The 105,267-nt window shown below is 68.0% G+C and carries 90 protein-coding genes and 1 pseudogene; 43 read left to right on the top strand and 48 right to left on the bottom strand.

Features of this window, described 5'->3' with window-relative positions:
• Positions 1–283: pseudogene (locus C2868_RS09890) on the top strand (hypothetical protein); the annotation flags it as partial.
• Positions 284–415: 132 nt separating this feature from the next.
• Here the strand turns inward: C2868_RS09890 and C2868_RS09895 are convergent.
• Both C2868_RS09895 and C2868_RS09900 read right to left on the bottom strand, forming a co-directional pair.
• Entirely contained in the window at positions 416–1,135 is a 720-nt protein-coding gene (locus tag C2868_RS09895) for a tyrosine-protein phosphatase (protein WP_103663224.1), read from the bottom strand.
• Complete coding sequence (locus C2868_RS09900; RefSeq protein ID WP_100810291.1) at positions 1,132–1,620, bottom strand: carboxymuconolactone decarboxylase family protein; 489 nt, start codon at positions 1,618–1,620, stop codon at positions 1,132–1,134. The genes C2868_RS09895 and C2868_RS09900 overlap by 4 nt, the downstream gene beginning before the upstream one ends.
• 118 nt (positions 1,621–1,738) lie before the next feature.
• Here C2868_RS09900 and C2868_RS09905 point away from each other — a divergent pair, with 118 nt between their 5' ends.
• From C2868_RS09905 to C2868_RS09940, 8 genes are all read left to right on the top strand, one after another.
• Positions 1,739–2,662, top strand: coding sequence for an alpha/beta fold hydrolase (locus tag C2868_RS09905; RefSeq protein ID WP_100810376.1), 924 nt, complete (start codon positions 1,739–1,741; stop codon positions 2,660–2,662).
• A gap of 179 nt (positions 2,663–2,841) precedes the next feature.
• Complete coding sequence (locus C2868_RS09910; RefSeq protein ID WP_064319144.1) at positions 2,842–3,813, top strand: IS481 family transposase; 972 nt, start codon at positions 2,842–2,844, stop codon at positions 3,811–3,813.
• Between the two features lie 98 nt (positions 3,814–3,911).
• On the top strand, positions 3,912–5,423 hold the full coding sequence (locus tag C2868_RS09915; protein WP_103663225.1) for an ABC transporter substrate-binding protein: 1,512 nt from the start codon (positions 3,912–3,914) through the stop codon (positions 5,421–5,423).
• Positions 5,420–6,370 carry an ABC transporter permease gene (locus tag C2868_RS09920; RefSeq protein ID WP_100810289.1) on the top strand — a complete coding sequence of 317 codons (951 nt, stop codon included), beginning with the start codon at positions 5,420–5,422 and terminating at the stop codon, positions 6,368–6,370. The genes C2868_RS09915 and C2868_RS09920 overlap by 4 nt, the downstream gene beginning before the upstream one ends.
• Positions 6,371–6,381: 11 nt before the next feature.
• Positions 6,382–7,314: an ABC transporter permease gene (locus tag C2868_RS09925; protein WP_103663261.1), complete on the top strand. Its 933-nt coding sequence runs from the start codon at positions 6,382–6,384 to the stop codon at positions 7,312–7,314.
• Entirely contained in the window at positions 7,311–8,153 is an 843-nt protein-coding gene (locus C2868_RS09930) for an ABC transporter ATP-binding protein (protein WP_103663226.1), read from the top strand. Before C2868_RS09925 ends, C2868_RS09930 begins: the two co-directional genes overlap by 4 nt.
• Positions 8,150–8,950, top strand: coding sequence for an ABC transporter ATP-binding protein (locus C2868_RS09935; RefSeq protein ID WP_103663227.1), 801 nt, complete (start codon positions 8,150–8,152; stop codon positions 8,948–8,950). Before C2868_RS09930 ends, C2868_RS09935 begins: the two co-directional genes overlap by 4 nt.
• A 125-nt stretch (positions 8,951–9,075) precedes the next feature.
• Complete coding sequence (locus C2868_RS09940) at positions 9,076–9,942, top strand: potassium channel family protein (protein WP_103663228.1); 867 nt, start codon at positions 9,076–9,078, stop codon at positions 9,940–9,942.
• 67 nt (positions 9,943–10,009) lie between these two features.
• On the opposite strand, the gene C2868_RS09945 is transcribed toward C2868_RS09940, so the two are convergent.
• The 4 genes from C2868_RS09945 to C2868_RS09960 form a co-directional block, all read right to left on the bottom strand.
• Positions 10,010–10,627 (bottom strand): GNAT family N-acetyltransferase, encoded by a 618-nt coding sequence (locus tag C2868_RS09945; protein ID WP_103663229.1) that lies wholly within the window; start codon positions 10,625–10,627, stop codon positions 10,010–10,012.
• Positions 10,628–10,636: 9 nt separating this feature from the next.
• On the bottom strand, positions 10,637–11,329 hold the full coding sequence (locus C2868_RS09950; protein ID WP_103663230.1) for a uracil-DNA glycosylase: 693 nt from the start codon (positions 11,327–11,329) through the stop codon (positions 10,637–10,639).
• 4 nt (positions 11,330–11,333) lie between these two features.
• Entirely contained in the window at positions 11,334–11,828 is a 495-nt protein-coding gene (locus tag C2868_RS09955) for a phosphoribosyltransferase (protein ID WP_100810283.1), read from the bottom strand.
• A gap of 66 nt (positions 11,829–11,894) precedes the next feature.
• Entirely contained in the window at positions 11,895–12,680 is a 786-nt protein-coding gene (locus C2868_RS09960) for an SDR family oxidoreductase (protein ID WP_100810282.1), read from the bottom strand.
• A 159-nt stretch (positions 12,681–12,839) separates the two neighbouring features.
• Here C2868_RS09960 and C2868_RS09965 point away from each other — a divergent pair, with 159 nt between their 5' ends.
• Together C2868_RS09965 and C2868_RS09970 are read left to right on the top strand one after the other, a co-directional pair.
• Complete coding sequence (locus tag C2868_RS09965) at positions 12,840–14,162, top strand: bifunctional o-acetylhomoserine/o-acetylserine sulfhydrylase (RefSeq protein WP_100810281.1); 1,323 nt, start codon at positions 12,840–12,842, stop codon at positions 14,160–14,162.
• A gap of 303 nt (positions 14,163–14,465) precedes the next feature.
• Complete coding sequence (locus C2868_RS09970) at positions 14,466–15,671, top strand: homoserine O-acetyltransferase (RefSeq protein WP_103663231.1); 1,206 nt, start codon at positions 14,466–14,468, stop codon at positions 15,669–15,671.
• Positions 15,672–15,683: 12 nt separating this feature from the next.
• On the opposite strand, the gene C2868_RS09975 is transcribed toward C2868_RS09970, so the two are convergent.
• The 7 genes from C2868_RS09975 to C2868_RS10005 all read right to left on the bottom strand — a co-directional run bounded on the left by C2868_RS09975 (position 15,684) and on the right by C2868_RS10005 (position 22,298).
• Positions 15,684–16,382: a TrkA family potassium uptake protein gene (locus tag C2868_RS09975; protein ID WP_181003423.1), complete on the bottom strand. Its 699-nt coding sequence runs from the start codon at positions 16,380–16,382 to the stop codon at positions 15,684–15,686.
• Positions 16,375–17,712 (bottom strand): TrkH family potassium uptake protein, encoded by a 1,338-nt coding sequence (locus C2868_RS09980; protein WP_100810279.1) that lies wholly within the window; start codon positions 17,710–17,712, stop codon positions 16,375–16,377. Before C2868_RS09980 ends, C2868_RS09975 begins: the two co-directional genes overlap by 8 nt.
• Before the next feature lie 71 nt (positions 17,713–17,783).
• On the bottom strand, positions 17,784–19,055 hold the full coding sequence (locus tag C2868_RS09985; RefSeq protein ID WP_374935777.1) for an MFS transporter: 1,272 nt from the start codon (positions 19,053–19,055) through the stop codon (positions 17,784–17,786).
• A 56-nt stretch (positions 19,056–19,111) separates the two neighbouring features.
• Positions 19,112–19,540 carry a DUF6855 family protein gene (locus C2868_RS09990; protein WP_100810278.1) on the bottom strand — a complete coding sequence of 143 codons (429 nt, stop codon included), beginning with the start codon at positions 19,538–19,540 and terminating at the stop codon, positions 19,112–19,114.
• Between the two features lie 135 nt (positions 19,541–19,675).
• Positions 19,676–20,023 (bottom strand): thiamine-binding protein, encoded by a 348-nt coding sequence (locus C2868_RS09995; RefSeq protein ID WP_100810277.1) that lies wholly within the window; start codon positions 20,021–20,023, stop codon positions 19,676–19,678.
• 13 nt (positions 20,024–20,036) lie between these two features.
• A complete protein-coding gene (locus C2868_RS10000) occupies positions 20,037–21,305 on the bottom strand; it encodes a hypothetical protein (protein WP_232711133.1) in 1,269 nt (422 codons plus the stop codon).
• A 96-nt stretch (positions 21,306–21,401) separates the two neighbouring features.
• Positions 21,402–22,298 (bottom strand): ADP/ATP-dependent (S)-NAD(P)H-hydrate dehydratase, encoded by an 897-nt coding sequence (locus tag C2868_RS10005; protein ID WP_100810276.1) that lies wholly within the window; start codon positions 22,296–22,298, stop codon positions 21,402–21,404.
• Positions 22,299–22,340: 42 nt separating this feature from the next.
• On the opposite strand from C2868_RS10005, the gene C2868_RS10010 reads away from it, so the two are divergent.
• On the top strand, positions 22,341–23,429 hold the full coding sequence (locus tag C2868_RS10010) for an NADH:flavin oxidoreductase/NADH oxidase (RefSeq protein ID WP_100810275.1): 1,089 nt from the start codon (positions 22,341–22,343) through the stop codon (positions 23,427–23,429).
• 215 nt (positions 23,430–23,644) lie between these two features.
• Here C2868_RS10010 and C2868_RS10015 read toward each other — a convergent pair whose 3' ends face one another.
• The 3 genes from C2868_RS10015 to C2868_RS10025 all read right to left on the bottom strand — a co-directional run bounded on the left by C2868_RS10015 (position 23,645) and on the right by C2868_RS10025 (position 27,744).
• Positions 23,645–24,691, bottom strand: coding sequence for a hemolysin family protein (locus C2868_RS10015; RefSeq protein ID WP_100810274.1), 1,047 nt, complete (start codon positions 24,689–24,691; stop codon positions 23,645–23,647).
• On the bottom strand, positions 24,688–26,058 hold the full coding sequence (locus C2868_RS10020; protein WP_100810371.1) for a hemolysin family protein: 1,371 nt from the start codon (positions 26,056–26,058) through the stop codon (positions 24,688–24,690). Before C2868_RS10020 ends, C2868_RS10015 begins: the two co-directional genes overlap by 4 nt.
• A 231-nt stretch (positions 26,059–26,289) precedes the next feature.
• A complete protein-coding gene (locus C2868_RS10025) occupies positions 26,290–27,744 on the bottom strand; it encodes a GuaB1 family IMP dehydrogenase-related protein (RefSeq protein ID WP_100810273.1) in 1,455 nt (484 codons plus the stop codon).
• Positions 27,745–27,900: 156 nt separating this feature from the next.
• Between C2868_RS10025 and C2868_RS10030 the strand changes: the two genes are divergently transcribed.
• A complete protein-coding gene (locus C2868_RS10030) occupies positions 27,901–31,665 on the top strand; it encodes a multifunctional oxoglutarate decarboxylase/oxoglutarate dehydrogenase thiamine pyrophosphate-binding subunit/dihydrolipoyllysine-residue succinyltransferase subunit (RefSeq protein ID WP_100810272.1) in 3,765 nt (1,254 codons plus the stop codon).
• 22 nt (positions 31,666–31,687) lie between these two features.
• Here the strand turns inward: C2868_RS10030 and C2868_RS10035 are convergent, their stop codons facing one another.
• The 3 genes from C2868_RS10035 to C2868_RS10045 are packed head-to-tail and all read right to left on the bottom strand — an operon-like array spanning position 31,688 to position 33,962.
• Positions 31,688–32,992 (bottom strand): GNAT family N-acetyltransferase, encoded by a 1,305-nt coding sequence (locus C2868_RS10035; protein ID WP_100810271.1) that lies wholly within the window; start codon positions 32,990–32,992, stop codon positions 31,688–31,690.
• A 59-nt stretch (positions 32,993–33,051) separates the two neighbouring features.
• Complete coding sequence (locus C2868_RS10040; protein WP_100810270.1) at positions 33,052–33,297, bottom strand: anti-sigma factor; 246 nt, start codon at positions 33,295–33,297, stop codon at positions 33,052–33,054.
• Positions 33,294–33,962, bottom strand: coding sequence for a sigma-70 family RNA polymerase sigma factor (locus tag C2868_RS10045; protein WP_100810370.1), 669 nt, complete (start codon positions 33,960–33,962; stop codon positions 33,294–33,296). The genes C2868_RS10040 and C2868_RS10045 overlap by 4 nt, the downstream gene beginning before the upstream one ends.
• Before the next feature lie 46 nt (positions 33,963–34,008).
• Here C2868_RS10045 and aroA point away from each other — a divergent pair, with 46 nt between their 5' ends.
• Genes aroA through bcp form a run of 3 tightly spaced genes read left to right on the top strand, consistent with a single transcriptional unit; the run spans position 34,009 to position 36,976 of the window.
• Positions 34,009–35,391: a 3-phosphoshikimate 1-carboxyvinyltransferase gene (gene aroA, locus C2868_RS10050; RefSeq protein ID WP_100810269.1), complete on the top strand. Its 1,383-nt coding sequence runs from the start codon at positions 34,009–34,011 to the stop codon at positions 35,389–35,391.
• Positions 35,392–35,405: 14 nt separating this feature from the next.
• Complete coding sequence (gene rsgA / locus C2868_RS10055; RefSeq protein WP_374935775.1) at positions 35,406–36,503, top strand: ribosome small subunit-dependent GTPase A; 1,098 nt, start codon at positions 35,406–35,408, stop codon at positions 36,501–36,503.
• Complete coding sequence (gene bcp, locus C2868_RS10060) at positions 36,500–36,976, top strand: thioredoxin-dependent thiol peroxidase (protein ID WP_100810268.1); 477 nt, start codon at positions 36,500–36,502, stop codon at positions 36,974–36,976. The genes rsgA and bcp overlap by 4 nt, the downstream gene beginning before the upstream one ends.
• A gap of 2 nt (positions 36,977–36,978) precedes the next feature.
• On the opposite strand, the gene C2868_RS10065 is transcribed toward bcp, so the two are convergent.
• Entirely contained in the window at positions 36,979–37,404 is a 426-nt protein-coding gene (locus C2868_RS10065) for a histidine kinase (RefSeq protein ID WP_232711132.1), read from the bottom strand.
• Positions 37,405–37,659: 255 nt separating this feature from the next.
• On the opposite strand from C2868_RS10065, the gene C2868_RS10070 reads away from it, so the two are divergent.
• Positions 37,660–37,908 (top strand): WhiB family transcriptional regulator, encoded by a 249-nt coding sequence (locus tag C2868_RS10070; RefSeq protein WP_036295594.1) that lies wholly within the window; start codon positions 37,660–37,662, stop codon positions 37,906–37,908.
• A gap of 42 nt (positions 37,909–37,950) precedes the next feature.
• Here C2868_RS10070 and C2868_RS10075 read toward each other — a convergent pair whose 3' ends face one another.
• The 3 genes from C2868_RS10075 to C2868_RS10085 are packed head-to-tail and all read right to left on the bottom strand — an operon-like array spanning position 37,951 to position 41,408.
• Positions 37,951–39,444 carry a sensor histidine kinase gene (locus C2868_RS10075; protein ID WP_100810267.1) on the bottom strand — a complete coding sequence of 498 codons (1,494 nt, stop codon included), beginning with the start codon at positions 39,442–39,444 and terminating at the stop codon, positions 37,951–37,953.
• 9 nt (positions 39,445–39,453) lie between these two features.
• On the bottom strand, positions 39,454–40,785 hold the full coding sequence (locus C2868_RS10080) for a hypothetical protein (protein ID WP_100810266.1): 1,332 nt from the start codon (positions 40,783–40,785) through the stop codon (positions 39,454–39,456).
• The gene (locus C2868_RS10085) at positions 40,782–41,408 is read right to left on the bottom strand and encodes an SAF domain-containing protein (protein ID WP_100810265.1); all 627 of its coding nucleotides are present in this window, start codon (positions 41,406–41,408) and stop codon (positions 40,782–40,784) included. Before C2868_RS10085 ends, C2868_RS10080 begins: the two co-directional genes overlap by 4 nt.
• Before the next feature lie 177 nt (positions 41,409–41,585).
• Between C2868_RS10085 and C2868_RS10090 the strand changes: the two genes are divergently transcribed.
• Positions 41,586–41,864 carry a helix-turn-helix domain-containing protein gene (locus C2868_RS10090; protein WP_100810264.1) on the top strand — a complete coding sequence of 93 codons (279 nt, stop codon included), beginning with the start codon at positions 41,586–41,588 and terminating at the stop codon, positions 41,862–41,864.
• 24 nt (positions 41,865–41,888) lie between these two features.
• Here C2868_RS10090 and C2868_RS10095 read toward each other — a convergent pair whose 3' ends face one another.
• The gene (locus C2868_RS10095) at positions 41,889–42,539 is read right to left on the bottom strand and encodes a hypothetical protein (RefSeq protein ID WP_232711131.1); all 651 of its coding nucleotides are present in this window, start codon (positions 42,537–42,539) and stop codon (positions 41,889–41,891) included.
• A 158-nt stretch (positions 42,540–42,697) separates the two neighbouring features.
• Between C2868_RS10095 and C2868_RS10100 the strand changes: the two genes are divergently transcribed.
• Entirely contained in the window at positions 42,698–43,123 is a 426-nt protein-coding gene (locus C2868_RS10100) for an Rv3235 family protein (protein WP_100810263.1), read from the top strand.
• A gap of 64 nt (positions 43,124–43,187) precedes the next feature.
• Complete coding sequence (locus C2868_RS10105) at positions 43,188–44,663, top strand: DHA2 family efflux MFS transporter permease subunit (RefSeq protein ID WP_157813885.1); 1,476 nt, start codon at positions 43,188–43,190, stop codon at positions 44,661–44,663.
• A gap of 9 nt (positions 44,664–44,672) precedes the next feature.
• On the opposite strand, the gene C2868_RS10110 is transcribed toward C2868_RS10105, so the two are convergent.
• From C2868_RS10110 to secA, 3 genes are all read right to left on the bottom strand, one after another.
• Positions 44,673–45,026 carry a hypothetical protein gene (locus C2868_RS10110; RefSeq protein WP_100810366.1) on the bottom strand — a complete coding sequence of 118 codons (354 nt, stop codon included), beginning with the start codon at positions 45,024–45,026 and terminating at the stop codon, positions 44,673–44,675.
• 70 nt (positions 45,027–45,096) lie between these two features.
• The gene (locus C2868_RS10115) at positions 45,097–46,323 is read right to left on the bottom strand and encodes a pyridoxal phosphate-dependent aminotransferase (RefSeq protein ID WP_100810261.1); all 1,227 of its coding nucleotides are present in this window, start codon (positions 46,321–46,323) and stop codon (positions 45,097–45,099) included.
• A 139-nt stretch (positions 46,324–46,462) separates the two neighbouring features.
• Positions 46,463–49,291 (bottom strand): preprotein translocase subunit SecA, encoded by a 2,829-nt coding sequence (secA, locus tag C2868_RS10120; RefSeq protein ID WP_100810260.1) that lies wholly within the window; start codon positions 49,289–49,291, stop codon positions 46,463–46,465.
• 315 nt (positions 49,292–49,606) lie between these two features.
• Between secA and C2868_RS10125 the strand changes: the two genes are divergently transcribed.
• Positions 49,607–51,277, top strand: coding sequence for a stealth family protein (locus C2868_RS10125; RefSeq protein ID WP_103663232.1), 1,671 nt, complete (start codon positions 49,607–49,609; stop codon positions 51,275–51,277).
• Here the strand turns inward: C2868_RS10125 and C2868_RS10130 are convergent.
• Positions 51,234–52,223 carry a phosphodiesterase gene (locus C2868_RS10130; protein WP_269800317.1) on the bottom strand — a complete coding sequence of 330 codons (990 nt, stop codon included), beginning with the start codon at positions 52,221–52,223 and terminating at the stop codon, positions 51,234–51,236. The genes C2868_RS10125 and C2868_RS10130 overlap by 44 nt on opposite strands.
• 399 nt (positions 52,224–52,622) lie before the next feature.
• Here C2868_RS10130 and C2868_RS10135 point away from each other — a divergent pair, with 399 nt between their 5' ends.
• Together C2868_RS10135 and C2868_RS10140 are read left to right on the top strand one after the other, a co-directional pair.
• Positions 52,623–53,261 (top strand): PadR family transcriptional regulator, encoded by a 639-nt coding sequence (locus C2868_RS10135; protein WP_100810364.1) that lies wholly within the window; start codon positions 52,623–52,625, stop codon positions 53,259–53,261.
• 41 nt (positions 53,262–53,302) lie between these two features.
• Positions 53,303–54,613 (top strand): hypothetical protein, encoded by a 1,311-nt coding sequence (locus C2868_RS10140; protein WP_100810258.1) that lies wholly within the window; start codon positions 53,303–53,305, stop codon positions 54,611–54,613.
• A gap of 118 nt (positions 54,614–54,731) precedes the next feature.
• Here the strand turns inward: C2868_RS10140 and hpf are convergent, their stop codons facing one another.
• The 5 genes from hpf to mtrA form a co-directional block, all read right to left on the bottom strand.
• Positions 54,732–55,397 (bottom strand): ribosome hibernation-promoting factor, HPF/YfiA family, encoded by a 666-nt coding sequence (gene hpf / locus C2868_RS10145; RefSeq protein WP_103663233.1) that lies wholly within the window; start codon positions 55,395–55,397, stop codon positions 54,732–54,734.
• A gap of 94 nt (positions 55,398–55,491) precedes the next feature.
• Positions 55,492–56,289: a ComF family protein gene (locus C2868_RS10150; protein WP_103663234.1), complete on the bottom strand. Its 798-nt coding sequence runs from the start codon at positions 56,287–56,289 to the stop codon at positions 55,492–55,494.
• An 86-nt stretch (positions 56,290–56,375) separates the two neighbouring features.
• Positions 56,376–58,043, bottom strand: coding sequence for an LpqB family beta-propeller domain-containing protein (locus C2868_RS10155; protein ID WP_103663235.1), 1,668 nt, complete (start codon positions 58,041–58,043; stop codon positions 56,376–56,378).
• The gene (gene mtrB / locus C2868_RS10160; protein ID WP_374935776.1) at positions 58,040–59,830 is read right to left on the bottom strand and encodes an MtrAB system histidine kinase MtrB; all 1,791 of its coding nucleotides are present in this window, start codon (positions 59,828–59,830) and stop codon (positions 58,040–58,042) included. The genes C2868_RS10155 and mtrB overlap by 4 nt, the downstream gene beginning before the upstream one ends.
• A gap of 8 nt (positions 59,831–59,838) precedes the next feature.
• On the bottom strand, positions 59,839–60,519 hold the full coding sequence (mtrA, locus tag C2868_RS10165) for an MtrAB system response regulator MtrA (protein WP_103663236.1): 681 nt from the start codon (positions 60,517–60,519) through the stop codon (positions 59,839–59,841).
• 220 nt (positions 60,520–60,739) lie between these two features.
• On the opposite strand from mtrA, the gene C2868_RS10170 reads away from it, so the two are divergent.
• From C2868_RS10170 to C2868_RS10195, 6 genes are all read left to right on the top strand, one after another.
• Positions 60,740–62,077, top strand: coding sequence for a hypothetical protein (locus tag C2868_RS10170; protein WP_103663237.1), 1,338 nt, complete (start codon positions 60,740–60,742; stop codon positions 62,075–62,077).
• Positions 62,074–62,736, top strand: a complete 663-nt coding sequence (locus C2868_RS10175) for a DUF4129 domain-containing protein (RefSeq protein WP_146048037.1) — start codon at positions 62,074–62,076, stop codon at positions 62,734–62,736. Before C2868_RS10170 ends, C2868_RS10175 begins: the two co-directional genes overlap by 4 nt.
• Positions 62,733–63,953 (top strand): DUF4350 domain-containing protein, encoded by a 1,221-nt coding sequence (locus C2868_RS10180; RefSeq protein ID WP_181003424.1) that lies wholly within the window; start codon positions 62,733–62,735, stop codon positions 63,951–63,953. Before C2868_RS10175 ends, C2868_RS10180 begins: the two co-directional genes overlap by 4 nt.
• A gap of 33 nt (positions 63,954–63,986) precedes the next feature.
• Positions 63,987–64,943, top strand: a complete 957-nt coding sequence (locus C2868_RS10185; protein WP_103663239.1) for a MoxR family ATPase — start codon at positions 63,987–63,989, stop codon at positions 64,941–64,943.
• An 8-nt stretch (positions 64,944–64,951) separates the two neighbouring features.
• On the top strand, positions 64,952–66,307 hold the full coding sequence (locus tag C2868_RS10190) for a DUF58 domain-containing protein (RefSeq protein ID WP_103663240.1): 1,356 nt from the start codon (positions 64,952–64,954) through the stop codon (positions 66,305–66,307).
• A gap of 78 nt (positions 66,308–66,385) precedes the next feature.
• Positions 66,386–67,174, top strand: a complete 789-nt coding sequence (locus C2868_RS10195; RefSeq protein ID WP_103663241.1) for an aquaporin — start codon at positions 66,386–66,388, stop codon at positions 67,172–67,174.
• 71 nt (positions 67,175–67,245) lie between these two features.
• Here the strand turns inward: C2868_RS10195 and katG are convergent, their stop codons facing one another.
• The 3 genes from katG to C2868_RS10210 all read right to left on the bottom strand — a co-directional run bounded on the left by katG (position 67,246) and on the right by C2868_RS10210 (position 71,180).
• Positions 67,246–69,585, bottom strand: a complete 2,340-nt coding sequence (katG, locus tag C2868_RS10200; protein ID WP_103663242.1) for a catalase/peroxidase HPI — start codon at positions 69,583–69,585, stop codon at positions 67,246–67,248.
• Positions 69,586–69,616: 31 nt separating this feature from the next.
• A complete protein-coding gene (locus C2868_RS10205) occupies positions 69,617–70,084 on the bottom strand; it encodes a Fur family transcriptional regulator (protein WP_100810248.1) in 468 nt (155 codons plus the stop codon).
• A gap of 100 nt (positions 70,085–70,184) precedes the next feature.
• Positions 70,185–71,180 carry a stage II sporulation protein M gene (locus C2868_RS10210; RefSeq protein WP_100810247.1) on the bottom strand — a complete coding sequence of 332 codons (996 nt, stop codon included), beginning with the start codon at positions 71,178–71,180 and terminating at the stop codon, positions 70,185–70,187.
• A gap of 17 nt (positions 71,181–71,197) precedes the next feature.
• Here C2868_RS10210 and C2868_RS10215 point away from each other — a divergent pair, with 17 nt between their 5' ends.
• Positions 71,198–72,055 (top strand): RDD family protein, encoded by an 858-nt coding sequence (locus C2868_RS10215; protein WP_100810246.1) that lies wholly within the window; start codon positions 71,198–71,200, stop codon positions 72,053–72,055.
• Positions 72,056–72,238: 183 nt separating this feature from the next.
• On the opposite strand, the gene C2868_RS10220 is transcribed toward C2868_RS10215, so the two are convergent.
• Complete coding sequence (locus C2868_RS10220; RefSeq protein ID WP_157813883.1) at positions 72,239–73,522, bottom strand: HNH endonuclease signature motif containing protein; 1,284 nt, start codon at positions 73,520–73,522, stop codon at positions 72,239–72,241.
• Between the two features lie 189 nt (positions 73,523–73,711).
• Complete coding sequence (locus tag C2868_RS10225; protein ID WP_100810361.1) at positions 73,712–73,918, bottom strand: DUF3499 family protein; 207 nt, start codon at positions 73,916–73,918, stop codon at positions 73,712–73,714.
• Between the two features lie 142 nt (positions 73,919–74,060).
• On the opposite strand from C2868_RS10225, the gene C2868_RS10230 reads away from it, so the two are divergent.
• Positions 74,061–74,507, top strand: a complete 447-nt coding sequence (locus tag C2868_RS10230) for a metallopeptidase family protein (protein ID WP_258034428.1) — start codon at positions 74,061–74,063, stop codon at positions 74,505–74,507.
• A gap of 72 nt (positions 74,508–74,579) precedes the next feature.
• Here the strand turns inward: C2868_RS10230 and C2868_RS10235 are convergent, their stop codons facing one another.
• From C2868_RS10235 to manA, 4 genes are all read right to left on the bottom strand, one after another.
• A complete protein-coding gene (locus C2868_RS10235; RefSeq protein ID WP_103663243.1) occupies positions 74,580–75,983 on the bottom strand; it encodes a DUF5719 family protein in 1,404 nt (467 codons plus the stop codon).
• Entirely contained in the window at positions 75,980–79,168 is a 3,189-nt protein-coding gene (locus tag C2868_RS10240; RefSeq protein WP_146048039.1) for a glycosyltransferase family 2 protein, read from the bottom strand. Before C2868_RS10240 ends, C2868_RS10235 begins: the two co-directional genes overlap by 4 nt.
• Before the next feature lie 57 nt (positions 79,169–79,225).
• Positions 79,226–79,546 carry a WhiB family transcriptional regulator gene (locus C2868_RS10245; protein ID WP_081766244.1) on the bottom strand — a complete coding sequence of 107 codons (321 nt, stop codon included), beginning with the start codon at positions 79,544–79,546 and terminating at the stop codon, positions 79,226–79,228.
• 164 nt (positions 79,547–79,710) lie between these two features.
• Positions 79,711–80,901: a mannose-6-phosphate isomerase, class I gene (gene manA / locus C2868_RS10250; RefSeq protein WP_103663244.1), complete on the bottom strand. Its 1,191-nt coding sequence runs from the start codon at positions 80,899–80,901 to the stop codon at positions 79,711–79,713.
• 184 nt (positions 80,902–81,085) lie between these two features.
• Here manA and C2868_RS10255 point away from each other — a divergent pair, with 184 nt between their 5' ends.
• From C2868_RS10255 to C2868_RS10270, 4 genes are all read left to right on the top strand, one after another.
• Complete coding sequence (locus C2868_RS10255) at positions 81,086–82,489, top strand: O-antigen ligase (protein WP_103663245.1); 1,404 nt, start codon at positions 81,086–81,088, stop codon at positions 82,487–82,489.
• A complete protein-coding gene (locus C2868_RS10260; protein WP_258034429.1) occupies positions 82,486–83,808 on the top strand; it encodes an O-antigen ligase in 1,323 nt (440 codons plus the stop codon). Before C2868_RS10255 ends, C2868_RS10260 begins: the two co-directional genes overlap by 4 nt.
• A 71-nt stretch (positions 83,809–83,879) precedes the next feature.
• Positions 83,880–84,875: a glycosyltransferase family 2 protein gene (locus C2868_RS10265; RefSeq protein ID WP_103663246.1), complete on the top strand. Its 996-nt coding sequence runs from the start codon at positions 83,880–83,882 to the stop codon at positions 84,873–84,875.
• A 259-nt stretch (positions 84,876–85,134) separates the two neighbouring features.
• Complete coding sequence (locus C2868_RS10270; RefSeq protein ID WP_181003425.1) at positions 85,135–87,483, top strand: discoidin domain-containing protein; 2,349 nt, start codon at positions 85,135–85,137, stop codon at positions 87,481–87,483.
• 26 nt (positions 87,484–87,509) lie between these two features.
• On the opposite strand, the gene C2868_RS10275 is transcribed toward C2868_RS10270, so the two are convergent.
• Entirely contained in the window at positions 87,510–89,333 is a 1,824-nt protein-coding gene (locus tag C2868_RS10275) for a DUF4012 domain-containing protein (protein ID WP_181003426.1), read from the bottom strand.
• Between the two features lie 332 nt (positions 89,334–89,665).
• Here C2868_RS10275 and C2868_RS10280 point away from each other — a divergent pair, with 332 nt between their 5' ends.
• From C2868_RS10280 to C2868_RS10290, 3 genes are read left to right on the top strand one after another with little or no spacing between them, the layout of a single operon-like run.
• Positions 89,666–91,168: a hypothetical protein gene (locus C2868_RS10280; RefSeq protein WP_103663249.1), complete on the top strand. Its 1,503-nt coding sequence runs from the start codon at positions 89,666–89,668 to the stop codon at positions 91,166–91,168.
• Positions 91,165–92,364: a glycoside hydrolase family 99-like domain-containing protein gene (locus C2868_RS10285; RefSeq protein ID WP_103663250.1), complete on the top strand. Its 1,200-nt coding sequence runs from the start codon at positions 91,165–91,167 to the stop codon at positions 92,362–92,364. Before C2868_RS10280 ends, C2868_RS10285 begins: the two co-directional genes overlap by 4 nt.
• A 33-nt stretch (positions 92,365–92,397) precedes the next feature.
• A complete protein-coding gene (locus C2868_RS10290) occupies positions 92,398–93,666 on the top strand; it encodes a hypothetical protein (protein ID WP_103663251.1) in 1,269 nt (422 codons plus the stop codon).
• 28 nt (positions 93,667–93,694) lie between these two features.
• Here C2868_RS10290 and C2868_RS10295 read toward each other — a convergent pair whose 3' ends face one another.
• From C2868_RS10295 to C2868_RS10310, 4 genes are all read right to left on the bottom strand, one after another.
• Positions 93,695–95,794, bottom strand: coding sequence for an acyltransferase family protein (locus C2868_RS10295; protein WP_103663252.1), 2,100 nt, complete (start codon positions 95,792–95,794; stop codon positions 93,695–93,697).
• A 36-nt stretch (positions 95,795–95,830) separates the two neighbouring features.
• Positions 95,831–96,769 carry a glycosyltransferase family 2 protein gene (locus tag C2868_RS10300; protein ID WP_103663253.1) on the bottom strand — a complete coding sequence of 313 codons (939 nt, stop codon included), beginning with the start codon at positions 96,767–96,769 and terminating at the stop codon, positions 95,831–95,833.
• A 62-nt stretch (positions 96,770–96,831) separates the two neighbouring features.
• The gene (locus C2868_RS10305) at positions 96,832–98,172 is read right to left on the bottom strand and encodes a hypothetical protein (RefSeq protein ID WP_146048040.1); all 1,341 of its coding nucleotides are present in this window, start codon (positions 98,170–98,172) and stop codon (positions 96,832–96,834) included.
• 130 nt (positions 98,173–98,302) lie between these two features.
• Positions 98,303–99,118, bottom strand: coding sequence for a glycosyltransferase (locus C2868_RS10310; protein WP_181003427.1), 816 nt, complete (start codon positions 99,116–99,118; stop codon positions 98,303–98,305).
• 254 nt (positions 99,119–99,372) lie between these two features.
• Between C2868_RS10310 and C2868_RS10315 the strand changes: the two genes are divergently transcribed.
• The 5 genes from C2868_RS10315 (at position 99,373) to pseB (ending at position 104,330) form a co-directional block, all read left to right on the top strand.
• The gene (locus C2868_RS10315) at positions 99,373–100,314 is read left to right on the top strand and encodes an SDR family oxidoreductase (RefSeq protein WP_103663256.1); all 942 of its coding nucleotides are present in this window, start codon (positions 99,373–99,375) and stop codon (positions 100,312–100,314) included.
• Between the two features lie 2 nt (positions 100,315–100,316).
• Positions 100,317–101,381, top strand: coding sequence for an N-acetylneuraminate synthase family protein (locus tag C2868_RS10320; protein ID WP_103663257.1), 1,065 nt, complete (start codon positions 100,317–100,319; stop codon positions 101,379–101,381).
• Between the two features lie 14 nt (positions 101,382–101,395).
• Positions 101,396–102,445, top strand: a complete 1,050-nt coding sequence (locus C2868_RS10325; protein ID WP_181003428.1) for a glycosyltransferase — start codon at positions 101,396–101,398, stop codon at positions 102,443–102,445.
• Positions 102,405–103,175 (top strand): cytidylyltransferase domain-containing protein, encoded by a 771-nt coding sequence (locus tag C2868_RS10330; protein WP_181003429.1) that lies wholly within the window; start codon positions 102,405–102,407, stop codon positions 103,173–103,175. Before C2868_RS10325 ends, C2868_RS10330 begins: the two co-directional genes overlap by 41 nt.
• Positions 103,176–103,340: 165 nt before the next feature.
• Positions 103,341–104,330, top strand: a complete 990-nt coding sequence (pseB, locus tag C2868_RS10335; protein WP_103663259.1) for a UDP-N-acetylglucosamine 4,6-dehydratase (inverting) — start codon at positions 103,341–103,343, stop codon at positions 104,328–104,330.
• Between the two features lie 33 nt (positions 104,331–104,363).
• Here the strand turns inward: pseB and C2868_RS10340 are convergent, their stop codons facing one another.
• On the bottom strand, positions 104,364–104,807 hold the full coding sequence (locus C2868_RS10340) for a VanZ family protein (protein ID WP_181003430.1): 444 nt from the start codon (positions 104,805–104,807) through the stop codon (positions 104,364–104,366).
• Between the last annotated feature and the right edge of the window lie 460 nt (positions 104,808–105,267).

Genomic DNA, 105,267 nt, shown 5'->3' on the forward strand with positions numbered 1-105,267 from the left:
AAGGCCCCTCGCCCACCTCTGCGAGAGACACCACATGCTCAAACACAACACCGCCTGGACGGTCCGACAACTCCCCGGCGGCGTCCTCGAATGGACCAGCCCCACCCGACGCACCTACACCGACACACCCATCAGCACCATCGAATTCGCCCCCGACCCCGAACACGAAATACCCGACGACCCGATCCCCACGACAGCGATGCGGACACCCGACAAGCTCGAGCCCGACGACATCGAATACGACGAGCTGCAGTTCGACCCGCTCGAGCTCATCCCGTTCTGACCCGCACCCGTGAACAGCCCCCGCTCGCCCGCTGAACGAGCGCAGCGAGACGAAACGACAGCACGCTTCGACTCTGCGCTCCTCGCGCAACGATCGACATGACGATCAGGACGATCAGGACGATCAGGACGATCAGGACGAGGCGATCAGAACACGACGCAGCTCGGCGATCTCGTCATCCGCGAGTCCGTGCGCCTCAAGAAACCCGACCGGCGACCCGTATCGCTCACCCAGCCGGTCGAGAAGTCTGTGCATCACCGGCGCCGGCGAGCGTGTCGCGAGCTGCTCGATGTTGACCGCCTCGGGATGCACGGCGCGGATCCGCTCGACGACCTCGCGGTTGCGTTTCTCCGGCAGCAACGTCTCGGTCCGCGCGTAGTCGGCGACGACGGCATCCCGGTCCACGCCCGCCGCCAACAGGATCAGCGCGACGGTCACGCCGGTCCGATCCTTGCCGACGGTGCAGTGCACCAGCACGGGCTGATCTTCCACAACGGCGCGGACGACCTCGACGACGCGCGCCGCGGAAGCGTCGATCATCTGCGCATACATCGCGTCCAGGTCCATGTCCCGCGCGAAGAACGACCCGACCGATCCGTGGAAGAGCGGCACGCGAACGGTGTGCGCGTACTCGGTGCCGATGCTCGGCCACCTCTCGACCTCGTCATCCGCCCGCAGGTCGACGACCCGCCGCAGGCCGAGCGAGCCTAGCGCGGAACGCCCCGGGTCGGCGACGGCGGCGAGATTGCCCGAGCGGAAGAGCACGCCGTGGCGCGTCACACCGCCCGCCGCGGGCAGCCCGCCCGTGTCCCGGAAGTTCAGGACTCCGGGAATGAGGGATGGATCGCTCACGCCCTACCAGCCGCCGGCGCGCCCACATCGAGCGGGGGAACGGGGTAGCGACCGGCGATCGCCACGCGGTTGAAGGCGTTGATCGAGACACTCAGCCAGCTGATCGCGGTGTACTCCTTCTCCGACAGGATTCCTCCGACGCGGTCGTAGACCTCGTCGGGGATGCCGCCCTCGTGGATGAAGGTGAAGGCCTCGGCGAGCTCGAGGGCCGCGCGTTCGCGTTCCGAGAAGACGCCCGACTCCTGCCATGTCGGCAGCTGGGCCACGACGTCCGCGGTCGCCCCCGCCTCGATCAGGCGAGCGACGTGGATGCGTGCGCAGTACGCGCATCCGTTCAACTGTGAGATGTGCAGGAGCACGAGCTCGCGCAGGCGACCGTCGATGCCGTTCTCGCGGGCGATGGCGCCAACGGCCTTCGAAAAAGCGTCGAGTGAGCGGAAGGCCGTGGGCTCCGCGCGGGAGAGGTGCACGCGCGGTTGCGTCATGCCCCCATTCTAGCCGCGCACCGACCCGCGAGCCCCGGCGCGGTGAATTCGCCGCACCCTCCCCCACGGCGGCAGAATGGGGGCGATCGATCCCGCGAGCGACCAAGGACACCCACTGATGAGTGACAGTTTCGACGAGTTCTCGTTCGTCGCAGAACAAGCCCGAGCCGCGGGGATCGACAAGCCCGAGAGCGCCCACCGCCGCCTCGCGATCACGCTCGAGGACGGACGCCGCCTGAGCGCTCTGCGCTGGGGCACCGAAAGCCCCCGCGTGACGTTCCTGCACGGCGCCGGGCTCAACGCGCACACGTGGGACACCACGATCCTCGCCCTCGGGATCCCCGCCCTTGCGATCGATCTGCCCGGGCACGGCGACTCCTCCTGGCGCGAGGACGCCGACTACCGTCCCCGCACGATCGCCCCCGATGTCACGGCGGGCCTGGAGGCATGGACGGATGCGCCGCAGGTGCTGGTCGGTCAGTCGCTCGGCGGCATCGTCGCGGCCGCGGTCGCGGCGGCACATCCGGATTCCGTGCGCGAACTCGTGCTCGTCGACGTCACTCCGGGCATCGACCCCGGCGAGGGTCCCGCCGAGTTGCGCGAGTTCTTCTCCGGCCCGACCGACTTCGCGTCCCGCGACGAGCTGGTCGACCGCGCCATGGCCTTCGGGCTCGGGGGCGACCGTCAGGCGACCGAACGCGGCGTCTACCTCAACACCCGCGTGCGCCCGGACGGGCGTGTGGAGTGGAAGCATCACCTGGCCCGCCTCGCAGCGACCGCACTCGCGCCCACCGCTCCCGAAGCCGGCGCGAACGAGCCGAAACCCGTCCTCGGCGGCCACGGCTGGGACGATCTCGCGGCCGTCGACGCCCCGCTGACGCTCATTCGGGGGGCGCACGGGTACGTGTCGCCGAGCAATCTCGCCGAGTTCGAGCAGCGCCTGCCCCACGCATCCGTCGTCGAAGTGGAAGCCGGCCACAATGTGCAGGAGACCATCCCCCTGGCGCTCGCCGACCTCGTACGCGATCGCGTGGCGAGGTGAGCAGATCACTCGCCGCGGGCACGTACCGCGCGCATGTGTCGTTATAAAAGCCGTTGGGTCGGACGCACCCGTCCGGGCGCTCTAGGTGTACCGACCCGGATCGTTGTTGACGTAGGAGAGACCTCCGGGGTCGAGTTGGAGCTGTCTAGTTCTTCAGCTCGAACCCACGGAGGTCTCTCTTGTCTCACGCTAATGCCCGGCTGACTCCGGCCGGCCGGTTGATCATGGTCCAGCGCATCCAGTCGGGGCGTGCGGTCGCGCATGTCGCGGCGGAGATGGGCATCTCCCGCACGACCGCGTGGCGGTGGTGGCGGCGGTTCCGGGAGGCGGGCGTCGCGGGACTGCAGGAGCGTTCCAGCGTCGCTCACACCCATCCGCACCAGACGGGACCCTGCCAGGAGACGCGAGTGAGGATCATGCGTGAACTGACCCGTCGCGGCCCGGTCTTCATCGGCGCACGGCTGGGGATGCACGCGTCCGTGGTCGGTCGGGTGCTGCGCCGCCATCATGTTCCGCTGCTGCGGGACCTCGACCCGGTCACCGGCGTCGTGATCAAGGCAACCCGGCGGTCCGCGAACCGCTACGAGCACGCCCATCCCGGGTCGCTGATCCACATCGACGTGAAGAAGCTCGGCCGGATCCCCGACGGCGGCGGATGGCGCGCTCACGGTCGCAGCGAAAAGGTCCGCGGCCGCGGGATCGGCTACGACTACATCCACACCGCGATCGATGACCACTCCCGCGTCGCTTACGCCGAGACCCATGACGATGAGAGGGGCGTCACCGCTGCCGGGTTCCTCGAACGGGCGATCGCGTTCTACGCCACCCTCGGCGTCACGGTCGAACGCGTCATCAGCGACAACGCGTTCGCCTACCGAAAGTCTGCAGCATTCCACCGCGTGATCGACGCGCACCACATCACGCAGAAGTTCATCAAGCCACACTGCCCCTGGACCAATGGGAAAGTCGAGCGCCTGAACCGCACCCTCACCACCGAGTGGGCCTACGCCCGCCCCTTCACCTCGAACGCCGAACGCCGCGCCGCCTTGCGGGCCTGGCTCGACTACTACAACCTAGACAGAGCCCACCTCGGCATCGGAGGCCGAACCCCCATCGACCGAATCACCAACGGTCGAGGTCAGTACATCTAGGCTGGGTGATCGCAGCAATGACGCACCCCGAGAAGTTTCCCAGCCGCGGCGCTCGCACAGCAATCCGACGCCGCGGTACCTGCGAAAGGACCTCCCACATGTTCCGCCGTCCCGCACTACTCGTCGCCGCAACGCTCGCGGCCGCAGCTCTCGTTCTCTCCGCCTGCTCCGGAAGTCCCGATCCCGCTCCCTCGACGTCGGCCGCCGAGTCCGACCCCAGCGCCACCGTGACGGTGCGCCTCGTGCTCGAGCCCAGCAACCTGAACATCCGCGAGACCTCCGGCGCGGCGCTCGACCAGGTGCTCGTCGACAACGTGTATCAGGGCCTGATCGCCCGCACGCCCGAGCAAGAGATCGTCCCTTCGCTCGCCAGCGAGTACGCGGTTTCGGAGGACGGCCTGACCTACACGTTCACCGTGCGCGAGGGCGTCACCTTCCACAACGGCGAACCCCTGACGCCGCAGGATGTCGTCAGCTCGTGGACCGCGGTGCGTGACAACCCCGCCTTCGTGGATTCGAGACGCCTCGCCGGCATCACGTCGATCGCCGCCGACGGCCAGAACGTCGTGCTCACCCTCGCAGCACCCGACTCGACGCTTCTGTGGACGCTCACGGGTCGCGCAGGACTCGTGTTCAAGGAGGGCGACACCACCAACCTGAACACGGCCGAGAACGGCACGGGTCCGTTCACCCTCGCGAGCTGGCGCCAGGGCGACAGCATCACGCTCGCGCGCTACGACGGCTATTGGGGCGAGCCCGCGGCAGCCGCGGAGGTGGTCTTCGACTACATCCCCGACACCACGGCGGCGCTGAACGCCGCCCTCGCCGGCGAGGTCGACGTACTGACGGGCTTCGACCCCAACTTCCAGGAGCAGATCGAGACGAACGGCGACTTCGCCGTCGTCACGGGCCCCTCGACAGACAAGGGCACCCTCGCGTTCAACTCGCGCGCCAAGCCGCTCGACGACATCCGCGTGCGTGAGGCGATCCGTCGCGCGATCGACCACGACGCGATCGTCGAGGCACTCGGGGCCGGACAGACGCTCTACGGCCCGATCCCCGAGCTCGACCCCGGCTACGAAGACCTGTCGGATGTCGCATCGTTCGACCCCGACGCGGCACGGAAGCTGCTCGAAGAGGCCGGCCAGGAAAACCTCGAACTGACGCTCACGATCCCCTCGTTCTACCCCACGACGATCGCACAGGTCCTGGTCTCGCAGCTGGCCGACGTCGGCATCACGCTCACCGTCGACTCCGTCGATTTCGCGACGTGGCTGCAGGATGTCTACGTCAACCAGGACTACGACCTGAGCTTCGTGCTGCACACCGAGGCTCGCGACTTCGAGAACTGGGCGAACCCCGAGTACTACTTCACCTACGACAACCCCGAGGTGCAGCGTCTGTACGCGGCGTCCATCGCCTCGCTCGACGAAGAGACGGCGGCAGACCTGCTGCGGCAGGCCGCGCGCCTGGTCTCGGAAGACATGGCAGCGGACTGGTTGTACAACGGCGAGTCCGTCCTCGCGGTCGGCACGAACGTGTCGGGCATGCCGTCGACCAATGTCAACGAGCGCCTCAATGTCGCGAAGCTGGGTAAGAGCGCCGATTGATCCGATACGCGCTGACACGGCTGCTCTTGCTGCTCGCAGGACTGCTCGTTGCCAGCGTGCTCATCTTCGCGACGCTCCGCGTTCTGCCGGGTGACGTCGCGCAGCTGATCGCCGGTGCGCAGGGAACGCCCGAGCAGGTCGCGGCCATTCGCGAGCGGCTCGATCTCGATCAGCCCGTCGTCTCGCAATACATCGACTGGATCGGCGGACTGCTGCGCGGCGACCTCGGAACCTCGCTCATCAACGGGTCACCCGTCGCCACCGAGCTCGCGCAGAAGGCCGAGGTCACCGGGCCGCTCGGGCTGATGTCGCTCGTGATCGCGCTGTTGTTCAGCCTGCCGCTCGGCGTGCTCTCGGCCATCCGCAGGAACCGCGCGGGCGGCACGGCGATCAACGTCGGCTCGCAGGCTCTGGCCGCCGTACCCGTGGTCTGGGCGGGCATGATGCTGGTCGTCGTGTTCGCGGTGTGGCTCGGATGGCTGCCCGCCCAGGGATTCCCCCGCGAGGGGTGGGCGAACCCGGGAGCCGCCTTCCGGTCTCTCCTGCTGCCCGCCCTCACGATCGGCATCGTCGAGGGTGCGCTGCTGTTGCGCTTCGTGCGCAGCGCCACCATGCAGGCCGCGGGCGAGGACTTCGTCCGCACCGCGGCCGCGAAGGGGCTCACGCGTACGCAGGCGCTGATCCGGCACGGGCTGCCGAGCGTCGGCCTCTCGGTCATCACCGTGCTCGCCCTGCAGGTCGCGGGCATCATCGTGGGCTCCGTCATCATCGAAGAACTCTTCGCGCTGCCCGGGATCGGACGGATGCTCGTGAACGACGTGGGAGCGCGAGATCTGCCGAAGGTGCAGGGTGAGTTGCTCGTGCTGACCGGGTTCGTCCTCGTTCTCGGCTTCGTCGTCGACATCGTCCACCGCGCACTCGACCCGAGGCAACGGGAGGCGCAGTGAGCGACGGCGTGATGGACGACGACCCGGCGACCCGGCCGCGCGCCGCATCGGTTCGCCCGCGGCGAGGCAGCGCGCTCGGGCGCCTGTGGCGGCGGTCCACCGGACGATTCGGACTGATCGTCGTGGGGCTCGTCGTCCTCGCCGCCGCGGTTTCGCTCGTCTGGACGCCATTCGATCCCCAGCGCGTCGAGATCACCGACCGCTGGGCACCGCCCGGATGGCCGCACCTGCTCGGCACCGACAACACGGGACGCGACATGCTCAGCATGATCATGGCCGGCGCCCGGACGACGGTGTTCGTCGCCGTCGGCGCGGGCATCGTCGCCACGGTCTTCGGCGTGCTGCTCGCGGCGCTCGGCGCGCTCACGGCCCGCTGGGTCCGCGAGTCCATCGCCGTGCTGGTCGACATCCTGATCGCCTTCCCCGTCCTTCTGATCGCGATGATGATCTCGGCCGTCTGGGGCGGGTCGCTCTGGGTCGTGGTGTGGTCGGTCGGCATCGGATTCGGCGTCAACATCGCCCGCGTGATGCGACCCGAGCTGCGTCGGGTGCTGCGCAGCGACTTCGTGCTCGCGGGCAAGGCATCGGGTCTGACCTCCCTGCAGAACCTCGGCCGTCACCTGCTGCCGAACGTCGCGCCCGTCTTCATCGTGCAGCTGTCGTGGTCGATGGCGGTGGCCGTGCTCGCCGAGGCCGGTCTGTCGTATCTCGGGTTCGGGGCCTCGGTGACCGAGCCCTCGTGGGGTCGCCTGCTGGCCGACCTGCAGGGATTCCTGACCGTCTACCCGCTCTCGGTGCTCTGGCCCGGTCTCATGATCACGATCACGGTGCTCGCGCTCAATCTGCTGGGCGACGCGATCCGCGAAGCGACGGACCCGACGCTGCGCGGTGCGGGCGGCTCGGCCCGCCGTGCGCGCACCCACATCCCCGAGGTCGTCTCGTGAGCCTCGTCGTGCGCGATCTCGTGATCGAGATCGATGGCAATCGCGTCGTCGACGGGGTCTCGTTCGACGTTGCGGATGGCACGCGCCTCGGGCTCATCGGCGAGTCCGGGTCGGGAAAGTCGCTGACCGCCCTCGCAATCCTCGGGCTGCTTCCCGAGGGAGCCGAGGCATCCGGGAGCATCATCTGGGACGGCCGCGAGCTGATCGGGATGCCGGATCGGGACCTCGCGACCCTGCGCGGCGATGACATCGGCATCGTCTTCCAGGAGCCGCGCGCAGCGCTCAACCCGATCCGCACGGTCGGACGGCAGATCGCCGAATCGATCCGCATCCACGAGCGCGCGTCGAAGGGCGAGGCGTGGCAGCGCGCACTCGGCGAGGCCGAACGCGTCAGCCTGCCCGACCCCGTCCAGTTGCTGGCGCGCTACCCGCATCAGCTCTCGGGCGGCCAGTTGCAGCGCGTCGCCATAGCGATGGCCCTCGCCTGTCGTCCGCGGCTCCTGATCGCCGACGAGCCGACGACCGCGCTCGACGTGACGATCCAGGCAGAGGTCCTGCGCCTCCTGCACACCCTCGTCGAGGAGGACGGGATGTCTCTGGTGTTCATCACCCACGACCTGGCCGTTCTATCGCAGATCGCGACGCACGGCGTCGTGCTCGAGCACGGACGCGTCGTCGAGTCCGCACCCGTCCGCGAACTCTTGACGGCTCCGCGCTCGTCCGTCACGCGGGGCCTGCTGCGCGACGCCACCGCGACGCTGTGGCGCTCAGCCGACCAGCTGGAGGCCGCCGCGCGAGACGATGGCCGAGACGACGCCCGCGAACGGGGCACGACATGAACCGCGAGACACTCCTCGCCGGACGGGGCCTGACCCGTCGCCACACCCTCCCGCGGCGCACCCTGTTCGAGCCGCGCCGGGTGACGACGGCGCTGGAGGACGCCGACATCGACGTGCGCTCGGGCGAGTCCGTCGGCATCATCGGCGAATCGGGTTCGGGCAAGTCGACGCTCGTGCGACTGCTGCTCGCGCTCGACGCCCCGACATCCGGAACCGTGTCGTTCGAGGGCAGAGAAGTGGATGCCTCGGCATCCGCCCGCGACCTGCACTGGCTGCGTCGAGGCACCGGCATCGTGTTCCAGGACCCGTACTCGTCGCTCGACCCGCGCATGAGCGTCGGGCGGATCGTCGGCGAACCGCTGTGGGCGCTCGGCATCGAGGGCGACCGCCGTGCGCGCGTTCGCGAGGTGCTCGATCTCGTCGGCCTCGACCCCGAGATGGCGGAACGGTTTCCGCACGAGTTCTCGGGCGGCCAGCGGCAGCGCATCGCTCTCGCCCGGGCGATCGTGCACCGGCCGCGCCTGCTCGTGGGCGACGAGCCGCTGTCCGCGCTCGACGTGACCGTGCGCGCGCAGATCCTGGCCCTGCTGAAGAAACTGCGGGACGAGCAGGGCATGGCCCTGCTGCTCGTGTCGCACGACATCGGCGTCGTTCAGAACGTGTGCGACACGGTCGTCGTGATGAAAGACGGCCGGATCGTCGAGGAGGGACCGACCGAACGCGTGCTTCTCGAGCCGCAGGTGGCCTACACCCGCCGCCTCCTCGACTCGATTCCGGTGATCAACCCGGGCGGCTAGCGAGCCGGGCGGCTAGCTGGACACGCTGTCGAAGCGGGCGCCCCAAGGATCCCCTCCGCGAGCGCGCGGACCATGGACCGAGATCGCGGATCACGTCGGTCGCCGCGCCCGAGTAGCGTGGGCTCGTGATCTGGACCGTCGGCAGTACCGTGCTGGGCGTGGCGATCATCGTCTACGGCCTCATGGACATCTTCCTGACGTTGCTGCATCCGCATGCGCGCGGACGGATGACCCGGGGAATCGTCTCCGGGGTGTGGCGCCTGACCTCGGGTCTGGGCCCGCGGGCGCGGGCCGCGTCCGGTCCGATCGCAACCCTCGCCGTCGTGCTCGCGTGGGCCGCCGCGCAGGCCGTCGGATGGGCCCTCGTGTATCTTCCGCATGTTCCGGAGGGCTTCCTGTACAACGAGGGGATCGATCCCGATCGCTACGTCGATTTCTTCGAAGCCCTGTATGTCTCACTCGTCTCGCTGTCGACCGTCGGTTTCGGTGAGGTCGTGCCGACCGAGCCGATCATCCGCATCCTCACCCCCGTTCAGGCGGTGATCGGATTCGCACTCCTGACCGCGTCAGCGACATGGCTGTTGCAGCTCTTCCCCACTCTCGGCCGGCGGCGAACGACCGCACTGTCCCTCACGATGCTCGGACGCGCGGGGTACCCGGAGCGATTGCACGAGATGGATGCGGCGGCCGCGGCGACCCTGGTGCACGGTGTCGCCCAACAGATCGCTGCGGTCCGCGTCGACCTCAGCCAGAGCCCCGAGTCCTACTACTTTCGCGAGGGCGAGGCCCCGACGTCGCTCGGGCGCGCGCTCCCCGTCGCCGTCGCGCTCGCGCACGAGGCGCTCACGTCACCCCATGCCGACCTCGCCATGGCAGGCGCGGTGCTCGACGACGCGCTCGAAGACCTCGGTGCGTGCCTGCGCGACAACTTCGGCGCGCGGGGAGAGTCGCGTGCGGACTTCATCGAGTCGTTCGCCCGCGACCACGCGTGAGTCGCCGCGGGCGGACCGAGGCACGCCCGCGGTGACAGGTCCTCGGATCGATCCCGAGCGCCGCGGCTCACCGGCGGAACAGGCCGCGCTTGTGCTTCTTCTTCGGCGACAACGACTTCTGCAGGTACACCGTGCCGAGCCACCGGTCGAACTTGAAGCCGACGCGCCCCATCCGTCCGACCTCGGTGAAACCGAGCTTCTCGTGCAGCGCGATCGAGGCATCCGCGCCCCTGTCGCTGATGACGGCGACGATCTCGCGTATGCCCTTCTCTTCGCAGGCCTCGATCAGCGCCTCGAGCAGCGCCCGGCCGAGGCCCTTGCCCGCCGCCGCGTGACCGAGGTAGATCGAGTTCTCGACCGTGTAGCGAAACGCTGACTTGCCGGCCCACGGCTGCACGAGCGCGTACCCGAGGATCTGCCCGCTCGGCGATACCGCGACGAGGAACGGCAGTTCGAGCTTGGCGAGATGGTCGAACTTGTCGCGCCACCGGCGCAGCGTCCACCGCTTCTCGTCGAACGTCACGACCGAGTTGGTGACGTAGTAGTTGTAGATCTCGCGAATGTCGGGAATGTCCGCGACGGTGGCCGGGCGGATCTCGTACGAGAACGGACGCTCGGGCTCGGGAAGCTTGCGCAGGTGACGAGGAGGACGCCGCTTCTGCTTGTCGTATTCCTCCTCCAGCATCACGCCAGCCTACGCGGGAAGCCGCCAGTCGACGCCCGTCGATCCGGCCTTCTCGAGCATCTCGTTGGCCCGCGAGAACGGCTTCGACCCGAAGAATCCTCGGGATGCCGACAGGGGCGACGGATGCGGCGACTCGATGATCGGCGTCGTTCCGAGCAGCGGCCGCAGGTTCGCGGCGTCCCTCCCCCACAGGATCGCCACGAGCGGACGATCACGCGCGGCGAGGGTGCAGATCGCCCGCTCGGTGACCCGCTCCCACCCCCACCCGCGGTGCGACCCGGGGGCTCCGGGGGTCACGGTCAGCACCCGGTTGAGCAGCATGATCCCCTGGTCGGCCCACGCAGACAGGTCGCCGTGCGGGGCTGGCGGGATGCCCAGATCGCTGTCGAGCTCCTTGTAGATGTTCTGAAGGCTCCGCGGAACGGGCCGAACAGCGTGCTCGACGGCGAAAGACAGGCCGATCGGATGCCCCGGCGTCGGGTACGGGTCCTGTCCGACGATCAGCACCTTGACGTCTTCGAGGGGGCGCTGGAACGCGCGCAATACGCGATCCCCGGCGGGCAGATAGCCGCGACCGGCCGCCGCCTCGGCACGCAGGCGCTCACCGAGAGCGGCGATGTCCGGGCCGACGGGCTCGAGGGCGCGAGCCCAGCCCGCATCGATCAGGCCGTCGTCGGCGAGTTGCGCGAGCGAACGAGCCATCGGTTCAGAACCCATCCTCTTCGAGGACCGAGCCCTTCCAGGACCACGGGAAGTCGATCCACAACGACGTCTCGCGCCACGAGTAGTCGGGCATCTGGATCGAACCCGGCTTCGTGTAGATCGTCGCCGAGCGCACGTCCGCCCCGCGATCCTTCAACAGGCGCACGGCGAGCGCGAGGGTACGTCCGCTGTCGGCCACATCGTCGACGAGCAGAACGCGGCGACCGCCGAGGTATTCCATATCGAGTTCGGGGGGCAGCAGTTCGGGGGCATCCAGCACGGTGCCGATGCCCGTGTAGAACTCGACGTTCAGGGCGCCGCAGTTCTTCACGCCGAGCGCGTAGGCCATCGCGCCGCCGGGCAGCAGACCTCCGCGCGCGATCGCGACGACGACCTCGGGCACGAACCCGTCGGCGACGATCGTGCGGGCGAGGTCGCGCGACGCTTCGCCGAAACCGTCCCAGGTCAGGTGCTCGCGCTCGCCCGTGTATTCACCCATGCGGACGGTTCCTTCCCGGCTCGCGCCGTGTTCGTGCTGCTGCGGTCATCGCGGGCGGGAGTCCGATCATTCGCGGTCCGAGCGCACCCGCAGGGGCCCGCGGGCCAGCAGGTACTGCGCGGACTGCGCCACGGGGCGCATCGTCACGAGGTCGAGGTTGACGTGTGCGGGAGCGTTCATCGCGTACACGATGACGTCCGCGACGTCCTCGGCCACGAGCGGCGCATCGACGCCGTCGTAGACGCGATCCGCGGCGGCGGCGTCGCCGCCCAGCCTGTTGAGGGTGAACTCCGGGGTGTGCACCATGCCCGGTGCGACCTCGACGACGCGGATCGGCTCGCCGTTGAGTTCGAGGCGCAGGGCGTGCACGAGCATCGCCTCCGCCGCCTTGGCCGCGTTGTACCCGGCACCACCGGGGTAGGCGACCTGCGCGGCCGTCGACGTGACGAACACGGCATCGGCGTGGCCGTCATCGTCCGCCGCCGCGCGCATCAGCGGCAGGAGCGCCGCAACCATCCGCTGCGTGGCGAGCACGTTGACCTCGTACATCCATGTCCAGTCGGCGGGGTCGCCGTCCTCCACGCGCTGCGTGCCACGCGCCCCGCCCGCGATCTGGACGAGGGCGTTCACCGACCCCGTGCTCTCGAGCCAGACGGCGAGCGCATCGACATCGGCCTGGTTCGTCAGATCGGCCGCGAAGACCTCGGCACCGGTCTCGTGCGCGAGTTCCGCAAGACGATCCGCTCGGCGCGCGACACCGACCACATCCCATCCCGCCTCACGCAGGGCCACGACGGTCGCCCTGCCGATACCCGAACTCGCCCCGGTCACAACCGCACGCCTCTTCGTCACGGATCCACGCTAGTCCGCCGCGACCGTGTGATCGAACGCCGAGGGCCCTCCGATTGTGTTACGTAACATTTCCGGACCGTTGTCGAGACATCCGTCGATCCGTAGCCTCGCTACAGACGCGACACCCGCCGCGGCCCACGAACCACAGGAGTATCCACCATGTCCGCACCGGAGAACTGGCGCTTCGAAACCAAGCAGGTCCACTCGGGCGCGCAGCCCGACCCGACCACCAAGGCACGCGCGACGCCGATCTACCAGACGACGTCGTACGTCTTCGACAACACCGACCACGCCGCGAACCTCTTCTCGCTGGCCGAGTTCGGCAACATCTACACGCGCATCATGAACCCGACGCAGGATGTCGTCGAGCAGCGCCTCGCCGCGCTCGAGGGCGGCACCGGTGCCCTCCTCGTCGCGAGCGGCCAGGCCGCCGAGACCTACGCGGTCCTCAACATCGCGCAGTCCGGGGACCACATCGTGTCGTCCTCGTCGATCTACGGCGGCACGTACAACCTGTTCAAGTATACGCTCGCCAAGCTGGGCATCGAGACGACGTTCGTCGAGAACCAGGACGACGCCGACGAGTGGCGCGCCGCGGTCCGCCCGAACACGAAGCTGTTCTTCGGTGAGACGATCGGCAACCCGAAGATCAACATCCTCGACATCGCGAAGGTCGCGGGCGTCGCGCACGAGAACGGCTTGCCGCTCATCGTCGACAACACGATCGCGACGCCCTACCTGATCCGCCCGCTCGAGCACGGCGCCGACATCGTCGTCCACTCGGCCACCAAGTTCCTCGGGGGCCACGGCACGACGATCGGCGGCATCATCGTCGACGGCGGCAAGTTCGCGTGGTCGCAGAACGTCGAGAAGTTCCCCGGCCTGACCGAGCCCGACCCGTCGTACCACGGCGCCAGCTACACCACGGCGGTCGGCGACGCGCTCGCCTACGTCATCAAGGCCCGCGTCACGCTCCTGCGCGACCTCGGCGCATCCATCGCCCCGCAGAGCGCGTGGCTGCTGATCCAGGGCATCGAGACCCTGTCGCTGCGCATCGAGCGTCACGTGCAGAACGCACAGGAGATCGCCGAGTGGCTCGAAGACCACGAGGATGTCGCGACGGTCAACTACTCGGGTCTGCCGTCCTCGCCCTGGTACACCGCGGCGAACACGTATGCCCCCAAGGGTGTCGGTGCCGTGCTCTCGTTCGAGCTCAAGGGCGGTGTCGAGGCGGGTCGCGAGTTCGTGAACTCCCTCGAATTGTTCAGCCACCTGGCGAACATCGGCGACGTGCGTTCGCTCGTCATCCACCCGGCGTCGACGACGCACTCGCAGCTGACGCCCGAGCAGCAGCTCACCTCTGGCGTCACGCCCGGACTCGTGCGCCTGTCGGTCGGCATCGAGAACATCGACGACCTCAAGGCCGACCTCGAGCAGGCACTCGCGGCGGCCCGCAAGGTCTCGGAGGCCGCGCGCGCGTAACGCTTCGCACCACCTGATCGGACGGATGCCCCGGTCCCTGACCCCTCGTGGGTACGGGCCGGGGCATCCTCGTACGGACCGGCCGGGGCATCCTCGTGGGGTACGGGCCCGCGCATCCCCGTGGGACCGGGTGGAGTATCCGTGTTCGCTCCCGCGCCCGCCCAGCTCAACTTGGGGCGTCGAATTCTCGTTGGGGCGCGGCAGACCGCGCCCCAACGGGTTCTTGACGCCCCAGGTGCGCCGACGTCGCGTCCGACCGTAACGTGACGGCCGGGCCCCCGCCGGGCACGCAAGAATGGGCAGATGGACTGGCAGAGCTCTGAGGACACCTATCCGGCGATGCCGGTGACGGAGGCGGATGCTCGGATGCTGCTGGGTCGCCCTCCCGCGACCGGCGCCTGGCGCGACGGGGACCCCGTCGGAGACCGGCGTTTCGCCGCGTTCGGGCCCTTCCGCACCGAGGGCGGCGCCGAGCTGCCGAGCTTCCGCCTGGCGTTCGAGACGTGGGGCGAGTTGAACGCCGCGCGCGACAACGCGGTCCTGATCCTGCACGCCCTCACGGGCGACAGTCACGTACGCGGACCGGCGGGCCAGGGACATCCGACCGACGGCTGGTGGTCCGACATCGTGGGCCCGGGCGCCGCGATCGACACCGACCGCTGGTTCGTCGTCGCACCCAACATGCTCGGCGGATGCCAGGGGTCCACCGGACCCGCGAGCATCGCGCCAGACGGCTACGAGTGGGCCTCACGCTTCCCCTACGTCACGATCCGCGACCAGGTCGCCGCCCAGGCGCAGCTCGCCGACGAACTCGGCATCGCGATCTGGGGGGGAGTCGTCGGCGGCTCGATGGGCGGCATGCACGCCCTCGAGTGGGCGGCGGGGCATCCGCACCGGGTCGCACGCGCGGCGATCATCGCCGCTCCCCCGATCAACACCGCCGATCAGATCGCGCTGAACTCGGTTCAGCTCGACGCGATCGCGATCGACCCGCGGTTCCAGCGCGGCGAGTACTACGACGCGGGCGACGGCGATGGACCGCACCGCGGTCTTGCCCTCGCGCGACGGATGGCCCTGCTCAACTACCGCAGCCCCACCGAGCTCAACCAGCGGTTCCAGCGTTCGTGGCAGTCGGGCGTGAGCCCCCTCGGACACGGCGGACGATTCGCCGTGGAGTCGTATCTCGACTTCCACGGCAACAGGTTCACCCGCCGCTTCGACGCGAACAGCTACATCCGTCTCGTCGAGGCGATGAACTCGCACGATGTCGGGCGCGATCGCGGCGGCGTCGAGCAGGCCCTCGCGCAGGTCACCGCGCGGACGCTCGTGCTCGGCATCGACAGCGACCGGCTGTTCCCGCTGGAGGGGCAGGAGCGGATCGCCCGCGCCATCCCGAACACGCTCGACGGCAGCTCGCCCACGGTCATCACGAGCGACTACGGGCACGACGGCTTCCTCATCGAGACGCACGTCGTCGGCGCGCACCTGCGGCGCCTCCTCGAGGATTAGCCCGCCGGTCGGCTAGCGGAGTTGCGCGAAGCTCTCCGCCGCACGGGTCTTGCCCACCACCAGGATCGTGTCGCCCGCGCGCAGAACGGTCTGGTTGTCGGCGTTCTGCCACACGTCGTCGTGCTGGTAGGCGGCGATCGTCACCCCGTGGGACTTGCGGATGCCGGTGGATCCGAGCGGGACATCCTGGATCGACGTCGGCACGGGCGCTTTGACCATCGCGTATCCCGGAGCGATCTCGATGAAGTCGAGCGCCGCGCCGCGTACGAGGTGCGCCACACGCCGCCCCATGTCCTTTTCGGGGTAGATCACCTGGTGCACCCCGAGCTGCTCGAGGATCAGCCCGTGCTCGTCGTTGACGGCCTTCGCCCAGATCACGGGGATGTTCATGCTGAGCAGCACGGAGCACGTCAGGATGGATGCCGAGACGTTGCCGCCGATCGACACGACGACCCGGTCGAACTCGTCGATCGCCAGCTGGTGCAGCACCTCACGCTTGGTCGAATCCGCGCGGACGACCTGGGTGAGCTCTCCATTGAGGGACTGGACGATGTCCTCGTCGAGGTCGATGCCGAGCACCTCCGTACCGGCGTCCATCAGTTCGAGCGCGAGCGAACGCCCGAATCGGCCCAGCCCGATCACGGCGACGGAGTCGGCCTCGGCGATGCGCCGCGAGCGTTCGCTGGCACCGAAGTGCGGGAATTTAGCCAATTGCCGGCCTCTCTTTCGGGAGTTCGTAGAGGATGCGGCGCTCGCGGAGTGCCAGCGCCGATCCGAGGGTCAGGGGGCCGATACGGCCGAGGAACATCAGGATGATCAGCACGACTTGGGCGCTCTCGGGGAGCGCCGCGGTGATGCCGGTAGACATTCCGACCGTCGCGACGGCCGAGATCGTCTCGAACAGGGACTTGTCGAGGTTCTCGCCGCTCAAGAACATGATGAGCGCCGTGCCCGTGATCACGGCCGCGACCGCCATCAGCACGACCGTGATCGCCTGACGGTGCACGGCCCGCGACAGCCGCTTGCCGAAGATGTTGACCGCACCCTCACCGCGCAACTCGGTCACCAGGATGAAGAGCAGCACGGCGAACGTCGTCACCTTGATGCCGCCGGCCGTTCCCGCGGGCCCGCCGCCGATGAACATCAGCACGTCCATGCCCAGCCACGTCTCGTCGTGCATCGCGCCGACGTCGACCGAGTTGAAGCCCGCCGTTCTCGTCTGCACCGACTGGAAGAATCCGGCGAGCACACGCGACCAGGGATCGAGTCCCCCGAGGGTCGCGGGATTGCTCCATTCGATCGCGGTGATGTAGACCGTTCCCGCCACGAGCAGCACGGCCGTGACGGCCACGACGAGGTTGGTGTTCATCGACCAGTGCAGCGGACGACGGAGTTCCCGGCGCAACTGCATGATCACGGGAAAGCCCAGACCGCCCAGGATGATCGCGGCACAGATCGGCAGGCAGATGAACGGATCGCTCGCGAAGCCCATCAGGCTGTCGCTGTAGAGCGCGAAGCCGGCGTTGTTGAAGGACGAGATCGCGTGGAAGAGTGCGTGCCATGCGGCGCCGCCGAGGTCATAGCCGTACCCGAGGAGGAAGCGCAGGAACAGCGGCACGAACGTGCAGGCCTCGATGATCACGGAGATCAGCACGATGCGCTTGACCAGACCGCGGACGTCTTCCAGGCCGAGCGACTTCGCCTCGGCCGCGGTGTTCAGCCGCGACCGAACGGACATCCTGCGCGCCAGAACGACCCCGATCAGGGCCGCGAAGATCATGATCCCCAAGCCCCCGAGTTGGATCAGGGCCAGGATGACGACCTGGCCGAAGCCGGTCCAGAAGACCGGGGTGTCGACGACGATCAGGCCCGTGACGCACACGGCGCTCGTCGCCGTGAACAATGCCTCGACGAAGTTCGCCCCGCCCGGCCCGACCCTGGCGATGGGCAGCATCAGGAGCGCTGTTCCGACCGCGATCGCCGCGGCGAACCCGAGGGCGACAGCCTGCGCGGGCTGAAGGTGATGGCGCACCGCGCGCATCTGACGACCCCGCGCCGCCTGCCGGCCGCGTGCTGCTGCCGCTGCCGCGGCCGCGGCCGGCGTTCTCTTCCTCACCGCAGAACTGTATCTCCCACCGCAACCTCGACACGCGTTCGGGCCCCCCGCGCCGCGGATCGGGCCTCGAGGGCGAATGCGAGAACGGCGATGCCGACGCCGAGAGCCGCGAGCGTCGCACCCACCCACGACGGCATGACGAAGCCCCATCCGAGGGCGATCACGACCCCGCCGAGCGCCGCACCCAGGCTGTTGCCGATGTTGAGCGCCGAGTGGTTGAGGGCAGCGGCGATCGCCTGGTTGTCGCCCGCGACATCCATCAGGCGCGTCTGGATCGCGGGACTCGTGACGGACGACGCGACGCCGATGAGGAAGACGAAGACGGTGAGCGGGACGATGTGCGACGCGGTCACCGCGAGCGACGCCTGCACCACGAAGAGCACGGCGAGGCCCCCGATGAGCGTTGCGCGCAGATTCTTGTCGGCCATCACCCCGCCGAGGAGGTTGCCGACGGTCATCCCGATCCCCATCACGACGAGCACGATCGGCACGACCCACACCGGACTGCCCGAGATCTCGGTCACGAGGGGCGATACATAGCTGTACACCGCGAAGAAGCCACCGAACCCGATGGCACCGATCGCCAACGTGAGCCACACCTGGCCAACGCGGAACACCCCCAGCTCCGCACGGAACGTGCGCCCGTCATCGCCCTCGTGCGCCGGCACGAAGATCCACACCATCACGGTGCCGGCCGCGAAGATCACCGCGACGATCAGGAATGCCAGGCGCCAGCCGCTCGCCTGTCCGAGGAACGTGCCGACCGGCACACCGACGACATTGGCGACCGTCAGCCCCATCAGCACGATCGCGACACCCTTCGCGCGCTTGCCCGGTCCGAGCATGTCGGCGGCGATCAGCGCACCCATGCCGAAGAAGGCGCCGTGCGGCAGTCCGGCGAAGAATCTCGACAGAGCGACGAGTTCGAACGTCGGTGCGATGACCGTGAGCACCGTGAACAGGGTCAGGGCCGCGGCGAGCGCCACGATCACCCGGTTGCGCGGAAAGCGTGCGACGAGCCCGGAGATCGTGGGAGCACCCACGACGACGCCCAGCGCGTAGAGCGAGATGAGCCAGCCCGCCTGCGCGATGGCGTCGTCCGGCGAGATCGCCCATACGCTCGGCAGCAGGTCGCGAGCGATCTCGGGCAGCAGGCCCATGATGACGAACTCGGTCATGCCGATGCCGAAGCTTCCCACGGCCAGCGAGACGAGGGCCCAGGCGGCGATACGACGAGACGGGGCGCGGGAAGGCGCGGCGGAAGTCACGGCGGAAGTCACCGACCGATCCTACTCCGGCAATCGAATCGATTCGAATGCGCGGTTCACCCCGTCACGAGAGCACGAACACGGTTGTTCCGCGCGTTGTGCTCCAGCTCGACGAGTCCGAGCCTCTCGAGCAAGGGCGGCAGGTACATACCGAAGCGTCCGCGGTACCCCTTGCGCTGCCCGTACCAGCCGCCGACGGGATTGCCTTCCCACCTTCCCCATGCTTCGACCGTGTCGGTCGCGGGCTCTTTGCCCTCGTCGGCTGCGCCGAGCGAGACCCAATCGCCCCGCCGCAGCAGTTCGGTGTGAAGGTCCTCGATCGCCCGTGCCAGATATGTCAGCTTCGTCGTCCCGACCTGACACACCAGCAGTGGAGGTTCACTCGTCTCGTCGCGGTACATCGTGTACGCGGACGTCAGCGGTGCCGTCTTCAGCATCCAGGGGTCGGCCGCGGTTCCCGATCCCGACCCGTGTCCTTCGCTCATGGCGGTGCCCCTTCGTCTGCGCGGCGGAACCCGACGCGCAATCCGAGTATCCGCCGCGCAGGAGTCCGATTCAAGAGCCCGCATCGCTACCGCCGATATCTCGCCGAACGGGTCGGCGGCGTCCGACGAGAGCCGCTACTCGTCCGCCTCGGACAGGGCCTTCTCGAGGCGCTCGAGCTTGCCGTCGAGCTCGCCGGTGTAGCCCGGGCGGATGTCGGCCTTCAGCACGAGCGACACGCGGGACCCGAAGGGCATCACGGCCTCGGTGGCCCGTCGGACGACGTCGAAGACCTCGTCCCAGTCCCCCTCGATCTCGGTGAACATCGAGCTGGTGCGATGCGGCAATCCCGAATCGCGTACCACGCGCACCGCGGCTGCGACGGCGTCGTGCACCGATCCATCGACGGCGCCGAGAGCATCGGCATCGTCGCCCGTGGAACGGAGGGGGGCACCGCTGGGTGCGACAGAGAAGGCGATCAGCATGGTTCTCCCGAGGTCAGGGGGCGGGCAGGAATCGACGAACATCACGCGTTCGCACCGTGACGGTCGATGCCTGGCGGATCGGTACACGGACGATCGCCGTGACGGCGACGACGAGCAACACGACGGTCAGGATGTTCCGTGCGGTGAGCAGGGCGACCGGCACAGGCTGGACGTTCAGCACTCCGCCGTACACGATCGGATAGACGATGAGCGTCAGGGTGGCGCTGACCAACGACAGTGCGGCGGCGGTGCTCGCGCGCGTCCGGTCCAGCACGATCCAGAGCACGAGGGGCGCGATGAGCCAGGCCTGAAACTGTGGCGAACCGACCTTGTTGAACACGATGAACGCGAGCACGAGGGCGAGAGCGAGCGGCGGCAGCAGCCGCGCATAGGACGCCCCCCGCCATGCCTTGTACGCGCCCAGCCCCACGACGGCCGCCACCGCGAGCACGAGCAGCGGCGTCATCGCCGCGATGACGACATCGACGTTCGGACCGGTCACCTGGTACGTGAGGACGTCGTCGTCGTAGAAGGGGAAGGATCCCGGGACCCCCGCCACGGCCTGCCAGAGATAGAAGGCGCTGACGGGAGCCTCGAGCTGCAGTCCACGCCCCGTCTGCTCGCCGATGAAGCCGAAGGCGTGCGCCCACCCACCGAGGGCGACGATCACGCCGAGCACCAGCGCGGTCACCAGCGCAGCCGAGGCGATCACCGTCAGGCGGCGGCGCAGGGCGACGACAGCGGCGGCGATCAGTGCGGCCGGCCACACCTTCATCCACATCGCCACCGTCAGCAACGCGGCGGCCACGGCGGGACGACCGGCGAGCCAGAGCAGTCCCAGCACCGCGAGCGGCACCGTGATGGCGTCGATCCGATACATCCCGATCGGCCCGAGCACCAACGCGTAGGCGAGCCAGAACCAGGCAGCCGACACCCGCGCTCTCGACCGCCCCTGCCCCACCAGGACGGCGAAAGCGATCGCGTTGAGCGCCGTGACGAGGATCGCCCAGGCGATGATGTACCCGCCGAGCCACGCGAGGCCCCGCGCCAGGATCATCGGCACGAGAGCGAGCTGCGGATAGACGAACGGGCCGGTGATACCGACGATCTCACGACCGTCGAGCGCGGCGTCCGCCCACGGTTCGTACACCAGGTAGACGTCGCCCATCGGCTGATTCGGCAGGGTCCAGCCGAGAACGGCGACCGTCAGATGAACCACCGCGAAGCCGGTCCACAGAACAGCCCGGTTCTTCATCCACGCCCGCCACATCCCACCCGACACCCGCTCATCCTAAGCGGCTGATCCGAGCTGGCCGCGCCACGCCCCGAGTTCATCCCGAGTCCCGCCCTGACTCCCGCCCCGAGTCGTGGGTTCGAGTCACGCCGAGAGTCGCCCCCACACCACGGGGATCGCCGCGGCGACGTCCAGAGCGACGAGCGGATGCCCCGACCCGGGCCTCCTCTCGGATTCTCCACTCTCGACGTCGGCGTGCACCGGCGCCATCCCCGAGGCGAGTCGGCCGGCGGCACCGTGCAGCCACGCCGCGGATGCGGCCAGCGGGCCGAGGATTTCGGGGTCGGCGATCGCGGCGGAGCTGCGTGCCGCCACGAGCGCGCCGACGACGCCGGCGAGCACGTCGCCCGTCCCCGCGGTCGAGAGCCAGGGCGCTCCGGACTCGACGAGTCCCAGCCATCCGCCCGGCGTGGCGACCCAGGTTCGCGCGCCCTTGAGCAGGACCGTCGCCCCCGTCACCGCCGCGGTCTCGCGTGCGGCCGCCGCGTCATCCGACCACTCGGGCGACAGCGCGAGCCGGGTGCGCAGCCGGGCGAGCTCGCCGCGATGAGGGGTCAAGACCCGCGGCGCCGTCGCCCCGGGCAGCCCCAGCGCACCCGCGTCGACGACGACGGGTTCCCGTCCGGTCAGAATCGTGTCGAGGCCGATCGCACCGGTGTCCGGCCCACCAGCGACGTCGTCGGCCGATGCGCCATCGGGCATCCCCGAGCCGATCACCCAGGCCTGAACACGCCCCGCAGCGCGCACCGTCTCGGGGCGTCGCGAGAGGACGAGGGATGCCGCGGCATCCGGTCCGATGTAGCGCACCATTCCCGCGCCCGCCCGCCACGCGGCCTCGACCCCGAGCATCGCCGCCCCCGGGTAGGCGACCGAGCCCGTTCGCATTCCGACCACGCCGCGGGAATACTTGTCGTCGTCGTCCGTTGGCCTCTGCAGGTGTGCGGCCGTCTCGGCTGCGGACCACGGCGAGACGTCAGGCATCCCCCCACGTTACCGCCGAGGCATCATCCCTGAGGAGCCCCCGTGAGTCTGCTGTTCCAGCCCATGACCGTCCGCGCGACCGAAATCGCCAACCGGCTGTGGGTCGCGCCCATGTGCATGTACAGCGCCGAAGAGGGCATGCCGAACGACTGGCACCACGTGCACCTGTCCCAGTTCGCGTCCGGCGGCGCGGGCCTGATCGTCGCCGAGGCGACCGCGGTCGTTCCCGAGGGTCGCATCTCGCCGCGCGACACCGGTATCTGGACGGACGAGCAACGGGATGCCTGGGCCCCGATCGTGGCGTCGATCCACGCCCGCGGCGCGGCGGCAGGCATCCAGCTCGCGCACGCCGGGCGCAAGGCCTCGACGTGGTGGCCCTTCGCGGGACGTGGACACGGCAGTGTCGGTCTCGAAGAGGGCGGATGGACCACGTTCGCGCCCTCCGCGATCGCCTTCGAGGGCTACGCACAGCCCCGGGCGCTCGACGCGGCCGGCATCGAGGCGGTCGTCGAGGGCTTCGTCGCCGCGGCGCGCCGCTCGGTCGAGGCCGGTTTCGACGTGCTCGAGATCCACGCCGCGCACGGCTACCTGCTGCACGAGTTCCTCTCACCCCTCAGCAACCAGCGCACCGACGAGTACGGCGGCAGCCTCGAGTACCGCGCCCGTCTGCTGCTGCGCATCGTCGCGGCCATCCGTGCCGAGGTCGGCGACGCCGTGCCCCTGTTCGTGCGCTTCTCGGGAACCGATGCCGCCGAGGGCGGCTGGAACATCGAAGACACCGCGACCGTTGCGGTCTGGGCTGCCGATGCGGGCGCCGACCTGTTCGACATCTCGAGCGGCGGGCTCGTCGCCCACCAGAAGATCGTACCCGGCCCGGGCTATCAGGTACCTCTCGCCGCGCACGTCCGCCGCGAGACGGGACTCGTCGTCAGCGCGGTCGGCTCGATCACCGAGGGATCGCAGGCCGAAGAGATCCTGCAGGTCGGCGAGGCCGACGCCATCTTCGCCGCGCGCGAGTGGCTGCGCGACCCGCACTTCGGGCTGCGCGCGGCTGGCGAGCTCGGCGAGGGCGTCGACGTCTGGCCCGCGCAGTACGCGCGCGCCGCACGGGTCCCGGCGCGCTCGGCCTGAGCAACGCATGCGGTCCTCTTCGCGGGGTTCGACCGTGCGATCCACGAACGGCTCGATGACCCGCGCCTGCTCCTGCTCGCCGATGTCGCCGTACGCTGCGGGAGCACCGACCCGAGCGTCTTCACGCGCTCATTCCGCTAGGACGCGGGCATGACCCCCAGCGAGTACAGGCGCCCGGCGCAGGACGCGGGGGTGTAGCGGGGGCGGGATGACGCCTAGCGGCGTCGGGTGGCGTCCTGCACCTCGCCGACGAGTTCCTCGATGATGTCCTCGAGGAACAGCACCCCGGTCGTCTCGCCGCGCTCGTCGCGAACACGCGCGAGGTGGCGGCCCGTGCGACGCATGGTCGCGAGCGCGTCCTCCAGGTCGGTCGTCTCCTGCACCGGAACCATGTGATGGATGCGCTTGGCCGGCACGGGCTTGTCGAAACGCTCGTCCGGGACATCCGCGGCGCGCAGGATGTCCTTCAGGTGCACGTACCCCACGGGTTCACCCGAGGCATCCACGATCACGTAGCGCGAGAACCCGTGCACCGCGACGGCTCGCTCGATCTGCGCCGGCGTCGTCGACTCGGGCAGCGTCACGAGCTGATCGAGTCGCACCGCGATGTCGCGCGCCTTCTTGTCGGTGAACTCGACCGCGGCGGCGAGCGCGCCCGACGAGTCGTCGAGAACGCCCTCGCTGGTCGACTGGCTCACGATCGTCGCGACCTCGTCGAGCGTGAAGGTCGAGGCGGCCTCGTTCTTCGGTTCGACGCGGAACAGACGCAGCACGGCGTTCGCGATCCAGTTGAGGGTCGCGATGACGGGGTGGAAGACCTTCGACACCCACACCAGCGGCGTCGCGAGGATGAGGACGGCGCGGTCGGGAACCGAGAACGCGAGGTTCTTCGGGATCATCTCGCCGAACACCACGTGCAGGTACGACACGATCAGCAGTGCGACGATGAAGGCGACGACATCGACCACGGCCTCGGAGAGACCCGTCAGCCCGAACGGCACGGCGAGCAGATGGTGGATCGCCGGTTCCGAGACGTTCAGGATCAGCAGCGAGCAGATCGTGATGCCCAGCTGCGAGGTGGCGAGCATGAGCGTCGCGTGCTCCATCGCGTAGAGCGCGGTCTTGGCGGCCCGCGAACCCCTCTCGGCGAGGGGCTCTATCTGCGATCGTCGCGCCGAGATCACGGCGAATTCGGCACCGACGAAGAACGCGTTGAACGCCAGCAGGACGACCAGCCAGACGATTCCGGCCCAATCGCTCACGACGCACCCCCGTCCTTCGCGCCACGGCCCCGCAGGATGCGTTCGGGTCCCGTCGTCTGCGACGGCTCGCTGTCGAGTCCGTCGGCCGCGTTGAGATGGGGTGTGTACCGGATGCGGTCGACGCGGCGCCCGTCCATCCGCTGCACGCGCAGCACGCCGTCATCGGTCTCGACCGTGTCGCCCGTCGACGGAATGCGCTCGAGGCGGCTCATGATGAACCCCCCGACCGTGTCGTAGACCTCGCCCTCGGGGACACGGATGCCCGTGCGGTCGTGCAGCTCATCGGGTCGCCAGTTGCCGGGGAAGGTGACCGAGTCCTTGCCGCGGACGAGGCCCGCGCGGCTGCGGTCGTGCTCGTCCGACACCTCGCCGACGATCTCTTCGACGAGGTCTTCGAGCGTCACGACACCGGCCGTGCCCCCGTACTCGTCGACGACGATCGCGAGCTGGTAGCCCCGCGCCCTCAGCTCGGCGATCAGCGCGTCGAGGTGCACGGTCTCGGGCACGCGCAGGGGTTCCGTCGCGAGGGCAGCGGCCGGGACATCCTGCCGCTTCTCGCGCGGGACGCTGACGGCGGCCTTCAGGTGGACGACTCCGACGATGTCGTCGAGGGAGTCCCCCATCACCGGGAACCGGCTGTGGCCCGTGCGGCGCGCGAGCTGGATGACGTCGTCCGCGGAGTCGTCGCGCGCGACGCAGTGCATGCTGGGTCGCGGTGTCATCACATCGGCGGCGCTCAGCCGAGCGAACAGGAGCGTGCGGTTCAGGAGGGATGCCGTGTCCTGCTCGAGCAGACCGGCGCTCGCGGAACGGCGGACGAGGGAAGACAGCTCCTCTGCCGTACGGGCACCCGAGAGTTCTTCCTTGGGCTCGATGCCGATCGCGCGTAGGACGCCGTTCGCCGAGCCGTTCAGGACGACGATCGCGGGCCGGAAGACCATCGTGAACGCCACCTGGAACGGCAGCACGAGCTTGGCGGTCTGGCGCGGGAGGGCCAGGGCGAAGTTCTTCGGCACGAGCTCGCCGAGGATCATCGAGAAGATCGTCGCGACCGAGATGGCGACGATCACGGCGATGGGCGAGACCAGCGCCTCGGGCAATCCCCATCCGGTCAGCACCGGGCGCAGCAGGCTCGACAGCGCCGGCTCCATCGTGTACCCCGTCAGAAGCGTCGTCAGCGTGATGCCCAGCTGAGCGCTCGACAGGTGCGTCGACGTGATCTTCAGCGCGCCGATCGTGATCGACAGACGGGACTCACCGCGCTCGCGGCGCGCCTCGAGGTCGGCGCGATCCAGATTGACGAGGGCGAACTCGCTGGCCACGAACAGCCCGGTGCCCACGATGAGCAGCAGCCCCACTCCCAGCATGACCAACTCGTACGTCACGCGTCGACCCTCGCGGGTTCGATCGGGCGGTGGGGCGAGCGTCTACAACTGGGGGGGTCGTCCATCGTGGGGTCGAGTTTACCCGAGGTGCGTAGGACCGCGACCGCCTCCGTATCGCCGAGTGCACGACTGTGCGCCGACTGCACGGCGTCGGCGCGGGTCACAAGCCATGCACTCGCACCGAGGTCATGCACTCGCAGAACGAGCGGACCCTCACCAGCTGACGGGGAGCGCCTTGCCCTCTTCGTAGCCCGCCGCGGACTGCAGACCGACCAGGGCCCTCTCGTGGAACTGGGCCACCGTCGCCGCGCCTGCGTAGGTGAAGGAGGACCGCACGCCCGACGTGATCATGTCGAGCAGGTCTTCGAGGCCCGGGCGCAGCGGATCGAGGTAGATCTTCGACGAGGAGATGCCCTCGGCGAAAAGCTCCTTGCGCGCCAGCTCGTACGGGTCCAGGCGTCCGAACCGATCGTGCACGGCCTTCGTCGACGCCATCCCCCACGACTCCTTGAAGACGCGACCACTCGCATCCGTGAGCAGTTCGCCCGGCGCCTCGATCGTCCCGGCGAACCACGAGCCGATCATGACGGATGCCGCACCCGCCGCCAGCGCGAGCGCGACATCGCGGGGGTAGCGCACCCCGCCGTCGGCCCAGACATGAGCGCCCATGATCCGAGCGGCCTCCGCCGTCTCGAGCACCGCCGAGAATTGCGGACGCCCCACCGCGGTCATCATGCGCGTCGTGCACATGGCGCCCGGACCGACACCGACCTTCAGGATCGACGCTCCCGCGGTCACCAGGTCGTGCACGCCCTCGGCCGTGACCACGTTGCCGGCCGCGATCGGGATGTCGAGACCGAGGTCGGCGACCGTCCGGAGCGCCGCGAGCATCCCGTCCTGGTGCCCGTGCGCCGTGTCGACGACGATCACGTCGACACCCGCTGCCGCCAGTGCACGCGCCTTCGCCGCGACGTCGCCGTTGATGCCGACGGCCGCGGCGACCGCCAGACGCCCGCCCGCGTCTACCGCGGGGCGATACAGGGTCGAGCGCAGCGCGCTGCGGCGACTGAGGGTCCCGACCAGGCGACCGTGCCGCATGACGCAGACGACCTCGACACCGGCCGCGACGATCGTGTCGAAGGCCGCACGCGGATCCTCCACGTCTTCCGACTCGAGCGAGGGCGTGTCGCCGCGCGCGAGGTCGCCGAGTCGGGCGTCGGGAAGCGCCGTGGCGAGCCGCGACGCGGGGACGATGCCCCGGACCTCAGCCGCCGAAACGTTCTCGCCGCCCTCGGCCACGACGATGCCGTGCCCCGGCGTCGCGGGCAGGATGCGCAGTGCGGCCGAAACGGTCGCCTCGGGCGGCAGAACGAGCGCCGTGTCCCACAGCACGGGCTGGCGCTTGACCCAGCGGATCGCGGCATCCAATTCCTGCAGGGGCAGATCCTGGGGCAGCACGCCCAGACCACCCCGGCGGGCGAGGGTCGCGGCCAGGCGGGCCCCCGTCACCGAGTTCATGTTCGACGAGACGATCGGGATCGTCGCGGGGGTGCCGTCGTGCGGCGCGAGGTCGACCTGCAGTCGGCTCGTGACGGCCGAGTGCCGCGGCACCAGGAAGACATCCGAATAGGTCAGATCCACCATCGGCCGTTCACCCGAGAATTCCATACCCCTACGCTAGCCACTCACCCTCACCGAATGGCCCGAACGACGGCACGATCCGCGACGGAGCCGACGGATCTGAGATAGCCTAGATGTTCGTGCGCGTGGGCCACGAAGAGGCGCTGCGCGACAACCTTCATCGACGAAAGAGGGCGATCCAGCGTGTCGAGCCAGGTGACGGGCGTCGGGACTTCGAACGAGGGGGAGTTCGGGGCCAATGAATGGCTCGTCGACGAACTCTACGAACAGTTCAAGGTCGATAAGAACTCGGTAGACAAGGCGTGGTGGCCGACTCTCGAGGCATACCACCCGGTCGACGTGGACGATGCAGCGGATGCCTCGGCCGCACCGCCGGCACCAGCCCCCGCCACCCCGGCTGCAGCCCCCGCTCCGGCCGCCGCCGCAGCGGAGACCGCCAAGCCCGCGGCATCCGAGCCCCGTCCGGTGACCGCACCCATTCCCGTGATCGGTGCCCAGCCGGTCGCACGAACGACGACGCGCCCCGCGTCGCCGCCGCCGATCCCCGCGCAGGCTCCCGAAAAGCCCAAGGCCGCCGCCGCTCCGCAGCCGCTCGAGGAAGACACGGTCACCCCGCTCCGCGGCATGCCCAAGACCCTCGCGGCGAACATGGACGAGTCGCTGACCGTCCCGACCGCCACCAGTGTGCGAACGATCCCGGCGAAGCTGATGATCGACAACCGCATCGTGATCAACAACCACATGTCCCGCACCCGCGGCGGCAAGGTCAGCTTCACGCACCTCATCGGCTGGGCGATCATCCAGGCGCTGAAGGACTTCCCGAGCCAGAACGTCTTCTACGCCGAGATCGACGGCAAGCCCTCGGTCGTGGCGCCCGCCCACATCAACCTGGGCATCGCGATCGACATCCCCAAGCCCGATGGCACGCGCGCCCTGCTCGTCCCGAGCATCAAGCGCGCCGAGTCGATGACGTTCGGCGAATACCTCAGCGCCTACGAAGAGACCGTCTCGCGCGCCCGAGGAAACAAGCTGACCGCGGCCGACTTCCAGGGCACCACGATCTCGCTCACCAACCCGGGCGGCATCGGCACGGTGCACTCCGTGCCCCGCCTCATGCGCGGCCAGGGGTGCATCGTCGGCGCGGGTGCACTCGAGTATCCGGCCGAGTTCCAGGGCGCGAGCGAGAAGACGCTCAACGAACTCGCGATCGGCAAGACGATCACGCTCACGAGCACCTACGACCACCGCGTCATCCAGGGCGCCGGGTCGGGCGAATTCCTCAAGAAGGTGCACGAGCGCCTGATCGGCCAGCACCACTTCTACGACGACATCTTCGCGGCCCTCCGCATCCCGTACGCGCCCATCCACTGGGCGGCGGACATCAATGTCGACATCGCCGAGCGGATCGACAAGCAGGCCCGCGTGCAGGAGCTCATCAACTCCTACCGCGTGCGCGGCCACCTGATGGCCGACATCGACCCGCTGGCGTACGAGCAGCGCACGCACCCCGACCTCGAGATCGAAGAGCACGGGCTGACGTTCTGGGACCTCGATCGCGAATTCGTCACCGGCGGTTTCGGTGGCAAGCGGATGGCGAAGCTGCGCGACATCCTGGGCGTGCTGCGCGACTCCTACTGCCGCACGATCGGCCTGGAGTACATGCACATCCAGGACCCGGGCCAGCGCCGCTGGTTCCAGCAGAAGGTCGAGATCAAGTACACCAAGCCGACCCACGACGAGCAGCTACGCATCCTCAGCAAGCTCAACGAGGCCGAGGCTTTCGAGACCTTCCTGCAGACGAAGTACGTCGGCCAGAAGCGCTTCAGCCTCGAGGGCGGCGAGTCCCTGATCCCCCTTCTCGACGAGATCCTTCAGGGTGCCGCTGGCGCGGGGCTGGACGGAGCCGCGATCGGGATGGCGCACCGCGGCCGTCTGAACGTGCTCACCAACATCGCGGGCAAGACCTACGGACAGGTCTTCCGCGAGTTCGAGGGAAGCGTCGCGCTCGGCAACAAGCGTGGCTCGGGTGATGTGAAATACCACCTCGGCACCGAGGGCACCTTCGTCGACGACCACGGCGTCGAACTCCCCATCTACCTCGCGGCGAATCCCTCGCACCTCGAGACCGTCGACGGCGTGCTCGAGGGCATCGTCCGCGCCAAGCAGGACCGCAAGGCCATCGGCACGTTCTCGTGGCTGCCGATCCTCGTCCACGGCGACGCGGCCTTCGCGGGCCAGGGCGTCGTCGTCGAGACGCTGCAGATGTCGCAGCTGCGGGGTTACCGCACGGGCGGCACGATCCACGTCGTCGTCAACAACCAGGTGGGCTTCACAACCCTCCCGCAGGACGGTCGCTCGTCGGTGTACGCGACGGATGTCGCCAAGACCATCCAGGCGCCGATCTTCCACGTCAACGGCGATGACCCCGAGGCCGTGACGCGCGTCGCTCAGCTCGCGTTCGAGTATCGCGAAGAGTTCCACCGCGACGTGGTCATCGACCTCGTCTGCTATCGCCGACGCGGTCACAACGAGGGCGATGACCCCTCGATGACGCAGCCGCTCATGACGAACCTGATCGAGGCGAAGCGTTCCGTCCGTCGGTTGTACACCGAGTCCCTCGTCGGACGCGGCGACATCACCGAGGAAGAGTACGAAGAGGCCAAGCGCGACTTCCAGGACCGTCTCGAGATCGCGTTCGCGGAGACGCACGCGGCCGAGACCGGCTCGCACGGCGTGATCACGGACGCGGACGCCGAGATCGAGGAGCTGACCTGGGGTGACATCGAGACGACCGGGGTCGCGACGGATGTCGTGCGCCTGATCGGTGACGCCTTCGTGAACAAGCCCGAGGGCTTCACGGTGCACACCAAGCTGCAGCAGCTGCTCGACAAGCGCTACGACATGAGTCGCAACGGCACGATCGACTGGGGCTTCGCCGAGCTGCTCGCGTTCGGATCGCTCCTGCTCGAGGGCACGAACGTGCGCCTCGCCGGTCAGGACTCCCGCCGCGGGACCTTCGTCCAGCGCCACTCGGTGCTGCACGACCGGGCGAACGGCCAGGAGTGGATCCCGCTGACGAACCTGAGCGATCGCCAGGGACGCTTCTGGGTCTACGACTCGTACCTGAGCGAGTACGCCACGATGGGCTTCGAGTACGGCTATTCGGTCGAGCGCCCCGACGCGCTCGTGCTGTGGGAGGGACAGTTCGGCGACTTCGCCAACGGCGCCCAGTCGGTGATCGACGAGTTCATCACCTCAGCCGATCAGAAGTGGGGCCAGCAGTCGAGTGTCGTGCTGCTGCTGCCACACGGCTACGAGGGTGCGGGGCCCGACCACTCGTCGGCCCGCATCGAGCGGTTCCTGCAGATGTGCGCGCAGGACAACATGACCGTCTCGCGCCCGTCGACCCCCGCGTCGTACTTCCACCTGTTGCGCCGTCAGGCTTACGCCCGCCCGCGCCGTCCGCTCATCGTCTTCACCCCGAAGGCCATGCTGCGTCTGCGTGGCGCGACGAGCCCGGTCGAGGCCTTCACGAGCGGCCGTTTCGAACCGGTGCTCGACGATGACCGCGGCATCGACAAGTCACAGGTCAAGAAGGTCCTGCTGCACGCCGGCAAGACCCACTGGGACTTGCGCGGCGAGCTCGAGAAGAACCCCGACCCCTCGGTCGCCCTCGTGCGCCTGGAGCAGTTCTACCCCGCGCCGATCGACGAGCTGAACGCCGTCATCGCCGAATACCCGGGCGCCGAGCTGGTCTGGGTGCAGGACGAGCCCGAGAACCAGGGTGCGTGGCCGTTCATCGCGCTCGAGGTCGTCAAGCACCTGACGGGCCGGACGATGAGCGTCGTCTCACGCGCCGCCGCGGCATCACCGGCGACCGGTTCACCGAAGATTCACGCGGTCGAGCATGCCGAACTGATGAAGAAGGCCCTCGCGCCGCTCACCTGAGCCGTGACGCGGCCGCCCGCGCTCAGTACCAGATACCGAGCGTGGGCGCCGTGTCGCCCGAGAAGGACCTGCCGAGCGCCCGGACCGCATCGTCGGCACCCTCGAGCAGCCCGGCCGCGCGAAGCGTCGACGCCCGCACTCCCCCGAGGTAGAGCGCGGCGAGCGACGACACCGGCATCGACACCCGGGGCTCCGCATCCGTGGGTGCAACCCGGGCGGCACCATCCGCATCGACCTCGAGACGCCAGGTCCCGCCGGCGAAGCCGAGTTCGTCACGAACGGCGATGACGTGGGTGCCCGGCGCAGCGTAGCCGCGCGCCTCGAGCGCGGCGGGAACGTCGAGGATGCGCAGCCACTCGTGATCGTGTACGGATACCGTGGCGCCGCGTCGATCCGCGAGCAACCACGCGAGCGGCTCATCGACCGAGCGCAGCGTCGCCTGGACGCGTGACACCAGGTCGTGCCGGAGCAAGAACCCCCAGAGCGCGCGATACGCGTCGTCACCGTCGGCCACGAGATAGGTCACATCGAGGGTGTGCCGCGCCATATCGGCCGGATCCTCGGTCAGGCGATAGACCACGGCTCCGCGCACGATCCCGTCGGGGCCGGCGTAGCGCACGACCCGGGTGCGGCCCGGCTCCTTGGAGCCGCCCGCGATCATCGCGAACTGACGCCAGCGCCCCGTCCATCCGTCGACATCGCCCGGACGCGTCACGCGAACGCGCTCGTGAAGGTCTTCGAGAAGGGCCACCGCGTCTTCGCGCCGCACGTACTCGAACGTTCCGGTGACCTCTCCCCCGCGCCATCCGGCCCGCCGCGTGTCGATATCCCAGTCCGTCGCCTCGACCGCGGGCGCGAAGCCGAAGCGGCCGTAGATCGTCGCCTCCGACACGGTCAGACCCGCAACGGCCATGCCCGCATCGCGGGCCGTCCGCAGTTCACCCTCGAGCATCGCCCGAGCGATACCGCGCCGACGCCGGGTCGGCGACACCGTCACACCGCTGATCGCCCAGAACGGCGTCACGCGGTCTCCGGGGACGGAAAGCTCACCCACCCACGAGTTGACGGTCGCGACGGGCACGTGAGCGTCGAGCCCCGACTCGTCGTAAACGCCGATCCGGCGGCGGTAGGCGATGGACTCGCCGAACTCCCGAGCCTCGTCATCCGTCGGTTCCTCACCGAGGAAGCCGCGCGCCTCGGCTGTCGAGTATGCGCGGAGCGCTTCGGGGTCGCCCGGGTCGACGAGTCGGTACGCCAGACCGCCGTCGGACAGGACGGCGGTCGAGGTCGGATCGAGCGGAAGTGTGCGGGCGTCGGTGCGTGCCATCCTTCGAGGCTACTCGCCGATCCCGACACGACCGTGGCCGCACTGTGCGACGGCCCGGGCTAGTGGTGCGAGGCCTGAACCGTGCGCAGCTTCTGGAGCACCTGATCGCGCAGGTCCTCGGGTGCGCTCTCGCGGCAGGCACGCGCCAGAACATCGGTCAGGGTCTTCGCGACGAGCGCCTCGTCGCGGCATCCCGGGCAGTTCTCGAGGTGTTCACGAATGTCGGCATGCTGGGTCTTGCACACCTCGTCGCGCAGGTACTCCTCGAGGTCGCGCCTCGCCTGCTCACAACCGCAATCGGTCATTTCTTCGCTCCCGGGCTCGCGGAGACGATGCCCCGCTCTTGTGCGTAGTCGGCCAGCATGTCGCGAAGCAAACGCCTTCCACGGTGAAGGCGGCTCATGACCGTGCCGATCGGTGTCTTCATGATGTCGGCGATCTCCTGGTAGGCGAAGCCCTCGACATCCGCGAGGTAGACCGCCAACCGGAAGTCCTCCGGGATCGCCTGCAGCGCGTCTTTCACGACGGATGCCGGCATGTGGTCGATCGCTTCGGCCTCGGCAGAGCGATTGGTCGACGCGGTCGTCGACTCCGCTCCCCCGAGCTGCCAGTCCTCCAGGTCATCGATCGTGCCCTGGTACGGCTCGCGCTGCTTCTTGCGATACGTGTTGATGTAGGTGTTCGTCAGGATGCGGTACAGCCAGGCCTTCAGGTTCGTACCCTGGTGAAACGTGGCCCACGAGGCGAACGCCTTGACGAACGTCTCCTGCACCAGGTCTGCCGCATCCGCGGGGTTGCGCGTCATCCGCATGGCCGCGCCGTACAACTGGTCCATGAACGGAAGCGCCTGGTCCTCGAATTGCGCGCGCGCGACCTGCGCCGGCGCGACGTCTACCTCGGGTTCAGGCTGCTCGTCCATCAGGTCCCAGTCTAGGTGCGCCAGAACGAGCGACGCAGGCGTGCGTTCCATCGTCCGAATCATGGTGTCCTCTCGGGGCTCGATAGAGTAGAACCCGATGACACCGCACGGCTATTCCCCTCGCGCCGATGAGACATCTCCTGCGGCTGCCAAGACCACCGCCGGGCCCAGCCCGTGGAGGGCGCCGACCGCCGCGTCGCCGCTCGATGCGACACTGGCGATTCCGGGCTCGAAGTCGCTGACCAGCCGCGAGCTCGTCCTCGCGGCGTTGGCCGATGGACCGGGCCGCGTGCAATCCCCCCTGCATTCACAGGACTCCGAGCGGATGGTGGGGGCCCTGCGCGCCCTGGGTGCGCAGATCGAACCCGTGCCTGGCGACGGCGCCTTCGGCAACGACTGGGTCGTGACTCCCCCGGCTCCCTTCACGGACGGCGGCGAGATCGACTGCGGCCAGGCCGGCACCGTGATGCGATTCGTCGCGCCGATCGCCGGGTTCGCGCGCGGTGACGTACGGCTCACGGCACACGAGACGGCCCTGCACCGCCCGATGGGCGAGCTGATCAGGGCCCTGCGCGACATCGGCCTCGACATCGACGACGGTGGCCACTGGTCGCTGCCCTTCATCGTGCGCGGCCACGGCCACGTTCGCGGCGGCGAGGTGCACATGGATGCGTCACGCTCGAGCCAGTTCGTCTCGGGGCTGTTGCTCGCGGCCCCGCGTTTCGATGTCGGCCTGCACCTCATCCACACGGGCGAGCGCCTGCCGAGCCTGCCGCACATCGAGATGACGATCGAGGCGCTCGCGCACCGCGGCGTGCGCGTGGAGCGCCCCGCGCCCAACGAGTGGATCGTCGCTCCCGGCGCCGTCCGGGCCAAGGATGTCACGATCGAGCCCGACCTCTCCAACGCGGCTCCGTTTCTGGCGGCGGCAATGGTCGCGGGTGGATCGGTCACGATCACGGGATGGCCGACCCATTCCACGCAGCCGGGCGCGCTCCTCGGCGACCTGCTGCATCGCGCCGGGGCGCGCGTGGCACGTCGCGGGGGCGCCTTCACCGTTACCCGCACGACCCCGCTCCGCGGCTTCGACATCGACCTCTCGGCGGCGGGCGAGCTCGCACCCACGATCGTCGGCCTCGCGGCGCTCGCCGACGGGCCCTCGACGATCACGGGCATCGGACACATCCGTCTGCACGAGACCGACCGGATCCGCGCGCTGGTCGACGGGCTGAACGACCTCGGCGGCGAAGCGCGCGAGCTGCCCGACGGCATCCGCATCGTGCCTCGCCCGCTGCACGGCGGGCTCTGGAGGTCGCATCACGACCACCGCATGGCGACGACCGGCGCTCTGCTCGGCCTGAGCGTTCCCGGCATCGAGGTCGACGATCTCAGCGTGACCGCGAAGACACTGCCGCAGTTCGAGCAGCTGTGGGACGACATGCTGGCCGGTTCGCGCGCGACCGCCGGGCTGCCCGAGTAGAAGATGGCCCGACCGTGAGCGACTCGGATCCGAACTGGTGGGATTACGACGACGCCGATGACGCCGATGCGGACGAGCTCGACGAGTCCGACATCCGGATGCGTCCGAATCCGAAGGCGAACCGGCCGCGCAGCAAGCGCCGCCCCGCCCACGCGGATGCCGAGATCGGACGTGTGATCGGGGTCGATCGAGGCCGGTATTCGGTTCTCATGCACGAGGACGGGCCCGACGAACACGAGGTCTCGGCGGTCCGCGCGCGCGAGTTGCGGAAGCAGCCGATCGTCACGGGCGATCGAGCTCGCGTCGTCGGCGACACCTCGGGCGACGAGGGGACCCTGGGCCGCATCGTCGGCATCGAGGAGCGCACGACCCTGCTGCGGCGTTCGGCCGACGACACCGACCAGGTCGAGCGCATCATCGTCGCCAACGCCGACCAGATGCTGATCGTCGTGGCGGCGGCCGACCCCGAGCCGCGCACGCGCCTGGTCGACCGCTACCTCGTGGCCGCCTTCGACGCCGGGGTGCGGCCGATGCTCGTCGTGACGAAGACCGACCTCGCCGATCCGTCCGAGTTCTTGAACCATTTCGACGGTCTCGACGTGCAGGTCTTCACGAGCGCGCAGGGCGAGGTGCCCATCGAGCGCATCGGTGCGCAACTCGTCGGGCACTCGACCGTCTTCGTCGGGCACTCGGGGGTGGGCAAGTCGACGCTGATCAATGCGCTCGTGCCGAGTGCGAGGCGCGCGACCGGCCATGTGAACGAGGTCACCGGGCGCGGTCGGCATACCTCGTCATCCACCGTCTCGCTGCGCTACGTGGGCGAGGAGGGGCGCGGATGGGTCATCGACACCCCCGGCGTCCGCTCGTTCGGCCTCGGTCACGTCGACCCCGCCAACATCCTGCGCTCCTTCACCGACCTCGACGAGATCGCGAAGGACTGCCCCCGCGGGTGCACGCATCTGCCGGATGCGCCGGACTGCGCGATCGCCGAGGCCGTGGCCGCGGGACGCCTCGGGCCCAACGGTGCCGCGCGGTTCGATTCGCTGCAACGCCTGCTGTTGACCTTCGGGAAGGTTGCGGGGCGGGAGCGGCACCCTACGCTGGACGAATGAGCACTGCACGCCTCGAACCCGGTACGCCCGCCCCCGACTTCACGCTTCCCGACCAGGACGGCGCCCCCGTCGCGCTCGCCTCGCTCCGCGGCAAGCGCGTCGTGCTGTTCTTCTACCCGCGCGCCATGACGCCCGGGTGCACGACCGAAGCCTGCGACTTCCGCGACAGCCTCGCCCCGCTCCAGGCCGCGGGGTACGTCGTGCTCGGCATCTCACGCGACGAGCCGGCCACGCTTCGCGAGTTCCGTGCGCGCGACGGCCTGACCTACGACCTGCTGAGCGATCCCGATCACTCGGTCCACGATGCGTATGGCGCCTGGGGCGAGAAGCAGAACTACGGCAAGACGATCGAGGGCGTCATCCGCTCGACGTTCATCCTGGACGAAGAGGGACGCGTCGCGCACGCGCTCTACAACGTCAAGGCGACCGGGCACGTTGCCCGCATCCGCAAGCTCGTCGGCATCGACGCCTGAGCCTACGTTTCTGCCGGCGGTGCCGCGCGACGGCCCGCGGCGCGGGCAGCGGCGATCACGACGACCAGGGTGACGATCGCCGGGACGGCGAGCGCCAGAGCGACGAGCGGATGCGCGTACGCACCGGTCGCGGCGCCGAGCGCCACCGCGAGGATGAGCAGCTGCACGACGATCGCACCCGAGCGCCCCCACCCGTGGCCCCGGAATATCGCGATGGCGAAGGCGATGACCCCGACGGCCGCGACCGCCGTCATCAGCAGCAGAGCGAGCGCCGTGCCGAGCTCGGCCGTGTCACCCGCGATCAGCGACAGCGTCATCCACCCCGCGAGTGCGGCAACGCCCAGCCCCTCGATCCCGACGAGGATGGCGGCGGCGCACGCCGTGGAGTCGGAGCCGATCGGCGACGGTGTTGGGGGTTCCGGTTGCAATTCTCTCCCCGCCCCGCTCGTTGCGCCTGATCTTTTGTTCGGAATCACCAGGCCGCTCGGCCGATGCTCAGCATCCTGCGCAGAATTCACGCAGTGGACCCTTGATCGTACCGGGGCCGTGTGGGACGATAGTGAAAGCCATGTGCTCCCACAGCGCCGTGGGGCGAGCATTCTGCTCGCACCTACCAGGGTACCGGACCCGAAACCGATCTCTGAGCACTCGCTCACACCCACCACGCAACAAGGAGCATCTGCATGGACTGGCGCGACAAGGCCGCATGCCTCACGGTCGATCCCGAACTGTTTTTCCCCGTTGGTAACACCGGGCCCGCGGTCGACCAGATCGAGAAGGCGAAGGCCGTCTGCGCCCGCTGCACCGTAACGGAAATCTGTCTGCAGTACGCCCTCGAGTCCGGTCAGGACTCCGGCGTGTGGGGCGGCCTGTCGGAAGACGAGCGTCGCGCCCTCAAGCGTCGCGCCGCGCGCGCCCGCCGCGCCTCATAGGCCGGCGGGGCCTCTCCGGCTCCGCCCCGCGGTCTCACCGACTCAGGCTTTCGGCCTGTCGATCCATCGCAACGGGATGTCGATCGTGACTTCTGTTCCGCTGCCCATGATCGTGTGCCAGTCGATCGTGCCGCCCAGCTCTCCCTGGATCAGCGTGCGGACGATCTGTGTCCCCAGCCCGCGGCCGACCTGACCCTCGGCCAGGCCGACGCCGGTGTCGCGGACGCTGACCTTGAGCCGCGACGACGAACGCTTCGCCTCGATCTCGACCTTGCCCTCGCGACCCGCCAACCCGTGTTCCACGGCGTTCGTCACGAGTTCGGTGAGCGCGAGGGCGAGCGGCGTGGCGTACGCGCTCGGTAACTTGCCGAAGGTCCCGCTCGAACGCGTCTGGGCGCGCGTTCCCGCGCCGGCCGCGACCTCGGCGACGAGCTTGAGAACGCGATCGAAGACCTCGTCGAAGTCGACCGTCTGCGTCAGACCCTCCGACAGGGTGTCGTGCACGACGGCGATCGCCGATACGCGCCGCATGGCCTGCGTCAGCGCCTCGCGCGCTTCTTCGGAGTGCGTGCGGCGGGACTGGATGCGCAGGAGGGATGCGACGGTCTGCAGGTTGTTCTTGACGCGGTGATGGATCTCACGGATCGTCGCATCCTTGGTGATGAGTTCCTGCTCCTGGTGCCGCAGTTCGGTGACGTCACGGCACAGGATGATCGCACCCGCGCGCTCACCGTGCTCGCGGAGAGGGATCGCACGGAGGGACACCGTGACCCCGCGCGCCTCGATGTCGGCACGCCACGGGGCTCGGCCCGTCACGACCAGCGGGAGCGACTCGTCGATCGTCTCCTTCGCGGGAAGGATGCGGGTCGTGACCTCGCTGAGCGACTCACCCTCGAGCTCGTCGTCGAAGCCGAGACGCCCCCATGCCGAGAGAGCGTTGGGGCTCGCGAAGGTCGTCGTGCCGTCGACGTCCAGACGGATGAGACCGTCGGATGCGCGGGGCGCGCCGCGGCGCGGGCCGGTCGGGGCAGACAGGTCGGGGAAGTCGCCGCGCGCGATCATGCCGAACAGATCGTCCGCGCAGTCGTTGAAGGTGATCTGCTGCCGACTGGGGGTTCGTGCCTCACCCAGGTTCGTGTGCCGCGTCAGGACGCCGAGCACGACGGGATCGCTGCCATCGCGGAGCGGGCCGCGCACGATCGGGACCGCACGGACGCGCGTCGGTGTCTCTTCGAACCAATCGGGAGAGGCCGAGTCGATGATGCGGACGCCCTGCGCCGCATCCTGAACCTGCGTCCGCCACTGCGGACGCACCTGATCGCCGACGATGTCGCGGTAGAAGAGGGTGGCCGCACCCGAGGGACGCGTGTGGGCGACGGCGATGAACGAGTCATCCTTCGTCGGCACCCAGAACACGATGTCGGCGAAGGCGAGGTCTGCGAGGAGCTGTCCGTCACCCGCGAGGCGATGCAACCACTCGATGTCGTCGGCGCTCGAACGGCCTTGGGCGGAGACGAGTTCACTGAGGGTCGGCACCGATCCAGCCTATGCCGTGAGCCGGTTCTCCCGCCCGTCACCGCCATGCCGCCGTCCTCGCGAGAACATGGACGATCGTCGGTGCGGGCGCGCCGTCTCTGCCGTGCCGTTTCGAGAGCCGGACTGCGCGTCGGGCGCGCCGCCGACTCGTCCGAGTGCGGGCAGCAGAGTGTCGCCCGTGAAGCGACGCACGGCGGCCACGAGCGCTGATCGCGGCGCCACCGCGGCGATCGGCTGGGCCTGCAGCACAGCGGCGTCCACCGCGCGTTGATCCGCCGGGAGAAACGACACATCTCGGATATCGGCGAACCGGTCCAGCGTGCGACGAACCTGCCCCCGGGCATCGAGTCCGAGTCCACCCGGCCGCAGACGGTTGGCGATGACGAGCACCGGCGTCGCTCCCGCGACGGCACGCACCTCGGCGTGCCCGCGGACGAAGCGGGCGATGCCGACGGGATCGGCGGTGCACACGGCCACGATCACGTCGGCCGCGCGGAGCGAAGCGATCGTGGCGGCGTTGCGGCGCGGACCCTCGAGGTCGTGCATGATCTCCTCGTCCTGCTCCAGTGGCGCACCGACATCCACCACGGTGTACGGCGCCCAGCCGCGGGCCGCTCCGAGCGCGGCCGCGACCCGATCGTCGGCGAGTTCTGGCCATCGAGCTCGACGATTGATGCCGCACAGAACATCGACGGCCGCGCCCTCGACGCGGACCGGCGTGCTGATGCGGGTGAGTTCGCGCTCATCGAGCGTCCCGATGCCTGCCTGCCGACACGCCGCGGGAAACCCGGGGCCCTCGTCGGCGAGCCCGAGCGTCAACGCGAGCGACGGCGCATGCGAGTCGGCATCGACCAGCGCCGCGCCCCCTCCCCCGCGCGCCAGCTCGAATGCGAGCATGCTCGCCACCGTCGAGCGACCCGGCGCCCCTTCGGGCCCCCACACCACGACGACGCGGCCGGCTCTCGCATCGGCGACCGGCGAACCGTGCTGCATCACACCCCGGATCACGGCCGCGATCTCTTCTGCGCGCGGCGCGACGAGGGAAGCGGCGAGCCCGAACGCCGCAGCGACCCGCTCGCCGTCCGCGTCGCCCGCGAGGAGCACGAGCCGAATCCCCCGCCGATCGCACACCGAGACCAGGTGCGAGCCGAGGGTCCGGCGATCCGCCGTCAGCACGAGCACATCGACCCCTTCCAGGACCGGGAGAGCGCTGGCGAGGTTGGGGTCCTCGAGCACGAGGGGGTCCACCACGGTGTCGACGCGAACACCCGTCCGCCCGAGGTCCACGGCAAGGCTCTCGCCGCGCTGCCCGGCAACGGCGAGCACGATGCGGGGGATCATGCGCCGCCCGCCGCGGGAACGACCGACAGGGCCGCGGATGCCGCGACCGCCTGCAGCACGGCCGCGACATCGGAGCGCGGCACGACGAGTTCGAGCGCTGACCCCCGCGCACCCAGCAGACCGTCGGCCTCTTTCACCGCGGCGACGGTCGCGTCCGCTACGAGGATCGCCGGGGTACCGAACGCGCCCTGTTCGAGGGCCGGTGATGCCCAGAGTTCGACGACACTGCCGACGGTCACATCCGACGGCACCGCGGTCGTGGTCTGTACCACGACCGTCGTCGTGCGGCTGCGTTCGCCGTCCGCGAGCGCGCTCACCGGGACGAGTTCTCCCTCGGTGACCGTGCGTGTCGCGACCGCCCCGGGCGCCAGAGCGTCCGGGGTCACGTACGCGCCCGCCGCAGCCCCGAGCGAGGCTTCGACGACCCGCAGATCCGCGGCCGACACCTCCTCCCCTGGCACGATCGTGCGCGCCGCGGCGAAGACGGGAACCGTCTGGCGCGCGGCCGTCACCGTCAACCACACGCCCGCCACCGAGGCCACGATGAGGCCCAGACCCACGAAGAAGCGCATGTCGTTCCAGAAGGCGCGGGGTCGCCGCGACGGGCTGTCGAGAGTTGTCATGACGTTCCCCCGGTGTCGGATCGGGTCGGATGGTGGCGGTGGGTGGCTACGGGTGACGGCGTCGGCTGGGGGGCCGCTCCGTGCCCGCACCATCGTCGCCGATCCCGCTCGCACGCCCCGCGGGTTATCCACAGGAGAGCGTGTCCGGCACGGCTTCGAGGGGTCCATAATGGGGTCATGTCCGAGAGCTCCCCCAGCCCTCGCTACCTGGCTCCGTCGCAGGTGGCTGAGCTGTTGAGCATCTCCATCGACGAAGTCATGGACCTGGTCCACGAGGGCCGCCTCCGCGGCGCCCGGCTCGGGTCCCCCGCCAAATGGCGTATCGAAGAACAGAGTCTGCGCGGATATATCGACGACCAGGTCGAAGAGGCGCGGCAGATGCACCTGTGGCAGCAGTCACAGGCCGCGAGCTTCCCCGAAGTGTGGGGCTCGGGAAACGCCGCGCGACCCGAATAGACGCCGCCAGCGGGACGGCGCGCCTCACAACAGCGTCGGCGACTCGCCCCGCTCGAGCATGAGCCAGGCGATCGCGCCGAGCGGCACGAGACGGAACGCCCGCACCTCTTCTCTTCGGCGTGCGGCACCGGCGTCATGCACGGCGAAGTCGAGATGGTCCGCGCCCACCCGGTCGATAGTGCCGAATTCCGCGTCGCCCCACAGAGCGTGGATCCGGACGGGTACGCGCCGACGCGCGAGGTCGCGCAACACGAACCCGAGTGTCAGCCGTTCCGCGAGTCCCGAGTTCGCGAGCTGAGCCTCGGGGCGTGCGCTGCGCATGAGTCCCGCCTCGGATGCCGTGATCGTCGCGAGGGCGGCCGCGCGCACGAGCGCGAGACCGCCCGCGGACGCATCGAGGCGAAGAGCGGCGAAGTCGACGCCGACCGCCTCGACCGTGCCGCGTAGGACGGATCGATCCGCGAGGGCTATGGCGACCGGCTCCCGCGCCCCCGCGCCCGCGAGCGCAACCAAACGGTCGTGCAGGCGGACGCGCGAAAGACGAAGCCGCTCCCCCTCGCTCTCCAGGGCGGCGCGTTCGCTCTCCCACTCGGCGGCGAGTTGCCCCTCGAGGTCTTCGAATAGCCGCTCCCAGCGCACAACAGGACCATAGGTGAGAAGTCTCAGATTGGTCACGAGTTATCCACAGTGGGCAGATACCCAGCCTGGGCTGGGCTTCCCTGTGGTCTACTGCAATTTCAGCCCGATCCGCCCGAGAGATGGGGATCTCCATGAGCACACCAGCCGGCACAGCACGAGACACCGCGTCCCCGGGGCCGGCGTCCGGTCCCCGCGTGGCTGCACAAGCCGGGGTCACACGTCGCGCACGCTCGGCGGACGCGGACGAGTTCTTCTCCCCGCAGCGCACCTCGTCGTCGGAGCTCCCCGATCCGCAGCCACTGATCACGAACCTCGCGCGCGGCGTGATGGAAGTCTTCGCCGGGGTGCGAGAGGTCGACCAACTCGCCCGGTGGTTCGCTGAAGACGCATACCGGAGGCTGCTGACACGAAGCAACCTCGCCACCCGCGCCCGCAACGCGCGCGGCGTGCGGGCGACGCGCCCCGTGTTCGACATCCTCCGCGTCCGACACATGTCGCCCGCGGACGGCGTGGTCGAATCCGTCGTCGTCCTCGCGGGCCCGCACCGCACGCGAGCGATCGCCCTGCGGCTCGAGGGCACGGATGGGCGCTGGCGTGCAACATCCTTGGCTCTGCTGTAGCCGGTCACACGCACGACGCGGTCACCGGCAACCGGCGAGAGCGCCGCCCTGCCATGATGACACCGTGACTGCCCTCCCGAAAGCCTCTTCCGCGCCCGAGAAGATCTCCCCCGCGAATCGCATCGTCCTCGCTCTCCTGCTCGCGAGCGCCTTCGTCGTCATGCTCAACGAGACCATCGTCGGCGTCGCGCTCCCCACGATCATGAAGGACCTCGGGGTAGACCCCGTTACCGGTCAGTTCCTCGTGACGGCGTACATGCTCACGATGGCGGTCGTGATCCCGCTGACCGGGTTCCTGATGAAGCGGTTCACGACGCGACAGGTCTTCCTGGGAGCCATCTCGCTCTTCGTCGCGGGTACCGCGGTGGGTGCCGTCGCGACCCTTCTGCCAGAGAGCATCCAGTTCGGCGTGTTGCTGCTCGCGCGCATTCTTCAGGCGGCAGGCACAGGAGTCATGACTCCCCTGCTCATGACCACCATCATGACGGTGGTGCCGGCATCCCGGCGCGGGGTCATGATGGGCCTGATCGGCGTCGTGATCTCGGTCGCCCCGGTGCTCGGCCCGTTGGTCGGCGGAGTCATCGTCACCTTCCTTCCGTGGTCGGCTCTGTTCCTCACGATCCTCCCGCTCGGGATCATCTCGCTCGTGCTCGGTATGCGACGCATGGTCAACATCACCCCGACCGCGAAGGTGCCGGTCGACGTGATCTCGGTGATCCTGTCGATCTTCGCGTTCGGAGGCATCATCTACGGCCTGGCGAGTTTCGGGGACCGGGTGAGCGACGCGGGCGGGATCCCGCCGTGGGTGCCGCTCGGGATCGGCCTGATCGCCCTGACGGTGTTCGTGCTGCGACAGCTGCGGCTGCAGCGCACCGATTCGGCCCTAATCGATCTGCGTATCTTCACCTCGAGCACCTTCACGTGGGCTCTCGTCACGATGGTCGTGATGAACGCGATCCTGTTCGGATCGCTCACGCTGCTGCCCTTCTACATCCAGGAGGGCCTGGGCGCGGACCCGCTGCAGTCCGGCCTCATCGTCATGCCGGGCGGTCTGCTCATGGGACTCGCCGGCCCGCTGGTCGGCGGATTGTACGACAAGATCGGCCCGCGCCCTCTCATCATCCCGGGCGCCTTCATCACGACCTTCGCGTTGACGCTCATGGCGATCCTCTTCACGCCGAATGCGTCGACCGGCACGGTCGCCGTGCTCTACCTCATCCTGTGCTCGGGTCTGGCGCTGCTGTTCTCGCCGCTGTTCACGGTCGCCATGGCGGGGGTGCGACCGAAGTACTACACCTACGCGAGCGCGGGCATCGGCACGGCGCAGCAGATCGCCGGAGCCCTCGGCACCTCGGTGTTCATGGTGATCTACGCCATGGGCCGCGGAACGACCGCGACACCCGAATCGGTGGCAGAGGGCACGCACGGAGCACTCGTGGTCGCGGCCATCGCCTCGGTCGCGATCATCGTGTTCGTGTTCTTCGTCAAGAAGCCCATGATGCAGGACGAACCCGCCGAGGTCGCGCGGGCGCTCGTCTGAGTCGGCGCGTCAGGACCCCTCTGCGTCGATCAGCTCGAGGAGCTTCTTCAACTCGCGCTCGATTTCGTCGTGATCGTATTGACCGGCACGACTCTCCCCCGAGATCACACCCGAGCGGTGGACCCGGTCGAAGTCGCCGTAGGGAAAGCTGTAGGCCTGCTTCGTCTCGGGGTTCGCCGATCTGTCGATTCCGAGGTGCCAATGCGAGAAGGCCGTCCAGCCCTCTCGCTCGATGAACGCGTTCTCGTCGTCGGCGGTCGGTGCCGCTTCCGACCAGTCGTCGCGCTCGTCTCGCACCACCTTGCCGTCACGTATGAGCGAACGCGCCTGCCGCAGCGCCGGTCCATTCAATTCGATAGCCATGTTCGGCACGATAGGACGATCATCGCCGCCCCGCACAGGGCCTTGACGGATCCCGTCGACGTGCTAGCGACTACTGCCGGTACGAAGACAGGAAGTTGCCCAGACGCTCGATCGCGTCGGCGAGGACCCGCGATTCGGGCAGCGTCACGACCCGCAGATGGTCGGGCGTCGGCCAGTTGAAGCCCGTGCCCTGCACGAGCAGGACCCGCTCGGCCACCAGGAAGTCGTACACGAATTTCGCATCGTCCCGGATCTCGTGCACCTCGGGGTCGAGCCGCGGGAAGGCGTACAGCGCCCCCTGCGGACGCACACACGACACCCCCGGAATGGACTCGAGTCCCTCCCATGCGACATCACGCTGCTCGTGCAGCCGACCGGAGGGCGCGATGAGCGCATCGATGGACTGCACCCCCGAGAGCGCGGCCTGAACCGCGTGCTGAGCGGGGACGTTCGGGCACAGGCGCGTCGAGGCGAGCAGATTGATGCCCTCGAGGAATCCGGCCGCGTGCCCCTTCGGGCCCGTGATGACGACCCATCCCGAGCGGTAACCCGCGACCCGGTAGGTCTTGGACAGGCCGTTGAACGTCAGGCACAGCAGATCCGGCGCGATCGACGCCATCGGGATGTGCTTCGCGTCGTCGAAGAGGATGCGGTCGTAGATCTCGTCCGCGAGGAGCAGCAACGAATGCTCGCGCGCGATCTCGGCGATCGCTTCGAGCACCTCGCGCGTGTAGACGGCCCCCGTGGGGTTGTTCGGGTTGATGACCACGATCGCCTTGGTGCGGGGGGTGATCTTCGAGCGGATGTCTTCGAGGTCAGGCTGCCACCCGGCATTCTCGTCACACAGATAGTGCACGGGCGTGCCGCCGGACAGGCTCGTCATGGCCGTCCACAGCGGATAGTCCGGGGCCGGGATCAACACCTCATCACCCTCGTCGAGCAGCGCCTGCATGGTCATCGTGATGAGTTCGGAGACGCCGTTGCCGAGGAAGACGTCGTCGGGGTCGATGCGCGGGAAGCCGGGCTCTTCTTCGTAGCGGTACACGACCGCCTGACGGGCCGACAGGATGCCTCGGCTCTCGCTGTACCCGTGCGCCGTGGGCATCGCCGCGATCATGTCGCGGACGATCTGGTACGGCGCCTCGAACCCGAACGTCGCGGGGTTGCCGGTGTTGAGCTTCAGGACCGTCTGGCCCTCGGCCTCGAGCCGGGCGGCCTCGACGAGGGCGTTGCCGCGGATCTCGTAGAGGACGTTCTTCAGCTTCGAGGATTGATCGAGGGGTCGGAGGGTGCTCATCGGCTCAGGATATCCCCGCGCCGAGCGTGCCACCGTCCACCTCGTGGCCTTGTCCACCCGGCGTCGGACACGCGCGAACGGTCGCGACGCGCCGTGTGCTTCGTGGCGACTCGGCGTGTCGCGACCGTTCGAAGCGGTGCTACTTGCGCTTCGAGGCGGCGCGGCGGTCGGCCCGGTTGACCGGCGCGGCGGGCGTCGAACCCGCGGCCGGAGCATCCGTCCGCTGCCCGAACGCCCCGCGCGCGGCCGGCGCCGCCTCGGCGGGCTCGGGACGCAGACCCTGCGCGACTCGCTGGGCCTGGTCGCGCTGCAGCTTCGCCGTCGCGGCCTGCTGGACCTGGCCACGCTCGTTGCGAACCTCGACCTCGCCCGCGTCGTTCGGCGCCGAGTACTCGAGCTTCTGCTCGGGAGGCGCGTCGAGACCCTTGGCCTCGACCTCGGCGTGGGCCTGCTCGCCCTCGCCCGCACGCCGCACCTCGACCTCGAGGTTGTAGAGGTACCCGACGGTCTCTTCCTTGATCTGGCCCATCATCGCCTGGAACATCTGGAAGCCCTCACGCTGGTACTCGATCAGCGGGTCGCGCTGAGCCATCGCGCGCAGGCCGATGCCGTCCTTGAGGTAGTCCATCTCGTAGAGATGGTCACGCCAGCGACGGTCGAGAACCTGCAGCACGACTCGTCGTTCGAGCTCGCGCATCGCCTCCGATCCGAGCTTCTCCTCGCGGTTCTGGTAGGCGATGAGCGCGTCCGAGAGCATCTCGCGCTTGAGCACCTCGGGGGTGATGCGCCCCTTCGTGCCGGCCTCGGCGACGACCTCGTCGATCGTCACGCCGACGGGATAGAGCGTCTTGAGCTCGGTCCACAGGGCATCGAAGTCCCAGCCCTCGCTGTGTCCGCTGCCGGTGTGCTCGTCGATGACGGCGCCGATCGCGTCCTCGATGAAGTGGTGCACACGCCCGGCGATGTCGTCGCCCTCGAGGATGTGTCGACGGTCGGCGTAGATGGCCTCGCGCTGACGGTTGAGGACGTCGTCGTACTTCAGGACGTTCTTGCGTGTCTCGGCGTTACGGGATTCGACCTGTGACTGCGCGCTCTTGATCGCGCGGCTCACCATCGACGATTCGATCGCGACATCGTCGGGGAAGTTCGCGCGACTGAGGATCGCCTCGGCGGCACCCGACTGGAACAGGCGCATCAGGTCGTCCGTCAGCGACAGGTAGAACCGGCTCTCACCCGGGTCGCCCTGACGTCCCGAACGCCCGCGCAGCTGGTTGTCGATGCGGCGCGATTCGTGGCGCTCGGTACCCAGCACGTAGAGTCCGCCGACGCTGACGACCTTCTCGGCCTCGTCGGCGACGCGGGCGCGGACGGCGTCGTAGACGCCCTCCCACTCGGCCTCGTACTCTTCCGGCGTTTCGACGGGGTCCAGGCCCTTCGCCTTCATCTCTTGCACCGCGAGGAACTCGGCGTTGCCGCCGAGCATGATGTCGGTACCACGGCCCGCCATGTTCGTCGCGACGGTGACGGCGCCGGGCAGGCCGGCGCGGGCGACGATCTCGGCCTCGCGAGCGTGGTTCTTGGCGTTCAGGACCTCGTGCTTGATGCCCTTCTTGGCCAGCAGGCGCGAGAGGTACTCGCTCTTCTCGACGCTGACGGTTCCGACCAGGACGGGCTGGCCCGTCTCGTTGCGCCGCGCGATGTCCTCGACGACCTGCGCGAACTTCGCCTGCTCGTTCTTGTAGACGAGGTCGGACTGGTCCTTGCGGATCATCGGCTTGTTGGTCGGGATCGGCACGACGCCGAGCTTGTAGGTCGACATGAACTCGGCCGCCTCGGTCTCGGCCGTACCGGTCATGCCCGCGAGCTTGTCGTAGAGGCGGAAGTAGTTCTGCAGCGTGACGGTCGCGAGGGTCTGGTTCTCGGCCTTGACCGGCACGCCCTCTTTCGCCTCGATCGCCTGATGGATGCCCTCGTTGTAACGACGGCCGGCCAGGATGCGTCCGGTGTGCTCGTCGACGATCATGACCTCGTCGTTGATCACGACGTAGTCGGTGTCGCGCTTGAAAAGCGCCATCGCCTTGATCGAGTTGTTGAGGAACGAGATCAGCGGCGTGTTGGCCGACTCGTACAGGTTGTCGATGCCGAGATAGTCCTCGACCTTTTCGATACCCGGCTCGAGCACGCCGATCGTGCGCTTCTTCTCGTCGACCTCGTAGTCGACATCCAGCTCGAGGGTGCGGGCGATCTTCGCGAACTCGGTGAACCAGCGGTTCGCCTCTCCGGAAGACGGGCCCGAGATGATGAGCGGCGTGCGCGCCTCGTCGATGAGGATCGAGTCGACCTCGTCCACGACGGCGAAGAAGTGACCACGCTGGACGAGGTCCTCTTGACGCCAGGCCATGTTGTCGCGGAGGTAGTCGAACCCGAACTCGTTGTTCGTGCCGTACGTGATGTCGCACAGGTACTGTTCGCGGCGCTGCGCGGGAGTCTGACCCGAGACGATGACACCCGTCGTCATGCCGAGCGCGCGGAAGACACGACCCATGAGCTCGGACTGGTAGGTCGCGAGGAAGTCGTTGACCGTGACGACGTGGACGCCCTCGCCCGCGATCGCGTTCAGGTAGGCCGGGAGCGTCGCGACGAGCGTCTTGCCCTCACCCGTCCGCATCTCGGCGATGTTGCCGAGGTGCAGGGCCGCGCCACCCATCAGCTGGACGTCGTAGGGGCGCTGGCCGAGTGTCCGCTTCGCGGCCTCACGGACCGCGGCGAACGCCTCGGGAAGCAACTGGTCGAGCGTCTCGCCCGCCGCATACCGTGTGCGAAGCTCGGCGGTCTCGCCGCGGAGCTCGTCGTCGCTCAGCTGCGAGTAGTCCTCCTCGAGGGCGTTGACGGCCTTGACGACCTGCTGCAGACGCTTGAGGATACGACCCTCACCGGCTCGGAGCAGTTTCTCGAGGGGATTTGCCACGGCAGGATCTCCATCCGATCGGATGCCCCGCGGATCGGTATCCGCGCGACAGGCATACGGTCTCATGTTACCGGTCCGTGACCTGGAATCCCCTGGGTGAGTGACGACCCGGTCCCGGGCGGGCACTCGATCCGCCGCTTGTCAGATCCGTCGCTTGTCAAGGGGCTATCCCGCAACACGCGTGACACATTTGCTGACTTACACTGCGGAGAGGGGCTCGCATCGCCGGATCGGCGATCGCCCCGACGACGAGAAGGCAGCGATCGAACGCGGCGAGGACGCCCGCGGGTCGCACGACAAAGAAACAGGTGATCGATGGCGCGTGTCGTTTCAGAAAACGGTGTTCCCTCCGCACGACGGGTCGACTCGGGGCGGAGCACCCCTTCGGGGCAGCGCGCCGCGCCGGACGAGGCCTCCGCGGGCTGGGCTCCTGTACTGGAACGAGACGACGTCGTCCTGGTCGGCGGTGTCCCGCATCTCGTGGCAGAGGTCACGCCGGACCAGGCGCAGACCGACGATCTGCTCCGGCTCGCCGCGTTGCTCGAGGCCGCCGATATCGAACCGATCCTGCTGCGGCGCGCCAGCGGGCGCCCTGCCCTGGCCGTTGACGCAGCGGCACGCAAACGTGCCATCGCCGCGCTGCGGGCGGATGCGGAAACCGAGCCGTGGATCGTCGGCCGCGCCGGACGCGCCCGCGTCTTCGGAGCAGGGTCGAACAACCCGTTCGGCCGCGACGAGAGCGCCACGATCTACCGCCCGCGGGTGAGTCCGAGCGGAACACTCCGCCTGGGCGCCAGCCACGGCATCCGTCTGGAGTTCTGGCGATGGGATGGCCCGGTCGTCACGGCACCCCACGCGAATGCGCTCTCGCGCCGCGTCATGGCCGCCGACGACCTCCGCTTCGTCACCATCGCGCGCCACGGACGAGACTGGCGGACGCTCGAGGGGATGTTCACCCCCGGTCCGTCGGAGTTCACGCACGACGTCGACATCGTCTTCTCGTGGGTCGACGGTTCGTCGAGCGACTTCCAGCGCGAGCGCGCCCGGAGGATGAGCCGCTACGTCGTCGGCGACGGCGACGAGCACTCGGCACGCTTCCGTCACGTGGACGAGATCCGCTACGCGCTGCGCTCCGTGAACCAGTACGCCCCGTGGATCCGGCGCATCTTCATCGCGACCGACAGCCCGGCACCCTGGTGGCTGACCGAGCACCCGAAGGTCACGATCGTGCGCAGCGAAGAGTTCTTCGCCGACCGAGCGTCGCTGCCCACCCACAACTCACACGCGGTCGAGGCCCAGCTTCACCGGATCGAGGGGCTGGCCGAGCACTTCCTGTACGCCAACGATGACATGTTCTTCGGCCGCCCCGTGCGCCCCGAACTGTTCTTCACGGCGGCGGGCATCTCGCGCTTCGTCGAATCGCGGGTACGCATCGGCGTGGGCCCGACCGATCCCGAGCGAAGCGGCCACGACAACGCCGCGAGGATCAACCGCGCCCTGCTCGAGGAGCGTTTCGGCCGCGTGATCGCACGTGACCTCGAGCACTGCGCCGCGCCGCTCCGCCGGAGCGTCATGTACGAACTCGAAGAGACGTTCCCCGAGGACTTCGCCCGGACGGCGGCGGCGACGTTCCGTTCGGCGACCGACATCTCGGTGACGAACTCGCTCTACCACTACTACGCGCTGATGACGGGCCGAGCCGTGACGACCCGGGAACCGCGGACGCGCTACATCCAGACGACGCTGCAGCCCGGCATCCGACAGATGGAACGCCTGCTGGCTCGTCGCGACGTCGATATGTTCTGCCTGAACGACGGCAGCCGTCCCGAGGTCCCCGAGGCGCTTCGCGAGCGGGTGCTGCGCGACACGCTCGAGGGGTACTTCCCGGTCCGGGCACCGTGGGAGGTCACGGTGTCCGACACAAGCGCGGCGGGCGAGTCGGTCAGCGGACGATCGGAAGAGGCGTCGTCGGCGGTCGGCTCGTAACCACCCGCCCGGAGTCGTCGAGGCGTTCGGCGCGCAGCGCGCGCGTCGCGGAGTCGGGGATCACGATGCCGGCCTCCGCGATCCGCCGAGCGCTCTCGGCGGGATCGACATAGCCGAGTGCGACCGTGTCACCGACCGATACGACGGAGTGCACGACCGTCTCGTCGTAGACGTGCACCAGGTTGTACGCCTGCGCGGCATCCTGCGGACGCGTGCCGCCGACGACCACGCCGAGATCCTGCGTGTAGCAGGTGGCCGATGCGACCGAGACGGGGATGCCCGCGAAGGTCGCGGCGGTCGAGTAGTGCAGGTGTCCGGCGAGGATCGTGCGGACATCGCTCCCCCGCAGCACGGCCGCGAGACGTGACTGGTCGCGGAGTTCGACCGTGACGGCCAGGTCGAGCACGCTCGGCACGGGCGGGTGGTGCATCGCGAGGATCGTCCCATGGGCGGCGGGGATGGCGAGCTCGATCTCGAGCCATTCGAGCTGGGCTTCGGTGACCTCGCCATGGTGGTGGCCGGGAACCGACGTGTCGAGCGCGATGACGCGCAGGCCGTCGATGTCGTACACGGCGTCGACCGGGGCCGAGGCATCCGCTGCGCTATCCGTCAGCAGTCCCGCGCGGAACGAGGCGCGGTCGTCGTGGTTGCCCATGACCCAGATGACGGGTGCACCGAGGCGAGCGGCCCACGGATCGACGAGCGCGCGAAGCGTCTCGTAGGCCTCGGGCTCGCCGTGGTCGGCGAGGTCGCCCGTGAAGATGATCGCATCGGGTGTGGACCCCGATTCGGCGATCTGCGCGAGCGCGCGACCCAGGCGCGCGGAGGCATCGATGGAACCGTACAGCGGGTCATCCCCCGCCCTCAGGTGCGTATCGCTGAGGTGCAGCAGTTGATGACTCGGGCGTGCGTACTCGGCGATACGCACGCCGTTCGCGGTGATCACGCCCGGAATGTTACCGGAGTGTTTCGAACACCTGGGTGCGAAACGGTGAACGATGTCGGTTCGTGACGCAGATTCCGGATGAATCGGACACGGCGGGCGACCCGTCAGGAGCGTGGAAGCACCCCGCCACGCCCAAAGCTCGCCGTCACGCCCCGACTGAAGAAGACGGAGTCCGGCGGTCGGTCGCTGACGCCGGGCAGGCCCGCCGCCGCGCAGATCGTGCTGCAGTGTGACGACGTGAGCGGGGTGAAGAACCCCGGGCGCGGTGACGATCGGGACTCGCACCACGGGAGCGGTGCCGGATACACCCATCGTCTGCTCCTTCCGACGACAGAGCCCTGCTCCATATTCATATACTCGGTGATGTATACCGAGAATGCCGTTCGTCTGGAGATCCGTATGTCCGTCCGCCAGAGCCTCCTCGCGATCCTCGATCAGGGCCCCTGCTACGGCTACCAGTTGCGGTCCGAATTCGACCGCCGCACCGGCTCGAGCTGGCCGGTCAACGTCGGCCAGATATACACGACGCTCGATCGGCTCGAGCGCGACGGACTCGTCGCGAAGGGCGCGACCGATGACCAGGGACACGTGTACTACGAGATCACACAGGCGGGGCGGGACGAGGCCGGATCTTGGCTCCGCTCCCCCGTCATCCGCCCGAGCGGGACACGAGACGAACTCCTTCTGAAACTCGCGCTCGCCGCCACGCTTCCCGACGTCGACGTCGTCGCGATCGTGGAGACACAGAGAAGCGCGTCGCTCGCCGCGCTCGAGGCACTGAGGAAAGCGCGTGAGGGGGACGTCGACGAGCCCGACGGAGCAGAACTCGCGACCCGACTCGTCGCCGATGCCCTCCTGTTCCAGGCGGAGACCGAGGTTCGTTGGCTCGATCACGTTCGGGACCGCCTGGCGCAGCACCCGCCGAGGGAGATCACGTTGCCCCTCGTCGCCGAGCGTCCGCGCCGAGGTCGCCCGCCCCGGGTCGGTGGCCTCGGCGCCTCGTCGAGCGTTCTCGCAGGGCGCACTCCGATCGCCTGAACGACGGAGAGGCGAGAGCGAACCCGGCTTAGGATCGGAGCATGGCCGGATTCTGGGGCAAACGCAAGCGTGAAGAGCAGTCCGCACTGGATGCGCAGGATGCCGAACTGGCGCGCCGCGCAGGCCGGGCGCTGGTCGAGGCCGATGAGCGGATCCGGGTCACGGCCGATGAGCTGGACTTCGCGAACGCGGAACTGGGCGAGGGCGCGACGAAGGACCTCCGTGCCGCGCTCGACGCCGTGCGCCACCACCTCGCCGAGGCGTTCCATCTCAACCAGCTGAATCATGACGAGATCCCCGACACCCCCGAGGAGCTGCGCGAGCGTCACGCACGCATCACCCAGCTCTGCGAGTGGGCGGAGAACCTGCTCGACGAGAAGACGCAGACCCTGGCCGAGCAGATTGCAAAGGTGCGCCGCGCACCCGAGATCCTCGCCCAGGTGCGTTCCGACGCCGTGCGCCTGCGCGAGCGGCTTCCCCAGGCCCGCACGACGGTTGCGCGTCTCGCCGACCGGTACGCGCCGTCCGCGCTCCAGCAGATCGACCGCGCGCCGGACGAGGCCGAGCAGCTGTTGTCGTTCGCCGAGCACAGCGCCGACATCTCCGAACGGCGGCGTGAGGCATCCCGACGCGAAGAGGCGATGCTCGCGCTGGAGACCGCGACCGAGGCCGTGCGCCGCGCGGCGACGCTTCTCGACGGTGTCGACGACTTCGAGATCGAGGCGCTGCGTGCCGAGTCGACCCTGGCGGACGTCATCGCGGACTCACGCGGCGACGTGATCGCGGCGCGCGATGCACCGGCGACCCCCCAGGTCACGGCGGCGCTGAGCGCCCTCCAATCCGCGCTCTCGGCGCTCCCACCGGCCAACACGAAGGTCGACCCGTTCGCGCAGCTCTCGCATCTGCGCGAGGCGAACACGGCACTGGACGTCGCGGTCGACAAGGCGCGCGAGCGCGCGGCGAAGCCGCTGCCGACACCGGCCCAGGTTCGGCATGCCACCGACGACGCCGACCGTCAGATCGCGGTCGCCCGCAACGTGATCGCCGGTCACCGCGGCTGGATCGGTGCCGATGCGCGCACGCGACTCGCCGAAGCCGAGCGCACGCGAGCCGATATGGCCGGGCTGCCCGGCGACGAGGATTCGCGCGAGGACGCCTTCCAGCTCGCACGCCGGTCGGCGCAGCTCGCGAGCGAGGCGCTCCAACTCGCCCAGCGCGACATCGACTCGTCGCGACCCCCGCAGGATGATGGCTGGGGTGGAGGTCGGCGCGGCGGGCAGGGCGGCGACGGCATGGGAGGCATGCTCGGCGGCCTCGTCATCGGCAGCCTGCTCGGCGGCATGTTCGACTGACGCGCTTCAGCGCCACGCGACGCGATCCCCCGCTCGCGCGAACGGACGCAACACGCCGTGCGACCCGAGAGGTGACGGCGTGTCGCGTCCGTTCGATGACTGACGCGGCGGCGGGATGCTACGAGGCGAGCACCTCGGCGGGCGGCGCGGACTGCGCGCCCAGCGAGATCACGCCGTAGTCCCAGCCCTTGCGCCGGTAGACGACGCTCGGCTTATCGGTGCGGGCATCGATGAACAGGAAGAAGTCGTGCCCGACGAGCTCCATGCGATCGACGGCCTCTTCCACGGGCATCCACTCGGCGTCGAAACTCTTGACGCGGATCACGACGGGCGTGTAGTCGGGCTCGTCCTCGTTGCCGGTGATGATCGGGATCTCGCCCGTGGCGACCGCGTGGATCATGTCGGCCGAGGCCGGCTGAACATCGATCCCCGTGAGCTCGCCGCTGCCCTTCTCGAAGTGGGCGCCGTGCGGATGCTTGCGTGCGTCGACGCGCTTGCCCTTGGCCCGGCGCAGCTGCTCGCACATCTTGTCGACCGCGAGGTCGAGGGCGGCGAACTTGTCCGCATCCGTTGCTTCGGCCCGGACGACGGGACCCTTTCCGATCAGAGTCAGCTCGACCGTGTCGTCCTCCATGCGCCCGCCCTTGTAAGCGCGGTGCGTGACCTTCACCTCGAGCCGCTGCGCTCGGGGGACGAGGTTCTCGATGCGGGTCGCTTTCTCTTCGACCACCGATCGGAATCGATCCGTGACGCTCACTCCAACGCCGACGATGCCTGTTTCCATCTTTGACCTCCTTGCTCGGGACGATCCGCCCGTACAAGAGCGGATCGTGCGCTCGCCTTGGTCTCTCCCACGCTAGCCCTGCAGACCGGGAGTGTCACGTGCGAGTTTCGGATGCATCACCACTGTGTTCGCGAAGGGCTGTGTTCGCGAAGGGCCGTGTTCGCGAAGGGCCGTGTTCGCGACGGGCTGCGTTCGCGAAGGGCCGTGTTCGCGACGGGGTGTGTCCACGCAGGGGTGTCGCCGCGATAGTCGCGGCGCCGACGACGACGGCACCGCCGGCCCGCAACGCCCGCGCGGCCTCGATGAGCGTGGCGCCCGTCGTCACGACGTCGTCGACGATCACGACCCGGAGCCCCGTGGCCCGGCGTGCGAGCATGCCGCCGCGAAGGTTCTCGAGCCGGTCGACCCGCCCCAGTCCCCGCTGATCGGCAGCCGAGCGGCGTAGCGCGAGGAGCCGCCGCGGTTGCACCCCCGCGTGCCGTGCCACCAGATCGACGAGCCGGAATCCCCGGGCACGCAAGCTCTTCGGGCTCGAGGGGATGGGCACCACGACGAGCGAACCCGGCGCGGCCTCCGACGAGCGAGCGACTTCTCGCAGAGCTCCGGCGAGCGCTGGGGCGAGACACCGCGCAAGCCGGGGCCGTGCGTCGCGTTTCACGGTGCGCAGGATCGATGCCGCGGGCCCGGCGAAGGGTATACCCGCCCAGACCGCGAGCTCATCGCCCGCGACCACGACCGGCGCGGGGTCCGGCGCGAGCGCCCGCAGGCAGGCGGCACAGACGCGTCGTCCCGGCGCGAGGCATCCGGCGCACCGTTCCGGGAGAGCGAGTGCGGCGGCGTCGGCGACCGCACGGCGCACGATCCGCCAGGCGTCCTGCCCCGTCGACCACATCGATCCAGGGTGCCCCCGGCGACTGCTCGACGACGACACGCGTGCGGAATCGGGGCGGAGTCAGCCGACACAGGGCCTGGGGAGGATCAGTTGGCACCCAGCTGCGACGCGAGCACGAGCACCTCGTCCGCCGCGCGTTGCCAGGTCGTGCCGCGGCGGACGAACAGGGCGCCGTCCACGGTGAGCAGCCGCGCCGACGACACCGTCGGTCCGGCAGCGAGCGAGACCGCGACACCCGCCGGTCCGCTGCCCGACGTGCTCAGGCCCCCGACGACCTGCTCCGTGACGACCGTACCCTCGGTGCCCTCCGAGAGGATGCCGAGCGTGCGATCGTCGAGCCAGGCGAGATCGGACCCGCTCCCATCCAGACGCAGCACGCGCTCGGGCGCGCCGAGCGACACCGGCACCCCGTCGGCGCGTTGGATGCCGGCAACTTCGACCCAATCTCGACCGGCGTCCGTAACGATGGCCGCGACGCGCGTACCGTCACGCGACACCTCCATGGCTCCGATCTGGGTCGCGCCCGGCCAGGCGTTGGCGATGTCACGGGTGTCTCCGCCGGCAGTCGCGAGGCGCACGGCCGAGGGTTGGTTCACAGGAACGGTCCAGATGGTGTCGTCCGGGTCGATCGCCGGCTCGATCAGATCGGCCCGCTCGTCTGCGGTCGTGACCACGTTGCCCTCCACGCGCACGACTCCGCCCTCGGCGAGCAGGACGGCAGCCGTGCGTGCCCCGCGTCCGACGGCGATCGCATAGGCGTCGAGCTCCGCGATACGCGTGCTCAGCCCCGAAACGGTCGTCAGATCGCCCTCGCCCAAGAATCCGAACCCGTCCGGGATCTGCACGAGCGGCCGCGCATCGATTGCCGTGCTGAGCGCCTGCGCGGGTTCGACCGCGAGCTCGGCGCCGCCCACGAGCAGTTCGACACCCGCCACCCCCGTGCCCTGCAGGCTCGCCTGCAGCTGCCGCAGCAACCGACCGAGCGCGACCGGGTCGGCGTCGAGTGCCGCCGCACCCAGCTCGACCCGGGCGATGCCCTGCACGACGGGCACGGCGGATGATTCCAGGACGACACCGTCGGTGACCGCCGACACCACGGCGCCCGCGAGCCACGGGCTCGGCCCGCCGCCGATGATCGCCTGTGTGATGAGGGTCGCCACGTTCTGCCGCGTCGGGAACCACCGCACATCGGGCACCAGGAACTTCCACGAGGGATCGAAGAACATCACGCCGTACGCGCTGAAGACGACGCGGAAATCCTGTTCGTTCAGCACGATCCCGTCGGGCGCCTTGCTGATGCGCCACTCGCCGTCGCCCTGTTGCTCGAGTTCGTATCCGAGGGTGGCGGCGCCGCCATCCGCCGCGTGGAAGGCGCCCGTCTGATCGACCTCGCCGGTCTGCGCGACGGTCATCTCGACCACATCGCTGTCCACCATCGTGACGCTGCGTGACCCCGGCCGGTCGATCGTGACGCCCGTCTCGGGGCGCCACGATCGACTGATGTCGGGGGCCAGGAACAGCCGCGCGATCTCCCACCGTCCGGCGGGGCTCGTCGCCGCCGCGACGAATCCCTCCACGATCTGCTCCGGCGTCGCGCCGGGCTGCGGACGGTTCGGCAGGAACGAGAAGTCGGGGACGTCCGGGGCCTCGTCGAGCGCGAGCCCGGGGTTGACCGAGCCGCCGCTCGGCAGTCCCGCGCAGCCCGCGAGCACCAGCACGAGAGCCGCGAGGGCCCCGACGATCCTCGCCCTCATGACACTCCCCCGAATCGTGCCCTGTCGCTCGCCGGATCCGGCGATGTCGCATCCGTGTGATCGTCCCCGGGCGTGGTCTCGTTACCCAGGACGTCGATGGCCTGCGTCAGTCCGAGCGCGTCGATCTCGGCGTCGGGCTCGGTACGCAGCGGCGGCGCCTCGATCGTGCCGCCGGGCTGGCGCGGCAGCGTCAGGACGAAGTTCGAGCCCCTGCCCACCTCGCTCCACACCGCGAGCGTGCCGCCGTGCAGCCGCGCGTCGCCGAGCGCGATCGACAGTCCGAGCCCCGTGCCGCCGATGGAGCGTTTGCGCGAGGGATCCGCGCGCCAGAAGCGGTCAAAGACCCGCTCGGCGTCGGTCGGCTTCATGCCCAGCCCGAAATCGCGCACACCGATGGCGACGGCGGTCGAGTTGCTGTCGACGCTGACCACGATCGGCCGCCCCTCGCCGTGTTCGATCGCGTTGCCGAGCAGATTCCGGACGATTCGGCGGACCCGGCGCGCGTCCATGTCGACCGGCGAATACCCGCCGGGCGCCACGAGGCGCACATCCGACCCGTGCTGCTCGGCCAGTTGCTCCATCTCGGCGATGATGTCTTCGGCGAGATGCGCGAGGCTCGTCGGCTCCCACTCGAGCTGCACCGATCCGGCATCGTAGCGGCTGATCTCGAGCAGGTCGCCGAGCATCGTCTCGAAGCGCTGCACCTGCGCGTGCAGCAGCTCGGCCGCGCGGGACGCGGCCGGGTCGAAGCTCTCGCGACGATCGTTCAGGATGTCGGCCGCCAGGCGGATCGTCGTCAACGGCGTGCGCAGCTCGTGCGAGACATCCGACACGAATCTCTGCTGCACGAGCGACAGGTCGGCGAGCTCGAGGATCTGGGCCTGGATGCTGTCGGCCATCGCGTTGAACGATCGTCCGAGAGTTGCCAGCTCGTCCTCGCCGCGGACGGGCAGCCGCACCTGCAGTTCGCCCGCGGCCAGCCGCTCGCTCGTCTCGGCGGCCTCGGAGATCGGCGTCGCGACGGAACGCAGGACGAACCACGAGATTCCCCCGACGAGCAGGATGAGGGTGATGCCGACGATCCAGAGCGTGCTCTGCACGAACCCGAGCGTCTGCGAGGCGGCCGACAGGTCGTACGCCAGATACAGCTCGTATGCGCCGACCTCGGGCACGAGCAGCTGCTGCCCGACGACGATCCCCGGGACCGTTCGACCGGAGGCATCCTCGAGCGATACGGACTGCCACCATTGGGACGACGGCTGCGCCTGCACGCGCTCGCGCAGACCCTCCGACACGATCTGCTCGTCGAATCCCCCGGCGGTGAAGTCCTGGGGCGCGATCGACGACGGGGCCGAATCCACACGGAACACCGCGATCTCGTCGCTGGACGACTGCCGCGCGATGTCGTCGCCGACGCCGCGCATGAGGTTCTGCAGTCGCACTCGGTCGCCCTGCACCTCGGCCGAATCGAGCTTCGTCTGGGCCGCGACCGCCGCACGGAGCGAGTCGTCGAGGACCTCGTTACGACGCGACTGGAACAGGTCGTTCTGGATCGCCAGCGCCATCCAGACGCACGCGATCAGGATCGCGAAGGCCGTCAGGGCGAGGGTGATGAGCACCGTGCGAAAACGGAGCGAACGACGCCACAGCCGCGAGGTGCCCTCGATCCACGTCGACGGATGCCGCCACGCGAACGACACGAACGTCCGCGTGGCCTGCGGCACGGTACTCGTCGTCGCCGTACTCGTGGGCGCAGAAGGCGGGGACGCGGTCGGGGACGGCGTCACGGCGATCCTCAGACGACAGCGCCGGCGCGGTAGCCCACGCCGCGCACCGTGGTCACGATCTGGGGGTTGTCGGCGTCGAGCTCGACCTTGGCGCGCAGGCGCTGCACGTGGACGTTCACGAGGCGCGTGTCGGCCTTGTAGTGGTAGCCCCAGACCTGCTCGAGGAGCATCTCGCGAGAGAACACCTGGTGGGGCTTCGCGGCGAGCGCGACGAGGAGCTCGAACTCGAGCGGTGTGAGGGCGATGATCTCGCCCGCGCGGCGCACCTCGTGGGCGGCGACATCGATCGTGAGATCGCCGATGCGCAGCGGCGCGCCGGTGCTCTCGGGCGTTGGACGCAGGCGGGTGCGGATGCGCGCGACGAGTTCTTTGGGGTTGAAGGGCTTGACGATGTAGTCGTCGGCGCCCGACTCGAGCCCCTTCACGACATCCGCCGTGTCGGTGCGGGCCGTCAGCATGATGATCGGCACGCCGGACTCGGCGCGCACGAGCGTGCAGATCTCGATACCGTCCATGCCCGGAAGCATCAGGTCGAGCAGCATGAGGTCCGGACGCTCGGAGCGAAAGGCGTCGAGAGCCACGGAGCCGTCGGAGCAGAACACGGGGTCGAAGCCCTCCGTGCGCAAGACGATCCCGATCATCTCGGCGAGGGCGGTGTCATCGTCGACGACCAGGATGCGTGAACTCATGGAACGGGGTTTCGTCCTTCTGCGACGGAGTGTCGTGCGCGGCCCGAGCGCGGCCGGTAACCACAGAGTAGTCGACAGTACCCCGACGTGGACTGAACGCCGCCTGTGGCGCTGCCTGTGGCGTGGCCGGGAGCGTGTGACACGATGGACGAGCGAACACCAGCGCCGGGTGCATGCATCCGCCCGCCCCGTGCCCGCCGAGTGCCTACGGAGGATCCAGATGAGCGCCCATCCCGCTTGGACGCCCGCGCCACGGCCCGGCATCATCCCCCTCCACCCGCTCGGATTCGGCACGATCCTCGGCCGCTCGTTCGCGGCCCTGCGACACAACCCGGCGGTGTTGTTCGGCTTCGCCCTCGGTGTGCAGGCGATCGCCTTCATCATCCTGATCCTCGGCGTCGGCGGCATCGGATGGCTGACCTTCTCGCGCCTCGACACGCTTCGCGAAGGAACGGAGGAGTTCGACGCGGTCCTCGCTGGCTCCGCCCTGATCACGGGATCGGCCGCCTTCGTCCTCGGACTGCTCGCTACGGCGCTGCAGGTCATCGTGCAGGCGGTCGTCGTCGGCGAGGTGTCGCACGCCGTCGTGGCCGAGAAGCTCCGACTCCCGGCGCTGTGGCGGCAGGTGCGACCGAGCATCGGACGATTGATCGGATACTCCGCCCTGCTCCTGCTCGCGATCAGTCTGGTCGCCGGGGCGGTGACGGCGGCCATCATCGCCATCGGTGTCGCCGTGCATCCTGCCATCGCGATCGTGTTGATCGTGCTCGTCATCGTCGGCGCTATCCCCCTCTCGCTGTGGCTCAGCACGAAGCTGCTCCTCGTGCCCAGCGCCCTGATTCTCGAGGGCGCGACGATCCGTGGTGCGATCGCCCGATCGTGGGTGCTCGTGCGCGGTCGCTTCTGGACGGCTCTCGGGGTGATCGTGATCATCTCGCTGCTGTTCGGCGCGATCGCCCAGTTCGTCAGCCTGCCCCTGTCGTTGCTCAGCACCGGTCTCACGACCATCGTCGCGCCGACGGGCGAACCCACCGCGGGCGCCATCGTCGCGGTGGTGGTGACCGTCGTGCTGACGTATGTGCTGACCCTCACCATCCAGGCCGTCGGACTGGTGGTGCAGTCCACGGCCAGCGTCCTGATCTACATCGACTGCCGGATGCGTCGTGAAGGCCTCGACATCGAACTGCTCCGCTACGTCGAGCGCCGGGACGCCGGGGACGACTCCCTAGCCGACCCGTGGCGGCCTCGCGCGGAGCGCCCGCGGATGCCCCCCGTCTGGGGACCGCCGGTCTATGCCCCGCAACCGCCCTATCCGGGCCAGCCGCCCTACACTGCGCAACCCCCCTACACTGCGCAGCGGCCCTACCCCGCGCAGCCGCCCTACACTGCGCAGCCGCCCTACCCCGCGCAGCCGCCCCACTCCGCGCAGCCCCCGTACTCCGCCCCGTCGCCGCAACCGCCGGCACCGCCATCACCGGCCGCTCCCCCGGACGCCCGCACGTGGACGCCCCCGACCGCGGGCGGGAGCGACGCCGACCCGCAATCCGGTCGGCCGTGAGGGCAGGGGACCTCCCCCTCATCCCGGATGGCACCGAGGGACGAGAGTGGGCCGAGCGCGAACTCGCCGACCCGCGCTACGCCGCCGCCGAGCCGACGCCGCTCGACCTGCTCGCCCAAGCCATCAACGAGATGCTCGAGTCGCTGTTCGGCGCGGGGGCCCCGGCGGGGCTCGGCCCCGCGGTCCTCGTCGGGCTCGCACTGCTCGCGATCGCGCTCATCGTCGTGGCGTTCGCGATCTGGGGTCGCCCGCGGCTCTCGCGACGGACCGCAGCGGCGACCCCGCTGTTCGGCGAGGACCACGTCCGCTCTGCCGCAGACCTCCGGCGCGAGGCATCCGAGCGAGCCGGTGCCGGTGATTGGGATGCCGCGATCGTGCTGCGCTTTCGCGCCCTGGCGCGCTCGATGATCGACCGGGGCGTCGTCGCAGCGCGCCCCGGCGCCACGGCGCAGTCGTTCGCCCGCTCGGCCGCGCGGGCCTTCCCCGCGCTCACCCGCCCGTTGGTCGAGACGGCATCCGCCTTCGACGATGTGCGCTATCTGCGCCGCCCCGGCTCGCGCGACGACTACGAGCGGGTCACGGCGACGGACGACGCCGTGACCGCCGCGCGCCCGGTGAGTGACGAAGGCGCTGCGGTCGCGTCCGGGAGCCGATCGTGACGCCGGATGCCGTGGGCACCGTCCCGGCGTCCCGCCGCCGCGCCGTGGTCTGGATCTCCATCGTCGCGTTCGTGATCCTCGTCGGCATCGCCGGTGCGCTCCTTTCGGGCATCGGCACCTGGACCGAGAGGGACCGACTCGATCCCGAGAGCGTCGGCCCCGGCGGCACCGCAGCGCTCGTCGCGATCCTGCGCGAGCAGGGTGTCGCCGTCGCGGTCACGCGTGATCGCGACGAGACGCTGCGGCTTCTCGGCGCGGCCCCGACGACCCTGGTGATGGCAGACTCGCCGATCCTCGGCGATGACGCACTGCGCGAGATCTTCGAGTCGGCGACCGACATCGTGCTGGTCGACCCGCGAGCCCGCGGCGTCGAGCTGCTCTTTCCCGGAGCAACGGCCGGCGGATTCGCACCGGCCGAGACCGTCGCGCCGGAATGCGACGCAGCGGCCGCACGGCGCGCCGGGTCCGTGATGCCCGGACGTCTGCTCGTGCCCGGCACGTCCGGTGCAGCCGGGTGCTACCCGGCGGGTGACGGATTCGGACTGCTCATCGGCGCGGGTGCGGACCGCCGTGTCTCTGCCTTCGACGGACGTGGCCTGATCACCAACAACGATCTGGCATCGAACGGCAATGCCGCGCTCGCGCTGAACCTGATGGGGCGCCTGCCGAACCTCGTCTGGTATGTGCCCGCGCTCACCGACAGCGACGTGGCGACCGAGCCGACGCTCGGCGAGCTGACCCCCGGCTGGGTCACCCCCGCGATCGTGCTGCTCGGCGCGAGCGCGGTGGCCGCGGCGCTCTGGCGTGGACGCCGATTCGGGCCGCTCGTCGTGGAACGCCTGCCCGTGACGGCGCGCGCCACCGAGACCATGGAGGGGCGCGGGCGCCTGTACGAACACGGCGGGGATACCGTGCACGCCGCGGACGCGCTGCGCCTCGGCACGCTCGAGCGGCTCCGCCGAGCCCTCGCCCTTCAGCCCGCGGCCGGCGCGACACAGATCGCCGACGCATCCGCCGACCTGGCGCGCATCTCGCACCGGGCAGCCAGGCGTCTGCTGATCGAGGACGAACCCCACGGCGAGCGCGAACTGCTCGCGCTGAGCGACGGGCTGCGGACGCTCGAGGCCGCGGTAGCGCGCGGCATCCGGGGCGAGAACCCCACCCGACCCGATGACACCGAACGAGACGACCCCGAACGAGATGACGCCGAACGATGAGACGAACCGATGACCACGAATGAGGGAGTACGGATGAGCGACGATGCCCTGCGGCAGTCGATGAACCGCGTGCGGGAAGAGGTGGGCAAGGCCGTCGTCGGCCAGGACGGCGCCGTCACAGGCCTGCTGATCGCCCTGCTCGCCCGCGGCCACGTGCTGCTCGAGGGTGTTCCCGGCGTCGCCAAGACACTGCTCGTGCGTTCGTTCAGCCGCGCGCTGGGGCTCGAGACGACTCGCATCCAGTTCACACCGGACCTCATGCCGGGGGATGTCTCGGGATCGCTCGTGTACGACGCACGCGCGGGTGAGTTCGAATTCCGCGAGGGCCCGGTCTTCACACACGTGTTGCTCGCGGACGAGATCAACCGCACGCCCCCGAAGACGCAGTCTGCACTGCTCGAGGCGATGGAGGAACGCCAAGTCTCGGCGGACGGCGTGACGCGTCCGCTGCCGGACCCGTTCCTGGTCGCGGCGACGCAGAACCCCGTCGAGCACGAGGGCACCTACTCGCTTCCCGAAGCCCAACTCGATCGGTTCCTGTTGAAGCTCGTGATCGAGGCGCCCGATCGCGACGCCGAGGTCTCCGTTCTGCGCCGCCACGCCGCGGGCTTCTCGCCGCGGGACCTCGAGGCCGCCGGTGTCGAGCCCGCGGTGACGATCGCCGACGTGCACGCCGCACAGCGCGCTGCGGCATCCGTCGCCGCAACCGACGAGATGCTCGCGTACGTCGTCGATCTGGCGCGCGCGACGCGTTCGAGCCCGTCGGTCGAGCTCGGTGCGAGCCCACGCGCTTCGACCGCGCTGCTGGCCGCCGCCAAAGCGTGGGCGTGGCTCGGCGGCTACCCCGCGATCACCCCCGACCACGTGCAGACGATGCTCGTTCCCGTGTGGCGGCACCGCGTGCGGCTGCGCACTGAAGCCGAGATCGAGGGGGTGACGGCCGACGCGATCCTGCGCCAGGTCGTGCAGCAGACCCCCGTGCCGCTCTAGGGACCGCCGTGTACGTGACCGGACGTCTCGCCGCGCTCATCGGCCTCGGCGTCGTGCCCGTCATCCTGCTCTCGCTCGCCGCGGGCGGATCCGACGGGGGCGACTCGACCGGCGCGGGCATTCCTTCGGGAACCGTCGCGTGGTTGGCGGTCGCGGGATGGCTGCTGCTCTGCGCGATCGCGGCGATCGCGGATGCCTCGGCCTCGGCCGACCCGCGGGCCATCCGTATCGAGCGCGAGACGCCCGCGCGCGCCCGCCTGGGCGTGCCGGTGCGCGCGACGATCACGGTCGCGGTCACGGGGCCACGGCGGCTGCGGGGCCTCCTCCGCGATGGCTGGGAACCGACGGCGGGCGCCGAACCCTCGCGTCAGGCGCTCGACATCCCCGCAGGCGAGAGCCGTACCCTCCCCGTGACGTTCGTCCCCCGCCGACGCGGCGAGCGCCGGACGGCCTTCGTCGCGGTCCGCAGCCTCGGCCCCCTGGGGCTCGCGGGCCGCCAGGCTGTCACGTCCGCGCCGGCCGCGCTCCGCGTCCTGCCGCCCTTCCACGCGAGCCGCCATCTACCCTCACGTCTCGCCCGGCTGCGGGAACTGGACGGCAGCACGAGCGTCCAGGTACGCGGGCAGGGCACCGAGTTCGACTCGCTGCGCGAGTACGTCCGCGGTGACGACGTGCGCTCGATCGACTGGCGTGCCACCGCGCGGGCCCGCACCACGATGCTCCGCACCTGGCGGCCCGAACGCGACCGGCACGTGGTCATCGTGATCGACACGGGCCGCACCTCCGCCGCGCGCGTGGGCGATGGCACCCGGCTGGACGCCGCGATGGAATCCGCGCTGCTGCTCGCGGCCCTGGCCGACCGGGCCGGCGACCACGTGCACCTGCTCATGTTCGACCGGGTCGTCCGCGCCCGCGTGAGTGGCGTGCGGGGCTCGCGCCTGCTCCCGGCGCTCGTCGATGCGATGGCCGGCGTCGAACCCCAGCTGATCGACACGGACTGGGACGCGGCGCTCGCCCAGGCGTCCCGGCTGACCTCGCACGCGTCGCTCGTCGTGCTGCTGACCGCGCTCGACGCCGCGAGCGCGAGCCGCACGCTGCTCTCGCGCCTCCCGGCAGTGACGGCCCGCGGACGTGTCCTCGTCGGGGCGGTGACCGACGTCCTTCTCGAACAGAACGCGGCCGAGCGGGATCGGAGCGATGATCTGTGGCTCGCCGCGGCGGCGGAGCGAACACTGCTCGATACGCGGCGCCTCACAGATGCGCTGACACGTCTCGGTGCCGACGCGATCCTGCGCGGTCCGGACGAGCTGCCCCCGCAGATCGCCGACCGGTACCTCGCGCTCAAGGCCGCCGGGCGCCTCTGAGAAGAACACCTGATGCGCGGCTCTCGCGCCGGACGCACGCGCCCCGCTACGCTCGGCACCAGAAGAGAGGAGTCCGCCATGACGGAACCCGTGAAAACCCCCTCCACAGCCACGAAACTCGCCGCCGAGGCACTCGGCACCTTCCTCCTGGTCTTCGGCTCCATAAGCACCGCACTGTTCGCCGCGAATTTCGGCGTCAGCTCGAACGGCACGCCGCTCGGCGTCGGGTTCGTCGGGGTCTCCCTGGCGTTCGGTCTGACCCTGATGGCGGGTATCTACGCCTGGGGACCGATCTCGGGCGGACATTTCAACCCCGCCGTCACGCTCGGCCTCGCGGCATCCGGGCGCTTCGAATGGAAGAACGCTCCCGCCTACATCGTCGCCCAACTCGTCGGTGGCGCGGTCGGAACGACCCTGATCGTGCTGATCGGGCTCTTCGGACCCGACGGATGGCTGCAGGGCGCCCAGGACGGTGGATTCGCCAGCAACGGGTATGCCGAACACTCCCCCGGCGGCTTCGGCATCGGCGCGGCCATCATCGCCGAGGTTCTCTTCACGGCGATCTTCGTGATGGTCATCCTCGGCGTCACGCACGCGTCCAGGGGCACGGGACCGGCGCTCGCGGGCCTGTCCATCGGTCTCACGCTGACTTTCATCCACCTCGCGTCGATCCCGATCGACAACACGTCGGTCAACCCGGCGCGCTCGATCGCGACGGCGATCTACGGCGGCGCAGACGCGCTCGCACAGCTCTGGGTCTTCATCGTGTTCCCGCTCATCGGCGGTCTGATCGCGGGATTCGTCCACCGCGCCCTGTTCGAGCCGAGGCCGGCGTTCCCGGCTCAGGCCGAAGCGCGCACCCGGTAGAAACGACCGCAGGCACCGCAAGAGCGGCCCGCCCCCTCGGGGACGGGCCGCTCTTCTGCGTCAGTCGCGGGTCAGGCCAGGTCGAAGCGGTCGAGCTCGGTGACCTTGCCCCACGCGGCGACAAAGTCGCGGACGAACTTCTCGTGTGCGTCGTCCGAGGCGTACACCTCGGCCAGGGCGCGCAGCTCGGAGTTCGAGCCGAACAGCAGGTCGACGCGCGTGCCGCGGCCGAACAACTCGTCCGTCCCATCGACACGGCCCTCGAAGGCGTGCGAGCCCGGGTCGAGCGGCTTCCATGTCGTGCCGAGGTCGAGCAGGTTGGCGAAGAAATCGTTCGTCAGCACGCCGGGACGGTCGGTGAACACTCCGTACGCCGAGTCGTCCCAGTTCGCACCCAGCACACGGAGCCCGCCGACCAGCACGGTCATTTCGGGAGCCGTGAGCGTGAGCAGGTTCGCGCGGTCGATCAGGTGGTACTCGGCCGGCATCGGCGCGAGCGGACCCTGATAGTTGCGGAAGCCGTCGGCGGCGGGCTCGAGGTAGGCGAACGAATCGGCGTCCGTCTGCTCCTGCGTCGCGTCGGTGCGTCCCGGGTGGAACGGCACCCGCGCACTGACGCCGGCATCCTCGGCCGCCTTTTCGACGCCGGCGTTGCCCGCGAGCACGATCAGGTCGGCGAGCGAGACCTTCTTGCCGTCGGTGCGGCCCTCGTTGAAGGATGCCTGCACGCCCTCGAGCACACCCAGCACGCGGGCCAGCTGCTCGGGCTTGTTGACGGCCCAGTCCTTCTGCGGCGCGAGGCGGATGCGTGCACCGTTGGCACCACCCCGCTTGTCGCTGCCGCGGAACGTCGATGCCGAGGCCCAGGTCGTCGCGACGAGCTCGGCGACCGTCAGGCCGGTCGCCAAGATCTGCGCCTTCAGCGCCGCGGCGTCTGCCTCGTCGATCAGCTCGTGGTCGACGGCGGGTACCGGGTCCTGCCAGATGAGCTCCTCGGCCGGGACCTCGGGGCCGAGGTAGCGGGCGATGGGTCCCATGTCGCGGTGGGTCAACTTGAACCAGGCGCGCGCGAACGCGTCGGCGAAGGCATCCGGGTCCTCGAGGAACCGGCGCGAGATCTTCTCGTAGTCCGGATCCACGCGCAGGGCGAGGTCGCTCGTCAGCATGCGCGGCTCGCGGCGCTTCGAGGGGTCGTGGGCGAGCGGCACCATGTCGGCGCCGCCGCCGTTGATCGGGCGCCACTGGTGCCCGCCGCCCGGGCTCTTCATGAGCTCCCACTCGTAGGCGAACAGGATGTGGAAGAACTCGTTGTCCCAGCGCGTCGGGTGGTACGTCCAGGTCACCTCGAGCCCCGACGTGATGGTGTCGTCGCCCTTGCCCGTGCCGAAGTTGTTCTTCCAGCCGAGGCCCTGCTGCTCCAGACCGGCGGCCTCGGGATTCGCCTCGATGTTGGTGTCGGGGGCCGCGCCATGGGTCTTGCCGAAGGTGTGACCACCGGCGATCAGCGCGACGGTCTCTTCGTCGTTCATGGCCATGCGTCCGAACGTCTCGCGGATGTCTCGGGCCGAGGCGAGCGGGTCCGGGTTGCCGTTGGGGCCCTCGGGGTTGACGTAGATCAGGCCCATCTGCACCGCGGCGAGCGGCTTCTCGAGCTCGCGGTCACCCTCGTAGCGCTCGTCGGCGAGCCAGGTCGTCTCGGGACCCCAGTACACGTCGTCGTCCGGCTCCCAGACATCCGGGCGCCCGCCGGCGTAGCCGAACGTCTTGAAACCCATGGTCTCGAGCGAGACGTTGCCCGCGAGGATCATCAGGTCGCCCCACGAGAGGCTCTGGCCGTACTTCTTCTTGACGGGCCACAGGATGCGGCGCGCCTTGTCGAGGCTGACGTTGTCGGGCCAGCTGTTCAGGGGCGCGAAGCGCTGCTGCCCGGTGCCACCACCGCCGCGGCCGTCCGTCACCCGATACGTGCCCGCCGAGTGCCACGCCATGCGGATCATCAGGGGTCCGTAGTTACCGAAGTCGGCGGGCCACCAGGGCTGGCTCGTGGTGAGGGTCTCGGCGATGTCGGCCTTGACCGCGGCGAGGTCGAGCGAGGCGAACGCCGCCCGGTAGTCGAAGTCAGCACCGAGCGGGTCGCGCGCGGGCTGGTTCTTCGCGAGGATCTTCAGGTTCAGCTGGTTCGGCCACCACACGCGGTTGGCAGAACCCGTCGTCGGGTGCGGCTGTGCCCGGTCGGGTCGAGCCTGCGACTGACCGTGGATGACGGGGCAGCTGGCATCGTCCGGGTTCGGGCTCGGACGCGTCTCACCGTCCTCGCGCTCGTCTACGGGCGTGTCGATGTCGGTGACGGACTGATCCGTACCGGTGGGATCGTTGCCGATACCGGTGGTGGTGTCGTCGATGTCGCTCATGGTCTTCCTTCCTCGGGATTCGTTGTGGGGTTCAGGGGGTCGCGGATGCCGCGGCGATCGCAGCGGCCGTGCAGTCGGGACACGTGCCCCAGTACGTCACCTCGGCCGCGTGGACCGCGAAGCCGTGTGTTTCGGAGGGAGTGAGGCAGGGTGCTTCGCCGACGGCGCAATCCACATCGGCGACCGCCCCGCATCCCGTGCAGATGACGTGGTGGTGGTTGTCGGCGACGCGGAGCTCGAACAGTCCGGGCCGACCTGCGGGCTCGATCCGGCGCACCAGGCCCGCGTCCGCGAAGTCGCCGAGCGCGTTGTAGACCGACTGCAGGCTGGTCTGGGGAACCGACGCCGCCACGAGGCGGAACACCGTCTCGGCGCTCGCGTGAGGGCTGACGCGGAGGGCCTCGACGACCGCGCGACGGGGCTCCGTCACCCGCAGCCCGGCCCGTCGGATGAGATCGGCCGCATCCAACCCGGGGGAATGGACAGTCGCGGAACTCATTCCCTTAGCCTAGACCCCAGTTTTGATCACCTCAAAACAAGCAGCCGTGAATAACAGGCGACGCAACGACGAACGGGGGGATCCGATGAGTGGGTGCGACTCAGCCCGAGACGAGCGTCGGCGTGCCCGCCTCGGACTCCGTCAGATCTCCGGTCTCGCCCGCACGCGACGCCCGACCGCCCACGAAGAGCATGTAGAACAGGAATCCGGCGAGAGCTGCCGCTCCGATGCCGATCTTGACGGGCCACGGCCACGGCTGCGCCGTCACGAAGCCCTCGATGATGCCCGACACGAGCAGCGCCAGCAGCATGCCGATCGCGATGGTGGCAAGTGACCGGCCCGCGACCGCGAGCGCCTCCAGACGCGTCCTCGGCCCGGGTGCGACCCATGCCCAGAAGATGTGGAGGCCGGCGGCTCCCGCCACGAAGATGCACGTCAGTTCGAGCAGACCGTGGGGAAGGATGAACAGCACGAAGACGTCGCCGCGGTCGAACGCGAACATGACGGCGGCGGCCGTACCGACGCCGACGGCGTTCTGGATCAAGACCATGACGGGCCAGAAGCCGGTGATCCCGAACAGGACGCATTGCGCCGCGATCCAGGCGTTGTTCGTCCACACGGCTCCCGCGAAGACGGCCGCCGGGTTCTCGGAGTAGTAGCTCGTGAACTCCTCGTCGGCGTAGTACTGCAGATCCGCGCGGTCCCCCAGTACCGCGACCAGCGCGGGATCGCTCACCACCCAGGCGGCGACGATCACGACGACCGCGACAAAGACCGCGGCGATCACGAGTGTCGTCCAGCGCACCCGGTAGAGCGCTGCGGGCAGTTGCAGCGCGAAGAAGCGTGGCAGGGCGCGCAGCGGATTCGCGCTGGCGCGGGTCAACCGAAGCCGGGCCGCGGCGAGCAGCGTCGAAAGGACATCGCCCTGGGGCGCCCGCCCCGCCGTGGACTTGATCTCGGCGAGGTCCGCCGAGGCGGACTGATAGCGCGCGACTAGTTCGTCGGCCTCGGCACCCGTGAGCCTTCGACGCGACGACAGCTCGGCGAGCCGTTGCCATTCGGCTGCCCGTGCGGTCGCCAGCGCGTCGAGGTCCACGCGCCTAAACTACCCGCATGACCTCGCGCTCCTCTCCCGAGGCCACCCATCTGGCCATTCATCTGGGCGAGGACGAGGTCCTCACCGGCGAGGCCGTCGCCCTCGACGTGCAACCCACCGGCGTGCTGCTTCGGGCGGTCGGCGCGGTGATCGACATCCTGTTGTCGCTGGTGTTGATGCTCGCGGCCCTGCTGATCATCACGGGCCCGCTCGGACCGCTCCTGCCCGCGGGCGCCCAGCAGATGACGCTGATCGTCGCGCTCGTTCTCGTGTTGGTCGTATTGCCCACCGTCGTCGAGACGACGACGCGCGGAAGGAGTCTCGGTCGACTGGCGGTCGGAACGCGCATCGTGCGATCGGATGGCGGGGCATCCGGATTCCGTCAGGCCCTGATCCGGGCTCTCGTCGGCGTGCTCGAGATCTACTTCACGGTCGGTGTGATCGCCGTTCTCGCAGGAGCGTTCACCCCACGCTCGCAGCGCCTGGGCGATCTGCTCGCCGGGACATATTCGCAACACACTCGTGTCGCGCCGCTCCCACCGCCGCTCCCGCCGGTTCCGCCCGGGCTGGAACAGTGGGCCACCGTCGTCGATGTGGCACGACTGCCGGATCGCGTCTCGCGCCGCCTCGCCCAGTTCCTCGCACAGGCGCCGCGACTCGCGCCCGCCGCGCGCGACCGCATCGCCGCCGAACTCCGTGACGAGGTGTCCGCATTCGTCTTCCCGATGCCCCTCGCCGACCCTCTCACGGCCCTCTTCGGTATAGCTGCCGCCCGTCGCGACCGCGAGCTACGCGCACTCGCCGCGCAAGAGAACCGGATGCGAGAGCTCGCACCGATCCTCGAGCGCGTCCCCTTCGGCTTTCCCCGCCGCTGACTCGTGTCGCGGCGGCGCTGGTCACGTCGACAGCCTCAGTGACCGGGCACGTACAACGGGTCACCCCGACAAGCTCAGCGACCAGGCACGCACAACGGGTCACCCCGACAAGCTCAGCGACCAGGCACGCACAACGGGTCACGTCGACGAGATCAGCGACCGACCATGCGTCGAGTCCATGCCTTAGAAGGGTGGTGGGTCGGTGTTGGGTGTGAAGTGGACGGCGGGTGGCGGTCTGTCGATGTAGACGTGCCCACCCGGCGACGTCCATTCGAGGACCCCGCCGCCGAGTTGGCGGACGGTCCAGCCCGTTTCGCCTTTCAGGGTGTGGTGTCTCTTCCAGAGGCACGCGAGGTTGCAGGTGCGGGTGTCACCGCCGAGGGCGTAGTCGTGGGTGTGGTCGCGGTCGCACCGGTGTGCGGGTTGCCGGCAGCCGGGGAACCGGCAGTGCTGATCCCGCGCGCGCAGAAACCGTTTCATATCCGCCGAGGGCGTGTACCGGTCCACGGCAAGAACACACCCGGTGATCGGGTCCGCGAGAACCCGGTCCCACCCGGTCGCGTGCCCGGCAAGAGCGCGGGCGGTCACGGGGTCGATCGGGTAGCGCCCCGCCAGTTCCGCGGGCTCATCCGTCACCCCGGCCAACGCCAGGGCAGGAACCGTGACGTTCACGATCGCCTGGATCGCCCCCAACCCGCCGAATCCGTCTGACATTCCCGCCCCCGACCCGGCGTCCGGGGTGGTGGTGAGGAGCATGTCCGCGACCAGGTCCGCACGGATCTGATCGACGGTGCGCGCATCACTCGGGTCGGTGTTCTTGATCGCCCGCGCTTGCTGGGTGATCCGGTCGTGCATCGCATGCGCCAACACCGCGGGTTGGATGGTGCTGAATTCCGCCATGCCGTCGCCGAGGTCCCGCACACACGCACCCCGCGATGCCCGCGCCTCCCGGTGACCCTCCGTCAATGACCGGGGCTGCAACGACTCCGCGAGTCGAGCCAATGCCGTTCCCAGTCGTCCCGGCGTGGTCCCCTCCGCGCGAGCCAACGCATCCGCCTCGAACTCCGACCGCGCCTCCGCATCCGTGAGCGGCAGTCCGTGCTCCACGATCACCGCGACATGCCCTGCACTGACCCGTCCCGCGTCCCAGGCCTCGAACGTCGCCGGGAACGCCTCAGCCAGGGTCGCGGCGTCGTTCATCCGGCGTTGCACGGTCCGGTCCGACATGTTCGCCGCAGCACCCAACTCCGCCGCCAACGCCCGCACCGGCAACTCCGCCTCACGCGACGACGTCGACACCAACTCGGCAACCCGCCGCATCCCGAGGTCCGCCGCATCCGCCAACACCCGCGCCTGCGCCGCCTGCGCCCGCGCCACCGCCCGCGACGCCTCCGCGAACCGCACCGCGAGATCACGCGCGGCGACATCGACATCGTCACCGGATGCGTCGCGAACATTCGAATGCATGTTCGAAACTCTACGGATAGCCACCGACATCCGAGTCCCGAAATGGCCCTGAATCACGCTGAGAAAGCCCCGAAAAGATGAGAGTTCTCACATCCACCGATGCCTATCCGGGCGAGCCTGAGCACCGGCCCGCCTCGATCACCCGAAACCGGCGATCCAGCCCGTGATGAACTGGAACAACCGCAGGTGTCAGGCGCGGAGCGTCTCGTGACGGACGACGACCCATCCCTTGGGCACGGACATGCGCTCGGTGTGAATCGCGCACAGGTCGTGGGCGTGCGGGTCTGCGGCGACGCCGAGCGGGCCGAGGGCGGCCATCTGGTCGCCGTAGTCGTAGGTCAGCGTCGAGATGGCCTCGCGGGCGCAGCCCACTTTCGAGCAGAGTCTTGCGTGCATCGGGGTCAGCGTAGCCGCACCTCCCGACACCGCAACCGCGGCGCGCGGTGCCCGGCGATACGTGACCGGCGATGCGCCGCCGGCACTCACGTTCCCGACGACCGCTCGAACGGGGCCGCGGGCATCGGCCTAAGATCGAGGCATGATCGCTCGGCGAGGCAAGTCCACGCGCGGCGTCGATCCCACACCGCGCCCGGACCGACACGGTCGGCACGGGCGACAGGGCCGGAGCGCTGTCGTCCGGCCGCCGATCGGACCCCTCGATACCCGATTCGAGCGCTTCGACATCGCCGTGGGCGCGGCATCCGACTTCCTCCGCTCGGCGTGGCCGGAACTGCGCGACGTCGACTTCCAGATCGGGCACATGCCGACGGAGCCACACGAAGACGGAATCCCCCGGTGGCACATCGATCGCGAGGCGAACCGGATCATCCTCTTCCGCGTGCCGATCGAGCGCCTCGTGCGGACGCACCGCGATGACGAACTCCACCGGCGCATGATGATCGAGGGCACCGTCTTTCGTGCCGCCGCCGAATACCTCGACCGCGACCCCTGGGACCTCGGCCCCGAACGCTTCCGCTACTTCTGAACGCGTCGGGAGTCGGCGCCCCGCACCTCGGCACGGCGCCTCAGGTGACGACGCCCTCGCGAACGCGATGCCTCACGGAACGACGACGACAGCTGCCGACGCTTGCGCCGACGCGGAAACGGGGTATCCGGCGAGCGCAGCCGAACCCGCGTAACCGATCGATGCGAACACCGTGCCGGATGCCTCGACGCGCCACACCCCGGAAGCGACCGGGACCGACTGCGACACGCCCGCCTCGAGCGCGACTTCGACTGGTGCGCCCCCGTCCAGCGGCGTGAGGGTGACCCGTGCGGGCTCATCTTCGGCAGAAACACGGAACGTGGGAGACGCCCCGGCCGAAGCGGGTGCGACCGCGACGTACGAAGGCTCATCGAGGGCCGGCGAGGCCGCGATCCAGGCGTTGTCGCGGACACCGTCCGCGGCGGTCGAACTCCATCCTGCGGCGACGATCGGGGACGACGCGGTCACCTCGATCGTGTACGTGCCGGCCGAGAGCCCCGGCAGATCGATCTCGAGCGGGACTCCCGCGCTCAGCGGGACGTCGACGGGCTGACCGACCGGCTGGGTGGCGCCCATGGCGAAGACGCTGATCTTCGCCGAGACGGCTTGACTCGGAGCCAGCAACCGTACCGAGGCCGTGGCGACGTTGCTCGCAGCCCCCTCGCCCGGGTTCGGTGTGACGAGGCCCACGATCCTCTGATGCTCGGTCGGCGCGGACGTGGGTCCGGTGACGTCGAGCCCGACAGGCTGAAGCGTCTGCGTCCGGCTCGTCTGCAGGTGCGCGACGACGGCCGCGCCCTCGGCCTGCACCCGGATGACGGGCGCGAGTTCGCCGAGAACGAGACCGGCGAGGGGCAGAACCACCTGCGAGCCCGCGGCGACGACGATGTCACGGCCGCCCGGCGGCGTGAGCACGCCGGTCGATGCGTAGACGGTCAGTTGGACAGTCGCGGCAACGTCGCCCGGGTTCGACAGGACCACGAGGTCCGATGAGCCCGTCGTCGTCGCGCCGCCGACGAGCCACGACTCGAACTGCGGCGACGTGCACGCGGTGGCGGCGAATCCCGAGAGGTCGTCGTCCGCGACCGAAGACGATTGAGCGGCCGCGAGGGCGGCGGGCACGTCACCCGTCGGCTCGAGCCGGAGGACCCGCGGACCCTCGCCGATGCGCGCTGACAGAGAATCCTCGCGCGGGCTCCCCTCCGGAGCCCCGGACACGACGGATGCCTCGCCCGCGACCGAGACGTCGCCGGCCGCCCCGAACGTACGGCCGGTGGCGAGCAAGGGGCCCGGGCAGACAGCCACCGACTCGGAGGGCGTCGGAGTATCGACGATGCGCAGCGCTTCTCGCGTGAGTCCCGGCACGGGGAATCCGACTGCCGCGATCACCACGACGACGATCACGACCGCGAGAAACGCCCCGATGAGCACCCGTGTGCCCGTCGTCAGCGCCCGAAGCCAGCCCGTCGCCCTCATGCGCGATCCTCTCCGTCCGACGCGCGCGTCGCGCGGTCGTCCTGCGTTCGATCGGTCATGCTCTCCTCGCCAGCGCCAGCGCCATCGCCATCGCCAGCGCCATCGCCCTCTGGCTCGCCCTCCAGCGCGGGCTCGGGCTCGGGCTGCTGCGCGTCGGGTGCTGTCGAACCGGACGCCGTCGTCTCGGATTCCGGTGACTCCGGCTCGGCGTGCCCGGCCTCGGTCGGCTCCGCGACAGCGTTCTCGGTCCGCCCGGTCCGCCCGGTCCGCTCGGCACGAACGCGCGCCGGGCGCGGCCGGGACGTACCCGCGCCGGCCGCCCGGGTCGGCATCCCGACCAGGCGTGAACGAGACCTCGCGGCACGGCGCGAGGCGGCGGTCGGGAACGCCAACAACAGCGCGATCAGGACGATACCCGCCTGACCAGCGACGATGACGCGCTGTATCGCGACGTCCGCGCGGCTGAGCGGCGCGCGCGGCGCGAGTTCGATGTCGTCGGCGACCCGCCAGAGCTTGCCGCGTGCGGTGTCACCGACGGCGTCCAGACCGGCGCGCGCGTCCAGCGAGGCGATCGCCTGGAGCGAGAGAGCGTCGGATGCCTCTGTGCCCGCGCCGTCTCCGAGCAGGACGAAGCCGATGCCCTGCGCGGCGAGATCGGCGGCGACGTCGACGACACTCGGCGAGACGAGCTCGGCCGAGAGCGCCGCGAGCTGCTCCGCGGAAGCGGTCGGCACCGTCGCGGTGCTCAGCTGCGTCGTCTGGCCGCCGAGCGTCTCGCTCGCACCCCACACGACGCGAGCCGAAACGGCCCCATTGGCCAGCGGTGTGAGCACGAGCGTGCCGAGATCGGGATCGTCGCGCCCGACGGCGGCGACGAAGGCGGGGAGCGTGGAGGACCGGCCGTTCTGCAGCTCTGCTCGATCCTGGATCGTCGCCGAGAGCGCGGGAAACGACAGGATGACGACTCCCGCCACGGCGACGAGGACCGCCCATGGACGCAGCGCCCCGATGGGACGCGCGAGGGGCGTATCGGCCGCGACGACCGCCGCGCCCACGATGCCGAGCCAGGCGAGGCTGAGCCCGTTCCCCGGCCAGAGGGCGACCGGCTCACCGGCCGCGAACTGCACGACGAATCCGGCTGCGAAGAACGCCGACGCAAGCCCCACCACCGCGACGGCGACGAGCGTCCCGCCGACCGGCCAGCGTGGGGTGCTGAGCGACAACAGCGCCAGAGCCGCGAGCGGAGCGAGGGGCAGCACGAGCCACCACGAGGCCCCGGAGTCGATGCCCGAACCGCCGAGCCAGGTCGTCCACCCGGCGAGGTCCGGTGTCGGGAATCCGCTGGCCAGGAGTGCCCGCCCGGCGACATCGGCCGTGGCCTGCGGCGCCGCCCATACCAGTCCCGGATCTGCGAAGAGTCCCCACAGGTCGCCGCCACGGATGCCGCGGAACCAGATCAGTGGCGCAAACATCGCAAGCGCCGGTACCGGCAGCCACGCGACACGCGCCACTCCGCGGCCCGCGGTGACCAGCGCGGCGAGCCAGAGCACCGCGAGCGCGGGGGCGAGTGAGGGCGCACAGGCCACGGCGGCTGCGAGGAGGAACGACGCCACTCCAGCCGAGCCCCACGATCGTCGCGCCATCGCAGCGGCGTAGAACAGCCAGGGAAGCAGCAGGTGGAGCAGAACGGCGGCGGGTCGGCCCTGCACGAGCGCCGTCAGGAAGGTGGGCGCGAGTGCCCAGAGGATCGCGGCCGCGATGCGCAGGCCCGAGCGCTCGGTCAAGCGCGTTGCGGCGTACCAGCCACCGAGCGTCGCGAGCGGCAGAGCGAGGATCCAGAGGACGACGAGGGCCGTCGACGGATTCCAGGGGGTCAGGCTGCCCAGGATCGCGATGACCGCGGCGAAGGGGTCCGCGGGGCCCACGACATCCAGTCCGAGTTCTCGTCGACCGTAGGCCGCATCGGCCCACAGGCCGTGCAGCGTGGACTGCAACGGCAGCAGGCCGCCGCCCTCGACGCTGCTCCAGGCGAGCAGGGGGAAGAAGGCGATCGCTCCGACCACGAGCGCCGCGAGCACTGTCCAGGCGCCGCCCCCGGTGAAGAACCTCAGGTCGGTGCGCACATCGGCCTCAGCGGCCGTGTCGTCGGGATCGTCGAATCGACGGAGGAGCTCCGCCCGCGTCACGCGCAGCGGCGCGAGCTGCGCCCACGGTACCCGGATTCGCGTGGCCCGGGCCGCGGCTCGGATTCTGCCGCGTGCGCGGGCGACCGCGCCCACGCGCGCCCATGCCAGGGCGCTCGCGCGCCACTCGCCGGGAACGGAGCCGGGTGACTTACGAAGAATGTGCAGGATCGTCCGCGCGACGGCGAGGGGAAGGATGCTCAACCAGATCAATGGCACGAGCCCCGACAGCGCGTAGACGAGCCGCCGGTGCAACTGCGCCGTCCGCGCCATGAAGTCCCGCTGGCGGATACGACGACCATCGCGCGGTGCGGGCAGCCCCGCGACACCGTCCCCCGCGACCGCCATGCGCGCGGCCGGGACGAGAGCGATCCGCCCGCCGATGAGGCGACTCCGGATACCCAGGTCGAGCCCCTCGTCGGCGCCCTGCAGAGCGGGGTCGATGCCGCCCAGCAGATCCCACACCGCGCGGCGCACGAGCAGCCCCCGGACGTCCGCGCCGAGTGCGTCCTCCGCCCCGTCGTGCTGGCCCTGGTCGAGTCGCCCGTCGACGAGGCCGACGGTGCGGCCGTATCGGGTCATCGACACCCCGAGCGAGACGATCGCGTCGGAGGCATCCCACGCGACCAGTTTCGGCGCCGCCGCGGCAACCGAAGGCTGCAGTTCGAGCGAACCCGCGAGGAGACGAAGCGCATCCGGGTCGGGTGCCGTGTCTTGCGCGAGAAGCCAGACGGCGTCGGCATCGCCGAGCCGGACGCTCGCCATCCGCACCGCACCCGCGTATCCGGTACTGCGGGGAGCCTCGATGACGGCTTCGACTCCGGCCGAGGCGGCCAGCTCGGTCACCCGGGGGGCGACGCGGCCGCAGACGATCAGGGTCAGGGCGTCCGGGCGCCGGGTACTCTCCCCCACCGCGCGAAGGGTGCGTTCGAGGTGCCCGATCGCCTGGTCGTCCGCGCCATCGACGCGCACGACCAGAAGAGCATGAACACGGGCTGGCATGACTCCGTCAGCCTAGGCGTGCTGAGCGCCGTCGCCCGGGTGAACGCGCCGCGTGCGTCAGACCGCCCGACGCTTCAGCTTGCGGCGCTCGCGCTCAGAGAGCCCGCCCCAGATGCCGAAGCGCTCATCGTTGGCCAGTGCGTAGTCCAAGCACTGCCCGCGTACTTCACACGTCGTGCAGACACGCTTCGCGTCTCGCGTGGATCCGCCCTTCTCCGGAAAGAAGGCCTCCGGATCCGTCTGCGAGCACAACGCGTCCGTCTGCCACGACAAGGGATCTTCGTCCTCGACAGGCCGTCGAACTCCCGGAACCCCCAAATTAACCGGGTCGACGAACCAGTTGTCGGGAACGCCGGAACGATATTCCGTACCCGCCATTTCGTCTCCCACCTCTTAGTCCCCCCACACACGCAATCGCGTAGGACTAATTACACCGTTGTCATTCGCTCCAGGTCAAGCGCGGCATCGTAAACCCTCAATCCGGAGATGAACGTTCACGACGCGCCGGGCCGGGCGTGTCGACCCTCGGCGGCGCGCCCGGCTCAGACCGACGCCGCTCGACCGGACCGCGCGAGGAAGACCTCGCCCGTTCCCGCGATCCGCACGGCCCCCTCGTCCGGGGTGATCAGGCAGGCTTCGCCGGGCGCGAGCGCGACCGATGCGGTCGACCCGACAATGGTCGGACGCCCGCGCGTCGCGAGGGCGATCGTGGCTCCCAGAAGCTCCACCCGCGACTCCCCCTCGGCTGCGTCTTTCCGCCGCACCCGCACGAGCGAGAAGTCGGACACGGGGGGAGCGAAGACCTCGACGCCGGGCGCCTCGACCACCGGCGTCAAGAGCGCGATGCGTCCGGGACTCGCGTCGAGCACGCTCAGCAACTCGGGAACATCGACGTGCTTGGGTGTCAGCCCGCCCCGCAGCACGTTGTCACTCGCGGCCATGATCTCGACCCCGAGACCTCGCAGGTACGCGTGCGGCACACCCGCCGGCACGAACAGGGCCTGGCCCTCCGCGAGCACGATGCGATTCATGAGCAGTGCGACGACGACGCCGGGATCGCCCGGGTACGCCTCTTCGATGCGTCGCAGCGCCGCGAAGTCTTCTGCGAATCGCGACGCATTCGCCGCCGCGGTGGCGGCGATCAGCGCGGGCGCTCCCCCGACATCCCCGCCCAGGAGCGCACCGACAAAGGTGGTGATCGCCCGCCGGGCATCGTCTTCGGTCCCATCGAGCGCGTCGCGGAGGCGGCGCACATCCGGGTCCTCCACACCCAGGGCATCCAGAATCTCTGCAAGCTCGCCGACCGGACGAAAGCCCGCGAGCGCCTCGAAGTCCCGATCGATGGCGACGATCACCTCGGGCTTGTGATTGGCGTCGCGATAGTTGCGATGCGCGGCATCGCGCGGCACGCCCGCGGCCTCTTCGCTCTCGTAACCCGCTCGGGCCTGTTCGAGGGTCGGATGAGCCTGGATCGACAGGGGCGACTTTGCCGCGAGCAGCTTGAGCAGGTACGGCAGGGATGTCGTGAAGCCCCGCGCCGCGCCCTCCTCGGAGATCCAGGCGTCGAGCGTGCGCCCCGATCCGTCGCCGACGAGGGCGGGCGCACCGGGATGATCCCCGAACCACACCTCGGCCTCGGGCGCGCCGGATGCCTCGCGGCCCTGCAAACGGGCGATCGCGTCACGCGAACCCCAGTCGTAGTTGCGCGGGACATTGGTGAGGGGCACGAGCATGCGACAAGCCTAGAACGGGCGGGCCCGCGCCTCGACTGAGCGCGCACGTGAGGAGTTCAGCTCGGCGCGAGGACCCCGGAGCCCGCCGCATCCTCGTCTCGCGCCGAAGTCCTCATGCCGCGCGCGGTGTGGCGCGCTCACCCACCGAGGGCTGCAGCGCCGATACGGGTACCCTGAATCCACCATGGCCGTCCACACGCGACACCCCGTCGGCGCCCCTCCCGCGGCGCCCACCCGCGAATCGACGGGGCACCTGATGCTGCGCGGTTACACGATCTTCGTGCTCTTCATCGCGCTCGCGACGACCTTCTGGTTCAACCTGCTCGGCGCCGTGGGCCTCGTCGTCCTCGTCTGCATCACGACGCTCGTCAGCGGCGTGCTCTGGGCCGTGCTGCGTCCCGTCATCGCCTGGCGACAGCTCCCGTGGCTGCCTCTCGCATACGTCGCGTGGGCCGGGGCCTCCGTGATCTGGTCGACGTGGCGGGATGCGACCGTGCTGACCTGGGTGCTGCTCGCCGCGACGACGGTCCAGGGGCTCTTCATCGCGAGTGTGCTGACCTGGCGCGAGCTGGTGCGCGCGATCGCGTCGGCCCTCAAGTGGGTCATGGCGCTGTCGATCCTGTTCGAGCTGTGGGTCTCGCTGATCGTGCAGCATCCGATCCTGCCGAACTTCCTGCTCTGGAACGGCGACATGGTCACCGAGTTGGACTGGTCGCGCAACAACCTGCTCGACGGCGGCCGCATCCAGGGCATCGTCGGCAACGCGCACCTGCTCGCTATCGCCGCGCTGCTCGCGATCATCGTCTTCGCGATCCGCATCGCCTCGGGCGCGCCGCGCAAGGCCCTCCTGTACGGGTGGATCGCGCTGTCGGCGTTCCTGCTCTGGCGTTCGAGCTCGGGAACGGTCTGGTTGGCCGTGGTCGCGGTCGCCATCGTGCTGGCGACCGCGCTGCTCATGCGCACGACCCGGCGTCCGGGCGAGCGCACCAAGTTCTACGTCGCCTACGCCGTGATCGGCGTCGGCGGGGCACTCGCCGCATGGTTCGGTCGCGATCAGGTGCTGGCGCTGCTCGGCAAGTCGAGCGACCTCACCGGGCGCGAGTACATCTGGGAGACCGTGTGGGCCCGAGCGATCGAGCATCCCGTCCTGGGCTGGGGGTTCTCGACCCCGTGGCTGCCGTGGGTGCCCGAGTTCGACGGCTGGATCGTCGTCAACGATCTGACGGTGTTCCACGCACACGACATGTGGCTCGACGCCTTCTTCCAGGTCGGCGCCATCGGCCTCGGCCTGCTGATCCTGACGTACGTCGCCCTGATCTGGCGCGCCTGGTTCTTCGCGATCGACCGTCCCCGTTGGGACCTGACGGCCGACCGGCCGTACCAGGCGCTCACGCTGCTGCCCACGCTCGTCATGACGGTCCTGCTCGTTCAGGGTCTGGCCGAATCACGCCCCCTGTCGGAGTGGGGCTGGCTCTTCGTCGTCATGCTCTCGCACAAGATCGGGCAGTCGCCGCTCGTCGGCGAGGGCCCGACCGAGCGCCGGCTCGCGATGGAGCGCGGCGAGCAGGTCGAGCGGATCATCCCGTGACGAACCCCGCGGGGTTGCCTCGGCATCCCCTGCTCGAGTGGGTCTGGGACGCACTCGACTCCGCCGCCTTCGCGCGCGCGTTCACGCTCGCCGTCTTCGGCTCCATCGCGCTGTCTTTCGCGATCCAGAGGACGGCGGGGGTCACGGCCTACGCCACGATCGTCGCGGGGCTGTGCGCCGTTGGCATCGCGATACTCGTCCGCCGTCGACACGAGCTCGTGCTGATGCGCCTCGTCCCGTCGACTCTCGTGCTGTTCCTCGTGTGGCTGCTGGCAACGGCCGTGTGGAGCACGGAGCCCCCCCGAACGCTCGTCGGCTGGCTCGTGCTCGCGGGACCGGCGTTTCTCGCGATCGTGGTCGCTCACGTTCGCGACACCCTGCAGACCATGCGTGCCCTCGGCGACACTCTCCGCGCCCTCCTCTCGCTGTCGCTCGCCCTCGAGATCCTCTCCGGCATCCTGCTCGACATACCGATCAGATTCCTGGGCATCCAGGGCAACATCGCCCTCGGCGGTCCGGTCCAGGGCATCTTCGGCACGCGCAACATGCTCGGCTTCGTCGCGGTGATCGCCCTCATCACGTTCGTCATCGAGTGGCGGACCCGGTCGATCCCGCGCGGCCTCGCGATCTTCTCACTCATGCTCGGCGGGCTCCTCGCCATCCTGTCCGCGTCTCCGACGGTGTTCGTTCTCGCTCTCGCGGTCGCCCTCGCCACCGGCGCGCTGGCTCTCGTCCGCCACGCCCCCGCCGCGCAGCGAAGGACCCTCCAGATCGCGCTGCTGGCGCTGCTCGTCTTCGGCGGCACGATCGCGTACTTCTTCCGGAATGCGATCGTCGCGCTCCTGAACGCCGGTTCCGACTTCGCGACTCGCGCCGAGCTCTGGGACACGATCCTGATCTACGTGCGCTTCCGCCCGATTCAGGGCTGGGGATGGTTCGGCCCGTGGCCGACGTCCGAGTTCCCGTTCGCGTCGATCAACATCATCACGAACGAGTCGCACGCGACCGCCCTGAACGCGTACTTCGACGTGCTTCTGCAGTCCGGATGGGTGGGTTTCCTGCTCTTCGCCGGAATGTGCGCGCTCGCGGTCGTCCGCTCATGGTTGGTGGCGAGCAAGCGTCGCTCCGTCCTCTACGCCTGGACACCGCTCATCCTGGTCACCCTGCTCGTCGATTCGATGTTCGAGAGCTTCACGCTCAGCGGATTCGGGTGGCTCCTGCTCGTCGTCTGCGTCGTGCGTGCGGGGCTCAGCCGGTCGTGGCGGGATGGCATCCGATCAGCCGCGCCGACGAACCCCTTGCCGATGTCGCAGCAGTAGCTCGCTGCCGCAGCCGGAGCGCCCATGTGTCCGACAGAACCGTACCCGACGGCGGATAAGATGGGTTAGCCATGCCTCAGAGCCCAGATGCGACGAGCACTTCGTCGACCGACACCGTGTTCGACCCCGCATCGGCGACGATCGCGATCGTGACGTACAACCGTTCCGCGCTGCTGTCGAAGCTGCTCGCGTCGATCGTGCGGATGGATCCGCACCCGGGCCATGTCGTCGTGATCGATAACGCCTCGGTCGATGACACCGCTGAGGTCGTGGAGTCCTTCCGCGAGCAGATCCCCGCCACGATCGTCTACCGCCGCCTCGAGACCAACACGGGCGGGTCCGGCGGCTTCAGCGAGGGCATGCGCGTGGCCTACGAGCTGGGCTCGACGTGGATGTGGCTGATGGACGACGACGTCGAGGTCCTGCCCGACGGCCTCGCCCGCATGGGGGCATGGGCACCGCGCTTCAAGAGCATCCAGGGTCGCCGCTACGACTACGACGGCAGCGAGTTCTACTGGCAGTACCGGGTCTCCGAGCCAATGGGTATCCCGATCCCGTTCGCCCCCGCGGGCTTCGACGAATCCGGTTTCAAGCAGATGAACTCCGGATGCTTCGAGGGCATGTTCATCCACCGCGACATCGTCGAACAGATCGGCTTACCCGATCCACGTTTCTTCATCTATTGGGACGACCAGACCTACGGCTGGCTCGCCTCGCGCATCACGACCTCCGTGATCGTGAACGAGTTCGTCCTGCGCCGGACGCGCGAGATCAAGCAGTGGGACATGGGCATCCGCCATATGAACGCATCGAGCGACGCCTACCGCTACTACATCATGCGCAATCGTGGGCACATGAAGAACTATTACCGCGCGCTCGGCGTCCACCGGCCGCTGCTGTTCGGCTTGGGAACATCGCTGACGTTTCTGAAAGAGCTCATCCGTCTGGTAGCCGTCGAACACACCGTTCGAGGCACGAGCAACCTATTACGCGGGCTCCGCGATGGGCGCAGAATCGCAAGAGATGCGTCATGGAAGCCCATGCCGCCCCTCATTACGAACGAATAGCCTGATCGCAGCCCTCTCGGAGTCCGCCATATCCCCGGTTCCATATTCACGACTACGACAACGACGACGACCCATCCAGGAAGGCCGTGTCTTGACGACTCCTCACCGATCCCGCTCTACCCCTCGAAAACTACGTGCCCTTTCGGTGGCTGTCGGCATCACTTTCGCTATAACACTGACCGCGTGTGTCGGCCCCTCCGAGCCCGAGCCGACACCCACACCGCTGATTCAATACGACCCGCAACCAGACTTCGCAACGGTGCTCGACCCCACCGCCACCGTGCCGACAGACACCGCGACGACGGCTCGGTTCGCGGCTGACTACGCGGACAAAGGCGCCCCCTTCGACCGCGCGCAGATCATGAACGCCTCGCAAGGCGGCTACGCGCCGATGAACAACCCACGGTGGTTCACCGACAAGCTTCCGCAGTTCTCCCAGATGGGGCTTCAGCAGATCCGCCTCGACCACATTCTCAACGACTATCTCTACGGGGTCGTGGTCGAGCAAGCAGACGGGTCGATCACGTACGACTTCAGCCGCCTCGACCAGACCGTCGTGCCATTGCTCGATCAGGGCTTCCAGCCGTTGATCGCCTTGTCGTACACTCCGACCGCGTTCGCGAAGTCGCCGTGGTCGCCGCCACCGTTGCAGGAGTGGACAGCCGCAGTCGCCGCAGTTGTATCGCACTACAAGGAACTCGGTTTCACGGGGTGGGACTGGGAAGTCTGGAACGAGCCTGACGGTAGCCACTGGACAGGGACATTCGACGAGTACAACGCGTTGTACGCGGCTACGGCTTCCACCGTGAAGTCGGTCGACCAGACGGCCCGCGTCGGAGGCGCCGCCGCAGCGTATCTGACGTCAGAAGGCAATGTCTCTGGTCAGTTCATTGATTTCATAGCAACGAACCCGACCGTGCCGATCGACTTTTTCTCCGTACACAACTACTCCACGAACAACTGGAACACTGTGGAGGCCACAGCCAAGCTGCTCGCGGAGGCTGGTAGACCCGACCTGCCGATCCTTATAACCGAGTGGGGGAACCACCCGCGAATGGAGGACGGTCCGGGCAGCGGTTCCGACACGAATGCAAGTTCGACGGGAGCGTCTTACATCGCGAGGCAGCTCTACCTCGCAGGTCAATCGTCGGCCGAGAAGGTCTTCTACTTCACGCCCACCGAAGGACTTCGGTTCGCGATGCCCTACAACGGCGACCTCGGCCTGGTCACGGCCGACGGGCACCGGAAGTCGTCTGGCAACGTTTTTGAGATGTATTCGCGTCTGGGCGACGTCCGCGTAGAACTCGACGCGACCGGTGCAGGCACTGACACGCAAGATGTCTATGGATTCCTCAGCAAGAGCACGGCGTCCACAGACGCAACAGTCCTGTTCTGGAACACGACACCCACCGATGTCAGGACGACTCTCGACCTCGAGAATCTGCCCTATGCGAAGGAGAACGTACGCATTGTCCAACGCGCCATCAGCGCACAGCAGGGCAACGGCTACTCGGATGGCTCCACGTCGATCGCGTCGAGTTATCCAAGTGCGAATGAGAATGCACCTGTCGTGGCCGACGCCGTCGTCAAGGCATCGTCTACCTACGCCGACGAGATCACACTCCCCGCCAACGGAGTTGTCGAGATCACGTTCTCTGCGACCGATCGCGGGACCGGGGCCCAGCTCGGTGCGAGCGAACCGTCTGTGACCAACCTCGCAGCCACGGCGTCCGGGGGCTTTGCCTCGGCTTCCACGTCGCGCGAAGAGCCGACGAACGGTTGGGGCGTGCTCGCGGCCATCGACGGCCGCCGATACGCCGTCGATATTCCCAATGGCGGAGTACGTGGCTGGAGTTCGCAGACACACCAGACCGCGACCGCAACGGAGTCGATCACCGTCGATCTCGGTGCCGTCGTGCCGGTCGACAGCGTGTCGCTGTGGCCATACACGACGCGGGGCACGGCAAGCTCAGGTTTCCCCGTTGATGCGCAGATCCGCGGCTCGGTGGACGGAACCGAATGGATTCCCCTCGCCGATCTCAACAGCTACAGTGCCGCTGCACCCGTCTCTGGCGAACAGTCCTTCTCCTTCGAGGTCGCAGAGGTCCGCTTCATCACTGTCGAGGCGACTACTCTCGGCGCCGTGACCGGCTCGAACGGGCAGTTCGCGTTCCAACTCGCGGAACTCGGGGCCTACCGTGCGGGAGTTTTCAACGGTGGGTTCGAAACCGGCGACCTCAGCGGATGGAGCTCCGAAGGCACGGCAGAAGCGCAGTCCACCGTGTTCCGTCGAGGCAACCACGCCGCTGAAGTCGTCGGCGGTGCGTCGATCTCGACCGAGATCCGGGGCCTCCGCCCCGACACGACCTACACCGTCGGCGCGTACACCCGTGCGAACGGCGCCGATGCTCGGGCTACGCTGGCGGTCGGTCTCCCCCGGTCCGGCACAGTAGCGACATCTACCTCATCAGCGCAGTGGGAGCATCAGTGGGTGACGTTCACGACTGCCGGCGACGAGACGAGTGCACTGGTCACGCTCGCCAACGCGGATGATGCGGATCCTGCACGGTTCGACGACGTCACTGTCATGCAGGTCGCTGCCCGCTGACCGACGCGCCGGCGCTTGCGGACCGCTCAGGACTGTGGAATGGCGGCGCAGTCCAGGGCAGTGATCTCCACAGCAGTCGGGGTGACTAGCGGCGTGATCTGGGCTTCGAACTCACGAGCCTGATCGCCCCCGAGCGCGAAGTAGTAGATGAGTGATTTCGCGCCGCCCGGAGCGACCTCGATTACCGTTTTCCCTACGGGGTAGTCGGTGTCGTGCATCGCGGGCAGTGCTACCTGTGCACCGTCCAGCGTGGCGCCAATAATCTCCGACCCGGGCGGGGCATAGAGACGGATCGTCATGCGGTTCACTCCCGGTTGCGTTCCGACCTTCGCCCACTCGCCTGTGATGTGGAAGGGCAGCGTTCCCGCGACCGACGGATCCATCGTGTTGCTGACGTCGAGCTGCACCTTGTAATAGGTACGCCCGTCGTCGAAGCACTGCGCCGACCCGAGCTGGACCGACTGTCTCAGATAGAAGCTGTTCTTCGAACCCACACTGTCCTGCAGGTAGAGCCCGGCACGTACAGTCGCTTCGTCAGAGATGGGGAGTTCGCCGTTGAGGCCGACCTCGCCCATGAGTGCCTGCTCATCTTCGTGCGCGCTCCAGAAGAGCACCCGGCGCTCATTCCAACCCTGCGCGAGCGCGTTGAGCAGTTCCTTCGCATCGAGCGGACCCGTGGTCAGCTTGCCGAAGACCGCCCCAACCACCCCGGCGAAGACCGCGTCGTGCGCGAGGTTGTTCGCCACTGCGTTCGGGCTGTTGTACCGCAGGTAGATCGTGTTGAGAAGGAGTGGCACCAGGGTCGTGGAATCCAGGACATCGCCTGTTGGAGTGGAGATAGGCCCCGTGGCCCGAAGAAGATAGCTGAGGGCCACAGGATCGACTGACAGGACACCATCGATGCTCTGGCCGAACTCGCGCTGCCACATCTCGTGGATAATCTCGCCTGCCGTGGTGAAGCTGGGTCTGGCAGTTGCTTCAGGGATGAAGGTGCCGAACTCGCCGTACGGGTAGACGTCTTGCGCACCGTCGGGAATAGGGATCACAGACTCGGGATACCGCGAGAATGCCCCCGTCGACGCAGCCTTGGTCTCGAGGAGGGAGATCTTGCCCTGATCGACCTGGATGAGGGTGAAACTCAGCGCTGCCCCGCCCAGAGCCCGCGGTTCAGCAGGATTCTGAAAAACCAGCACATAGTTGCGCGGACCATCGGCACCCATGGCAGGCGGAAGCAGCGGTACCACCACGTCGAGCGTGGCGATGGTGGGGGCGAATTCGGCCAGCATGTCGGCGATCTTGGTGCGCGCATCGGCGACGGGTCCAACGATCCACTGCTCAGGCATCGAATCTGCCTTGTCGACGGCAGCGATCATGGTCTCGTTCGCCCGGGCCACCGCCGGGATCGCAGCGCTGAAAGGAGAGAGATCGAGCGCCCCGTCCTTCGGCGCGAAAGAGGCGGGGTCGACCGCCGCCGCCACCGACAGCAGGGGCACAGCAACACCCGACATCATGTCGTCCGTGATCTCGGCGATCTCACGCACTGCCGTCAGGTTCGGCCCGAGGAAAGGGACGATCTCGGCGATCCGCCAAACGATATCACTGGTATTCGCTGCAGCGCGCTCGGTATGCGTGGAGATCTGCGCGAGTGTCGCGCTCGCCGCGTCGATGTCGAGGGCGAGCGCCTGGTCCTTGAGGGCGCCGATCTGCGCTTGGGCAGCTTCAAGATCGTTCTTCGCTTGAAGCCCCCGAACGCCGATCCACACCGACGAAAGCACAACATATGCGACGACAGCAATGATGGCCCAGAACCACCAACGTCGCACGAGAGGCTGGCGCTTTTTCGACCTCACGGCGCGACGCGACGACGGAGCGTGAGAGAGGGCAGACACGCCACGATTCAACCACAGGGGTGTTGCGAAACCGCTGTACGAGGCATCCGGATAGCCAGTGCCTCGTGCAGCGGTTTCAACCCGCCTGCGCTGCCGAGATGTCGCAACTGCTCGGGTAACGTGGAAATCGGGCGGTCGTGTGGGTGGATCCCGCGCACGGCGGCGCACCTCGCTGTTGAATGGGGATATATCCATGGAGTGGCACCGGAGGCCGCAACGAGCCAGTGAACGTCGCGTCCGAGTGACGCAATGCCAGCGACCCCCATCGAGGCTTTGGCGGGAGGAATGCGCCTATGGCCTCACCTGACAAGAACACCGCGGTGCAATCGGTCGTCGGGTACTTTCAGCGGCATTGGGTGATGGTCCTGTACTGCGTCGTCGCCGCGCTCCTTGCTGTGCCTGCTTCCTGCTCCGCGCTCTTCGGACACCAATGGTCACCGGTCGTGACAGTCCTCGCCACAATCACTCCACTCGCTACGGCGAGCGCCTTCGTGTGGAGCGCGACCGGGCGCACGCTGAGCCTGAGTCTTTCAGTCTTCTGGCTTTGGGCATTTTTGTTCTTGGGGCTGGCTCCGGCTTACCAGATTGGCGGGACTTCGTTCCCCTGGCATGGCGAGTTCACCCCGAGCGAGATCGCGACCGCGCAAGCGATCGTTCTGATCGGATGCGTGGCTGTCGCCGTCGCCTCCGTTGCCGTCAATCGACTGCGCCCAGCGATCGTGGCCAACCGCAGCCGTCGCGCCCCGGGCGGCAAGTCGAGCCTCATCGCACGGCGCCGTCCGCGAAGCGTAAATCTCTTCGAGTACGTTCTCGCGACTTACACTCTCGCCGCGACGGTATTCGCAGTATTCGTCGGATCAGCACTCTTCACGGGAAAGACGCTCTTCCAGCAGCGGGTGGTCGCGCTCGCCGACATCGTCGGTTTCGGAACGCTGTATTTTGTCGCGACAGCCGGCGCAATCTGTATTCCCGCGATCGGCTGGGCGCTTCGGCGATCAACGATGAAAGTGCGCCCCGTCCTGCTTTACGCCGCGACGGGGGTCGGGTTCGTCGTAACCAACCCGTTGATCGGCTCGAGATTCCTCTCGGGCGCGTTCGTGATCGCGATTGCGGGCGCAATACTGGCCGGCTCCCTGTGGCAACGATTCATGCCCTTGGGGATTCTGGTCGCCTTCGTCACGGTATTCCCCAGTCTCGACTTGGCGCGCGGCGACGGAACGGGCAGCAACAAGCTCGAGCTGTTCCTCCCCCAGTACTCACTGACCGGGTTCGATTTCGATGCGTTCGAGATGCTGTGTCGCGCGGTCTCGATCGACGACCCGCTTCCATCGCACGAGACATCCAGATGGGAGCTCTTCGTCGCGCCCTTGCTTCGGTGGATTCCTGTACTAGCGCGCGATGTCCAAGGCCACGGCACCGGACCACTGGTAGCCCGCGAGACGGGCATGAGCTTCACCAATGTCTCCATGCCGCTCTGGGGTGAGTCGTACTTCGTTGGCGGAGTCGGACTGACGGTGATTACCTTCCTCGCGCTGGGAGCCCTCTTCGGAATCATCCGTGAGGGGCTTGCTTCAACGGGGTCGACGCCGCTCACACGGGAGCCGAATTTCGGCGTCTTGGTCGACGCGCCCGTCGCAGCACTCCTGTTCATCGTGCTCCGCGGCTCTCTCTATGAAGTACTCGGATATCTCCTACTAGCCATCGCGGTGGGGTTGGTAACCCGTTTCCTGCTTCTGCCCAAGAGCTCCCCTCCGCTCCCCTTGCCCAGCCCCGTCCAAGGAGCAAACAGATCATGACGCCCAAGCCCGGGCGGCCACGCACCGTCGCCTTCTATTTGCCGCAGTTCCACCCGATTCCTGAGAATGACGAATGGTGGGGGGAAGGTTTCACCGAGTGGACGAACGTTCGCCGCGCCACGCCGACATTCTTTGCGCATGACCAGCCGGCTGTCGCTGGCGACCTCGGCGAGTACGACCTCCGTGATGCGCAGATCATGCACAAACAGGCGGCTCTCGCGGCGGCAAACGACATCGATGCCTTCTGCTTCTATTTCTACTGGTTCTCCGGCAAGCGGTTGCTGGAGACGCCCGTCGACAACTTCCTCACCGATGGTCCGGACTTCCCTTTCTGCCTGTCTTGGGCGAACGAGAACTGGTCGCGCCGATGGGACGGCAAGGATGCAGAAGTGCTGATCGGTCAGAATTACGACGAAGGGTTCGTCGACGATTCCTTCCTGGCGCTCCTGCCGTACCTCCTCGACGGACGGTACTTGCGGACACATGCCGGTGCGGCAGTGCTCATGGTCCATCGCATCGATCACATCCCCGACGCCAAGCAGATGGCGTCGAGATGGCGTGATCTCGCCCGCGAACACGGCGCCGGGGAGCTTCATCTCGTGGCCGCCGAGACCAAGCCCGGCATCAGACCCGAGAGCTACGGCGTTGATGCCGTGGCGGAGTTCCCGCCGGTCGGATCCAACGTCTTGTCGGTCGCTCAACTCCGTCCGCTGAACGGTCTCGATAAGGAGTTCAGAGGACGCCTGATGTCGTATCCTCGGCTGGCTCGCCGCTTTTCACGGCGACGTGAGCCTCGTTTCGTCCGGTACCGAGGAGTCGCTCCAGGCTGGGACAATAGTCCCCGCCGTCGATCACGGGCTACCATCTACGTCGGCTCGACGCCGGAGCTTTACCGGCGATGGCTGAAAGACGCGCGCACGCACGAAATGGGCGCGCGCGGTCAGGATGGCCTCGTCTTCGTGAACGCCTGGAACGAATGGGCCGAAGGCGCCTACCTGGAACCCGACGGGAGGCACGGGGACGCGTACTTGCGCGCCACGAACTACGACGCGCCGCCCGACTCGTCGCAGAGCAAGACCCCCCGGGCGGGGCGACCGACATGGGGATGGTTGAGGTCCATCGCGTCGACTGCAGCGGGGAGCGTCCTGGGCGTGTCGCGCACCGCCGCGAACATCGCGCGATCCCGTCTGCGGTAGTTTCATTGCCTCCGTATATCGAAGTTGGACGGAATGACTAGAACGCTCGTGCCGCGCGATGTCAGCGAGGAAGTGATCGAAAGCCTGCAGGTCGGCGACCATCTCAACAACAGTCACAGCACACGTGCGGGACTGTTGGGCTTCGTCGCCTTGATCATCGGCTGCTTGCGACTCACCCGCAGACGACTGACGATCGATTCCGACCTCATCCTCGTCGTCGCCAACCCCGTCGCACATGGCGAGCGGTTCTCCGGCGAGATCGCGTCCGTGCTCCGCCGCCGCAGACGTGCTCAGGTAGTCACTGATCGGGCTGTCGCAGCAGAGTCGCTGGCGGTGGACGTCGACTTTCCCGGCCTTGGGCTCAGGGCACTTTCACGACACGCAACGGTTCGTGCAGTCTGGTTCGCGTTGAGGTGCAGGGCACGCACTCCACGTGCTGCGTTGGCTCGAATCGACGGAGCATTGGCATGGCGTGAGTTCCTTTTCCTCGCGCAGGCATCCCGGTACGAGCTCGCGTTCCGAGCGCTATCGAAGTCAACGGAATCACTCGTAGCGCTCACCGACTTCGACCGCGCGGCATATTCGCACCCCCTCATCTGGGTCGCGAACCAGTTCACGCAACGGACCGCTACCTTCTTTCATGGGTCTCCGAGCCGGAAGAATTACTTGCCAGTGGTCGCAAAATTCGCGCTGGCTTGGGGAGAGGCTCAGCGCGATTGGCTAGCGAGCGAGTCGCCGACCACCTCCACTCACATTGTTGGGCGCATCGACCTCGTTCGCCGAATGACAGACTCCACACCGCCCCGCGACCTGCTCATCTGTCACTCCGCAGAGACGCTCGATGCGAATGAAGAGAACTCGCTGCGCAAGATCCTTGAAGCAGCCACGAGCATGGGGCTGCGCACGACACTTCGAGTGCACCCTTCAACGCCACCCGAATCGCTGCAAGGCGCGTGGCGACGGCTCGCAACGAGCGTCGACCTGGTTTCGAGAGGAACAGACTCGCTGAGCACGGTGGCGGGCCCCTCAGCAGTCGTGGTCGTCGTTGGCTCGTCATCCCTCGTCGACGCGCTCCTAGCGGGCTCACGCGGCGCGGTGGTCGCTAGCCCTTCCCGTGAACTGCCTTGCGACGTCCAATTCGTTCGACTTACTCAACCACCTGACCTCGTCGACTACCTGCTCGCGCCGACGGCAACTAAGAGCGCAGAATTTGACCAACTCTCAGCCTCCATCGTCGCCAACACCGGCGACGACAGCCGTGAGGCTCTCGACACGTTCGTTCAGAGATTCACGAAACGCTGATTTTCTGGAGCACGTGAGCACAGAGCGCTTACTGGGGCGATGATCCGAGGGGCTCGGATAGGAAATCTCCGCCGAATGAGCGCGCGAAGTCTGCCGTGAGATGTTCGGTGTCGAGGTAGGCGGGTATGCCGCCAATCACCGCGTAGCAGGTGGTCACGTCGCAGAAGACGTTCGAGTAGTCAATGAGTGCGAGTCGGCTGCTGTCGATCTGGGACACGGCCAGCTCCATCGGGCTAGGCGACGGGAGGCGAGGGACCGTGCACGTCTCGCCCGAGTTCCCTGACGTTGCGATGCACTGCGGCACGGAATCGGCAAAAGTGGGAGCGTCTTTGATGACGATCACCTGTTTCCCCGCGTCGAGCCAGGTCTGCCATGCCGCCGCGTAGCCCTGGCCGCCGTCGGGGACGCCCTCTGCCGTGGAGTAGCTGCGGTCACGGTTGGAGGCAATGACAACATCGATATCGGGACTCGACGCGACGACAGCCACGACCTCCTCCCGCCATTTCAAACACGCGGATTGGTGGGCGGGGATGTGATCGCTGGCGCCGACAATTCCGCGGTCTAGAGTCACCGGGCATGCGGAGTTCAAGAAAGTTGTGACCCGGATGCCGTACTCGCCTGCGATTGCATCCAGTGCCGTGGACCACATGCCCGCATGGGAGTCGCCCACCAGAGCGACATTAATGTCCTGCTCGCCCTCCGGCACGCCGAAGGAGCAGTTGAGGATGTCGGGGTTGCCACGCAACTGCAAGCAGACCGAGCCGTTTGCAACTGAATCATCCTGGACACCCCACGTGGCCAGGACAGTCGACGGATCGTCGATCTGATGAGAGTCCGGGCAGGTAGAACCCGAGAGGGCGGCTTGGGCACCGAAGCACTCATCGGGTGCAATCGCTCGAGCATGCATAGTTTGCGCCGACGACATCGCTTGACTCGTGATCCGGTTTGCCAGGGGAATGGTCGCAAAGAGCAGGAGCAGCACAGAGGCGGCTGACAGCGCCAGGACAATCCGCGGACTGCTGAGCACGGGCTGCTGTGACAACCGGACGGGGTCCTCGATGAACCGTTTCGACAGGTAAGCGAGGAGCAAAGTCACACCGAGGATCATGAGCTTGTCCTTCGCGGTGATCTCGCGATCAAGCATGAAAGGTGCGACGACGATGAGTGGCCAGTGCCAAAGGTAGACAGAGTAGGAGATGCCCCCGAGGAACTGCACGGGCCCTAGGGATGTGATCCCGTTCGGCGACCAAGAGTGCTTGATGTCGCCGATCCAAATCAGCGTCGATGTCGCGGCCACGGGAACCAATGCGAGCACCCCAGGGAAGCCGCTCTGGGCATCGAACGTCCAGGCGGCGAATGCGATCGCGCCCCATGCGGCCCAAGCAACCGGGATGAGCCACAGCTGAAGTCGCGCAGAGGCAGCGGGGACGAACGCCAACAGTCCACCAGCCGCGAACTCCCACGCCCGGCCCGTCGTCTCGAAGTAGGCAGCGTTGCCAGTGGACGCGGAACTGTAGATGCCCCAAGCAAGCGAAGCGGCGAAGACGGCTGCCAAAGCCGCAATGATTGCCGCCGTCCGCACCGCTCTGGATCGGCGCCGCGTCAGGCCAATACCGGCGAGGATCAGCAGCGGCCAAACGATATAAAATTGCTCTTCAACAGAGAGCGACCAGTAGTGCGTGACCGGTGATTGCGCAACGTCGTGCGCGAAATAATCCATCGATGTCGCGGCGAGGATCCAGTTCAGAATGTACGCCCCGGCCGCACCGATCTGATTGAACGACTGCCGTTGACTCGTGAGTGGAAGCCACACGGCAGTCAGCACGACGGTCACCGACAGGACCACTAGGGCCGCTGGAAGTAGACGCTTTGCCCGACGCGCCCAGAACTTGGCAAGGTTGATTCGACCCGACGTGTTGGCGTCTCTGACGAGGTGCGCAGTGATCAGGTAACCCGAGATCACGAAGAAGACATCGACACCGATATATCCGCCTGTCAGGCGTTCCGGCCACAGGTGATTCAGTAGGACCAGCCCGACGGCGACGGCGCGCAATGCCTGAATGTCGAGTCGAACGGGGCTTGGTTGGGCGGCCTGCTTGGTCGACGCACGGGCTTGCGTTGCTGTCATTGATCTCTCATGTCTTACGCCCGATGTCCGCGCCCGTCACTCGGGGTTCGGACGGGCTGGCAACCTCGGGGCGACCGTGTCGGTGGGCACGCGCATCCCTTCTCGGAAGCTCTTCTGCCTCAGTTTCCAGGCGGTCCAGCTGTCCCGTCTGAGCACCAGTCGCGCCAACGCCCATGCCTGAATGTAGAGCAACGGCATCCACCGTTTCGCGCGCGGGGTGTATTTCCGGGCGATGAGCACCCAGTTCCTCGAACGCCACCGAATGAAGAACGGCGAGTCCGGACCACCCGTGAGGCTGCTTGCCTTGTGGATGACTGTCGTCGCCGGTGTAAGCCAGAACTGGTATCCGGCATCCACCACTCTGACCGCGAAATCGATGTCGTCGTAGTAAACGAAGTACACGGGATCCATCAGCCCGATGTCGTGGAGAACACGCGGATTCACGAGGAGGCTGCAGGTCGATGCGTATCCGACCGGCATGAGTTCGATGTGTACATCTGCGATCGCCCCTCCCGCGGAGGAATGCGTGGGCTTCATCCCCAACGCGCGGTTGATGTCTCCCCCGGCGTACCACACCGACCCCGGCGGATCAGTGGCTTCAATGAGCGGCGAGAGGAGATCGATCGAGTTGGCGCTTGCGACCTGAACCAGGGTCGCGACAGCGTCGGGAGGAAGGATCGTGTCGTTGTTGTGGAACAAAATCCAGTCGACCCCATCGGCGATTGCCTGTTCGGTCCCCTGGTTGTTGCCGACGGCGATTCCCGTGTTCTCACTGTTGGCGATGGTTGTGATCGGCAACTTTCCGTCGTACTGCTCGACTATTTCCAGAGTTCGGTCCGCCGAGGCATTGTCAACGATGTACACGTGCAAGTTCGCACCGACCTGCGCCACGAGGCTATCCAGGAAGTCCTCGAGAACCTCTGCGCTGTTGTACGTGACGGTGACGATACCGACCTTGGCGTGTTCAGAAATCATTCGTACTCCTCGGCTGTGCGGGGTGATCAACGATGCGCGGTGGCGAAAGATGGTGGAGCACGTCAGAGGCGCGAATCTTGCGTTCTGCGTCGCCAGCGCAAGACAAAAAAAGCTACGAAAGCGACCGAACTGCAGAACGCGAGGATGCCAACCACCGGAGGGGGCGAGAGGAACGCCAGCGCGATGCAACACGCGCTGGCGGCTACAAGAAAGCCAATCGAACCCGATAGCCGCGGCAGGTCGTACCCGGACGTGCGCGCAAGCAGAATAGCCGCAACGGATTGCAGGCCGTAGAACAGAGGTAGCGCGAGCGCAAAGAGTCGCAGGTCGTCAACGCCAGTCACATGAAGGACAAGATAGACAACCGCAAGTGCCACTGCAACAGATGTGGGAGTGGTCAGGGCAAGGGGCCAGGTACGACCGCGCAGGAACACCAGATGTACATGAGCGAGGTACACGACCATGAACGATGCGCCCGCCGCCGCGACCAATGAGGGAGGCAGGATCGATGCCCCTGCGGCTCCACCGATGAAGAATGCGAGGAGCGGTGCGACAGACGCGTAGCCAGTTACGAGTACCAGGCAGAGCATCGAGACAAGCCAAGTCGTCTCAGTCAGCACTCGTTTGCGGTCGTCGTCGGGCGTGCGGTAGATCAACGGCGCCCACGCGTTGTTGAACGCACCGATTACCACCATGGGCGCTGTGCCGAGCAGGAGTGCGAGTTGCAGGGCACCGGCAGACGCGACGCCAACGACACTCCCCGCGGAAACGACGAGCGTGACCGTCAGCACAGAAGTCGCCATTTGATGAGGGAGGGTGGGGAGACCGATCCAGAGTGAGCGCCGTATCTCGGCAGCTACGATCACTGGGCGGCACAGGCGCACGACCCCGAGGAGGGCGATGAGCCCAACGGTAACGTGCGCAATCGCCATCGGCCAGAGATAGCGAGCCGCCGAAGCTTCTCCACCCAAGATGAAAATGAGACCGCTGAGTGGCGGGAGTATTGCCGCCATCATCCCCAAAAGCACAAACTCACGCACGCGGTCGACTCCCCTGAGGAATGACTGTGCGAGCATCACGATGCCAAGCCCCACGGAAGACACGACCGGCGCAATGAGGAGCGCGGGGCTTTGCCCCTCAATGACCAGACCGGCCCACCATCCGGACGTCGCGGCGGCGAGTGCGCCGAGAAGGATCGCGCCCACGGCCCCGACCAAAGTGAGACCCGACGCACCAGCCGGACCGCTGCTTCCAACGATCGCGTGCCGGGTGATTGCTGCAGGGAAACCAAGTGACACAATGACGAGCCCGACCTGATACAGCGTGATGCCGATGCCGACAACACCATACTGGTCGGCGCCCAAAGCGCGGACGACGAAGGGCGTGACCGCAAAGGTGCTCAAGATTGGGGCCACCGTTGCGATGACATATGCGGACCCCGATTTCGCCAACACCCCGGTTACGCCAGTAGAGCGCTGGGGCGACTCACGCGTCACGATATTCGCCCACCGGATTGGCCCATCCTCCTGCGACTCATTGCTCGCTACCGAAGACTCGGGCGTGAATTTCTGGATGCTTGCGGCGTGCCGCCCACCGCCCGAGAAGAAACTCGGGATACCGCCGATAGAACTTGGCCATCGACGCGAGTTCGCGCCGCCATGGAGCCAACCTGAACCCTGTCGTCTCACGCGCCCAGCCGTGCACAAAACGGGCGCCGGGCACCAGGAGCACGGGCACCCGCGCATTCCACGCACGAAGGCAAATGTCCTTGTCCTCGTAGTAGAGGAAAAAGTGGGCATCCCAGGCGCCGAAAAGATCTAGTGTCTCGCGCATAGCAAAGACCGCAGCGCCCATCACCCAGCAGACGGGGCGCGGCTCGTCATCCTGCGCAACAAGCAGATAGCGGGGATCTCCGCCCCGGAGCCGATTCCGGACCTTTGACGAAAGGAATGGGTAGCCGCGACCATTGGCTTGCAGTGCCCCGTCGGGATACTCCAGTTGGGGCGCAACAACTGCATTCTCAGCCAGTGCCACAGCCCGCAAAGCCGGAAGCTTCTCGAAGTCGACGCGCAGATCGGGATTGACAAACCCGATGAAGCTTCCATTCGCCGCGCGCAGCCCCAGGTTGTTCGCATAGGAGAAGCCTCGATTGACATCGTTTCGGATGACCCTTGCGCCAAGGCGCTTCGCAATGCGCAATGTGTCGTCAGTAGACGCGTTGTCGACCACAATCCACTCGATACCGGTATCCGGGGTATTGCCCGACCAGTAGTCTTCGAGCGCACGACCGCTGTTGTGGGTCACGGTGATGAGAGTGCACCAGGGACCGTCGTCGATTTGTTCGTCCACATCGATCCTTGATCTCTCGCTGCGCAGCTAGTCGCACCCCACCGGGACATCCTATGTTGTTGACTGCAATCCACTCGGTAGATGGCGGCGCCAAGCCTGCGGACAGTGCGGCGACCTTTCCGGTCTGGGGGTCCCGGCCGAGGGTGGGGCCGACCGCCGGGTCGGATCCGCAAGTGCCAAGATGGTCAGATGATCCGACGGTCCACCTCTCCCGCAAGCAGGCCTTCCCTTACCGCCGGCCGAGCGAGTAGCGAGTGAGCCCCTCAGCCGACGAGAGATGGCTCGTCACCGGCGCATCGGGGTTGTTGGGGGCAAATGCGGTGCTCGATCTTGCCGGATCTCGGCGAGTGGTTGGCGCCGCTCGACGGATGCGGAAAATGGGAGGAGTTCAACCGTTGGCGGTCGATCTCTCATCGCCGAGCGAGCGGATCGGCCTGGTGGAAAGAAGTAGAGCGGATGTCATCCTGCACACCGCCGCGGTGTCGTCTATCGAGGCTTGCGAACGTGATCCCGACCTCGCGCGCGAGCTCAACGTGCGGGCGGCGAAAGACCTGGCCGCGCAGGCGCGCGAACTGGGAGCCCAGTTCATCCATGTGTCAACCGATGCAGTTTTTGACGGCAAGCGGGGCGGGTACGTCCCAACAGATACCCCATCCCCATCCACCGAGTACGGTCGGACGAAGGCGGACGCCGAAGCCGCCGTCCTCGATGTGTATCCTGCTGCAATAGTCGCTCGCGTAAACTTCTACGGCTGGAGTCCCTCACGCAGCCGCAGTCTTGCGGAGTTTTTTTACAATCGACTCAGTCGCGGCGAGAACGCTCCCGGCTTCACCGATGTGACGGTGAGCACGATGTATGTGAGAACCCTGATCGACCACCTCATCGCGCTTCAAGGTGCAGGTGCAAGTGGGATCGTGCACGCCGTCAATGATCAACCAACTACGAAATTCGACTTCGGCGTGACCCTTTCGCGTGCATTCGGCTTTGACCCGGGAAGGGTCGTCCGCTCGACGTCGAGTGAACATCTATCGATAGGTCGAGGCTCCAATCTCACCCTGAACACGGATCGCCTTCACGAGATCATCGACGTCCCAAACACCACGCAGGAATCCGATCTCCAACGACTTGCCGAGGACGCGAGCTCTGGACGGAGGACGGCCCTATCCGCTTTCAGCCCCGAGGAGAAGAACCCGTGAACATGAAGATCGCAGACCGCGACATAGGGCTCGATCACCCCACCTACTTCGTCGCCGATATCGCTGCTAGTCACGACGGGAGCCTTGAGCGCGCGCTGGACTTGATTCACCTCGCTGCAGAAGCCGGTGCAGACGCGGCAAAGTTCCAGAACTTTACGGCGAGGGAGATCGTCTCCGATCGAGGATTTCGTGAGCTCGGTGCGAAGCTGAGCCACCAGTCCACCTGGAAGAAGTCCGTTGTTGAAGTGTACGAGGAGGCATCGATCCCACACGCGTGGACGCCACACCTCAAGCGGGCGTGTGATGAGGCCGGTATCCACTTCTTCTCCGCTGCGTACGACCTGGCGGCCGTTGACATGCTGGACCCTTTTGTCCCCGCCTTCAAGATCGGGAGCGGCGATATCGATTGGCTGGAGGCCATCGAGTACACCGCGGCAAAGGGAAAGCCGATCCTGCTTGCGACTGGTGCAGCGGACCTTGACGATGTCGTCCGCGGTATCGACGCAGTCCGGAAGTACACCGACCAGCTCGTCCTCATGCAATGCAACACGAACTACACCGCGTCGGTTGAGAACTTCCGATACCTCAACTTGAACGTGCTGAAATCGTATGGAGTGCTCTTTCCGGACGCGGTACTCGGACTGTCAGACCACACGCCCGGCCACGCCTCAACACTCGGCGCGATCGCGCTGGGGGCCAGAGTGATCGAGAAGCACTTCACTGACGACACGGGACGCGACGGCCCCGACCACAAGTTCTCGATGGACCCCACCTCGTGGCGCGAAATGGTGCACCGATCGCGGGAGCTTGAACTTGCGCTCGGCGGCACCCTGAAGAAGATCGAAGAGAACGAGCTCGAGACCAGAGTGGTTCAGCGCCGTGCAGTCCGAGCACGCGAGGCACTGCCTGCCGGGCATGTGCTCGTGCGCGGCGATCTCGCGGTGCTACGGCCTGCGGCGCCAAACGCGGTTCCTGCCTCACAGGTTCGTGAACTGTTGGGACGAACACTGACGATCGATCTGGAAGCCGACAGCGCCATCCGTTGGACTGATGTAGCGGGACAATGACTCGGGTTCTCTATTTGAGCGACTCGGACGGCGGTCACGATCGACGATTCGTCGATGCCTGGCGCAGTTCCGGTATGGACGTGTCAGCCCCGGACCTCCGCGGCGTCCAAGACTCGAGTGGCGCGCTCCTTCGAGAGATCGAGGATTTCGCTCCCGACGTGACACAAGTCGGTCCGCTGACTGGCCGGTCTGCGGAACTCGTTCTTAAGCACTGGAATGGCCCTTTGATATCGACGTCCTGGGGATACGACCTTCTACTCGATGCTGAAACCTCGGAGCGTGCGCGCGAAATCGCCATCAAAGCGCTGGAGCTCGCCGACCTCGTGTTCGTAGACAGCGTTGCAACGAACGAAGCAGCAGTACGAATCGGCGTAGATCCAAGGATCATCGCCACTTTTCCCTGGGGTCTCGATCCGGAGTGGCTAAATCTCCCGGCACATCGGCCCCTCGGACCCGATCCCACCTTTCTCTCAATCCGCCGACATGACCCGATGTACCGCGTGGAAGATGCACTCGAGGCCTTTCTTGCTATCGCGCCCAGCTACCCACAGTCACAACTGGTGATTGCCGGGAACGGCTCACTCACCCCAGGTCTGGTGGAGCGCGCCATGTCGAGCAGGTCGGCCGCACAGGTGAGATTTGTCGGTGAATTGTCCCCTGCAGAGCTCCGGCAATGGATGGCTGACGCTGATGCCTATGTCTCGGCGTCAGTCGTCGACGGAACGTCCGTTTCATTGCTTGAGGCGATGGCAGCCGGATTGCCGGTAGTCGTTTCCGACATCCCCGGGAACGCGGCATGGGTGGGAGAAGCGACGGGACACACTTTTCCGACCGGAGATGTCCACGCTCTTTCGCGAGTTATGAACGACTTCTGCACGCAGTCGTCGGGCTTTGCAGAGGACGCCGCCCGTCGAGCGTCGCAGGCCACACTTGCTATTCGCGAGAACGCGAACTGGCAGCAGACAAGCACGCGGTTTGCGGAGTATGCGCTTCGAGCGATCGAATCTCACGAGAGGAAACGAGATGGGCGGGCTGCTAGTGATTCAGGCCAGGCTGGGGAGTAGTCGGCTGCCGGCGAAAGTCCTAGCCGACATCGATGGCCGAAGTATGTTGCAGATGGTCATCGAGCGTGCTGGGCGCGCACACAGCGTCGACGAGATCGTGGTAGCGACCACAACGGATTCGTCGGACGATGAGTTGGTCCAGAAAGCTCAGGAATACGGAGCAGACGTCATCCGTGGCGACAGCTTCGATGTGCTTGCCAGATTTGGCACGGTGCTCGATGCGTATCCTCTGGCGGACCCGATCGTACGAGTTACAGCAGATTGCCCCTTCATCGATGCGGCGATCATCGATCGGCTCCTCGATCTGCAAAAACAGACAGGCGCGGACTACGTTTCCAATAGGCTGCCTCCACCGTGGAAACGGACGTCTCCCGTGGGTCTCGATGTAGAAGTTGTCCGACGAGAGGCGTTGGAGATCGCGATCAAAACAGCTACAGACGACCATGATCGCGAGCACGTGATGCCCTATCTCTACCGCCACCCCGACCGGTTCTCTATCGTCGTCGATGACCTCGAGTCAGATCTTTCGACCTATCGCTGGACCGTCGACACGCCGGAGGACCTTCAAGCTGTCCGCGAGATCGCCCATCGGCTCGGGCCCGAACCATTCGGCTGGATGGATGTACTCCGGGTTGCATCCAACAACCCTTGGATAGCGGAACTGAACGCTACTGTGACCCAAAAAGCTGTGCACGAGGTCGATGGCCGATGGGAACGACCTGTTCGATAGACACCCTTCCGAGACCACCGCAGGCATAGCGACCGACGCACGACCGGCGGTTCGATCGGCTCACGAGGCTCGATAGGATTCTGTCTGGGTGACTCACCCAGAAGAGCCTCGCAAGATGCTCCCGCCAATTCACACATACTCGCAGCGACGATTGGCCCTCCACGCGTGTCCATACTTCACGGGTCTAGCATCCTCATCACAGGAGGCACCGGGTCCTTCGGCAAGGCGTTCATCCGCTACGCGCTCGATAACCTCAATCCTCGTCGGCTCGTCGTCTTTTCACGCGACGAACTCAAGCAGTACGAGGTTCGCCATCTCTTCAATGACGATCCTCGTCTTCGCTGGTTCATCGGCGACATCCGCGATGAACGAAGGCTGGCTCGCGCGCTCCATGGTGTCGACCACGTGGTGCACGCTGCGGCGCTCAAGCAAGTGGATACGGCCGAATACAACCCCTTCGAGTTCGTCAAGACCAACGTTCTCGGAAGTCAGAACGTGATCGAAGCGTCTATCGATGCGGGCGTCAAGAGAGTGGTTGCACTCTCGACTGACAAGGCTTCCAGCCCGATCAATCTCTACGGTGCGACCAAACTGACCGCCGACAAACTGTTCATCACGGGCAACCACTATGCGGCGGCCTACGAGACACGCTTCGCAGTGGTTCGCTACGGCAACGTGATGGGATCCCGAGGATCCGTGATCCCCTTCTTCAGGAAGCTTGGGGAGCAGGGCAAACCCCTCCCGATCACCGATCTTCGTTGCACGCGGTTCTTCATCACCTTGCCTCAAGCGGTAAAAATGGTGGTGGACACTTTCGACTTCATGCAAGGCGGAGAGCTCCTCGTCCCGCGCATTCCTTCAATGAGGGTCGTGGACCTCGCTCACGCAGTAGTTCCAGGTGCAGAACTGGTGGATGTCGGGCTACGTCCTGGCGAGAAGCTCCACGAAGAGATGATCAGTCCCGAAGAGGGGCGACGAGCCGTCGTGGTCCGGGACGGCGATTACTTCGTGATTCAGCCAGATATTGCGTCCTGGGGCTATTCGGCTCCGATCGGATCCACTCCCACGCCCGACGGATTCGCCTACAGATCCGACAGCAACGATGAGTGGTACACGCAGGAACAGATCCGCACAATAATCGAGGCTGAGCTCTAGGGAAGATCGCTGCAGGGCGACCTGCGTGGACTTCTACGACGGCGCGACGCCGACTGAGCGCTCCCACAGTGCCCGTGCGACGACCTTTTCGTCGCGCGCGTACACAGCCGCCCTGATCGCAATGGCGACGAAGGCACCGAGGTAGCCGCCAATGGTGTTGGCTGCGACATCCTGAGCGGTCGCGAAGCGCTCCGACAATATCGCGTACTGCGTGAGCTCGATCGCCGCCGAAAAGGCGGGAACGACCAGCAATGCCGTCCACCAGAACCGGCGCGGGAGGGCGAGCGCGACGAAGAAACCGAGCGGGAGGAACATCAGGATGTTCGCGGAGAATTCGAGTTTCGAGTAGCCGAACCACTCAGGGATCCCGTTCCGGTGCAGAACTCCGAGCAGACTGTTAATCGCCGATTCATATCCTCGGTCGAGCGGGGTAGGCGACATCGTGGCCCACACCACGATCGCGAGATAGACAGTCAATCCCGCGAACGCGAGAACCGACCGCAGCCGACTGGGCGGCGGGGGTGCCGGCCGCGTTGCATTCGAGGTTGAGCCACCGGTGGTCTGGACGCCATACACGTTGGACACGCCTTCTCCCCTGGTCGACCGCCCATGCTGTGCGGCGACAAGATCCCACGGTCATGCGGACTCGCATCGCTGCCGCTTCGACCGTACCCCGGGGCGCGCAGACATTTGTGGGAGTATTCTCAGAACAGTCTTGACCGACTGTCAGCTGAGAAGGTTCCAGGGGGGATCAGATTTTTCCTGACGACGACGGAGCCGGCAACTTCACTCAGTCCAGCGCGGGGTGGGCGAGTTCTTCACCGTCGTTGACGGCCAACGATTCCCGAGTGCGTCGGCCATCGCTGGACTCGCTGTGGACTCCGCGAATCGCCGCTCAGGTTCCCACGTCGACGAGTATGGCGCGGTCTGTCGGCGA

Origin of the sequence: Microbacterium sp. CJ77, assembly GCF_002911615.1 — a bacterium.
Taxonomy (GTDB): domain Bacteria; phylum Actinomycetota; class Actinomycetes; order Actinomycetales; family Microbacteriaceae; genus Microbacterium.

What these genes read in the sequence shown, in the direction of transcription:
- C2868_RS09900 (WP_100810291.1), bottom strand. Translation starts at nt 1,620, where the DNA reads ATGACGCAACCGCGCGTGCACCTCTCCCGCGCGGAGCCCACGGCCTTC.
- C2868_RS09905 (WP_100810376.1), top strand. Translation starts at nt 1,739, where the DNA reads ATGAGTGACAGTTTCGACGAGTTCTCGTTCGTCGCAGAACAAGCCCGA.
- C2868_RS09915 (WP_103663225.1), top strand. Translation starts at nt 3,912, where the DNA reads ATGTTCCGCCGTCCCGCACTACTCGTCGCCGCAACGCTCGCGGCCGCA.
- C2868_RS09925 (WP_103663261.1), top strand. Translation starts at nt 6,382, where the DNA reads ATGGACGACGACCCGGCGACCCGGCCGCGCGCCGCATCGGTTCGCCCG.
- C2868_RS09935 (WP_103663227.1), top strand. Translation starts at nt 8,150, where the DNA reads ATGAACCGCGAGACACTCCTCGCCGGACGGGGCCTGACCCGTCGCCAC.
- C2868_RS09945 (WP_103663229.1), bottom strand. Translation starts at nt 10,627, where the DNA reads ATGCTGGAGGAGGAATACGACAAGCAGAAGCGGCGTCCTCCTCGTCAC.
- C2868_RS09950 (WP_103663230.1), bottom strand. Translation starts at nt 11,329, where the DNA reads ATGGCTCGTTCGCTCGCGCAACTCGCCGACGACGGCCTGATCGATGCG.
- C2868_RS09955 (WP_100810283.1), bottom strand. Translation starts at nt 11,828, where the DNA reads ATGGGTGAATACACGGGCGAGCGCGAGCACCTGACCTGGGACGGTTTC.
- C2868_RS09965 (WP_100810281.1), top strand. Translation starts at nt 12,840, where the DNA reads ATGTCCGCACCGGAGAACTGGCGCTTCGAAACCAAGCAGGTCCACTCG.
- C2868_RS09970 (WP_103663231.1), top strand. Translation starts at nt 14,466, where the DNA reads ATGGACTGGCAGAGCTCTGAGGACACCTATCCGGCGATGCCGGTGACG.
- C2868_RS09980 (WP_100810279.1), bottom strand. Translation starts at nt 17,712, where the DNA reads ATGCGCGCGGTGCGCCATCACCTTCAGCCCGCGCAGGCTGTCGCCCTC.
- C2868_RS09990 (WP_100810278.1), bottom strand. Translation starts at nt 19,540, where the DNA reads ATGAGCGAAGGACACGGGTCGGGATCGGGAACCGCGGCCGACCCCTGG.
- C2868_RS09995 (WP_100810277.1), bottom strand. Translation starts at nt 20,023, where the DNA reads ATGCTGATCGCCTTCTCTGTCGCACCCAGCGGTGCCCCCCTCCGTTCC.
- C2868_RS10005 (WP_100810276.1), bottom strand. Translation starts at nt 22,298, where the DNA reads ATGCCTGACGTCTCGCCGTGGTCCGCAGCCGAGACGGCCGCACACCTG.
- C2868_RS10020 (WP_100810371.1), bottom strand. Translation starts at nt 26,058, where the DNA reads ATGCTGGGAGTGGGGCTGCTGCTCATCGTGGGCACCGGGCTGTTCGTG.
- C2868_RS10025 (WP_100810273.1), bottom strand. Translation starts at nt 27,744, where the DNA reads ATGGAATTCTCGGGTGAACGGCCGATGGTGGATCTGACCTATTCGGAT.
- C2868_RS10035 (WP_100810271.1), bottom strand. Translation starts at nt 32,992, where the DNA reads ATGGCACGCACCGACGCCCGCACACTTCCGCTCGATCCGACCTCGACC.
- C2868_RS10040 (WP_100810270.1), bottom strand. Translation starts at nt 33,297, where the DNA reads ATGACCGATTGCGGTTGTGAGCAGGCGAGGCGCGACCTCGAGGAGTAC.
- C2868_RS10045 (WP_100810370.1), bottom strand. Translation starts at nt 33,962, where the DNA reads ATGGAACGCACGCCTGCGTCGCTCGTTCTGGCGCACCTAGACTGGGAC.
- aroA (WP_100810269.1), top strand. Translation starts at nt 34,009, where the DNA reads ATGACACCGCACGGCTATTCCCCTCGCGCCGATGAGACATCTCCTGCG.
- bcp (WP_100810268.1), top strand. Translation starts at nt 36,500, where the DNA reads ATGAGCACTGCACGCCTCGAACCCGGTACGCCCGCCCCCGACTTCACG.
- C2868_RS10070 (WP_036295594.1), top strand. Translation starts at nt 37,660, where the DNA reads ATGGACTGGCGCGACAAGGCCGCATGCCTCACGGTCGATCCCGAACTG.
- C2868_RS10080 (WP_100810266.1), bottom strand. Translation starts at nt 40,785, where the DNA reads ATGATCCCCCGCATCGTGCTCGCCGTTGCCGGGCAGCGCGGCGAGAGC.
- C2868_RS10085 (WP_100810265.1), bottom strand. Translation starts at nt 41,408, where the DNA reads ATGACAACTCTCGACAGCCCGTCGCGGCGACCCCGCGCCTTCTGGAAC.
- C2868_RS10090 (WP_100810264.1), top strand. Translation starts at nt 41,586, where the DNA reads ATGTCCGAGAGCTCCCCCAGCCCTCGCTACCTGGCTCCGTCGCAGGTG.
- C2868_RS10110 (WP_100810366.1), bottom strand. Translation starts at nt 45,026, where the DNA reads ATGGCTATCGAATTGAATGGACCGGCGCTGCGGCAGGCGCGTTCGCTC.
- C2868_RS10115 (WP_100810261.1), bottom strand. Translation starts at nt 46,323, where the DNA reads ATGAGCACCCTCCGACCCCTCGATCAATCCTCGAAGCTGAAGAACGTC.
- C2868_RS10125 (WP_103663232.1), top strand. Translation starts at nt 49,607, where the DNA reads ATGGCGCGTGTCGTTTCAGAAAACGGTGTTCCCTCCGCACGACGGGTC.
- C2868_RS10135 (WP_100810364.1), top strand. Translation starts at nt 52,623, where the DNA reads ATGTCCGTCCGCCAGAGCCTCCTCGCGATCCTCGATCAGGGCCCCTGC.
- C2868_RS10140 (WP_100810258.1), top strand. Translation starts at nt 53,303, where the DNA reads ATGGCCGGATTCTGGGGCAAACGCAAGCGTGAAGAGCAGTCCGCACTG.
- hpf (WP_103663233.1), bottom strand. Translation starts at nt 55,397, where the DNA reads ATGGAAACAGGCATCGTCGGCGTTGGAGTGAGCGTCACGGATCGATTC.
- C2868_RS10150 (WP_103663234.1), bottom strand. Translation starts at nt 56,289, where the DNA reads ATGTGGTCGACGGGGCAGGACGCCTGGCGGATCGTGCGCCGTGCGGTC.
- C2868_RS10155 (WP_103663235.1), bottom strand. Translation starts at nt 58,043, where the DNA reads ATGAGGGCGAGGATCGTCGGGGCCCTCGCGGCTCTCGTGCTGGTGCTC.
- mtrA (WP_103663236.1), bottom strand. Translation starts at nt 60,519, where the DNA reads ATGAGTTCACGCATCCTGGTCGTCGACGATGACACCGCCCTCGCCGAG.
- C2868_RS10170 (WP_103663237.1), top strand. Translation starts at nt 60,740, where the DNA reads ATGAGCGCCCATCCCGCTTGGACGCCCGCGCCACGGCCCGGCATCATC.
- C2868_RS10185 (WP_103663239.1), top strand. Translation starts at nt 63,987, where the DNA reads ATGAGCGACGATGCCCTGCGGCAGTCGATGAACCGCGTGCGGGAAGAG.
- C2868_RS10195 (WP_103663241.1), top strand. Translation starts at nt 66,386, where the DNA reads ATGACGGAACCCGTGAAAACCCCCTCCACAGCCACGAAACTCGCCGCC.
- katG (WP_103663242.1), bottom strand. Translation starts at nt 69,585, where the DNA reads ATGAGCGACATCGACGACACCACCACCGGTATCGGCAACGATCCCACC.
- C2868_RS10205 (WP_100810248.1), bottom strand. Translation starts at nt 70,084, where the DNA reads ATGAGTTCCGCGACTGTCCATTCCCCCGGGTTGGATGCGGCCGATCTC.
- C2868_RS10215 (WP_100810246.1), top strand. Translation starts at nt 71,198, where the DNA reads ATGACCTCGCGCTCCTCTCCCGAGGCCACCCATCTGGCCATTCATCTG.
- C2868_RS10220 (WP_157813883.1), bottom strand. Translation starts at nt 73,522, where the DNA reads ATGCATTCGAATGTTCGCGACGCATCCGGTGACGATGTCGATGTCGCC.
- C2868_RS10225 (WP_100810361.1), bottom strand. Translation starts at nt 73,918, where the DNA reads ATGCACGCAAGACTCTGCTCGAAAGTGGGCTGCGCCCGCGAGGCCATC.
- C2868_RS10230 (WP_258034428.1), top strand. Translation starts at nt 74,061, where the DNA reads ATGATCGCTCGGCGAGGCAAGTCCACGCGCGGCGTCGATCCCACACCG.
- C2868_RS10235 (WP_103663243.1), bottom strand. Translation starts at nt 75,983, where the DNA reads ATGAGGGCGACGGGCTGGCTTCGGGCGCTGACGACGGGCACACGGGTG.
- C2868_RS10240 (WP_146048039.1), bottom strand. Translation starts at nt 79,168, where the DNA reads ATGCCAGCCCGTGTTCATGCTCTTCTGGTCGTGCGCGTCGATGGCGCG.
- C2868_RS10245 (WP_081766244.1), bottom strand. Translation starts at nt 79,546, where the DNA reads ATGGCGGGTACGGAATATCGTTCCGGCGTTCCCGACAACTGGTTCGTC.
- manA (WP_103663244.1), bottom strand. Translation starts at nt 80,901, where the DNA reads ATGCTCGTGCCCCTCACCAATGTCCCGCGCAACTACGACTGGGGTTCG.
- C2868_RS10255 (WP_103663245.1), top strand. Translation starts at nt 81,086, where the DNA reads ATGGCCGTCCACACGCGACACCCCGTCGGCGCCCCTCCCGCGGCGCCC.
- C2868_RS10265 (WP_103663246.1), top strand. Translation starts at nt 83,880, where the DNA reads ATGCCTCAGAGCCCAGATGCGACGAGCACTTCGTCGACCGACACCGTG.
- C2868_RS10280 (WP_103663249.1), top strand. Translation starts at nt 89,666, where the DNA reads ATGGCCTCACCTGACAAGAACACCGCGGTGCAATCGGTCGTCGGGTAC.
- C2868_RS10285 (WP_103663250.1), top strand. Translation starts at nt 91,165, where the DNA reads ATGACGCCCAAGCCCGGGCGGCCACGCACCGTCGCCTTCTATTTGCCG.
- C2868_RS10290 (WP_103663251.1), top strand. Translation starts at nt 92,398, where the DNA reads ATGACTAGAACGCTCGTGCCGCGCGATGTCAGCGAGGAAGTGATCGAA.
- C2868_RS10295 (WP_103663252.1), bottom strand. Translation starts at nt 95,794, where the DNA reads ATGACAGCAACGCAAGCCCGTGCGTCGACCAAGCAGGCCGCCCAACCA.
- C2868_RS10300 (WP_103663253.1), bottom strand. Translation starts at nt 96,769, where the DNA reads ATGATTTCTGAACACGCCAAGGTCGGTATCGTCACCGTCACGTACAAC.
- C2868_RS10320 (WP_103663257.1), top strand. Translation starts at nt 100,317, where the DNA reads ATGAAGATCGCAGACCGCGACATAGGGCTCGATCACCCCACCTACTTC.
- C2868_RS10330 (WP_181003429.1), top strand. Translation starts at nt 102,405, where the DNA reads ATGGGCGGGCTGCTAGTGATTCAGGCCAGGCTGGGGAGTAGTCGGCTG.